The organism is Lawsonibacter hominis (assembly GCF_014287895.1).
GTDB lineage: Bacteria > Bacillota > Clostridia > Oscillospirales > Oscillospiraceae > Lawsonibacter_A > Lawsonibacter_A hominis.
Map to the genome: position 1 here is coordinate 1 of NZ_JACOPP010000010.1, position 115,343 is coordinate 115,343.

Annotated in this window: 92 protein-coding genes, 5 tRNA genes, 1 pseudogene, 1 riboswitch and 1 other annotated feature (1 of these 100 running past the window's edge); of the genes and pseudogenes, 26 read left to right on the forward strand and 72 right to left on the reverse strand. The window is 63.8% G+C overall.

Annotated features, from left to right (window positions below):
- A pseudogene (locus H8S57_RS17095) lies at nt 1–264 on the forward strand (IS481 family transposase); the annotation flags it as partial.
- A gap of 323 nt (nt 265–587) precedes the next feature.
- Here H8S57_RS17095 and H8S57_RS08680 read toward each other — a convergent pair.
- The 4 genes from H8S57_RS08680 to H8S57_RS08695 all read right to left on the reverse strand — a co-directional run bounded on the left by H8S57_RS08680 (nt 588) and on the right by H8S57_RS08695 (nt 4,278).
- On the reverse strand, nt 588–887 hold the full coding sequence (locus H8S57_RS08680; RefSeq protein WP_186907693.1) for a NifU family protein: 300 nt from the start codon (nt 885–887) through the stop codon (nt 588–590).
- Nucleotides 888–900: 13 nt separating this feature from the next.
- Nucleotides 901–2,280, reverse strand: coding sequence for a TraB/GumN family protein (locus H8S57_RS08685; RefSeq protein WP_186907694.1), 1,380 nt, complete (start codon nt 2,278–2,280; stop codon nt 901–903).
- Nucleotides 2,281–2,298: 18 nt separating this feature from the next.
- Nucleotides 2,299–2,865 carry a GNAT family N-acetyltransferase gene (locus H8S57_RS08690; RefSeq protein WP_186907695.1) on the reverse strand — a complete coding sequence of 189 codons (567 nt, stop codon included), beginning with the start codon at nt 2,863–2,865 and terminating at the stop codon, nt 2,299–2,301.
- Between the two features lie 213 nt (nt 2,866–3,078).
- Nucleotides 3,079–4,278 (reverse strand): ATP-binding protein, encoded by a 1,200-nt coding sequence (locus H8S57_RS08695; protein WP_186907696.1) that lies wholly within the window; start codon nt 4,276–4,278, stop codon nt 3,079–3,081.
- A 137-nt stretch (nt 4,279–4,415) separates the two neighbouring features.
- On the opposite strand from H8S57_RS08695, the gene H8S57_RS08700 reads away from it, so the two are divergent.
- Complete coding sequence (locus tag H8S57_RS08700) at nt 4,416–5,060, forward strand: class II aldolase/adducin family protein (protein ID WP_186907697.1); 645 nt, start codon at nt 4,416–4,418, stop codon at nt 5,058–5,060.
- Nucleotides 5,061–5,114: 54 nt separating this feature from the next.
- Here H8S57_RS08700 and H8S57_RS08705 read toward each other — a convergent pair whose 3' ends face one another.
- The 6 genes from H8S57_RS08705 to H8S57_RS08730 all read right to left on the reverse strand — a co-directional run bounded on the left by H8S57_RS08705 (nt 5,115) and on the right by H8S57_RS08730 (nt 17,157).
- Complete coding sequence (locus H8S57_RS08705) at nt 5,115–6,329, reverse strand: transglutaminase domain-containing protein (protein ID WP_207723744.1); 1,215 nt, start codon at nt 6,327–6,329, stop codon at nt 5,115–5,117.
- Between the two features lie 96 nt (nt 6,330–6,425).
- Entirely contained in the window at nt 6,426–6,761 is a 336-nt protein-coding gene (locus H8S57_RS08710; protein WP_186907699.1) for a hypothetical protein, read from the reverse strand.
- Between the two features lie 35 nt (nt 6,762–6,796).
- On the reverse strand, nt 6,797–9,610 hold the full coding sequence (locus tag H8S57_RS08715; RefSeq protein WP_186907700.1) for an S-layer homology domain-containing protein: 2,814 nt from the start codon (nt 9,608–9,610) through the stop codon (nt 6,797–6,799).
- Between the two features lie 81 nt (nt 9,611–9,691).
- Complete coding sequence (locus H8S57_RS08720; RefSeq protein ID WP_186907701.1) at nt 9,692–14,527, reverse strand: S-layer homology domain-containing protein; 4,836 nt, start codon at nt 14,525–14,527, stop codon at nt 9,692–9,694.
- 551 nt (nt 14,528–15,078) lie between these two features.
- Nucleotides 15,079–15,960 (reverse strand): carboxypeptidase regulatory-like domain-containing protein, encoded by an 882-nt coding sequence (locus H8S57_RS08725; protein WP_186907702.1) that lies wholly within the window; start codon nt 15,958–15,960, stop codon nt 15,079–15,081.
- Nucleotides 15,961–15,972: 12 nt separating this feature from the next.
- Nucleotides 15,973–17,157, reverse strand: a complete 1,185-nt coding sequence (locus H8S57_RS08730) for a copper amine oxidase N-terminal domain-containing protein (RefSeq protein ID WP_186907703.1) — start codon at nt 17,155–17,157, stop codon at nt 15,973–15,975.
- A 353-nt stretch (nt 17,158–17,510) separates the two neighbouring features.
- Between H8S57_RS08730 and H8S57_RS08735 the strand changes: the two genes are divergently transcribed.
- Entirely contained in the window at nt 17,511–18,053 is a 543-nt protein-coding gene (locus tag H8S57_RS08735; protein ID WP_186907704.1) for a stage V sporulation T C-terminal domain-containing protein, read from the forward strand.
- 63 nt (nt 18,054–18,116) lie between these two features.
- Here H8S57_RS08735 and H8S57_RS08740 read toward each other — a convergent pair whose 3' ends face one another.
- The 16 genes from H8S57_RS08740 to H8S57_RS08815 form a co-directional block, all read right to left on the reverse strand.
- The gene (locus H8S57_RS08740) at nt 18,117–19,586 is read right to left on the reverse strand and encodes a cobyric acid synthase (RefSeq protein WP_186907705.1); all 1,470 of its coding nucleotides are present in this window, start codon (nt 19,584–19,586) and stop codon (nt 18,117–18,119) included.
- A 1-nt stretch (nt 19,587) separates the two neighbouring features.
- Nucleotides 19,588–20,646, reverse strand: a complete 1,059-nt coding sequence (locus tag H8S57_RS08745) for a pyridoxal phosphate-dependent aminotransferase (protein ID WP_186907706.1) — start codon at nt 20,644–20,646, stop codon at nt 19,588–19,590.
- Nucleotides 20,647–20,718: 72 nt separating this feature from the next.
- Entirely contained in the window at nt 20,719–21,696 is a 978-nt protein-coding gene (cbiB, locus tag H8S57_RS08750) for an adenosylcobinamide-phosphate synthase CbiB (RefSeq protein WP_186907707.1), read from the reverse strand.
- On the reverse strand, nt 21,693–23,684 hold the full coding sequence (cobK, locus tag H8S57_RS08755) for a precorrin-6A reductase (protein WP_186907708.1): 1,992 nt from the start codon (nt 23,682–23,684) through the stop codon (nt 21,693–21,695). Before cobK ends, cbiB begins: the two co-directional genes overlap by 4 nt.
- Nucleotides 23,677–24,408, reverse strand: coding sequence for a precorrin-3B C(17)-methyltransferase (cobJ, locus tag H8S57_RS08760; RefSeq protein WP_186907709.1), 732 nt, complete (start codon nt 24,406–24,408; stop codon nt 23,677–23,679). The genes cobK and cobJ overlap by 8 nt, the downstream gene beginning before the upstream one ends.
- Complete coding sequence (locus H8S57_RS08765; protein WP_186907710.1) at nt 24,401–25,426, reverse strand: cobalt-precorrin 5A hydrolase; 1,026 nt, start codon at nt 25,424–25,426, stop codon at nt 24,401–24,403. The genes cobJ and H8S57_RS08765 overlap by 8 nt, the downstream gene beginning before the upstream one ends.
- Nucleotides 25,423–26,190: a precorrin-4 C(11)-methyltransferase gene (gene cobM, locus H8S57_RS08770; RefSeq protein WP_186907711.1), complete on the reverse strand. Its 768-nt coding sequence runs from the start codon at nt 26,188–26,190 to the stop codon at nt 25,423–25,425. Before cobM ends, H8S57_RS08765 begins: the two co-directional genes overlap by 4 nt.
- Before the next feature lie 2 nt (nt 26,191–26,192).
- Nucleotides 26,193–27,323 carry a cobalt-precorrin-5B (C(1))-methyltransferase CbiD gene (cbiD, locus tag H8S57_RS08775; protein WP_186907712.1) on the reverse strand — a complete coding sequence of 377 codons (1,131 nt, stop codon included), beginning with the start codon at nt 27,321–27,323 and terminating at the stop codon, nt 26,193–26,195.
- A 3-nt stretch (nt 27,324–27,326) separates the two neighbouring features.
- Nucleotides 27,327–27,953 (reverse strand): precorrin-8X methylmutase, encoded by a 627-nt coding sequence (locus tag H8S57_RS08780; RefSeq protein WP_186907713.1) that lies wholly within the window; start codon nt 27,951–27,953, stop codon nt 27,327–27,329.
- Nucleotides 27,937–29,355 carry a cobyrinic acid a,c-diamide synthase CobB gene (locus H8S57_RS08785; RefSeq protein ID WP_353845854.1) on the reverse strand — a complete coding sequence of 473 codons (1,419 nt, stop codon included), beginning with the start codon at nt 29,353–29,355 and terminating at the stop codon, nt 27,937–27,939. Before H8S57_RS08785 ends, H8S57_RS08780 begins: the two co-directional genes overlap by 17 nt.
- Nucleotides 29,352–30,128, reverse strand: a complete 777-nt coding sequence (locus H8S57_RS08790; protein ID WP_186907714.1) for a sirohydrochlorin cobaltochelatase — start codon at nt 30,126–30,128, stop codon at nt 29,352–29,354. Before H8S57_RS08790 ends, H8S57_RS08785 begins: the two co-directional genes overlap by 4 nt.
- A gap of 21 nt (nt 30,129–30,149) precedes the next feature.
- The gene (locus H8S57_RS08795; RefSeq protein ID WP_186907715.1) at nt 30,150–30,908 is read right to left on the reverse strand and encodes an ABC transporter permease; all 759 of its coding nucleotides are present in this window, start codon (nt 30,906–30,908) and stop codon (nt 30,150–30,152) included.
- Nucleotides 30,908–31,756, reverse strand: a complete 849-nt coding sequence (locus H8S57_RS08800; protein ID WP_186907716.1) for an ABC transporter ATP-binding protein — start codon at nt 31,754–31,756, stop codon at nt 30,908–30,910. The genes H8S57_RS08795 and H8S57_RS08800 overlap by 1 nt, the downstream gene beginning before the upstream one ends.
- Nucleotides 31,753–32,883 (reverse strand): ABC transporter ATP-binding protein, encoded by a 1,131-nt coding sequence (locus tag H8S57_RS08805; protein ID WP_186907717.1) that lies wholly within the window; start codon nt 32,881–32,883, stop codon nt 31,753–31,755. The genes H8S57_RS08800 and H8S57_RS08805 overlap by 4 nt, the downstream gene beginning before the upstream one ends.
- Before the next feature lie 9 nt (nt 32,884–32,892).
- A complete protein-coding gene (locus H8S57_RS08810; RefSeq protein WP_186907718.1) occupies nt 32,893–34,029 on the reverse strand; it encodes a FecCD family ABC transporter permease in 1,137 nt (378 codons plus the stop codon).
- Between the two features lie 344 nt (nt 34,030–34,373).
- Nucleotides 34,374–35,552: an ABC transporter substrate-binding protein gene (locus tag H8S57_RS08815; protein ID WP_186907719.1), complete on the reverse strand. Its 1,179-nt coding sequence runs from the start codon at nt 35,550–35,552 to the stop codon at nt 34,374–34,376.
- Between the two features lie 153 nt (nt 35,553–35,705).
- Nucleotides 35,706–35,913, reverse strand: a riboswitch (cobalamin riboswitch).
- 141 nt (nt 35,914–36,054) lie between these two features.
- Between H8S57_RS08815 and thpR the strand changes: the two genes are divergently transcribed.
- Nucleotides 36,055–36,585: an RNA 2',3'-cyclic phosphodiesterase gene (gene thpR / locus H8S57_RS08820; RefSeq protein ID WP_186907720.1), complete on the forward strand. Its 531-nt coding sequence runs from the start codon at nt 36,055–36,057 to the stop codon at nt 36,583–36,585.
- A gap of 282 nt (nt 36,586–36,867) precedes the next feature.
- On the opposite strand, the gene sleB is transcribed toward thpR, so the two are convergent.
- Nucleotides 36,868–37,533 (reverse strand): spore cortex-lytic enzyme, encoded by a 666-nt coding sequence (gene sleB, locus H8S57_RS08825; protein ID WP_186907721.1) that lies wholly within the window; start codon nt 37,531–37,533, stop codon nt 36,868–36,870.
- A 127-nt stretch (nt 37,534–37,660) separates the two neighbouring features.
- On the opposite strand from sleB, the gene H8S57_RS08830 reads away from it, so the two are divergent.
- Nucleotides 37,661–37,939 (forward strand): translation initiation factor 2, encoded by a 279-nt coding sequence (locus H8S57_RS08830; RefSeq protein WP_186907722.1) that lies wholly within the window; start codon nt 37,661–37,663, stop codon nt 37,937–37,939.
- A 114-nt stretch (nt 37,940–38,053) separates the two neighbouring features.
- Here H8S57_RS08830 and H8S57_RS08835 read toward each other — a convergent pair whose 3' ends face one another.
- The 5 genes from H8S57_RS08835 to H8S57_RS08855 form a co-directional block, all read right to left on the reverse strand.
- Nucleotides 38,054–39,925, reverse strand: a complete 1,872-nt coding sequence (locus H8S57_RS08835) for an S-layer homology domain-containing protein (protein ID WP_186907723.1) — start codon at nt 39,923–39,925, stop codon at nt 38,054–38,056.
- 174 nt (nt 39,926–40,099) lie between these two features.
- Complete coding sequence (locus H8S57_RS08840) at nt 40,100–41,320, reverse strand: ABC transporter permease (RefSeq protein WP_186907724.1); 1,221 nt, start codon at nt 41,318–41,320, stop codon at nt 40,100–40,102.
- A complete protein-coding gene (locus H8S57_RS08845; RefSeq protein ID WP_287878106.1) occupies nt 41,317–42,078 on the reverse strand; it encodes an ABC transporter ATP-binding protein in 762 nt (253 codons plus the stop codon). The genes H8S57_RS08840 and H8S57_RS08845 overlap by 4 nt, the downstream gene beginning before the upstream one ends.
- 2 nt (nt 42,079–42,080) lie before the next feature.
- Nucleotides 42,081–43,727 (reverse strand): efflux RND transporter periplasmic adaptor subunit, encoded by a 1,647-nt coding sequence (locus H8S57_RS08850; protein WP_186907725.1) that lies wholly within the window; start codon nt 43,725–43,727, stop codon nt 42,081–42,083.
- Nucleotides 43,728–43,745: 18 nt separating this feature from the next.
- On the reverse strand, nt 43,746–44,372 hold the full coding sequence (locus tag H8S57_RS08855) for a TetR/AcrR family transcriptional regulator (protein ID WP_186907726.1): 627 nt from the start codon (nt 44,370–44,372) through the stop codon (nt 43,746–43,748).
- 311 nt (nt 44,373–44,683) lie between these two features.
- Between H8S57_RS08855 and H8S57_RS08860 the strand changes: the two genes are divergently transcribed.
- On the forward strand, nt 44,684–45,406 hold the full coding sequence (locus tag H8S57_RS08860; RefSeq protein WP_186907727.1) for a M23 family metallopeptidase: 723 nt from the start codon (nt 44,684–44,686) through the stop codon (nt 45,404–45,406).
- Nucleotides 45,407–45,856: 450 nt separating this feature from the next.
- On the opposite strand, the gene H8S57_RS08865 is transcribed toward H8S57_RS08860, so the two are convergent.
- Nucleotides 45,857–48,208: a SpoIIE family protein phosphatase gene (locus tag H8S57_RS08865; protein WP_186907728.1), complete on the reverse strand. Its 2,352-nt coding sequence runs from the start codon at nt 48,206–48,208 to the stop codon at nt 45,857–45,859.
- Nucleotides 48,209–48,425: 217 nt separating this feature from the next.
- The gene (locus H8S57_RS08870; protein ID WP_287878088.1) at nt 48,426–49,112 is read right to left on the reverse strand and encodes a DUF6198 family protein; all 687 of its coding nucleotides are present in this window, start codon (nt 49,110–49,112) and stop codon (nt 48,426–48,428) included.
- Nucleotides 49,113–49,298: 186 nt separating this feature from the next.
- On the opposite strand from H8S57_RS08870, the gene H8S57_RS08875 reads away from it, so the two are divergent.
- The gene (locus H8S57_RS08875; RefSeq protein ID WP_186907729.1) at nt 49,299–50,927 is read left to right on the forward strand and encodes an S-layer homology domain-containing protein; all 1,629 of its coding nucleotides are present in this window, start codon (nt 49,299–49,301) and stop codon (nt 50,925–50,927) included.
- Nucleotides 50,928–50,988: 61 nt separating this feature from the next.
- Here the strand turns inward: H8S57_RS08875 and rd are convergent, their stop codons facing one another.
- Nucleotides 50,989–51,147, reverse strand: a complete 159-nt coding sequence (gene rd / locus H8S57_RS08880) for a rubredoxin (protein WP_186907730.1) — start codon at nt 51,145–51,147, stop codon at nt 50,989–50,991.
- A 125-nt stretch (nt 51,148–51,272) separates the two neighbouring features.
- Between rd and dusB the strand changes: the two genes are divergently transcribed.
- The 7 genes from dusB (at nt 51,273) to H8S57_RS08915 (ending at nt 59,716) form a co-directional block, all read left to right on the forward strand.
- Entirely contained in the window at nt 51,273–52,244 is a 972-nt protein-coding gene (gene dusB, locus H8S57_RS08885) for a tRNA dihydrouridine synthase DusB (protein WP_256176552.1), read from the forward strand.
- A 34-nt stretch (nt 52,245–52,278) separates the two neighbouring features.
- On the forward strand, nt 52,279–52,875 hold the full coding sequence (locus H8S57_RS08890) for an RNA polymerase sigma factor (protein ID WP_186907732.1): 597 nt from the start codon (nt 52,279–52,281) through the stop codon (nt 52,873–52,875).
- A gap of 50 nt (nt 52,876–52,925) precedes the next feature.
- Nucleotides 52,926–53,798 (forward strand): zf-HC2 domain-containing protein, encoded by an 873-nt coding sequence (locus H8S57_RS08895; protein ID WP_186907733.1) that lies wholly within the window; start codon nt 52,926–52,928, stop codon nt 53,796–53,798.
- 458 nt (nt 53,799–54,256) lie between these two features.
- Complete coding sequence (locus H8S57_RS08900; protein ID WP_186907734.1) at nt 54,257–56,335, forward strand: elongation factor G; 2,079 nt, start codon at nt 54,257–54,259, stop codon at nt 56,333–56,335.
- Between the two features lie 802 nt (nt 56,336–57,137).
- Nucleotides 57,138–58,049 carry a transporter substrate-binding domain-containing protein gene (locus H8S57_RS08905; RefSeq protein WP_186907735.1) on the forward strand — a complete coding sequence of 304 codons (912 nt, stop codon included), beginning with the start codon at nt 57,138–57,140 and terminating at the stop codon, nt 58,047–58,049.
- 109 nt (nt 58,050–58,158) lie between these two features.
- Nucleotides 58,159–58,950, forward strand: a complete 792-nt coding sequence (locus H8S57_RS08910; protein ID WP_186907736.1) for an amino acid ABC transporter permease — start codon at nt 58,159–58,161, stop codon at nt 58,948–58,950.
- A gap of 1 nt (nt 58,951) precedes the next feature.
- Nucleotides 58,952–59,716 carry an amino acid ABC transporter ATP-binding protein gene (locus H8S57_RS08915; RefSeq protein WP_305798143.1) on the forward strand — a complete coding sequence of 255 codons (765 nt, stop codon included), beginning with the start codon at nt 58,952–58,954 and terminating at the stop codon, nt 59,714–59,716.
- A 343-nt stretch (nt 59,717–60,059) separates the two neighbouring features.
- Here H8S57_RS08915 and H8S57_RS08920 read toward each other — a convergent pair whose 3' ends face one another.
- From H8S57_RS08920 to H8S57_RS08945, 6 genes are all read right to left on the reverse strand, one after another.
- A complete protein-coding gene (locus tag H8S57_RS08920; RefSeq protein WP_186907737.1) occupies nt 60,060–72,260 on the reverse strand; it encodes an S-layer homology domain-containing protein in 12,201 nt (4,066 codons plus the stop codon).
- A 124-nt stretch (nt 72,261–72,384) separates the two neighbouring features.
- A complete protein-coding gene (locus H8S57_RS08925; RefSeq protein WP_186907738.1) occupies nt 72,385–72,831 on the reverse strand; it encodes a hypothetical protein in 447 nt (148 codons plus the stop codon).
- Entirely contained in the window at nt 72,824–73,117 is a 294-nt protein-coding gene (locus H8S57_RS08930; RefSeq protein WP_186907739.1) for a hypothetical protein, read from the reverse strand. The genes H8S57_RS08925 and H8S57_RS08930 overlap by 8 nt, the downstream gene beginning before the upstream one ends.
- 120 nt (nt 73,118–73,237) lie before the next feature.
- On the reverse strand, nt 73,238–75,694 hold the full coding sequence (locus H8S57_RS08935) for a winged helix-turn-helix domain-containing protein (protein WP_186907740.1): 2,457 nt from the start codon (nt 75,692–75,694) through the stop codon (nt 73,238–73,240).
- A gap of 707 nt (nt 75,695–76,401) precedes the next feature.
- Nucleotides 76,402–77,262, reverse strand: a complete 861-nt coding sequence (locus H8S57_RS08940; RefSeq protein ID WP_207723745.1) for a hypothetical protein — start codon at nt 77,260–77,262, stop codon at nt 76,402–76,404.
- Complete coding sequence (locus H8S57_RS08945; RefSeq protein ID WP_186907742.1) at nt 77,256–77,696, reverse strand: Panacea domain-containing protein; 441 nt, start codon at nt 77,694–77,696, stop codon at nt 77,256–77,258. The genes H8S57_RS08940 and H8S57_RS08945 overlap by 7 nt, the downstream gene beginning before the upstream one ends.
- Before the next feature lie 290 nt (nt 77,697–77,986).
- On the opposite strand from H8S57_RS08945, the gene H8S57_RS08950 reads away from it, so the two are divergent.
- Nucleotides 77,987–79,120 carry an IS3 family transposase gene (locus H8S57_RS08950; RefSeq protein WP_186907743.1) on the forward strand — a complete coding sequence of 378 codons (1,134 nt, stop codon included), beginning with the start codon at nt 77,987–77,989 and terminating at the stop codon, nt 79,118–79,120.
- 207 nt (nt 79,121–79,327) lie between these two features.
- On the opposite strand, the gene H8S57_RS08955 is transcribed toward H8S57_RS08950, so the two are convergent.
- The 6 genes from H8S57_RS08955 to pyrB form a co-directional block, all read right to left on the reverse strand.
- Nucleotides 79,328–79,403 (reverse strand) — tRNA-Lys (locus H8S57_RS08955).
- 3 nt (nt 79,404–79,406) lie between these two features.
- Nucleotides 79,407–79,481, reverse strand: a tRNA-Gln gene (locus H8S57_RS08960).
- Between the two features lie 64 nt (nt 79,482–79,545).
- Nucleotides 79,546–79,621, reverse strand: a tRNA-His gene (locus H8S57_RS08965).
- Between the two features lie 86 nt (nt 79,622–79,707).
- Nucleotides 79,708–79,784, reverse strand: a tRNA-Arg gene (locus H8S57_RS08970).
- A gap of 3 nt (nt 79,785–79,787) precedes the next feature.
- A tRNA-Gly gene (locus H8S57_RS08975) sits at nt 79,788–79,861 on the reverse strand.
- A gap of 90 nt (nt 79,862–79,951) precedes the next feature.
- Complete coding sequence (gene pyrB, locus H8S57_RS08980) at nt 79,952–81,010, reverse strand: aspartate carbamoyltransferase (RefSeq protein WP_186907744.1); 1,059 nt, start codon at nt 81,008–81,010, stop codon at nt 79,952–79,954.
- A gap of 217 nt (nt 81,011–81,227) precedes the next feature.
- Here pyrB and H8S57_RS08985 point away from each other — a divergent pair, with 217 nt between their 5' ends.
- The gene (locus H8S57_RS08985) at nt 81,228–81,770 is read left to right on the forward strand and encodes a putative ABC transporter permease (RefSeq protein WP_256176086.1); all 543 of its coding nucleotides are present in this window, start codon (nt 81,228–81,230) and stop codon (nt 81,768–81,770) included.
- Nucleotides 81,771–82,032: 262 nt separating this feature from the next.
- Here the strand turns inward: H8S57_RS08985 and H8S57_RS08990 are convergent, their stop codons facing one another.
- The gene (locus H8S57_RS08990; protein ID WP_186907745.1) at nt 82,033–82,245 is read right to left on the reverse strand and encodes a hypothetical protein; all 213 of its coding nucleotides are present in this window, start codon (nt 82,243–82,245) and stop codon (nt 82,033–82,035) included.
- A 284-nt stretch (nt 82,246–82,529) separates the two neighbouring features.
- Here H8S57_RS08990 and H8S57_RS08995 point away from each other — a divergent pair, with 284 nt between their 5' ends.
- The 3 genes from H8S57_RS08995 to H8S57_RS09005 all read left to right on the forward strand — a co-directional run bounded on the left by H8S57_RS08995 (nt 82,530) and on the right by H8S57_RS09005 (nt 84,162).
- The gene (locus H8S57_RS08995) at nt 82,530–83,066 is read left to right on the forward strand and encodes a gamma carbonic anhydrase family protein (protein ID WP_186907746.1); all 537 of its coding nucleotides are present in this window, start codon (nt 82,530–82,532) and stop codon (nt 83,064–83,066) included.
- Nucleotides 83,063–83,905 (forward strand): DUF2238 domain-containing protein, encoded by an 843-nt coding sequence (locus H8S57_RS09000; protein ID WP_186907747.1) that lies wholly within the window; start codon nt 83,063–83,065, stop codon nt 83,903–83,905. The genes H8S57_RS08995 and H8S57_RS09000 overlap by 4 nt, the downstream gene beginning before the upstream one ends.
- A 65-nt stretch (nt 83,906–83,970) precedes the next feature.
- Entirely contained in the window at nt 83,971–84,162 is a 192-nt protein-coding gene (locus H8S57_RS09005) for a DUF1540 domain-containing protein (RefSeq protein ID WP_186907748.1), read from the forward strand.
- Between the two features lie 327 nt (nt 84,163–84,489).
- Here H8S57_RS09005 and rnfB read toward each other — a convergent pair whose 3' ends face one another.
- The 6 genes from rnfB to rsxC are packed head-to-tail and all read right to left on the reverse strand — an operon-like array spanning nt 84,490 to nt 89,622.
- On the reverse strand, nt 84,490–85,401 hold the full coding sequence (rnfB, locus tag H8S57_RS09010; protein ID WP_186907749.1) for an RnfABCDGE type electron transport complex subunit B: 912 nt from the start codon (nt 85,399–85,401) through the stop codon (nt 84,490–84,492).
- Between the two features lie 15 nt (nt 85,402–85,416).
- Nucleotides 85,417–86,007: an electron transport complex subunit RsxA gene (gene rsxA, locus H8S57_RS09015; RefSeq protein ID WP_186907750.1), complete on the reverse strand. Its 591-nt coding sequence runs from the start codon at nt 86,005–86,007 to the stop codon at nt 85,417–85,419.
- Nucleotides 86,007–86,654 carry an electron transport complex subunit RsxE gene (gene rsxE, locus H8S57_RS09020; protein WP_186907751.1) on the reverse strand — a complete coding sequence of 216 codons (648 nt, stop codon included), beginning with the start codon at nt 86,652–86,654 and terminating at the stop codon, nt 86,007–86,009. Before rsxE ends, rsxA begins: the two co-directional genes overlap by 1 nt.
- A 14-nt stretch (nt 86,655–86,668) precedes the next feature.
- The gene (locus tag H8S57_RS09025; RefSeq protein WP_186907752.1) at nt 86,669–87,217 is read right to left on the reverse strand and encodes an RnfABCDGE type electron transport complex subunit G; all 549 of its coding nucleotides are present in this window, start codon (nt 87,215–87,217) and stop codon (nt 86,669–86,671) included.
- 3 nt (nt 87,218–87,220) lie between these two features.
- The gene (locus H8S57_RS09030; protein WP_186907753.1) at nt 87,221–88,279 is read right to left on the reverse strand and encodes an RnfABCDGE type electron transport complex subunit D; all 1,059 of its coding nucleotides are present in this window, start codon (nt 88,277–88,279) and stop codon (nt 87,221–87,223) included.
- Nucleotides 88,276–89,622: an electron transport complex subunit RsxC gene (rsxC, locus tag H8S57_RS09035; protein WP_186907754.1), complete on the reverse strand. Its 1,347-nt coding sequence runs from the start codon at nt 89,620–89,622 to the stop codon at nt 88,276–88,278. Before rsxC ends, H8S57_RS09030 begins: the two co-directional genes overlap by 4 nt.
- A gap of 313 nt (nt 89,623–89,935) precedes the next feature.
- Nucleotides 89,936–90,177, forward strand: a binding site (T-box leader).
- Between the two features lie 55 nt (nt 90,178–90,232).
- Here rsxC and ilvB point away from each other — a divergent pair.
- From ilvB to ilvC, 3 genes are all read left to right on the forward strand, one after another.
- A complete protein-coding gene (ilvB, locus tag H8S57_RS09040; protein ID WP_186907755.1) occupies nt 90,233–91,942 on the forward strand; it encodes a biosynthetic-type acetolactate synthase large subunit in 1,710 nt (569 codons plus the stop codon).
- 12 nt (nt 91,943–91,954) lie between these two features.
- Nucleotides 91,955–92,515 carry an acetolactate synthase small subunit gene (gene ilvN, locus H8S57_RS09045; protein WP_186907756.1) on the forward strand — a complete coding sequence of 187 codons (561 nt, stop codon included), beginning with the start codon at nt 91,955–91,957 and terminating at the stop codon, nt 92,513–92,515.
- Nucleotides 92,516–92,601: 86 nt separating this feature from the next.
- On the forward strand, nt 92,602–93,621 hold the full coding sequence (ilvC, locus tag H8S57_RS09050; protein WP_186907757.1) for a ketol-acid reductoisomerase: 1,020 nt from the start codon (nt 92,602–92,604) through the stop codon (nt 93,619–93,621).
- Nucleotides 93,622–93,753: 132 nt separating this feature from the next.
- Here ilvC and H8S57_RS09055 read toward each other — a convergent pair whose 3' ends face one another.
- The 3 genes from H8S57_RS09055 to H8S57_RS09065 all read right to left on the reverse strand — a co-directional run bounded on the left by H8S57_RS09055 (nt 93,754) and on the right by H8S57_RS09065 (nt 95,303).
- Nucleotides 93,754–94,269 carry a hypothetical protein gene (locus H8S57_RS09055; protein ID WP_186907758.1) on the reverse strand — a complete coding sequence of 172 codons (516 nt, stop codon included), beginning with the start codon at nt 94,267–94,269 and terminating at the stop codon, nt 93,754–93,756.
- Nucleotides 94,254–94,517 (reverse strand): helix-turn-helix domain-containing protein, encoded by a 264-nt coding sequence (locus tag H8S57_RS09060; RefSeq protein WP_207723747.1) that lies wholly within the window; start codon nt 94,515–94,517, stop codon nt 94,254–94,256. The genes H8S57_RS09055 and H8S57_RS09060 overlap by 16 nt, the downstream gene beginning before the upstream one ends.
- Nucleotides 94,518–94,613: 96 nt before the next feature.
- Complete coding sequence (locus H8S57_RS09065) at nt 94,614–95,303, reverse strand: FadR/GntR family transcriptional regulator (protein ID WP_186907759.1); 690 nt, start codon at nt 95,301–95,303, stop codon at nt 94,614–94,616.
- A 105-nt stretch (nt 95,304–95,408) separates the two neighbouring features.
- Between H8S57_RS09065 and ilvD the strand changes: the two genes are divergently transcribed.
- Nucleotides 95,409–97,070 (forward strand): dihydroxy-acid dehydratase, encoded by a 1,662-nt coding sequence (ilvD, locus tag H8S57_RS09070; protein WP_186907760.1) that lies wholly within the window; start codon nt 95,409–95,411, stop codon nt 97,068–97,070.
- A gap of 321 nt (nt 97,071–97,391) precedes the next feature.
- On the opposite strand, the gene H8S57_RS09075 is transcribed toward ilvD, so the two are convergent.
- From H8S57_RS09075 to H8S57_RS09110, 8 genes are all read right to left on the reverse strand, one after another.
- Nucleotides 97,392–98,279 carry a putative ABC transporter permease gene (locus tag H8S57_RS09075; RefSeq protein ID WP_186907761.1) on the reverse strand — a complete coding sequence of 296 codons (888 nt, stop codon included), beginning with the start codon at nt 98,277–98,279 and terminating at the stop codon, nt 97,392–97,394.
- 158 nt (nt 98,280–98,437) lie between these two features.
- Nucleotides 98,438–99,313: a DUF975 family protein gene (locus H8S57_RS09080; protein ID WP_186907762.1), complete on the reverse strand. Its 876-nt coding sequence runs from the start codon at nt 99,311–99,313 to the stop codon at nt 98,438–98,440.
- 107 nt (nt 99,314–99,420) lie between these two features.
- Nucleotides 99,421–101,223, reverse strand: a complete 1,803-nt coding sequence (locus tag H8S57_RS09085; protein WP_186907763.1) for a sensor histidine kinase — start codon at nt 101,221–101,223, stop codon at nt 99,421–99,423.
- Entirely contained in the window at nt 101,220–101,900 is a 681-nt protein-coding gene (locus tag H8S57_RS09090; RefSeq protein ID WP_186907764.1) for a response regulator transcription factor, read from the reverse strand. The genes H8S57_RS09085 and H8S57_RS09090 overlap by 4 nt, the downstream gene beginning before the upstream one ends.
- A gap of 106 nt (nt 101,901–102,006) precedes the next feature.
- Nucleotides 102,007–103,062 carry a TPM domain-containing protein gene (locus H8S57_RS09095; protein WP_186907765.1) on the reverse strand — a complete coding sequence of 352 codons (1,056 nt, stop codon included), beginning with the start codon at nt 103,060–103,062 and terminating at the stop codon, nt 102,007–102,009.
- Nucleotides 103,063–103,071: 9 nt separating this feature from the next.
- Entirely contained in the window at nt 103,072–103,635 is a 564-nt protein-coding gene (locus H8S57_RS09100) for a hypothetical protein (RefSeq protein WP_186907766.1), read from the reverse strand.
- A gap of 93 nt (nt 103,636–103,728) precedes the next feature.
- The gene (locus H8S57_RS09105) at nt 103,729–104,931 is read right to left on the reverse strand and encodes a toxic anion resistance protein (protein WP_186907767.1); all 1,203 of its coding nucleotides are present in this window, start codon (nt 104,929–104,931) and stop codon (nt 103,729–103,731) included.
- A 44-nt stretch (nt 104,932–104,975) separates the two neighbouring features.
- On the reverse strand, nt 104,976–105,635 hold the full coding sequence (locus H8S57_RS09110) for a 5-bromo-4-chloroindolyl phosphate hydrolysis family protein (RefSeq protein WP_186907768.1): 660 nt from the start codon (nt 105,633–105,635) through the stop codon (nt 104,976–104,978).
- Between the two features lie 144 nt (nt 105,636–105,779).
- Here H8S57_RS09110 and ilvA point away from each other — a divergent pair, with 144 nt between their 5' ends.
- The 3 genes from ilvA to recR all read left to right on the forward strand — a co-directional run bounded on the left by ilvA (nt 105,780) and on the right by recR (nt 108,603).
- Nucleotides 105,780–107,000, forward strand: a complete 1,221-nt coding sequence (gene ilvA, locus H8S57_RS09115; RefSeq protein ID WP_186907769.1) for a threonine ammonia-lyase — start codon at nt 105,780–105,782, stop codon at nt 106,998–107,000.
- 350 nt (nt 107,001–107,350) lie between these two features.
- Nucleotides 107,351–107,998, forward strand: a complete 648-nt coding sequence (gene rpe / locus H8S57_RS09120; RefSeq protein ID WP_186907770.1) for a ribulose-phosphate 3-epimerase — start codon at nt 107,351–107,353, stop codon at nt 107,996–107,998.
- 2 nt (nt 107,999–108,000) lie between these two features.
- On the forward strand, nt 108,001–108,603 hold the full coding sequence (gene recR / locus H8S57_RS09125; protein WP_186907771.1) for a recombination mediator RecR: 603 nt from the start codon (nt 108,001–108,003) through the stop codon (nt 108,601–108,603).
- Nucleotides 108,604–108,867: 264 nt separating this feature from the next.
- Here the strand turns inward: recR and H8S57_RS09130 are convergent, their stop codons facing one another.
- The 7 genes from H8S57_RS09130 to H8S57_RS09160 all read right to left on the reverse strand — a co-directional run.
- Nucleotides 108,868–109,866, reverse strand: a complete 999-nt coding sequence (locus H8S57_RS09130) for an asparaginase (RefSeq protein ID WP_186907772.1) — start codon at nt 109,864–109,866, stop codon at nt 108,868–108,870.
- Between the two features lies 1 nt (nt 109,867).
- Nucleotides 109,868–110,464, reverse strand: a complete 597-nt coding sequence (locus tag H8S57_RS09135) for an NAD(P)H-dependent oxidoreductase (RefSeq protein WP_186907773.1) — start codon at nt 110,462–110,464, stop codon at nt 109,868–109,870.
- Nucleotides 110,465–110,466: 2 nt separating this feature from the next.
- Nucleotides 110,467–111,564 carry a DUF2812 domain-containing protein gene (locus H8S57_RS09140; RefSeq protein WP_186907774.1) on the reverse strand — a complete coding sequence of 366 codons (1,098 nt, stop codon included), beginning with the start codon at nt 111,562–111,564 and terminating at the stop codon, nt 110,467–110,469.
- Nucleotides 111,561–112,733, reverse strand: a complete 1,173-nt coding sequence (locus tag H8S57_RS09145; protein ID WP_186907775.1) for a DUF2812 domain-containing protein — start codon at nt 112,731–112,733, stop codon at nt 111,561–111,563. The genes H8S57_RS09140 and H8S57_RS09145 overlap by 4 nt, the downstream gene beginning before the upstream one ends.
- Nucleotides 112,730–113,050, reverse strand: coding sequence for a PadR family transcriptional regulator (locus tag H8S57_RS09150; RefSeq protein ID WP_186907776.1), 321 nt, complete (start codon nt 113,048–113,050; stop codon nt 112,730–112,732). Before H8S57_RS09150 ends, H8S57_RS09145 begins: the two co-directional genes overlap by 4 nt.
- Before the next feature lie 480 nt (nt 113,051–113,530).
- On the reverse strand, nt 113,531–114,244 hold the full coding sequence (locus tag H8S57_RS09155; protein ID WP_186907777.1) for a GNAT family N-acetyltransferase: 714 nt from the start codon (nt 114,242–114,244) through the stop codon (nt 113,531–113,533).
- Nucleotides 114,245–114,324: 80 nt separating this feature from the next.
- Nucleotides 114,325–115,343, reverse strand: the 3' portion of a protein-coding gene (locus tag H8S57_RS09160) for an ammonium transporter (RefSeq protein ID WP_186907778.1). The gene runs 667 nt beyond the window's last position; only the last 1,019 of its 1,686 coding nucleotides appear in the window; its start codon lies beyond the right edge, outside the window — the gene reads right to left on this strand; it ends in the stop codon at nt 114,325–114,327.

A 115,343-nucleotide genomic window follows, 5' to 3' on the forward strand; every position in this document is an offset into this window, starting at 1 on the left:
CGGGATCTGCCTGCTTTATTCGAACAAACAGCTGCCCTGCCGGGTACCCGCCATAAGCTCATCCGCCCTTACACGTCCAGGCACAACGGTAAAGTGGAACGCAGCCACCGGGAGGACCACAAGCGGTTTTATTCCTGCCACAAGTTCTATTCCCTGAACGGCTTTAACAAGCAGTTCACTGTCCACAACCGCCGCTCTAACAACTTCCCCATGAGGCCCCTTCACTGGCTTTCTCCCGCAGAGTTCACTGTCCAATATCTTTGACAAACCTACAGCGGGCCATCTTTATGGCCCGCCCTCCGTCTGGAATGGAGCGCAGTCGATTCACCGAAAATCAATATCGCATCTGGTCCCCTGTGAAAAAAGAACGCCATCGGTTCATGGAACGCATATATACCCGTGTTTTCCTCTTCAAAATCGCTATGCCCGTTCTCGATCCACGCATAAAGCGCATTTTTGACGATGGAGCAATCATTTGATCCTCCGCTTATCCAAACCACTCCAAGTGGGTTCCAACCCCGGGGGCCGCCGTCCTCCTTGTGAAAAAGCGCGCGCACGGGCCGCTGCGGCCCCCTGCGGCCGTTCCCTCATTTCCCGCCGTCGGGGGATGCGCGGCGCCGGAGGATGGCCCTGGCCTGCGCCAGAAGGTCCTCGTCGATCTCCTCGACCAAAACCACCTGCCGAACCTCCGGTATGGCGGCGCACACCGCCTCCTGGATGATCTGCTCGGTGGTAATGGTAGCGGAGGGACAGCCGGCACAGTGACCCAGCAGCCGCACCCGCAGCAGGCCGTCCTCCGTCAGCTCCCGCACCTCCACAGCGCCGCCATGGCCCTGGAGATAGGGGCGCACCTGTTCGTCCAGCACCTGTTCGATCCGCTCCAGCATGTCTTCTTCCTCCTTACGGCACCAGTTCCACGGTATAGCCCAGCGCCCGCAGACCGGAGACAATCCCGCCGGGGTCCGTCATATGGCCCGCGCCCACGGCCAGGAAGAAGGTGTTCTCCCCCTCGGTCTCCAGATAGGCCGCGGCGGCCTGGATCATACCGGGGTCCCGGTCCGTAAACAGGCGGGCGTTGAGTTCGTCGTCGCTGTTGACGATCGCCGCCTTGTCGTAGGTCTTGGAAAATGCCTCCACGTCCCGCGCCTTCCAGGCCGCAAACATGGCGCTGAGCATCTGCTCGTTTTCGGCGGCCGCCTGGGCGGTGCTCTCATCCGTCTGTGCGCCCTCCAGCCCCGCCTCATAAATGCTCAGGGCGGCGTCCAGATACTCTTCCTGGTATTCGGCGCTCAGCGTATCAAAGAGGTTGCCCTGAAGCGCATAGGTCTCCACGCCCTCCACCGGCAGGCCGGCCCAGGTGGCCGCGCTGTTCAGGTACAGGTCGATGGCCATGGCGTTGCCGCTGGTGGTGGCGTCCGTAGAAGCCAGCGCGGTAAAGGTGGAGGCCAGGGCCCAGGGCTTGTAGGTATCGATCTGCTCCTGCGTCATATCCAGCGCCTTCAGGGCGGCGCTCACCCGCTCATAAAGCGCGGGGCTGATGTGATCCTTCAGGGCGCTCCCGTCGGCATAGGTCTGCATGGCGACGAACTCGGCCATCCCGTCCGTATCGTTGAAATCCAGCTCAAAGGCCACCTTCTGGGCGGAATAGAGCGCCTGACGCAGGGACTTGTGCAGGGGATAGACATTGTCCCGGTCCAGATGGATGGTGCCCAGCAGGTAAAGGGTGTTGCTCCCGTTGACGGCCTTCCACAGAAGGCCCTTGGAGCCGGCGTCGTTGGCGTCGTACACAGCCAGGATCAGGCGCTGTGCCATGACCATGGCCTCCTGATAGGTACAGGCACGCTCCAGCGCCAGATCCCCGGACTGGTCGCCCTGAACCACGCCCAGGCCGGACAGGAAGGCGGCCGTGCCGCCGTCCAACCCATCCATCGCATAGGCCGCGCACTCCTGATAGAGGGCGTTCATCACGCCGCCCCGGGTGGTATCCAGCACCAGAGCCGCCGCCTCGGCGTTCGGATTCACCGGCAGGGCCAGCGCCGCAAGCTTCGCGGCCACGATGCCGGTCATGTGCTCCAACTGTTCCAGGGTCAGCGGAGACTGGATGTATGTAGTAAAATTGTCGTCCATCAGGCCCATGGCATAGCTGTCCGCAATGGCGCTGTACGCCCAGGGATCGGGCAGCTGCTGGGGCGCCTGCTCCGTCCCGGCGGCCAGCGCGGGGGTGAGCAGCAGGGCCGCCGCCAGGATCCCGGCCAGAATACCTCTGATCTTATGCTTCATGCGATCATTCTCCTTTTCTTATTTCCGTCTTGCGGTCACATTCTTGAGTGTACCATTTCCAGCGAAAAAGTCAATGGCAGTTATCTTCCGCTCCAACCCAAATTCATGCAGCACAAAGTCAGGAGCAATGGGCTCATCATAAATCCCTTCCGCCCTCTGAAAGCCGTTTTTCCGGTAGAGCGCAATGGCGGGGGCGTTACAGTCCGCTACAAACAGCCTCAGGTATTCAGCGCCCCGCCCGCCGGCCAGTGCGGCCGCCTGATCCAGCAGGGCGCTGCCAATGCCGCCCCTTGCGTAATCGGCGTGAACGCCCAATCGCTCCAGATAGCACGCCCTGGCATCGGGTTTTTCCCACTTGACCCGTCCCGCCCCTGCATGGGAGCTGCACAGGGCAAATGCGGCAACGACCGCGTCCTCTTCCAGCAGAAGGTAAAGCCGATTTTGCTCGATATCCTCCTCAAAAAACGCGCATGGGTAGATCTCATCCCAAATCGTCAGATCCCGTTGCGTCATATCCCGGATGATCCCTTGATAGACCGCTTTCAGCTGCGGCAAGTCCCCCAGTTCAGCCGGCCTCAACTGCATTATGATCCCTCCCAAACCCGGGCGCCTGCCCTCCGCTTCGTTCCCGATCCGGCCGAAACGTCCATCCCGCGGGGGCCCGTTCTTATTTTACCTGCTCGGCGGGAATAAATCCCGCCTGCGCCAAGAGTTTGCCTTCGGCAAAATGCTTGTGCGCCCCTGCGCGGCGGCTCGCTCCCGCTCGCCTGGGAACTGCGCCCGTTCTTCGCGCGCCCCCTACAGGCTCAGGCTGGCAATGAACTGCTTTGCCGTCCGCGGCGTCCGGCCGGGGTGGCGCATTTCCCAGCGCAGGGCGGCTGCATGGAGCGCCTCGCCGCCGGAGGCGATCCCCGCCTGCTCCGCCATGCGGTCCACAAGGGCCAGAAATTCGATCTTATTCAGCGCCAAATAGGGGATCCGCAGTCCGAAGCGGTCGGACAGGGAAGTCTTCTCCTGAATGGTCTCACTGGCGTCCACCTCATCCCCCGCCCGGTCCGAGAAGGTCTGGCGCACCAGGTGGCGCCGGTTGGACGTGGCATAGACCGCCACGTTGGACGGCCTGCGCTCCAGCCCGCCCTCCAGGATGGTTTTGAGCACCGAGTAGGTCCGGTCATCCTGATCAAAGGCCAGATCGTCGATAAACAGGATAAACTTCCGCCGCCGCCCCGCCAGGGTACGGATCAGTTCCGGCATCCCGCCCAGCTCTTCCTTCTGCACCTCAATGAGCCGAAGATCCTCAAAGCCGGGCAGGGAAAGCAGGCTCTTCACCGTGGCCGACTTGCCGGTTCCGCTGTCGCCATAGAGCAGCACGTTGTTGACCAGGTTTCCCTCCAGCATGGCCCTGGTGTTTGCCACCACCTGATCCCGCTGCAGCTCATAACCGATCATCTCGCCGGGACCGGGGCAGTCGGGCTGCTCCACCGGCCGCAGAGCCCCATCCTCCCATAGAAAGGCGTGGTAGCGGGCGAAAACGCCCGCCCCGTTGGCCTGATAAAACGCCGTAAGCCCCTGAAAGGTAAAGGGGCATCCTCCGCGCCACCGGGGCAGATTGGCCAGCACGCGGGAAAATTCCCGGGGCGCCTGCGTTCCGATCTCCCGCAGCACCGCGTCGCAGTCCAGCTCGGAAAGCAGCGTGAAGGTCTCCACATCCCGCCGGGCCGCCTCCTCCAGGGCCGGATCCTCTCCGCCCCGCTCCACCAGCCTGGCATAGGGCGATTCCTGGTACCGCAGCTGGTCGTGCAGCCACATGCCCAGCCCGCTGCAGTCCGCCTGCCGCAGCTCATAGAACAGCCGGGCATAGCGTTCCACCGCCCCTGTTCCATCCCCGGATGCAAGCCGGTCCAGCAGTTCCAGGGTCAGGCCCATCAGGGGCGCGTCCACAATATGCCGGTAAGCGGCCACGCCCCGCAGAGCACAGCGCAGTTCGTCGATGGTCATCGTCGTTTCCTCCCGCTCGTTGCACGTTTCGTTTTATTGTATCCGCATCATTTTCTGCTGTCAACGGTAAGGTTGACTTATTTCTCCATTTCCCGTATGCTTATTCTATCTCAGACGAACGGAAAGGAAGTTTTACAATGCTGCTGCAGGAACAACGGGAGCTGGTGGTGGAGTACGGCAGGCGCCTGGTCTCCTCCGGCCTGACAGAGGGCACCTTCGGCAACCTGAGCGTGTTTGACCGGACGCAGAACCTGATGGCCATCAGTCCCTCCGGCATGGATTATTTCCGCACAAACCCGGAAGACGTGGTGGTCCTCACCCCCGAGGGCACGCTTGTGGACGGCTGTCGCAAACCTTCCAGCGAGTACGACCTGCACCGTCTTTTTTACCTGGGCCGCCCCGATGTGGACGCTGTGGTACACACTCACTCCACCTTTGCCACCGTTCTCTCCTGCCTGCGCTGGAGCATCGAGCCCATCCACTATCTGGTGGCCTATTCCGGCCGGGATGTGCCCTGCATCCCTTATTACCCCTTCGGCTCCCTGGAACTGGCGCAGGCCGCTTACGCCGCCATGGGGACGGAGCATAACGCCTGTCTGCTGGGCAGCCACGGGCTGCTTGCCGTGGGAGGCAGTCTCGCCTTCGCGTTCGACACGGCCCAACAGATCGAATTTTTGGCCAAGGTCTACTACCATGCCCGCATGGCGGGCGGAGGCGTGAAGTTGACGGACGCGGAGCTGGACGCCGTGCTCGGCAAGTTTCAGAATTACCGCAAGGCATAAGATCCACCAAGCGGGAGCGCCCGCGGCCATAGGCCGCGGGCGCTCCCGCTGCGTTTACCGGCTTGCCGTTTCGTCCTGCACCCACGCCTCACAGGCTGGGCTCCAGCTGGCTTCATCCAGGACCACCAGCTTCCGTTGATCCCAATCCGGAAGCCCGGCCGTCTCCAGCGCAATGATCTCCAGCCCGCTCTCCTCATGCCGCAGCGCAGACCGCCGCAGGCCGACCAGCCTTCCTTCCTTATAGAAAATCTCCCACAGATCCTGTGCCGCGGCGGGCGCGGCCTCCCCCCAGGCGACGCCCACCCGGTATCCCTCCGGTATCGCCTGGAGCCCTGCGATCTCCACCGTTTCCGTGCTGACCTGATCCCATGCCGCCGGGTAATCCCGCTGGCGGAACGCGCCCAGGACCGCCGTGGGCCGGGTACGGGAGATTGCCTCCACTTCCCCGGTCTCCGCCGCATAGCGCAGGCCCACCCCATCCCTGTCCGCTGGGTAGGCCCCGTCTTCTGAGGCTGTTTCTGTAAACGGGATACGTCCGACCTCCGCCCGGCTCCCATCGTCCAGGCTGCACCGCCAGAGGATCCGCTCCGCGCCCGCCGCCGTCGTATCGTACAGAAAGCCGTTCAGCCAGAGCGCGCCAAATCTGCTGTCATAGCCGTTGGCCAGCTGCCCGACTATGCTGATTCCTATCTGCGATAAATCATCTGTCCGATACAGTGCGTATTCGTACGGATTCGATCCAAACTTGACGTAATAATACGCTCCGCTCCACCGGTACAGGGGATACCAACTCCCATTGAAGGCCCACCCGTCCTCATATTTCGTACTCGTGCGCGCCTGCAGCTCCTCATTCCAGATATGGCTCGCGCCTGTGTCCAGCCCGTTCAGGCGGGCATCCGAGATCAGGAAATACTGATGGCTGACGATCCCCGGGGTATCCGGCGCCGGATCATCCCAGGTCACGTCCACATGGTACCAGTCGCCTCCCAGCTGCACCAGGTTCCACATATGATTTGCGCTGGTCAGCATTGCGCTTGGAATTCCTGCTTCTTCCAGCAGCAGCCGGTACGCCAGCGCGTATCCCTGACAGACCGCGTCCCCCTCGACCAGCGCGCCATAGGCGCTGTACACGGTATCCGGGGCCTCCTCCGGCTTTCCTGCGGCCACCGCCCAGTTGTATCCGCAGTGTACGGCCAGATAGTCATGCAGCGCCAACGCTTTCTCCACATCGTCCATCCCCGCATCCACCTGCGCCAGCGCCTGCGTCACCGCTGCGTCGAACTGTGCCTGCGCGTCGGGGGGCAGCGTTGTGTCGTACGTCGGCGCTACCGTTTCAATGGTCCCGTCCGCGGAGCAGCGATAGCCCTAGCGTGTCTTCACATAAAAAAGCTCCGGATGGTCGTTTACGACCCTGGTATAAACCGTCTTCAGCGTCTCCGCTCCGCCGCTGTCGCAGTTCACACCGAGCTTGGAGAGATCAATGGACGTCTCCCTATTCTGCATTCCCGCATACAGCAGGGTATAGAGCGCCTCCTCCCCGGCATCCATCAGCGCCAGCCCGCCCGGCCGGGTATAGTCGCCCGTCAGGCTTCCGGCCTGGAAGAGCTCGGCCTGTGCGAACGTCTGCGCTTCCGCGGCCTGTGCCGTTCCGGTCAGCAGCAGGGCCGCCAGGCAGGCGCCCAGCAGTAATTTTACTTTCATCGGGTCCTCTCGCTTTCCTGTTTGATATCCCGCCGTCAATAGGGTCCGGTAAGCTCCGGCGGCATGGTGAACTCCAGCACCGGGCTCTGCCGGAGGACGATGCTTCCGTTCTCCTCCACTGCCTGATAATGATAGAGGGTGGCGGGCTGGCTGAAAAACTCTGCCGCTGTGTCGTCCTCCCAGATCTCCAGGCCGATGGTCCGGTCGCTGTCGTCCTGTATGCAGGTCGTACGCCGCCCCGCCACCTCCAGGCCGTATACGCCCGGCTCAAAGTCCCCCGTCAGGAACAGGACGTAACAGCCAAAGGTGGTGTTTCGCCGGAAAGAGCGGTCCTCAATGGCGGCAATCGCTTCGCCTGCCGTCACCTGCACCGGCTCGGACCAGCCGGAGGCCTGTTCTCTGTAATATTGCTCCCAGGCGCAGCCCAGCAGCGCATCTCCCGGCTCCAGGAAGAAGACCGGCGTTTCGATATAGAGGGAGCTGCGCTCCCAATAAAAGCTCTTTCGCAGCGGGAAGCGCGTCCCATCCCGCAAAAGCGCCAGGTCCCCCCGGACCGTGCGGGTACTGAAACGAGGCTCCGGCAGGACCTGCCGCAGCACCCCGTCCGTCACGCGCCAGCCCGGCGCCGCCGTCCGCTCGGCCTCCTCCGCCCAGGGCCGCAGCTCCACGGTTTCGATCCAGGTTTCCTGCGCCGTCTCGCCCAGCAGCGCTCCCGGCTTTACCAGAATGCGCAGGCCGACCGGCTCTGTGACCGCGCTCTGCGCCTGTCCGGTCACGACCAGTTCGATCCCCCGCCGGAATTGGGTTGGGTCGTCCCGGTCCAGATAGCAGGCCACTTCGTAATCCAGTCCTTCCGGCAGACCGCAGACCGTTACGTCTTCTCTGGTTACCGCCGGATTCGGATCCATTCCGGAAATGGCGATCTTCACACTGTCCAACGGGGCGGGGACGGCTGCGTCCATCGGGATCACGTTGGCGGTATCGGACACGAAGGCATAATAGTCCGGCACGGTCACCAGCGCCGTTCCGGATGTGTCCACCGTCACCAGAATGGGCTCTGCCGTGCCCAGATCCCGGCACCATACTTCTCCCTGCGTATTCTGCGCCCGCGGCACAAAATACCACTGCGTACCCGGCTGCAGGCTCAGTTGCGCCAGCGCCAGCTGCCCGTCCGGCGTCTCATACCGCGCCGCGCAGCTTCCCACCCCCGGCTGTGCCCAGCGCTCCCACCAGAGGGACAGCGTTCCGCCGTCCTCCACCGCGCAGGCGAAGGACAGCGCCGTATTGTCTCCGCTGACGGCCCGGATCTCCGGCCTCTGAGGCATTCCCTGCTGGGTATGCAGGTCCAGCCTTACGGTATGGCAAACGGCTGCGCCCTCCGTACCGGTGACTTCCCCGCTGCCGCTGTCCAGCAGCAGCGGATAGGGCACATTGCTCTCAGGCGCACACACCGTCACTGCAAAGGACGCGGCCGGGACCTCCGCCACCTGATAGCGGCCGTTGCCCAGGGCTTCGGCCTCACGGACCAAGCCCGTCCCGGCAAACGTCACGCTGACCGGCAGCCGCTCTTCCACCGCGCTTCCATCCTGGAGCAGCGTCAGCTCCAGCGTTTTGTCCGTCAGGAGGTAGACATGGAACCGGCTGCTCTCGCTGCTGCCCCATCCGTCGCCGGTGGATGCGTACCCGGTGGATACCAGGAAAAATTCCGCATCCTTTCGCTCCGGCGTCATGGTGAACGTGCAGATATACTGCGTTGCGCCCTCGACCGGCTCCGTGCGCCAGCCGTCCAGCGCTGCGTCGTAGTAGCGGCAGTACCATTGATAGGAGGCCGTGCCGCTCACCCCCTGGTGTCCCACGTGGATGCTTACCGTTTCGCCGTTTTGGGCCAGCACCCAGGCGTTTTCCCCCGCCGCCTCCCAACTGGGGAATTGTGTGGGTCCGGCTTGGAACGTGGCCGCGCGCGCCGTCAGAGCGGTCCCGATCTCTTGTGCCAGCGCCTGGATGTCCGCTCGGGTGAGCAGCTCTGTGGGCCGGAACCTCCACGCGGCCCCGTCCTGCTCCCCCGCCAGGATGCCTGCGCCCGCTGCGGCCTGGATGGCCTCCCGGCTCCAACGGGTGGGGGACACGTCGGAGAATTGGACCGCACCGGCCGGCCTGCCGGGCCGGTAGGTCTGACGCTGGCCGTCGAACAGCCGCTGATAGAGCCGCCAAAAGATCACGGCCGCCTGTTCCCGGGTAACCGCTCCCTCCGGCTCGAACGTTTCCGCCCCGGTCCCCTCCATCAGCTGGTGGGCGCTTGCCCAGGTCACCGCCTGCCGTTCCTCCTCGCCCAGACTGCCGCAGTCGGTATACGGGCATTCGCCCACTTCCGCATCGGGCATTCGGCCGGCGAGCACCTCATGTTCCAGAACGGTCTGATAGAGCGCCGCCGCCAGCGCGCCGCGGCCCCCCTCGCCCAGGTCCACCGGCTGTGCAGCGGCGATTGGCTTTCCGGCGTCATCCAGCGCCAGCAGCTGCAGCCGCTCCAGGCACATGCTTCGGGGCACCCGGAACTGCAGGGGCGCACCGTCTGCGGCGTCCGCCGCCTGCAAAAACGTCATCCGCCCGTCGGCGTATCCGGCCAGAAAGGCCCGGCCCGCGCCGCCGTCCAGAGCAGCCGTTACCTGATACTGCTGCTCCTCCGCCGCGACCCTGGGCATGCTCCACTCCGCCGCGGAGGCCCCCAGGCACAACAGCGTCAACCCGCCCAGCACGGCCAGGACCTGTTTCAATCCCGGAACGGCGCCCGGCCCCCGGAAGTGCCGGCACTTTTCCGGCAAGCTGCCGCTTTCTCCGAACCTGCTTGACATATCTGCGGCCTCCTTCGCCCGTTTTGTCGGAAGGGAGGCTTATGCCCGTGCATAAGCCTCCCTTCCGGTGTGTTGTATCTGTTACGCCTCTTCGATGATCTGGAGCAGCAGGGCCAGCATCTTGCAGGCCTGTTCGCGGGTAGCGCTCTCCTGGGGAGCAAAGCGTCCGGCGCCCACGCCGTCGAGGATCCCAGCCCGCGTCAGGGCGTCAATGGCCTCGATGGCCCAGCCGGAGAAGCCGCTGGCGTCGCTGAAGCGGACCGCGTCCCGGGTCTTGGGCAGCGTCACGCCGGCGGACGACGCATAGCGGTAGATCATCGCCGCCATCTGCTCACGGGTGATCGTGTCGTCCGGCGCAAAGGTGGCCGCGGAGGTACCGGTGGTCACGCCGTGCTCCACGGCCCACGCCACGTAAGGCGCGTACCAGCTGCCCGGCGCAACGTCGGTGAAGCGGGTGGAATCCGTCTGCGCCTCCCCCGCGCCGGCCACACCGGCCAGGATCTTCACAAACTCAGCGCGGGTGATCGAGCGCTGGGGGGCGAACAGGCCGCCGCCCACGCCGCCGACGATCTCCCGCCCGGCCAGGAAGTAGATGTACTCCGCGGCCCAGCCGTTCTCGTCCACGTCGGAGAAGGTGACGCGCGGCGTGCTCCCGCCGGTTTCTTCAAAGACGGCCTGAATGGTATGCGCTGCCTTTACGTTCTCGAAGGTATACTTGCTTACCGCACCCACGCTCTTGCCGTCCACCAGCACGTCGGCGATCGCGCAGCCGTCGTCCGGGGTGATGCGGAACGTCTGGTCGGCGCCCCGCTTGACTTTGGTCGTCTCCGGGGCGATCTCGCCGCCCACGCTCTGTTTGACCGTGATGGTGTAGGTGGTGACCGTGCTGCCGCCGCTCCAGCTGCCGCCGCCGGAATCCGAGGTCGGGGTAGCGGAGGCGGAACCGGCGTCGCCGGTCCCAAGCCCATTGACGGCCCGGACGGTGAAGGTGTAGCGCTGGCCGTTGGTCAGCCCGGAAGCGGTATAGCCGGTCGTGCTGCCGCTCAGGGTGACCATGGCGCCGTCGGGCAGGGTGAGCAGGTAATTGGTGATCGGGGCGCCCGCGTCGTCGCAGGTCCACTTCAGGGTCACAAGGCCGCTGCCCGCGGCGGCAGTCACCACGGGGGCGTCGGGCCGGTCGGCCGGTATACGGATGGGATCGCTCCATAATTCGCCGGTGTAACTGCCCTTGCCCACCAGCTTGGCCCGCAGGGCATGGCCCCGGTCGGCCTTGGTCACCACATACTTGTCCGTGGGCGTGGCGGGGGGCAGCTCCTGCCCGTCCCGGGCCCAGACCAGATCATAGTCTTCCGGATCATGATGCTGCGGCCCGTCCGTGTGCCAGGGCCGCGCCACCAGCGTGCTTCCCACGGCAGGAGCCGCCGAGGACACGGGCTCTGGCCAAACATCCAGCCGGTAGCCGGAACTCCCGATGTCTATTTTGCCCACCGTGACGGCGGCGCTGGTCAGCACGCCCGTGTAGTTGCCGCCGGCGGTGACCGCGACGGTAATCCTGGCCCCGGCGTCCGCGTCGGTCAGGGTATAGGACGCTTGATCCGCCCCCTCGATGGCCGCGCCGTCGCGATACCACTGGTAGGCCGGAGCATCGCCCACCGCGGCCTCAACAACAGCCGCAGACACCGTGTTCCCGACCGTACAGGTACCAGAGATCGACACAATGCCGCGGGCCGGGGCGGGGGTGATGGCGAACGAATAAGGCTGGGTGCTGCCGGTGTAGTTGCCCTTGCCCTCCACGGTAATGGTGCCGCCATCTTTGGTTTGCGTATTGGCGCCGTAGCGCAGCGTGTAGTCCGTATCCTTCACCAGCGTTTTCCCGCCGTCCTTCACGTGGACTCCAGGCTGGATGGCGGCGCCGGTGTAGGTGTAGCTGCTGGAATAGCCGTCTACGCTCACCCCGGCAATGCTCTTGGGCGCGATGGTAAAGGTTTTGGAAAGGCTGCCGGTGTAGTTGCCGTTTTCAGCGGCGGTGATGGTCACGGTGGGCGCGCTCGCCCCGTCGGTGCTCTCGGCGGCGTTCACGTTGTTGGTCACCGCGGCGGTGTAGTCGCTCTCCTGGAGCAGCGCGCCGTCCGCCACCGTGTAGCTGGGCGTAATGGCCGAGCCGGTGTAGACGTACGTTCCGGTAACGGTCAGCATACCCTCCGTCAGCGCCTTTTTGCCGATGGTAAACGCGGCGGGCGCGGAAATGCCCGCGTGGGTATCACTGACCAGCGTGGCAGTGACGGTATAGGTCCCCGCGTTGACGGGCTTCTCCGCGCTGGGGCCGTAGACGGTGCTTCCGGAGCCCTTATAGCGATAGGTATAGGTACCGCTTGCATCCGTACCGTGCGCGCCGGCGGTCTGGCTGGCGCTGGGATCGCCCAGGGCTGCGCCATAGGTAATATTGCCCGGCGCGGTCGCAGTCACGGTGACCTGGAACTTGTTGGTGATGGTCAGCGCCGTCTTCATCGCGCTGGTGTCGATGGTCGCCCATGCGGGGAACGTCACGGTTGGGGCCACATCCACCGTCTTGTCCGCCGTGCTGACGTCGTAGCCCTTCAGCGTCTCCAGCGCGGGCGTCCAGCCGGTGATGGGATAGGGACCGTCGGCGACGCCGTGGTCATAGTCCACGGTCACCGTTTTGCCCACGCCCAGCAGCGCGCTGACGCTCGCGGCCCCGGTCACCTCGCTCTTCGCCTTGGTCAGGGCCGGGACCGTCCAGACAACGCTGCCGGTCACGGGTGTGACGGCAACGTCAAGCGTTACCGTACCCCCGCTGTAGGAGAAATTGGCGGGATCCGCGGGGGTCAGCGTGCCCTCATAGCGATACGTGCCGCCCTTGGGGTCATACGTGCCGCTCTTCAGCGCCCAGGACACCTCCAACATGGTCTGGGATGCGCCTTTGCAATACGTAGCCGCCAGGGTGGGGTTCTTCGCCTTCACCGCCGCAAGCAGGGCGTCCGCGTCCATCTCCGCACTGGCAAGGATCTCGCCCAGCGCAAGGGGCTCCCCCGTCCGCGTCAGCACGGCCTTGGTGATGGTCAGGGCGCCTTTGTTCACCGTAACGGCGTAGTTGTCCGACGCTGCGGTACCGGTGATCTCCACAGGCGTACCGGCGGCAGAGGCAGCGGTAGCTTCACAGTGGCCGGTGACCCCCAGCATGTCCGCTGTATCGGTTCCGACCAGTTCCCCGCTGTTGATGGTAAAGGTCAGCTCAGGATTGTCCGCCCCGTATTCCCGGCTCTGATCGTCCATTTTTACGGTAATGGGGCGCTTGCCGATGGTGATTGAAAAATCCCTGGTGACCGATACGCCCACATAGTCTCCCGTGGCCTCGGCGGAAGTAAACTGGACCGTCACGGTCACCGTGCCGCTCCCATAGGCCTGGATGGCGTCCGGATTCACCACGGTAAAGTTGCCGTGGACCGTAACGCCCGCCGCGTCGGCGGTACCAGAGGCGGGAAGGGTCACGGCAGCGAAATTCTGCTCGCCGTAAGTGATCGGCTTTGTTACAATGCCGCTCCAATCAACGCTGAGATCGGTAATTGTGACGGTAACCGCAGCGCTCTTGCCGCCGATCACTGCGGAAAGTTTGGCGGCAGCCCCCTTCGCAGCGTCTGCGGGCACAGTCAGCGTTCCATCGGAAAAGGTGATCTTGTTATCCGTATTCCCGGTGAATTCCGCTGTGCTCCAAACAAGCGTGCCGCTCATTTCCACGCCGTATTGGTCGTACAGCCTGGCGGTGTATGCATACGTCTTCACTGCGCCGCCGGCGACCGGCTTGACCACCGTGTCCGTCGCGCCCAGCTCCGTGCCGCCGCGGAACAACTTGGCCTTGGTGGCCGCCGGTGTGTCCCGCTTGATGGTGATCGCAGCCTTACCCTGCGCGTCGCCGCAGACAGCGGTAATGGTGAAGCGCTTCCCGGTCGTGTCGGTCACGGCGGCCTTCGCCGCGCTCGTGACCGTGACAACGCCGCCCGCAATGGAAACGCCCTCGACCGCTTGATTGTCTTCATCGGTGATCGTCCAGTTCACCGCGCCGGTAAAGCTCTCGCCGTACTGATCCTTCACCGCGGCGGTGAACGCCGCGGTAGTGCTGGCCGCGCCGCCGTCCGCGGGGACCAGCACGTCCACCTGACCGCCGGAAATGTTCAGCTCAGCGGCCTCGGCCGCGGCGCGGGAGACCGTCAGGTCGGCGGTCCTGCTCACGCTCCCCTGCTGCGCCGTGACCGTATACGTGCCCGCCTTGGCCGCCGCCTTGACGGTGACGGTATTGCCGCTCATGGTCACATTGGCGGTATCCTCGCCGGAAACAGACCAGGTGACCTCGCTGATTTCAGCGCCAACCTGGTCATAGGCCTTGGCGGCGACCGTCTGTTCGGCGCTCGTACCGCCGGTCACCGTGACTTCATTCCGGGACAGCTGTACAGAAGTCAGCACCGCCTCCGGCCGGGTGACGGTGATTGTGACCGGATTGCTCGTGACCGCGCCGCTGGAGGCCGTAAGCTTGATTCTCGTACTCAGCGCGTCCTTGCTCACGGTGATGGTGCCGTCGTTGTTGTACGTAATCCCCTTGGGGGCCGTCGCAGGATCATAGGTCCAGCTCAGCGCAGGGGCGGTCATGGCGCCGCCCTCGGTATCCAGCGCAGTCACACTGGGCGCAGCGCTGGTCTGATCGACCGCAGAGACGGTAATGTCCGCTACAGTCCCAAGTTCCAGAGCACCAAGCTTTTGAACGTCACTTCCATCATAGGTAAGGCTTGCCGTCAGGTTGCCGCTTCCATCTGCGGCCCCGTAGTACATATAATCGCCAGCACTCTTTGTGCCCAGGAAGATGGCACGCTGCTCACCGCTGTCTGTAAAAAGCTTGTTGAGCAATGAATCCTTTGCTCCACTGGTTTCCAGCCGGAACGTACCTTTTGCGGGCGATTGTCCCGCTTTGATCGAATAATAGAACTCTGCAATCACTGCCCCCTGTGCAATTGATGTTCCATTACTATCATCTGTGCTTTTCATCGTAAGCGCAAAGGCCACCCGGTTCTCTCCCACAGCCCACTTAGCCGCTGTTCTGCTAAAGTATGGAGTGTTAGGACTAACAAATGCGCAGCTTTGTGCAAACGTGTCAACAACGGATGTATTTCCATCTGAAATACCTTCTGCTGCTATATACGTTCCCGTTGAGGATTGATAACTCATCGGCTGGACGACATTCTGATCAAAGGAAATCGCTATAGCCGCTGTTGTAACCGCCACAGACGATTGTGCTTTCACAACCAGTTTATAAACCCCTTGAGCAGCATCCGCCGTTTCCTGCTGGATGGTCACGCTCCCTTTGGTCTCCGCACTTGCATAGGCTGGGGCCGCAAGACCCGTCACCAGTGCAAAGGTCAATACCAGCGCTACCCATGCTCTTGCTTTTTTCACGCTTTTCATGCCTCCCCTGCCGCATCGGCAATAATACTGGAATGATTAAAGTTGCTGAGTAGATAAGTCAAATCATATACGTTGACTGTACCGTTTCCATTGATATCCGCCTTGGAATTCTGTATCTGTTCACCAGAACGGTTAAACTCACCCAGCAACTCCGTCAGGTCGTAAACATTTATCTCCCCGTTGCCGTTCACATCGCCCGCGCCTGACTGAATGTCCACTGGTTGCAGTACGCTCTCCTCTTGAATGGATATGTTACTAATTGTATAAGAGCAATAGCCCGGTTTTGTCACTACCAGTTTGTAACCATTCCCAAGCGGCACACACTCAAACCGATATGCGCCGGATGCATCTGTTGATACAGAAGCAACCTGTTCTCCCTGCGCGTCGTAAAGCGTTACCGCTGCTGCTACTGACGATTCCTGAAATGCTACTGTCCCGCTCACCGGCACCCCTGCGAAATAGATGCCGCCGCCGGTATAGGTACCGTCCTGTCCGACCTTCTCCGCCTCAAATTTCGATGCCGCCGGGGCGGCCAGCTCCGCTCCGCCCACGTATACGTCGGCGCTCTGGCTGCTTTTCAGCAGGAAGCCCTTCGTACTGTCCGTGAGGTTCGCGAAGGCGGCCACACCGTTTTCATCCGCCGCCGCCTGGTCGATGTACAGGATGGAATCCGCCGTCAAGCTATTGAGATCGGTCCCGGCCTTCACCACCAGCAGTACGTACTGATTCTTCGCCGTGCCCTGATAGGTAACGGTAAAGCTGTCGGCCGTCTTATGCTCCACCACCGGTGCGGCGGGCGCTGCCGCCGCCAGCGCGGGGGTACAGAGCGCGGCGGCCAGGCACAGGCCCAGCGTCAGCGCTCCGAGTCTTCGTTTCATTTCCGCTCCTCCTCATTCCAACAGTCCGGACACCAGGGGCGAGAGCATCAGCAGCGTATCCGCCAGCAGCTCCTGCTCCAGCGCGCCGTCCAGGTCCCAGGGCGTATCCGCCGGGGACAGGATGACGGCGTTGGTGGCCGCGTCCCACTTCACATCGATGCCCAGCGCCTCCGCCACAAAGCGGATGGGCACCATCGTGCGCTGATGGACCGCGCTGGGGTCCCCGGAAAATTCGGCCGGGGCGTCCATGGAAAACGGCGCTGCGTCCACCGTATATTCCAGGCTGCCCACCGTCATGCGGACCGTCTTCCCGTCCCGCCGGATGACCACCGTCCGGGTCTCGTTCTCCCAGCCCACATCGGCGCCCAGGCGCTCCGCCACAAAACGGACGGGCACAAAGGTCCGCCCATCATGGGCATAGGCCGTCACGCCGGGCTCCCCCGGGTAAATCTCCTGACGGATTCCCTCCACCGAAGCGGCGGAATTTCCGATCTGGAGGATCACGGTGCCGTTCAGGCGTTCCGCCCGCGTCATGCTGCCGCCGGCCGCCGGCGTTCCCGGCTCCGCGGGGGGCTCCGGCGCCGCCACCTCCGTGACAGAGCTCGCGCCGGTCTCCTCCGGGAAGACGATCTCCAGCGTCACCGGAGCGCTGACCCCGGCGTTCAGCACCGCGCCGCCCTCGGGCAAATACGCCTGCCATGCCTCCGTCTTGCCCCGGGCTGCAAGCCGGATCACCGCCGGGGCCGTCCCCGTCTTTTGAAAGCGGAAGGTGAACAGGTCCAGGCCGCCCTCCCCCACAACGGCCACGCCCGTCTGCGGCTGGGCGTCCACCGCCGCGCCCTGCCCCGGCGTTACATAGCCGGTGAAATCGATCAGTCCCCTTTCCGGATCGATGGCGGTGCCGATGGCGGCCATCCAGCCGTCATCCTCCGGTTGGGCAAAGGCGGAAAAGCGCTGGGTCTCCTGCCCGGAGGCGTCCACGGGGCGCACTGTGTCCCCGTCATACCAGAGCACGAACTGGAATGCGTTGAAAGCAGCGTTGTAAATGCGCATCGCTACGGTAAAGCAGCCGTCTGCGTCCGGTTTGCCCGCCTCCAGCAGGACACGGGCGCCGGAAGCCTCCGCCGCGCCGGCCGGCGCCAGCAGGCCCACCGCCAAACATACGGCCAGCAGCAATCCGAGCGTTCGTCTCTTCATTTCATTCCTCCTTCCCGCAGGTCCCGCTCTTTCTGTCCATTCCCCGGGGAATGGACGAAAGGGCCATGGCCCTTTCCGGCGCTCTGCGGCAGGGCGGCAGGGGTTTTTGCTCCCACTGCACCCGATTTTATTCCATTTTTGATTATAACCTTCCCATCCCCCCATTTCAAGCTATAATTCCAAGAACCTGCAAAAGCAAAGCCTTAATTTTCCGTTTTTCCAGCCGGCGGCCGCAAAAACCAGGCGCATGGTCTTGTGCCTTCCAAATGAAACCATCTCTCCCGCCTGCATAGGCAAAAGAAACCTGCGGATACTAAGTGCCGTAACACTGAAACCGCAGGAGGAGTTTATATATGAAAGCGACTGGTATCGTGCGCCGTATCGACGACCTCGGGCGCGTGGTCATCCCCAAGGAGATCCGCAGGACGATGCGCATCCGCGAGGGCGACCCGCTGGAGATCTACACGGATAAGGATGGCGGCGTTATTTTCCGGAAATATTCCCTGATGGGCGGTCTGGGCGACTTCGCCGGTCAGATGTGCGAAACGCTCAACAAAACCACAGGTGAGATCGCGGTCATCACCGACCGGGACACCTGCATCGCCGTGGCGGGCACCGCCCGGCGGGAGCTGGCCGACAAGCGGGTCTCCACCGAACTGGAACAGATCATGGAGGGCCGTCAGATCTATCAGTATAAAGCGGGAGACAGCCCGCTGCCCATCTGTGAGGACGGGGACAAATACCTGATCAACTGTGCCGCGCCCATCCTGTCCGAGGGCGATGTGCTGGGCTGCGTGCTCTTTGCCGGCACGGACAACGACATGAAAAACAACGAAACGCATTATAAGCTGGTACAGACCATTGCAGGGTTTCTGGGACGCCATATGGAGGCCTGATCCCTCCCATAAAAAACGGCTGCCCTTCCGGGCAGCCGTTTCGCATTCCCGCCGTCCGCGGGCTCACTCCGCGCGGCCGTCGAGCACACGGTACACAAAGTCCAGATCCAGTCCGCCGCGCACTCCGTCGGCCAGCCGGTCATATTGCTGCTCCCGGTAAGCCCGCGCGTCGAAGCTGCCCAATCGGGCCGGGTCGGCGCCCTTGCGCGCGCACAGGACGCCCAGCACCGCATCCGCGATGCCGGGGGCGTCGAAAATACCGTGGAGGTAGCTGCCGTAGACGTTTCCGCCCCCCACCAGGATGGGCGCGCGTTCCGCTGCGCTGCGGCCCATGTGGATCTCGTAGCCCTCGTAGGCCATGCCGCTCAGGGGGGCGAGCAGCCCCTCCACCGGACCGAACACGCCCCTGGCCTGCGTCTGCTTCTTCTCCCCCCGGAAGAAGGTATCCACCGGCAACAGGCCCAGTCCGGCGGCCTGCGTGACCCCGGCGGCCTCCACGCCCTCCGGGTCGGATACGGTGCGGCCCAGCATCTGATAGCCCCCGCACACGCCAAACACCAGCGTTCCGGCGGCGGCGGCCTTTTGCACCGCCGCCTCCAGCCCGCTCTGGCGCAGCCAGAGCAGATCGGCGATGGTGCTCTTGGTGCCCGGAAGCAGGATCAGGTCCGGCTGATGCAGCTCCCGCACGCTGCCCACATAGCGCAGGGATACGTTTTCATACCGTTCGAAGGGGCTGAAATCGGTGAAGTTGGAAATGCGGGGCAGGCGGATGACCGCAATATCCACCAGCTTGCGGGCGGTGGCGCGGCAGAAGCGCTCAGTCAGGCTGTCCTCGTCGTCGATATCCACGTGGAGATAGGGCACCACCCCCGCCACCGGAACGCCGCACAGCCGCTCCAGCTGCTCCAGTCCGGGCTGAAGGATGGCCCGGTCCCCCCGGAACTTATTGACGATGGTCCCTTTGACCCGCCGGCGCTCCTCCCCGTCCAGCAGGGCGATGGTGCCGTAGAGCTGCGCGAACACGCCGCCCCGGTCGATGTCCCCCACCAGCAGGACGGGGGCGTCCACCAGTTTGGCCAGGCCCATGTTGACGATGTCCTCCCGCTTGAGGTTGATCTCTGCCGGGCTGCCCGCGCCCTCGATGACGATCACGTCGTATTCCGCCGCCAGGCTGTGGTAGGCCTCCAGCACGGCGGGGATGAACTCGTTTTTCCGGCGGTAATATTCCAGGGCCGTCATGTTCCCCACCACCGCGCCGTTCACGATGACCTGACTGCCCATGTCGGTGGTGGGCTTGAGGAGGATGGGGTTCATGCGCACGTCGGGCGCGATGCCCGCCGCCTGCGCCTGGACCACCTGGGCCCGGCCCATCTCGCCGCCCGCAGCGGTGATGAAGGAATTGAGCGCCATATTCTGGCTCTTGAAAGGGGCCGCCCGCAGGCCGTCCTGCCGGAAAATGCGGCACAGCCCCGCCGCCAGCAGACTTTTGCCTGCGTTGGACATGGTCCCCTGGATCATAATGGTTCTGGCCATATCAAGCTTCCTTTCGGAGCGCGCTCAGGGCGCTCAGCAGGGTCTGATTTTCCTCATGCCGCCGCACGGCGATCCGGTACCAGCCCGCGTCCAGGCCGCGGTAATTGGAGCAGTCCCGGACCAGGATCCCCCGCTCCAGCAGGGCGTCCTTCAGGGGCAGCGGGCTGTAAAACAGCAGGTAGTTGGCCTGGGAGGGACAGACATACAGCCCCAGCTGCTCCAGCCCCGCCCGGAGGAAGGCCCGCTCGGCGCGGATGACCCGGCGGGTCCGGGCCAAAAAGGCGCTCTCCCCCAGGGCCGCCACCCCGGCGGCCTGGGCGGGGAGGGAGACATTCCAGGGCTGTACCGTGCGCCCCATGGCCCGGAGCAGCGCCCCGTCGGCGCTGAGGCAGTACCCCAGGCGCAATCCCGCCATACCATAGCTTTTGGTGAATGCCTTCAGCAGGAACAGTCCCGGCTGCTCCGCCAGCAGGGGTTTGAGGGATGCGCTCCGCCCAGGGTCGGCCAGGTCCAGAAAGCATTCGTCCACAAACATGCGGATCTCCTTTTCCCGGCAGATGCAGCAGATCTCCGCCAGCAGGCCGGGCTCCACCAGCTGCCCGGTGGGGTTATTGGGATTGCAGAGGAAGACCACATCCCACGCCGCCTGCCGCAGCACCGGAAGGACCGCCTCCGTCAGGCGGAAGTCCGTGCAGCGGGAAAGGGTGTGGCGCTCCACCCCGCAGCCCGCCGCCGTCAGGGCCGCCGCATACTCGGAAAAGGTGGGGGCCAGCTCCAGCGCCCGCCGGGGACGCAGGGCGGCGCAGTAGGAGAAAATGAGCTCCGCGGCTCCGCAGCCGCAGAGCAGATATTTTTCCGGCACCTGCTCGTAATCCGCCAAAGCCCCGACCAGCGCCCGGCAGTAGGGGTCCGGATAGCGGTCCAGGCAGGCGGCGGACTCCGCCACCGCCCGGCGCACCGCCTCCGGCGTGCCCAGGGGATTGGTGTTGGCGGAAAAATCCAGCGCCACGGGGCGGCCGTAGCGGTCGCCGCCGTGCGGGTTTCCGGTTTGGTAGAGCATGGCGTCACTTCCCTGCGTTTCAAAATCAACGGCCGGATCGCTTTCTTCTCCCGGCACGGCTCCCACCCGGCGTTACAGGCGCCCCGCCAGCAGCGCCAACAGCGCCCGCAGCGCCGCGCTGCACAGCAGGGCCAGCAGCGCCGTCCCGTACATCAGCCGGCAGGCCCGGGGGATATCCGCGTGCTCGATCGCCCGCCGTTCGTCGCCGATGAAGGGCTTTTCGTGCCGCACGCCGTGGTACCATGCGTCCCCCGCCAGGCGCAGACCCAGCAGCCCCGCGCAGACCGACTCGGTCTGCGCGGAATTGGGACTGGCGTGGTTGTGCCGGTCCCGGCGGAAGATACGCCAGCCGCCGCCCACATCCAGTCCCAGCAGCCCCCCCGCCGCCAGCATCAGCAGCGCGGCCAGCCGCGCGGGGAGAAAATTCAGGACATCGTCCATTTTCGCGGGCACCAGCCCGATGTTGCGGTAAGGCGGCTCCACATAGCCCAGCATGGAATCCATCGTGTTGACCGCTTTATAGAAAAAGCCCAGCGGCGCGCCCCCCAGCGCCAGGAAAAAGAGGGGCGCCACCACGCCGTCGGAGGTGTTCTCCGCCACCGTCTCCACCGCGGCACGGGCGACGCCGGCCTCATCCAGCCGCTCGGTGTCCCGGCCCACGATCCAGGAGACGGCCCGGCGGGAGGCCTCCAAGTCCCCCGACTCCAGGGCGGTATAGACCTTCATGCTCTCCTCCCGCAGAGAGCGGACGGCCAGGATCTGCCAGCTCATCACGCTCTCCGCCGCCAGGGCCAGCCAAGGACTCACCCGGCGGCAGGCCCACAGCAGCAGCGCGGGGATCAGCAGGGACAGCCCCGCCGTCAGCACCCACAGCACGCCGCCCGCCCAGCGCTCTCCCGCCGCTGTTTGGGGGAAGCTCCGGCGCAGCATGCGCTCCAGCGCGGAGATCAGTTTCCCGATGAGCGCCACCGGATGGGGGACGCCCCGGGGATCCCCCAGCAGGAGATCCAGCCCAAAGCCGATCAGCAGGGCAGCGAGAGACCATCTCATGAACAGGGCTCCTTTTGTTGAAAGGTGAAGAGGTAGATGGGGTTCTGAGCGCTCATCAGGTGGTAGCGCCCCGCCTTCCGATCCCGGGCCACCGTGAGGCAGACCGCCTCGGTCTCCGTAAAGGGGAACGCGTCCCGGCAGGCGTTGAGCTCGGCCACCGACTCCAGGGTGACGGCGGCGGCCACGACGCGGGCGGCGGGGTTTTTCTCCCACACCAGCGCCAAGATCTCCCGGAGGTTGCCGGAGCTGCCGCCCAGGAACACATGGGTGGGGTCCTCCAGCGCCCGGCAGGCCTCCGGGGCCGTGCCGGGGACGATCTCCAGGTTTCCCGCCTGAAAGCGGGCGCGGTTCTCCTCCAGCAGCGCGCAGGCGTCCGCCCGGCGCTCGATGGCGTACACCCGGCCCCGCCGGGCCAGCCGGGCCATCTCGACGGACACCGAGCCGGTGCCTGCCCCCACGTCCCAGCACACCGCGTCCTCGGTGAGCCGGAGCTTGGACAGGCACACGGCGCGCACCTCGCTCTTGGTCATGGGCACCACGCCCTCTGCGCCGCCGCCCCGCTGAAAGGCCTCGTCGGGCAGGCCCGGGGTGACCACGCCCCGCCCGGCGGCGGCGTTTTCGATGAGCGCCACGCTGAGGGGGTGGTAGCGGCCCGCGGCCAGCTCGGCGGCGGAGCCGGTGGTGATGCGCTCGTCGGGGTAGCTCAGCCGCTCCCCCACGCTCACCCGCACCGCGCCCAGCCCGGCCTCCGCCAGCCGGCGGCAAAGGCGCGCCATGCCGTCCTCCCCGCCTACCAGGGCAAACACCCGGCGGTTGGCCGCCACGTCGGGCACGATGTCATGGTCGCGGCCGTGGACGCTGACCGGGACCACATCCTCATAGCCGGTGCCCAGCCGCGCGCAGAGGCAGACCAGGGAGCTCAGCCCCGGCAGCACCGTCACGTCCCACCCGCTCAGAAGGGGCAGCAGGCGCCGGGCGCCGCTGAAAAAGCCCACGTCCCCGGACAGGGCCACCGCGAAGCGCAGCAGCTCCGGGTGGGCGCGGATCTGCGCGCAGATGGCCTGGGGCTCCACCGCCGCCAGCGCCGTCTGCCCCGGCGCGGCCACCGCTTCCAGCATGCGCGGCGCGCCGATGACGCCGTCCGCCTCCCGCAGGGCGCGGCGCGCCTGCTCCGTCATGGCCGACGCTGCGCCCGGACCGATGCCCACCAGCGTCACCCGGGGGCGGTGGACCAGGCCAAAGCGGGCCCACAGCCTGCGCACCACCGCGTCAAAGGGCTCGCCCTCCCGCTGGGGCGGACGGCCCACGACCACCAGGGTGGCGCCCGTCTCCTCCGCCGCCGCGGCTTTTTCGGCAAATCCCCCGGCGGCGCCCGCCTCTTTCGTCACCAGAAAGCGTGCGCAGACCGCCCGGAGCATGGCGGCGTTCCATTCCCGGGAAAAGGGGCCCTGCACGGCCAGGATGTGTCCCGGCTCCAGCCCCGCCGCCCGGCAGGCCTCCAGCGAGGCCGCCATGGGCAGCACCCGGGCATAGACCCGGCGGGCAAAGTCCGTCATGCCGCTGTAACGGGCCAGTTCCTTGCTGCCGGTGGTCAGCAGCACGTTGCCCGGCTTTCCCTCCAGATAAGCCGCCGCCGCCGCGCTGTCCGGCACAAAGACCGCCCCGGCCTGCGCCCCGCTCTCCGGACGCAGCAGGCGCAGGTATTCCGTGCCCGCCGCCCGGCAGGCCGCGGCAATGTTTTCCGTCGCCACAGGGGCGTAGGGGTGGGTGGCGTCCACCACGCAGTCGAAGCCCTCCCGCCGGAAGAGCTCCTGCATCTCCTCCCGGGTCAGGGGCTGGGCGGAGACCGTCAGGTTCTCCCCCTCCGGCAGCAGGCTCCGGCCGTATTCCGTGGCTACGCAGACGGTGACGGACACGCTCTGCCCGGCCAGCAGCTGGGCCAGCTTCCGCCCCTCGGTGGTACCGGCGAACAGGCACAGCTTACCCATGGCGGTACCCCCTGGGGGTGACCAGCCGCCCGCCGATCACCCGGGTGGTGCTGTTGCCGATGAAGACGGTGCAGAACATGTCGGCGGGGTAGTCCGCCAGCTCCTCCAGGGTCAGCACCATGCCGCTTTCCCCGTCCCGGCCGATGCTGCGGGCCACGCCGCAGGGCCGCTCCGGCGGCAGGCGGCGCAGCAGGATCCCGCAGGCGCGGCGCAGATGCTCGGGCCGCCCATGGCTGGCCGGGTTGTAGAGGACGATGGACAGGTCCCCTGCTGCGGCGGCCTCCAGCCGCGCCTCAATGGCCGGCCAGGGGGTCAGCCGGTCGCTGAGGCTGATCACGGCAAAATCGTGGGTCAGCGGCGCACCCAGCACCGCCGCGCCGCTGCACGCCGCCGTCAGTCCGGGCACCACCGCGATCTCCGGTGCGGAACGCTCCCCCCGCAGCTCGTAGACCAGGGCCGCCAGGCCGTACACGCCGCTGTCCCCGGAGCAGACGAGGGCGGTCTCCTTCCCGCGCTCCGCCAGCTCCAGCGCCATGCGGCAGCGTTCGCTCTCCCGTGTCATGGGGGTGGTGTAAAATTCCTTGTCCGGGTAGCGCGGGCGGACCAAGTCCACATAGACGTGATAGCCCACGATCGCCCGGCTGGCCTGCAGGGCCCTGTGGGCCCGCAGGGTCATATTGTCCGCGTCTCCCGGGCCGATGCCCACTACCGTCAGTTTAGCCAAAGCGCACCTCCCAATGCTCCGCCGCCACGGCCACGGTTACGCCGTCCCGGGCGGTCTTTTTCACCAGCAGCCGCTCCGCGCCCAGCAAGGCGGCGCGCTCGCACACATTGTCCACCCCCGTGACCGTCCGGACGAAGGCCGACGGGGTAAAGGCCCCCTCCACCGCCGCCAGCTCCCCGGCGGAGTGGAACCGGACCGGCCACCCCTTTTCCCGGCAGAAGGCCAGAAGGCCCGGCTCCTCCGCCTTCAGGTCGATGGAGGCGGCGCACTTCACCGCACGGGGGTGGATGGCATGCTCCTCCAGTACCTGCTCCACCAGCGCCCGGATGGCCTCCGCCGGGGTCCCCCGGCGGCAGCCCAGCCCCACGTGGAGCACCGGCGGCACCAGCAGCAGGGTCTCCCCGAACGGGCGGCGGCGCCGCCAGGAGACACAGATGCCCACCGCTCCGCGCTCGCCCGCCTCCGTCCCGGCCGGCAGGGGGCCGGTCACGGGGAAATCGCTGCTCAGGGGGACCGGGCCCTCCAGAATGGCGGCGGACACCGCCTTGGCGGTGCGCATACTGTCGATGGCAAGCCCCTGTTGGGCCGCCCAGGCGTCCACCGAGAACCGGCCGTTCACGTCGGTGGCGGTGGTGATCACGCCGGTGGCGCCCAGCCCGGCGGCCACCCGGCGCGTCAGCTCATTGGCCCCGCCGATGTGGCCGGAGAGCAGGGAGATGACGAACTGCCCCCGCTCGTCCGCCACCAGCACGGCGGGATCGGTGCGCTTGTCCGCCACGTAGGGGGCGATGGCCCGCACCGCGATGCCGCAGGCCCCCACAAAAACGACGGCGTCCGCCCACGCCATCACCGGGCCGGTAAACCGGCTCAGCGGCGGCACGACGGCCTCAAAATCCTCCTGGGCATACCGCGCCATGGTATAGGCCCGGCATTCGTCCCCCGCGCCGCAGGCCGCCCCGCGCACCCGCCGGGCGGTGTCGCAGCCCCGGCGGCTGAAGGCAAACAGGGCCAGCTTCATGTCTCGTCCCCGTCGCTTCCCTGCCGGAACGCGGTGGTAAAGGCGGGGTCATAGAGGCGGGAGCGCCGGTATTCCTGCCCCATACAGCCGCCCACGATGATCAGCGCGGTCTTGGTGATGCCGCTCCCGGTCACCGCGGCGTGCAGGGTGCCCACGGTGCAGCGGACGATCCGCTCGTCGGGCCAGGTGGCCTTGTAGACCACCGCGGCCGGGGTGTCCGCCGGATAGCCCCCCGCCAGCAGCTCCGCCTGAAGCGTTTCGGTCAGCCCGGCGCTGAGAAACAGCACCATGGTGGAGCGGTGGGCGGCCAGGGCGCGGATGGACTCCCGCTCCGGCACGGCGGTGCGCCCGGCGGTGCGGGTGATGATGACGCTCTGGCTCACGCCGGGCAGGGTATACTCCGCCCGCAGGGAGGCGGCCGCGCCGCAGAATGCGCTGACGCCGGGGCAGACGTCATAGTCCACCCCCATCGCCTCCAGCCGGTCGAACTGCTCCCGTACCGCGCCGTAAATGCTGGAGTCCCCGGTGTGCAGGCGCACGGTGGTCTTGCCCGCCGCCTCCGCCGCGGCGATGGTCTCCAGCACCTGCTCCAGGGTCATCTCCGCACTGTTGTGGATCTCACAGCCGGGCTTGGTGCCCGCCAGCAGCTCGGGGTTGACCAGAGACCCGGCGTAGATGACCACGTCGGCCTCCCTCAGCAGCCGGGCGCCCCGCACCGTGATCAGATCCGCCGCGCCGCTTCCGGCGCCCACAAAATGTACCATTGCTATCCCTCCCTGATGTGTTGCAGCAGCGCCGGCGCCTGTCCCGTCTCTCCCAGCAGGCCGAAGGCCTTGGAAAAGAGTATCGCGCCGGTCCGCAGCTGCTCGCCCGCCCGGTTGGCCAGATGGAGCTCCACCCGCCCCGTCAGGCGGCGCAGCGTCTCCTCGCAGATCCCGTGTTCCCGCAAGACCCGCAGGGCCTCGTCGCAGCTGACGCAGGCGAGCACCGCCCCGCTCCCCGCCGCATCCAGCCCCGCCGCCCCGGCGTGGGCGGCCAGCAGCTCCATGCGGCAGTCTCCGTACTTGGAGTGGGTGTTGAGCATTCCCCCCGCCAGCTTGACCAGCTTGCCGATATGCCCCACCAGCAGCGCGCCCCGGAACCCCAGCTCCCGGCACAGGTCCAGGCTCTCCCCGATGAAATTGGAGGTCTGCACCGCCCGCTCCGGGTCGAGGCCCAGCGACGTGCGGATAAACTCCGCGCCGTAATTGCCCGGCGTCAGCAGCACGTACTCCGCCCCGCCCGCCCGGCGCTGGCTCAGCTCCAGGCGGATGGTATCCACCAGGGCCTGCTCGCTCATGGGCTCCACGATGCCGGTGGTGCCCAGGATGGAGATGCCGCCCGCGATGCCCAGCCGGGGATTGAAGGTCTTTTTCGCCAGGGCCTCCCCCTCCGGGGCGGAGATCACCACCGACAGCCCGCCCCGGTAGTCCAGCGCCCGGCAGACCTCCCCGACGTTCTCCCGGATCATCTTCCGGGGCACCGAGTTGATGGCGGCGGCCCCCACCGGCTGATCCAGGCCGGGCCTGGTCACCCGGCCCACGCCGGCGCCGCCGTCGATCCAGACGCCGGGGCCGTCCCGTTTGGACACGGCGGCGAAGATCAGCGTCCCCCGGGTCACGTCCGGGTCGTCGCCGGGGTCCTTTTCAATCGCGCACGAGACCTGCCCGGCCCCCAGTTCGATGGCCCGGACCGCCAGCTCCAGCCGGACTCCGCCGGGGGTGGTCAGACCGATCTGCTCCCGCCGCCGGCCGGTCAGCAGCATCCAGGCCGCCGCCTTGGCCGCCGCCGCCGCGCAGGACCCGGTGGTATACCCCAGCCGCAGGCGCTTCCCCGCCCGGACGATATACTCCTCCATGGCTCAGCGGGCGATCTGATAGAGCATGGCATTGCAGATGGCGGCGGCCACATTGCTGCCGCCCTTCCGGCCCCGGGCCACGATATAGGGCGCGCCGGCGTCCATGATCTGCTGCTTGCTCTCCACCACGTTCACAAAGCCCACCGGCACGCCGATGACCAGCGCCGGGGACAGCGCCCCGCCGCGGATCAGCTCCCCCAGCTCCAGCAGGGCGGTGGGGGCGTTGCCGACGGCAAAGATACAGGGCTTTTTCACATGCTCCGCCGCCCACCGCATGGACGCCGCGGCGCGGGTGCTCCCCCGCCGCCCGGCCAGCGCGGCCACCTCCGCCTCGGACATGAAGCAGTGCACCTGCCCCCCCAGGCCCTCCAGCACCCGCTTATTGATGCCCGAACGGGCCATCTGGGTATCGGTGACGATATCGCATCCGGCGCGCAGGGCGGCGATGCCCTGCGCGACCGCATGGTCGGAAAAGGCCAGGTTTTCGGCATAATCGAAATCGGCGGTGGTATGGATCACCCGTTTGACCACCAGCTCGTTTTCCGCCGGGATGACCTGCTCCCCCAGCAGCTGAGTAATGATCTCAAAGCTGCGCCGTTCAATGTCCATGGGCTTATCGTACTCGATCATGACGTTCTTTCTCCTTTAAACAGGCCTCATAAAACCGCGTGGCAAAGGCCGGATTGGCGTAAAAATGGAAGTGGGGATAGCCCGCGTAGAGGGTCGGGGTGGCGACGGCGCACGTCCAGCTGCGGCCGGTGGGTTTGACGGCGGTGAAGTCCTCTCCCCGCTCCGTGGCGTCCCAGCGGTGGAACTCGTGGCCCCGGATCTCCTCTCCCGCCCGGCACAGCAGATTGTCCCGCCTGGCCCGCAGGGTCACATAGCCGAAGCGCACCAGCCTCCCCGCGTCGGCGCAGTTCCCGGGCAGGACGCCCGCCATGGGAGCGCCGGCAATGGCCTGGGTCAGGTACATAAAGCCGCCGCACTCGGCGATGCAGGGCAGGCCGCCCTCCACCGCCGCGCGGATCGCGGCGCGCAGGGACGCGTTTTCACTCAGGGCAGGGGCGTACAGCTCCGGATAGCCGCCCCCCAGATAGAGCCCGTGGATCTCCTCCGGCAGCGCCGGGTCGGCCAGCGGGCTGAAGGGGACCAGCTCCGCCCCCAGCTCCGTCAGGGCGGCCAGGCTGTCCTCATAGTAAAAGCAGAAGGCCCTGTCCCGGGCCACGGCGATGCGCACCGGCCGGTCAAAGCGGGGCAGGCGCACCGGCTCGTACTCCAGCGGCGGCGCGCTGCGGGCCAGCTCCAGCAGCCCGTCCAGGTCGATGCTTCGCTCCGCCTGACGGGCCAGCCGCGCCAGCTTCTCCCGCAGATCGGAGACCTCTGCGGCGGTGACCAGCCCCAGATGGCGGCTAGAGAGGGCACACTCCGGCAGCACGGGCAAAAACCCCAGGGGGCGCACCCGCCCTCCGAACCGCTCCCGGATGGCCGCCGCCAGCGCCGGATAGGCCCCTTCGGAGCACTGGTTGAGAAGGACGCCCTGGACCGGATGGTCGGGGCAGAAGTCCAAAAAGCCCTGGAGCACCGCCAGCGCCGAAAGCGCCGTCCCCTTGGCGCCTACCACCAGCACCACGGGCGTTTGGGTCCACCGGGCCACCTCGTAGGTGCTGGCCCGGGTGGTGGTAAGCCCCAGGCCGTCGTAGTACCCCATGACCCCCTCGATGACGCTGACCGCCCTGCCGGCGGCATGCCGGGCCAGCAGGAAGCGCAGGGTATTTTCCGTAAAGAAGAAGGGGTCCAGATTGGCGCTGGGCGCGCCGATGACGCGGCTGTGAAACATGGGGTCGATGTAGTCCGGCCCGCATTTGAAGCTGCCCGTATCGATCCCCCGGTCCACCAGCGCCTGAAGCACCGCGCAGGCCAGGGTGGTCTTTCCGCAGCCGCTGTTGGTGCCCGCCAGCAGCAGGCGCGGCAGGTTCTGCTGCATCCGCCCGTCCCCCTCCGTTTCGTTTGAATGGATCTGTTTCGCGCTCAATCCAGGCCTCCGGCGGCCTGGAGGGCCCGGCGCACATACAGCGCCCGGATGCCGTCCAGACGGCCCAGCCCGCCCAGAACGCAGGCGGTCCGGAGGCCGGCCGCCTCCAGCCGCGCCCGGAGGCTTCCGGGCGCCGGGCCCGCCATGTCGTTTTTGGCGTGATCCCCGGCCGCCAGCAGCAGCGGGACCAGCAGGGCACGGGGCCGCCCCAGCGCGGCCAGCTCCGCCGCCGCGTCTTCAAAGGTGGGGACGCCCTCCACCGTGCACAGGCGCACCGCCGCCCCCGGCAGCGCCCGCAGGCGCCGGGCCATGGCCTCATAGAGGGCGTTGGCCGCATGGGCGGTGCCGTGCCCCATCAGCAGCAAGGCCGTATCCTCCCCCACCGGATAGGCCTGCCGCAGGGCGGCGATCACGCCGTCCAGGTCGTCCTCTCCGTACAAAAGCGGGCGGCCCGCCCGCACCTCCAGTCCGTCGGCCGCCGTCAGGGCCGCGCACAGGCCGTCGTACTCTTCGCCGGGGAGGAGCAGGGTGGGCTGGACGACCACCCGCCCCATGCCGTCGGAGCGGATCCGCGCGAGGGCCTCCTCCACGCTGTCCACGTGCATGTTCTGCCGCTCCCGCAGGCGGCGGCGCACGACGCCGCTGGTAAAGGCCCGGTAGACCGGGCAGCCGGGGAAGGCGTCGGCCAGCGCCTCCTCCACCGGGACGATATCCGCCCGAAGGGCGTCCAAATGGGTGGTGCCGAAGCTGACGGCCAAAACGGCTGTTCGCATGGCGTTTCTCCTTTCGTCGGACTACAGGTTCTTGCGCCGTAGGACCACCAGATTGGCCACGGCCAGGAAGGCGGCGGCGTACAGGGCCAGCACCCCCAGGCTCAGCAGGCTGGGCGCGGCGCCGTAAGCCATGGAACGCAGCGACCCGCTGGCATGGGTCAGGGGCAGGAGCCGGATGAGCGTCTGCACCGCCCCGGGCACCCGGTCCAGCGGGAAGAAGGTATTGCACAGGAAGGTCATCGGCAGGATGACAAAGGTGGAAAACCGGGTGATGTCCGCGTGGGTGCTGGCCAGGACGGCCGCCATGACCCCCAGGGCCCCGAAGGTCATTCCGTTGAGCAGCATCACCAGGAAAAAGGCCGGGCTCAGGCACATAGAGGCCCCGAAGGGGAACGAAAGCAGCAGGATGAGCACGCCGCTGTACATCCCCCGCAGGGATCCCCCCAGCATCTGGCCGAAAATATAGGCCGGCATAGGAGTGGGGGATATGATGATATGATCGAAGGAGTGCTCAAACAGGCGCTGGACGTTCAGCGGCTGGGCCACAGCGGAAAAGCTGGTGTTCATGGTGGTCAGGGCGAGGATGCCCGGCACCAGGAAATCAATGTAGGGCCGTTCGGTGACGGCGCTGGCCGAGCCCAGGCCCCATCCCAGCGCGATCAGATACAGCAGGGGACTCACCAGGGCGGAAGCGGTGATCTTCTTCCACTCGAAGCGAAACTCCACCCACTTCTCCCACAGCACGGTGACGACTGCGTTCACGATCGGATTTTGCCGCATCACACCGCCTCCAATCCGCGCCCCACCTGGGTCAGGAACACGTCTTCCAGCGTGGTCCTGCGCAGAAGGATCGGCTCGCTCCGCCCGCCGGCGTAGGCAAGGGCCGCCTCCTTGTCTGGAAAGAACGCGCTTTGGGTGTGATCTCCCGCAAACACGTCCACCGCCACCGGCCCCAGCAGGCGGATCAGGTTTTCCGGCGTATCCAGCCGCGCCACCCGCCCCTGGTCGATGAGCGCCACACGCTGGCACAGGCTTTCGGCCTCTTCAATATAATGGGTGGTCAGCAGAATGGTCAATCCCTGACGGTTCAGGGTGCGCAGCAGGTCCCACATCTGCCGCCGGGAGGCCGGGTCCAGCCCAATGGTGGGCTCGTCGAGGATCAGGATCTCCGGGTCGGTGAGCAGAGCGCGGCAGAGCATGAGCTTGCGCTTCATGCCTCCGGACAGCCTGCGCACCGTCTTGTTCCGGTGTCCGGTCAGGGCGCAGAAGGCCAGCAGCTCTTCCCGGCGCCGCAGGATGCGCTCCTGCGGGATGCCGTAGAGCCGCCCCTGCAATTCCATGATCTGATCCAGCGTCATATCGCTGCGCAGGGAGTTGTGCTGGGTGATCAGCGCCAGCTTGCGTTTGATGTCCCCCCGGCGGCGGCCCAGCGTCTCTCCGTCGATCCGGATCTCCCCCGCCGAGGGCAGCAGCAGGGTGGACAGGATGCTGATAAGGGTGGTCTTCCCCGCCCCGTTGGGGCCCAGCAGGCCGAAAAACGCCCCTGATTCGATGGTCAGGGACACATCGTCCAGGGCGTTGGTCCCGCTTTGGGGATAGCGCTTGCTCACATGACAAATCTCGATCATACGCCGCTCTCCTTTCCCTGCCATCCCTTCCAGCCCCGGTACACGCGCAGGCCTTTCTCCCGGGCCAGTTCCAGCAGGCGGCCGTTCATCCGGTTGAACACGGCGACGGGGGTCCCTGCGTCGATGACCGCCCCGGCCCGCAGCAGGGCCTGCTCCGCCGCGCGGCACAGCGCCTCGCCGGCGGGCTCGAACGCGGGAGCGGCGTACACGTGGTCGCTCAGCTCCCGGGCCACCTGAAAATCCACGTCGTTTTCAAACAGGACGCCGGTGGCAAAGGGCACCTGCTGCTTTTGCAGGGCACGGTAGCAGGGCACGCCGAAGCCGCCGCCCCCCACCACGAAGACCTGAGGCGCCCCTTCGGGGCGGGTCAGCTCCACGCTGCCGAAGAGCAGGTTGTAGGAGCCGTGCTCGATCTCATAAAGCCGGTCGATCTCGCCTCCCGCGAACAGCTCCTCCGGCGGACCGAACCGGGCGACGGTATCCCCCTTGACGCACAGAAGGTAGTCGGAGATCTTCATGGCCAGGTCGATCTCATGCAGGGACATGACCACCGTAACACGCTGCTCCCGGGCCATTTCCCGGAGAATATCCAGCAGCTCGATCTTATGGCGGATATCCAGATAGGCGGTAGGCTCGTCCAGGACGATGACCTGGGGCTGCTGGCAGATGGCCCGGGCCAGCATGATCCGCTGGCGCTGGCCGTCGCTGAGGGTGGCGAAGTCCCGCTCCTCCAGCTCCAGGGCGTGGACCCGCTCCAGGGCCTGACGGACGATGCGCTTGTCGGTCTCGGTCAGTTTGCCCAGGGCGTTGGTGTAGGGATAGCGGCCCATCGCCACCACTTCGCCGCAGGTCATCAGTTCCGGACGGATCCGGTCGGTAAGCACCACCGCCACCTGCCGGGCCATCTCCCGGGCCGACCAGGCGTATACCTCCCGCCCGCCGATGTACACCATGCCGCCCAGCTTGGTCAGATGGCGGGTGATGGACTTGAGGATGGTGGACTTCCCCGCCCCGTTGGGGCCGATCAGCGTGAGGATCGTCCCCTTTTCGATCTGGATGCTGATGTCGTGTATGAGCACCTGCCCGTCATAGCCCACGGCCAGATCTTCCGTTTTGAAATATCCCATCGCAGCCTCCTACTCCTGGCCCCTGCGGCGGCGCAGCATCATCCAGATGACCACCGGCGCGCCAAAGGCGGAGGTGACGGTGCCGATGGCCAGCTCGGTGGGCGAAAACGCCGTACGGGCGATCAGGTCGCAGAAAATGCAAAACACCGCGCCGCACAGATACGTGACCGGGATGACCAGCACGGGCCGGGAGGTCTTGAGCAGGGAGCGGGTGATATGGGGCACCGCGATCCCCACAAAGGAAATAGGACCGGCAAAGGCGGTGACACAGGCGGAGAGCAGGCTGGAGAGCAGGATGAGCAGCGCTCGGAAGAGCTTGATGTTGATGCCCAGGCTCCGGGCGTACCCCTCTCCCAGCGCATAGGCCCCGATGGGCTTGCTCAAAAGCCAGGCCGCCCCCAGTCCCAGCAGGCAGATCCACGCCGCGGTGGTCACGCTGCTCCAGTTCGCCCCGGAAAAGCTGCCCATGGACCAGCTGGTCAGGTTGACGATGTCCTCCTCCTTGGCAAAGGTGATGCAGAAGTCGGTGATGGCGCCGCAGACATAGCCCACCATGATGCCGATGACCAGCAGCATCGACATGCCATGTACCCGCTGGGAGAAGATCAGCACGATGCCCGCGATGAGCAGGGAGCCTGCAAAGGCGGAGAGGATCATGACCGTAGAGCTGATCCGGCTGAGATACCGGCTGAGGAAGATCATGGTGATCCCCACCACCATCTTGGCCCCCGAGGAGATCCCCAATACGAAGGGTCCGGCAATGGGGTTGCGGAAGAAGGTCTGGAGCAGAAACCCGGAGACGGAGAGCGCGCCCCCCAGAATGGCGGCCAGCAGCATCCGGGGCATCCGGATGCTGAAAATGATCTTGCTCTCGGTGGAGCCGTCCAGCACCGCCTGGAGCGCCTCGGCGTAAGCGCCGCCGGTAAACACTTCCATGACCTTCAGCCGCAGAGCATCCCACACCATACGGAATACCGCTCCGGCCGGGATTTGTACGGAGCCTGTATTGACATTCAGCACCAAACCCCAGGCCAGCAGTCCGGCCAGGACCGCCACCACGGCCGCAAAGCGCCCGACAGCGGTCAGGCGCTTTGCGCGCCGCCCCGTTTCCGCCAGGTGCGGGGCGGTTTGCAGCTTCGTTTCCATAGCTTGCCGCCTTTCCAACGATACTGGATAGAAGGAAATCGGCAGGGCGGAAGGCCCCGCCCTGCCGCGGCGCGGCGAACAAGCCCGCCGCGCCGCTCAAACATGCCGGCACTTTTCAAGGACCTGCAGCCCCCCCGCTGACGCCTGGGTCCGCCTGGGTCCCCCAGGGCCGCCCGCGTCCTTCTCCGTAAAGGGGACGCGGCGTCCGCAAGGCCGCAAAGCCGCCGACGGCTGCCCCGTGCGGGCGCAGACGCATGTTTCACGGCCGCGGGGGCGAGGCTATACGCGGCCTTCCCCCCCGCCAACGGCAGGGCGGGTTCTCCCACCTGCCGCTGGCGTGGCCCTCAGGACAGCTTGATCAGATGGTCGGTGGTCACATCGCCGTCGGCGCTGGCGAGAATGGCGTTCATATCCGACAGGATGGAGGCGATGGCGGCGGTAGACTGGGTAAAGTCCGGCGAGGTGATCCAGACATTGCCGTCCTGCACCGCTTTGAAGTCGGCAAACAGGGGGTTATAGTCGATCATTTCCTGGATGGAGGCGAAGGAGCGGGCAAAGTTCACATAGAACAGGTAATCCGCGTCCTTGTTGCCGGCGTACCACTCTTCAAAGGTCATATTGGTATTGCCGCTCTTCTCCGGCTCCATATCGGCCAGGATGTACGTGCCGCCGGCCATGCCGATCAGCTGGGCCATATAGTCGCCGCCGTTGCGGGCATAGCACTTGTCGGTGGAGGTGATGTAGCCCATGGCCACGGTCTTGCCGTACGCCTGCGCGGCGGTGGCGTCCTCCACAAGGGCCTTCTGCGCCTCAAAATAGGCTTCGGCCTGCTCCTCCATGCCGAAGAGTACGCCAAACAGCTTTACCCACTCCACACGGCCCAGAGGATGGGCCTCCTTGGAGGAATTCTCCACGATGGAGGGGATGCCCAGCTCGTCAAATTTCTCCAGCACCTCGGGATTGTTGTCGATCATGGTGGTATCCACGTGCAGCTGAATGTCGTTGGCGGTCATCTGCTCATAATCCGGTTCCTTATAGTGGCCGGAGAAGGCGATGCTGCCCTCGTTCATCTTCGCCACCACATCTTCGATGTACCAGTCCTCCACGTCGTTGGCCACCAGCTTCACGTGGTCCAGCCCGCCCATGGCGGCCACCAGCGAAGTCATGCCGGTGCTGGCCAGATAGACCCGGTCGATGGGTTGCTGCAGAACCACCACGCCCGCCTCCAGTTCCTCGGGGACGCTCATGCCCTCGGGCACCACCAGATAGGTGTTCCCGGTGGTGCCGGCAGTGAACATGCGGTAGCCGCCCTTATAGCGGTCGACGGCAAAATTCCGGGCATACTCCAGTTCCATGGGGCCGTCCAACACCAGCTTGCCGTCGTAATCCTCCTGGGGCGCGGCGGTCTCCGGCACAGCCGTCTCCGGGGCGGCGGTCCCGGACGCGGCGGGGTTCGTGTTCCCGCAAGCCGCCAGGCAAAGCAGCAGGGCCAAGGACAGGATGCTCATTCCGATTCGTTTCATAGTTTCCTCCTCATGTTATGGATCGCTCCAGTCTATAAAATCCCCCCTTGTTCCAGCGGACGCACCCCTCCCGTGGACGCAGAAAGCCGCGGCAGCGCTGAACGCTGCCGCGGCCGGTTTTCCGCAACAAAAAGTCCCCTATGCCATAACGCGTGGCAGGGACGTCCTCAAGCAGGTCTTCTGACTTACGCTTAGGGAGAGCTGCCTCTCCTGCGTCCGTGCTCTGCCTTCCCGGTTTCCCAGTGGCTGATCTTCATCAACGAGCAGCGGCCTCAGCGCTTACAGCGGCGGTACCGTCCGGGATTCTCACCCGGTTGTCTATCATTCCTCTAGGAGGGACACTTGAGGGAAATTTTATTAAGGCCATTCTACTGATTCCGCTCCGGTTTGTCAACAGGATTTTAGCACGCGGCCCGGCCCTTGCGGGCCAAGCCCGCCTCTGCTATACTCAGGCTGTTCCCTGCGGGAAGCGGGACCTTACGGAAAAGAGGAGGCGTCTTATATGCGTCTGTTTGTGGCGGCGGCGCTGCCGGAGTCCTGGAAGGACGCTCTGGACAGGGCGGCCCGGGCCCTGGCGGACCAGGGCGTACGCGGGAATTTTACCCGGCGGGAAAATTATCATCTCACCCTGGTCTTTCTGGGAGAGACCGACCGTCTGGACGACGTGATTGCCGCCATGGATACGGTGGACGCGCCGCCCTTCCCGCTGCGCACCTGCGGCGTGGGAAGGTTCCGCCGTTCCAGCGGGGATATCCTATGGGTGGGCGTACAGGCCGCGCCCGGCCTCACTGAGGCCCAGTGGCAGCTCTCCCATGCGCTGGCGGGGGCTGGCTTCCCGCTGGAGGAGCGCGCCTACCGGCCCCATCTGACCCTTGCCCGGCGCGCGATCCTTCCCCGCTCCATGGACGAGGGCCGCTTGTCCGGCCTGCTGACGCCCCTGGAGCTGACCCTGGACCGGCTGACCCTGATGTGCTCGGAGCGCCGCTCCGGCCTGCTGCGGTATACGCCTATTTACGAAAAGCGGCTGTTTTAAGGCGTCACCGCACAATTCCCCACGCACGTCTTGGCGGCCAATTTGCCCCACAAATGCGTTGCAAAACCTTGTAATACGCAAAGTATTCCTGCGGTTTTGCGCCTTTTTGCGGCACAAATTTTCGCGCCGATCCGCACGCGCTGAATCATGCGGTAATGCCTTGACCCGAAAACGGCTTGCCCCGCAGCCGGACTCCCGCACGGCCGGGCCGGTCCGCGCCCGTTCAGCCAGACACGAACGCGCGGGGACGCACGGCGCACAGCGCGACGGAGCTCCCCGCCCTCAGGAGCAAAAGCGGTGGTTCCCGATGACTTTGATGAGGGGACGGCTCCAGATCCAGGCGCTGGTGGCCGTGCTGGGGTTAAAGTAGTAGATCGCTCCGCCGCTGGGGTCGGCGCCGTTGAGTGCCTCCCGGGCGGCGCGGACGGCGGAATCGGCCACCGGCTGGTCGATTTGCCCGTCCACCATGCAGGTAAAGGCTCCCGGCTGGTAGACCACCCCCGCGACGGTGTTGGGAAAGGAGGGGTGCTCCACCCGATTCAGAATCACCGCGCCCACCGCCACCTGCCCGCTGTAGGGCTCTCCCCGGGCCTCGGCGGAGATGACCCGGGCCAGCAGGTCCAGGCTTGCGGACTGGCTGCCGGAGGTTCCGGCGCTGGGCATGCCCAGCGCCTTCCGGGTGGCCGCACCTACGATGCCGTCCGCACTCAAGCCGTTGGAGCGCTGAAAGTATTTTACCGCCTCGGCGGTCTGGCTGCCGTAGATGCCGTCCACCGAGCCGTCGTAGTAGCCCCAATTTTTCAGTTTGGTCTGGATGGTGCGCACCTCGCTTCCGGTGGAGCCCACCCGGTATGTGGCCGCCTGGGCGCTCTGGGCCTGGGAGATGATGATACTGTTCACCGCGAACAAAAGGGCCAGCGCAAGAGCCAGCCGTTTCTTTTCCGCCATAGGTCCGCCTCCTTCCAATACGGTTTTAGTCTACGGAAAATTTCCGTCCCTTATGAGCGGAAATCCTTTCCACGCACGGAATAGCGGCGGCAAAAAAGGGCGATACTGGAAGGTATCAGGAAAGGATGTGGCGGCTGTGGTCAAAGGCGTGTCCCGACAGGTGATCGTGGTAAAATCCCCCGACCCGCGCCTGTTTGAACAGGCGATCTTTATCGTGAAGGAAGACGCCTTCGGGCAAGGCGTCTCGGCTGAGCAGGTGCTCCAGGAGGCCCGGCGGGTGGCCGACGGATATCTGCGCCGCAACGTGCGTCTGGGCCGCCCCCGGCCCCGCGTGCCCGCCCCCGCCTGGGTGGCCGCCGGCGCGTTGCTCGCCACCATCGGCTGGAGCGTGGGCCTGCTGCTGTAAAAAACACCGGCGCACGAAAAACACGTGCGCCGGTGTCGCTTTGCCGAAAAAGCCCCGCAGCGTTCGCGCCCGCAGGGGCGAGGGGTACCCGGGGGATGCGCGCTGGCGCATTCCTCAGTCGGCGATGATCACGCGGATGCGTCCGCCCTCGTTTTCCGGCTTGTCGTACCAGGCGGTCAGGTCGTAATCACCCGCCTGGACGCGGGCGAGGCTGGAGAGCTGATACTCGGCGCTCCCGGTCCTGACGTAATAGACCGCTGTCTCGGAGAGCGTATATTGCTTGCCGTCCGTGCCCAGCACGGCGCCGCCGTCCACAGTCTCCACGTCCACCGGCGTCAGGTTATACAGCCGCTCCACACTCTGGGGCCCCTTCATCTTGGCCTGGCAGGGCCCCACCTTCAGGTTGAACACGGTGGTCTCGGAGGAGAACGCCTGGGGCATGCCGCCCACGTCATAGACGTAGTTGGACGCCGTATTCAGGCCCATGGACACCTCTGTGACCGAGGTGATGACCCCATACTGGTGCAGGTCCCCGGTGGCGTCCTTCAGGATCAAATGACTGATCTCTCCCTGGGCGTTGAGGACATAGAAGCGCACGGTGCTGCCGGTGAGGCTGCTTCCCGCCAGACGGTCGGGATAGACCCGGATGGGCGTGCAGTTCTCATAGGTATCAAGGATCTCCACGTCGTCGGCAAATTCATAGGAACCCAGGCGCTTGCCGTCGTTGGACACCTTCCCGGTCAGCTTGACGGCCGTAAGGCGTTTGAGCGCAAAGCCGTCCTGGACGGCGTTTACCCGCACCAGATCCCCCACCTTCAGATCGTTTCGGTCAAAGGGATAGCGGTAGGCGGTCCCGTCGGTGGCGCAGACGGTGGCGGTCCGGGCGGTATAGGCGCCGCCCGCCCCGTCGTCATAGGCGGCGTCGGCGATGGCGGTGACCACGCCGTAGAGCAGCGTGCCCTCCGGCGCCCCGCCGGACACGGCGGCGACCCCGCCGTCACGGCCCAGCAGCAGGGTGATGGTATCCCCCACCCGGTACTCCCCCAGGTCAGACAGGGCAAAGGCGGCGGAAGCGGTCTCGATGGCGTAGCTCTTCCCCGCCACCGTCACCGCCGTGGGGGCCGACGCGGAGGGCGAGGCCGCCTGATAGGTGCCGGTGACCTGATTGGTATAGGCCCAGACGGTGCGCATGGATTTGGACCAGTACACCACGTCCTGATCCCGGATGGCGGACAGGGCGGACAGGCTCCCGGAGCGGTAGACCCTGGCGCCGCTCACGTCGAAGGGCACCTGGCTCTGCCAGCCGCTCCCGGCCACCACGGGGCCCTCCATGGCGGAGTTGACAAGGGCCACCCGGTCCAGCGTACCGGTCTGGCTCACCAGGTTCCGGGCGGGCTCCAGCACGTTCAGGTGGTACACGCCGCTGGTGTTCTTGGTGATCAAAAGGTTATAGAACAGGTACAGGGCATCCCGGCGCGTCATGGCGTCGTTTGCGGCGCAGCTTACCCCCTCGTTCAGCTTCAGGGCCTTGTACTGGGCCATCTGGCCGGAAGGCCATACGCCGGTGAAGGCGCTGTCCGGATAGCCCAGCAGGCGCAGCACGATGGTCACGCCCTCGGCCAGGGTAATGGTCTGGGTGGGGTTGAAGTAGCCCCTCAGGTCTCCCTGCACCAGTCCCAGGTCCACCGCCGCCTTGATCCAGGGGGCGGCCCAGTAGGTTTGGGGCACGTCCGGATACGGTTTGACCGGGACCGTATCGCCCACTGCGTCGCGGCTGGTGGAGGCGGCCACCGCCATTTTGGTAAATTCCGCCCGTGTGACGGCGCGCCCCAGCTCCAGGTTCCCGTCGGAATCGCCCACCATGATATCCAGGGCGGCCAGGACCTGAGCGGCTTCATCCTCCGCCGGCGCCGCCGCCAGGGCGGCGGGGGCCAGCCCCAGGACCAACACTGCGGCCAAAAGGCCGGATAGCAGTCGTTTCTTCATCTTCGTTTTCTCCTTCTCGTGGAAAGTCGGAACGCAGGCCGGCGCGGGTGCCGGCCCCCATCCTGTTTATCATATACCCCCCGGCCCCCGGTGGCAAGAGGCACGCGCCTGCCGGGACGGCGCATCCCGCGCGGCAGGGCGCTCCTGCACCCGCAGGGGGCCGGATCTACCGGCTCAGTCATACCGCAGCGCGTCGATGGGGTTGAGTTTTGCGGCCTTGTTGGCGGGCAGGTAACCGAAGAGGATGCCCACGCCCACCGATACGCAGAAGGCCACCAGGATGCCGCCGAGCGTCGGTATGGCCACAAATCCGTCGGTCCCGGTGCCCAGCACCGCGCCCACCACCGCCGTCATCACATTCGCCAGAAGGATGCCCAGCGCGATACCGATGACGCCGCCGATCGCGGAGGTGGTGCCCGCCTCGATGATAAACTGGCTGCGGATATCCCTGCGTTTGCCGCCCAGGGATTTGCGGATGCCGATCTCACGGGTGCGCTCGGTGACGGACACCAGCATGATGTTCATGATGCCGATGCCGCCCACCAGCAGGGAGATGGCGGCGATGATGATGAGGATGACCATGAGGGTGTCCAGCATGGAGTTCATGGCGTCCATCATCTCCGCCGAGCTCATGACAAAGTAGTAGTCGCTGCTCTGGTAGGTCTGGTAAAGCCGCTTTTCGATCACGCCCTTGGCGGCCGGGGCGGCGTCCTTATCCGCGGAGGTGAACAGGTACAGGTTCGCGTCGGACAGTCCGCTGAGGTGCAGGGCGTTTCCGTAGGGGATAAAGATCACATCGTCGCCGCTGCCCTCGGTGGAGTCGGCCTTCTCCTCCAGCACGCCCACCACCGTGTAGGGCACGCCGCCGATGGTCATACTCTTTCCTAGGGACGTGCCGTTGAACATCTCCTGATCCAGATAGGAGCCCACGACGCATACGTTCTGGTAGCGGCTGACGTCGATGTACCGCAAAAAACGGCCCCGCTCCAGCTTTTCGCCCCCCATGCTCTTGCCGGAGGCATAGTCGTAATACGCCTCGCTGACGCCGTAGATGGTGGTGCGCGCATAGTTGTCGCGGCCCTGGCGCACGGCGGCGCGGGTGCTCACGTAGGGGCTTACATCGCTGAGATACTGCGGGTAGCGGTCCACCAGGGCATACATATCGTCGGGCTCCACCGAGCGTGAGCCGCCCCGTCCGTAGACCTGCACCTGGATCAGATTGACCCCCATCTTCTCAAACTGGTCGTTCATGTACTGCTCCATCCCGTTGCCCAGGGAGACGATGACGATGACGGCGGCCACGCCGATGATGATACCCAGCATGGTCAGCAGGGCCCGCATCTTGCTGGTCAGCAGGGATTTGACCGCCAGACGGAAGGATTGCGCAAAGCTCATACGCCCAGCACCTCCCGCGCTCCGGCGTCTGCCGGGGCATCGTCCTCGCCGGGCTGGACCACGGCCTGCGGATCGTGGGCATCCCCATCGTAGATGATCCTGCCGTCCTGAAGGCGGACGATGCGCTTTGCTCTCACGGCAATGGAATTGTCGTGGGTGATGAGGACCACTGTGTCCCCCTCCGCGTTGAGCTTCTGGAGGAAATTGAGCACGTCCCGCCCGGTGCGGGAGTCCAGCGCGCCGGTGGGCTCGTCGGCCAGGATCACCGACGGATTGCCCGCCAGGGCCCGGGCGATGGAGACCCGCTGCTGCTGGCCGCCGGAGAGCTGGGCGGGCAGGTTTTTGCATTTATCCCCCAGGCCCACCCGCTCCAGGGCGGACCTGGCCCGCTCCTTCCGTTCCGAGGCGGGCAATCCCGCGTAGAGCAGGGGCAGCTCCACATTTTCCAGCACGTTGAGCTTGGGGATCAGGTTATACTGCTGGAAGATAAAGCCCAGCATCCGGTTGCGGATCTCGGCCTGCTGGTCGTCATCCATGGTGGACACGTCCACGCCCCCCAGGTGATAGGTGCCGCTGGTGGGTACGTCCAGACAGCCGATGATGTTCATGGCGGTGGATTTTCCGGAGCCCGACTGGCCCACGATGGCCACGAACTCCCCCCGGTCCACCGTCAGGGTCACGCCGTCCAGCGCGTGGACGGCGGTGTCGCCCATCTGGTAGATCTTATAGACATCCCTGAGTTCGATCAGATGCTGCATGGTCACATCCCCATCCCCATCATGGCGGCCATGGCGTTGGAAGCCTGGTTCTCGCTGAGCACCACGTCCCCCTCCTCCAGACCGGAGAGGACCTCGATATACTCCTCGTCGTTGCGGCCCAGGGTCACCTGGCGCTCCTCGATGGCGGTCGGATCGACTACGCTGCCGTTCTCGTCCAGACAGCCCGGACCGGCCACCAGCACCGTGTCGCCCCGGCCCACCATATCCACCGGGATGCACAAAACCTGCCCGGCCTGCTCCACCACGATCTTGGCGGAGACGTTCATGCCCGGATAGAGTTCGGCCGGCGAGCCGTCCACCTTGACGGTGACGGGATAGGTGGTGTAGCCGCCTACCGTGGTGCCGTTGATATTGACCTTATCCACCACCCCGGTGAAGCTCTTCCCGTCCAGTGCGTCCGCCGTGATCTCCACCCGCTGGCCCGTCCGGATCTTGTTGATGTCCAGCTCGTCTACGCTCACGTCGAAGGTCAGCTCGGACAGGTCGTAGATGACCGCCATATAGGTGTAGCCCGCGGTGGCGGCGGTGCTGCCGCCCACGTTGTCGCCCGCGTCCACGTTCTTTTCGATGACCGTGCCGGTGATGGTGGAGGTGATCGAGTAGTCCTCCAGCTTATCCCGGGCATTCTGGAGGGAGAGCCGGGCATTCTCCACCTGGATCCGGGCGCTTTCGATCTGGGTATCCATATCGGTCTGGGAGAGTACCGCCACGACCTGCCCGTCGGTCACCCGGTCCCCCTCACGGATGGAGAGGGCGTCCACGTCGCCGCTGGCCTTGGCCACGATCTGCTTGGAAGCTGCGTATGTAAAGGCGCCCCCCGATGCACAGGCCGCGCCGCTGATGGCGGCGGTGCCGCGGCTGGCGTCGCTGAGCGCGCCCGGATTCTGAACCAGCAGCGTCACCTGCCGCACCAGGGCGCCGCCGGGGCCCACCTCGTCGGTGGCGGCGATGGAATCCACGGTGCCCGTCAGCGTCTGGGCGGTGCCGTCCACCGTGACAACGGCGCTTTGCCCCTCATAAAACCCCGCCGCGTCGGCGGACTGGAAGGGGACGGTCAGCTTCATCCGCTCCCGGTCCAGCAGGTCTGCGATGGGAGCCCCCGCCATGACGGCGTCTCCCTGTTCCACATACAGCTTGGTGATCACGCCGTCGGCTTCGGCGCTTACCGCGCAATCCTCCCGGTTGTCCGCCTGCCGCTTGAGCAGATCGTCCAGGTTGAGTTGGGCCGAGCGCAGGTTGAGCTCCAGCTGCTGGATATTGTTCTCCACATCCTTTGCGTCGATGCGGAAGAGGAGATCGCCCTTGTTGACCGTCTGCCCCTCCTCAAAGGGGGCCTCCAGCACCTCGCCGCTGATCAGCGTGGTCACCTTGTAGGACTGATTGGGCTGGATGGTGCCGGTTCCGGAGACGGCCACCGTCATCTCGCGTACCTGGGCGGTGTCGGACAGATAGGCCCCCGCCACCGCCTGGGTGCCCGCGCTCATCAGCCGCAGCAGCAAAACGGCGAGGATCGCCGCGACGACCAGTACCGCCACCAGGCGCCTGACCCATCTGCGTTTCTTTTTCGGCGGCTTGAACTGGGCCGGTGCGTTCTGCTGCGTCTGCGTTTTGACTTGGGTTGCTTCCATATTCGCTTACTCCTTACTTCAAATAGCTTCTGCCGCGCTTCCGGCAGGCGGGGCGGCCTGCTTTTCCGCGCCCCTGCGGAGTATGTCCATCCGGCGGACCAGTCCGGCCCGGGCCGCCTCCGGCCCGCCGGGTCCGGCCGAGCGCATCAGGGCGCCTCCGGTGAGGAAAAAGAGCTGGTGGAGGATGGCTTCCAGGTCGCCCGCCTCCCGCAGGTCCAGCCGCGCGAGGTCCATCCGCTCCCGCAGGCCCTCCGGCAGGCCCCCCCGGCATTCGCCCGGGAACAGGCCGGGGCGCATATCGCCGTTGCGCCGGAGGATGTTCAGCAGATCCCGGTATTCCGCCCGGCGGTCCTGTACGTAATCGAACAGGTCCAGAAACGCGGCGAATACCGCTCCGTTCCGTTCTTCCAGCAGGCGTTCCATCTGGCGGATGAGCTGCGTGCCGAAGTCTTCCATCAGATAGCGGAACAGTTCCTCTTTGTCTGCGAAATACATGTAAAAGCTGCCCCGGGGAATCCCCGCCCCATGGATGATCCGGTTGACCGAGGCCTGGGCAAAGGGGGCCCGGACAAATTCGTCCCGCGCCGCCGCCAGGAGTTTTTCCCGCTTGGCCGGCGGCAGATTGAAAAATGTGGCGCTGGGCACCGTGCGTCCCTCCCCGCTGTACCGTGATATGACAATCTGTCATGTATCTTAGCCCGCCCTTCCCGCTCTGTCAATGCCGCGGCTGCAAAATTCGCAATTCGTTCACAATCGGTGCGCCGGAGCGTCCGGTTTGTCTCAGGATAACAGAAAACCTTCTGCGCTTCCTGAAGAATCCATTAAAGTTTCTTAAAAACGTACCGGATTTTACTCCCTCCCCCCACTGGAAGGTCAAGTGTTTTTTCAAAATTTTTGGTTTTCATGTATAACCGCCCGCAGGCATGTCCAAAATAGGCTTGGAGGTGCTGAAACGCATGAAAAAACCATTTATGGAACGCTTCGGCGACTTTATGGCGGGGAAGGGCTTCTACATAGTCCTGTTCCTGTGCGTCGCCGCAATTGGAATCTCGGGCTATTATCTCTTTTCTTCCCTCTCCCCCGACAAGGATCCCGGCACAGCCGTGGCCGGACCGGCTCAGGTCACTGTGACCCCCACTCCGGCATCCGCGTCCCCGGCGGTGCGCGTCACGCCCACGCCGTCGCCCCAGGCTCAGACGGCCGTCCGGACGACGCCCGCCCCCAGCCCCACGCCCGCGGCCACGCCCGCAGCGACCCCCCAGCCCGCCGCCCCCACGGTCTTTGCCTGGCCGGTGAAGGGCACGCTGATCTCCGAGTACAGTGTGGAGGCGTTGGCTTATGACGCCACCATGGGCGACTGGCGCACCCACAGCGGCATCGACATTTCCGCAGAGCTGGGCGCTCAGGTGGTATCCGCCGCCGCAGGCACCGTCATCGACGTGGTGCAGGACGACTTTATGGGCACCACCGTCTATCTGGATCACGGCAGCGGGCTGACCAGCTGCTACGCCAATCTGGCCGCCGTGCCCACCGTTGAGATCGGCGACACCGTGCGGGCCGGAGACGTGCTGGGCTCCGTGGGGAAAACCGCCATCGCCGAAAGCGCCCTGCCCGCTCATCTGCACTTTGAGATGGCGCAGGACGGCTCTCCCATCGACCCGGCAGACTACCTGCCCTGAGAACAGGCACATTCCACAGCAAACGGCGAGGCCCGCTCCCTAAGGGAGCGGGCCTCAGTTTGTCGGAAAAATGCCTTGGCCTTTTCCCGACAGAGGGATGCAGGACGGACCGGGTTTCATTTTTTGCGAAAAAGCCGCCCCGTCCGTCCTGAGAAGGATCCTTTCCGGCGCGCATTCCGCCGGAAAGGATCCTGATTTTAGGCATCACCGCACAATTCCCCACGCACGTCTTGGCGGCCAATTTGCCCCACAAATGCGTTGCAAAACCTTGCAATACACAAAGTATTTCTGCGGTTTTGCGCCTTTTTGCGGCACAAATTTTCGCGCCGATCCGCACGCGTTGAAGCATGCGGTAATGCCTTTACTTCATCGCCTGCGGACGACGGAACTCTGTGAGGCCCTCCCACGGGAGGGGTTTCGCGCCCCGGATCAGCGTCTTGGAACTCCTCCTCACCGCTTTTCCAGACGCAGCACCAGCGCGGTGCGGTCGTCGGTAGCGCCGCCATGGCCTGCGCTCTCGTCGATGAGCGCTTGTGTCAGGTCCTTGGGGCTTTCCCCCTCAAAGGCGGCAAAGCGCTGACGCACCCACAGGTCGGAGTCGCTGCCCGCTACCCCGTCGGTGACCAGCAGCACCCAGTCCCCCGCCTCCAAACGCACCTTCGCCACGTCGGGGGCGGCCCCGTCGCCCCCGGCCAGGCCAGCGGGCAGGGCGCTGCCGGTGATGCGGCTGACGGTTTTCCCCTTGCGCACATAGGTAGGGGCCGCGCCGTACTTATACACCGCCGCCTCCCCGGTAAACAGGTCCAGGCGCAGCAGGTCCACCGTGGTGAAGCCCCCGGTCTCCTCGCCCCGCAGGGCCAGGGCGGAGTTGAGGGTCTTGAGGGCGGCCTCGGGGCGCACGCCCGCCCGGAGGAACTGCTCCAGCAGGCGCACGGCAAGTCCGCTCTCCTGCCCCGCTTCCGGCCCGCTGCCCATACCGTCGCACAAAAGCACGTAGAGGGAGCCGTCGTCATGCTTGAACCAGGCCCCCGTATCGCCGGAGACCGTCTGGCCGTCCTTTTTCCGGGCGGCCACGCCGGCCACCGCCATCAGGGGCTCCTGCTCCACCAGCACCAGCCGGTCCCGCCGCCCATCCTCTTCCGCCGGACGCAGGGGGACGTTCAGCACCGCCGAGAGCTTGTCCACGCTCTCCGGTTTCCGCAGGGGGGCCAGCCCCTGGCCCTCCAGCTCCAGGCGCAGGTGGCCCGCCTCGTCATAATAGGCCGCCGTCAGGCATTCGGTCCCCTGGGCGGCCAGGTACTGCCGCAGCCGGCGTTCCCGCACCGGGTCGGGCACCAGTTCCGCGCCCAGCTCCGCCGCCGCCGTCCCCAGAACGTCGGCCAGATCGCCGTACTGGCGGCAGACCGCCGAGCGGTTTTCCCGCAGACGGCTGCGGTACTGCCTGCGGTAGAGCAGGGCGGAGACCTCCTCGTTGGCCGCCGCGAGGAATTCCGGGAACTTCAGGCAGCGGTTGGCGAAATAGGCGGGGAAGTCCTCCCCTTCCCCGCGTCCCCGTTCCAGCATGGCGGGCAGGGCGTCGTTGAGGGCATTGAACGTGCTCACATAATCCCGCTGCCAGCAGGAGGACTGAAGGGGACAGCGCTTGCACACCCGGCTGGCCGCCCGGTCAAAGACGGTAGCCGCATCGTTGTCGTTGGGCGGGGTCTGCCCGAAGGCGGTGCGCAGCGCTTCGTGGAGGCTGCGGAAGGCCCCGGCGGTAGCTTCCAGCCGGGCCTTTACGTAGTTGTGGGCCCGCTCCCGGGTGTCCTGCCGCGCGTTTTGTCCGGCCACCAGGGCACCCACCTGCCGCAGCAGCGCATCGGGCAGGATCAGGAAGAGCACCGAGGCGATGAACACCTCATAAAGCACGGGAATATTGGGCCCCTCGTTCCAGGTCCACAGCACCGCCAGGGCGTTGGAGAGCACATAGGCCAGCGCGGCGGCCAGCCTGCCCTGCCGGTGGAACACCCCCGCCATCACGCCGGAGAGGGCGTATGCCATGGAATAAAACGGCATTCCCCCGGCGGACAGGTCCATACCGATGCCCGCGGCCACGCCCACGGTGGCGCCCGGTCCGATCCCTCCCTTGTAGGCGGTGACCATCACCGCCAGAGCCGCGGCGGAGCGGCCCACCGAGATGTCGCCGAAGAGGGTGATCTTGGACAGGGTGATGAGCAGGGTACCCCCCAGGATGAGCAGGCTCACACTCTGGCGCAGGGTGAGTCCCTCCTCCTCCCGCTTGCCGGTCCAGGGGGAGAAGGCGATGCGGTAAAAATAGGCCGAAGCGCCGCATAAGAGCACTTCCGTGCCGAAAAAGATCAGGTTGCCCGCCGTCCACCCCCGGTCGGACAGGTAGACGAAGCCGGTGACCGCGTCCATCAGGGCGGCCGCCGCGGGCATGAACCAGGCCCGCCGGTAAGGGCGGATATCGTAGAAGGCGAAGGATACGGAAAAAATCAGGATGGCCGCGGCCGCATACCGCAGTCCCTCCACAAAGCCCTGGAAGGATAAGTACCCCAGGCAGGCGCCCAGCAGGGCGCAGAAGCCGTCCAGCCCGGAGCCGGAGCAGGCCACCATTCCCAGCCCAAAGGGCGCGTAGCCCCCGAAGATCTCCGCCCCGGCGAGCACCGCCCCCAGCAACAGGCGCATGACGCATTCGGCAAAGCGCACCAGCGCGGGCGCGCGCAGCACCAGCCGCCCCGTCTGCCGCATTTCCTCCCGGGCCCTGGCCGCCCGCGTCTTCAGCTTCCCTTTCGCCGCCATGTCTCCACGTCTCCTTTGTCCAGGGCTTGTCCGCCCACGGTATCGGAGACAGTATAATCCTATTTTTGGGAAAAAATGGTCGCAACCTGACAGGCCTCCCCCCTCCTTTTCCCTCTCTTTTTCCTCATCGGGGCAGTTCCGGCACCCTTTGTCAGACAAAATAAGGGCAGCCTCAAAAGCGAGGCTGCCCGATCCATTTTAACCTTGCAACGTTCCGTCAGGCAAAAAAGTCTCTCAGGTCCAGCGCATCCTTAAAGCAAAACTTAGACTCCATTATCTTGCTGCACATCCCTATCCAGGATCCATTGAGCGCAGCGCAGATAACGGTTCCAAACTTCACACCTTCAAAATGTCCGAACCCGAAAAAGAAAAAGGATAAAAGTACCGCCAGGAAACAGCTGCAGCAATCATAAACCGTCTTTGTTTTGTGAATGTCCGTTGCGTATTTCACGGAAATTTCTTTTACAAATAGTTCGTAAGCCTCCGGCGGAAGGTATGTATGAAAGAACAGCGAAACGCCGACAGCGCATAAAAACATTCCAAACACATAAAACACGATTCGTCCAACAAACGCACCGGATGGGATCATTCCAATGATCCGAATGGCTAAATCAAGGGTAAATCCATAAAAAACCGCCGTTCCAAAGGAGAGGACATACTTTATTTTCCGTCTGCGCGTGATCATGGCTATCCCAATCAGCAAGACTGCCTGCAGACAATATTCCGCCATCCCGAAGGTAAACGCCGGAAAGGCTTGCGAAATTCGCAGATGCACCAAATAGGCGGGCGCCACAACCATCGACATGCCAAAATCCGCCCGTTCCATCATGGCCGTACCGAGCGCCAAAACAACCATTCCAAAGACATAAGCCAGTTCTGAATAAAACACCTTTTTACCGTTCACAGTTACCTCCTAATTTTGATACCGTTTGATACAGAAACGGAAAAAGATGTAATCCACAACGTTCAATTGATCGCTCTGCCGGAAGGCCGCCCGCAGCGGACAAAAGGCCCTTTTTCCCGCCGCTTGCAATCGCATTCTGCACATGCTATGCTGTAGCTGCAGTTTTTGGGAAAGGAATGGCATATTATGAAAAAACGCAGACAGTTCCGGCGTTGGCTTTCGCTTTTCTGCCTGCTGGCGCTGCTGGCCGCCCCGGCGGTTCCGGCCGCGGCGGCGGAGCAGCCCGACCGCTGGGCCCAGGCAGAGGTCGCCCAGGCCGTGGAGCTGGGCCTGGTGCCCGCCGATCTGCAAAACGGCTACGGCAAGGATATCACCCGGGCGGAATTCTGCCGTCTGGCGGTGCTCTGCCTGGAGGAGGCCGCAAGGGTCAACGGCTTGGACCTCACGCCCAGCCGGGACGTCCGTTTTGACGATACCAGCGACCCCTCGGTGCTTACCGCCGCCGGGCTTGGCATCGTCAGCGGCAACGGCAAGGGCTCTTTTCTGCCGGACAACGGCATTACCCGGCAGGAGGCCGCCGTGATGCTCCACAACACCCTGAAGGCCATGGGCGCGCCCATCGGGCCCGCCGGGGCCTCCTTCTCCGATCAGGGCTCCATTGCCGCCTGGGCCTCCGGCCCGGTGTCGGCCATGGTGGGCTGGGGCGTGATGAACGGCACCGGCGGCGGTGCCTTCTCCCCGCTGGGCTCCTACACCCGGCAGCAGGCCTACGTGACCATGTACCGGCTGCTGAGCAGCGTCTATATGCGGATGGAGTCCTACGCCTACCGGCTCCAGCCCGGGGAGCGTCTGGAGACCGGGTGCTGCTATGCCACCGGCTCCCCCTCCGCCGCCTGGAGTTCCAGCGATCCCGCCGTGGTGGCCATCGAAAAGGACACGGGCAGCGGCGCCGTCACCCTCCGGGCGGTGGCCCCCGGCGCCGCCTCCGTTACCTGCCGCAGCGGCGACTTCCAGATGACCGCCGCCGTCACTGTGGCTCAGGCCACCGCCGCCGCCGGCTCTGATTTCACCGGCGCAAGCCGCCTGCACTACTCCAACGACGTTGCCTGGGACCTGTGCCGCGCGCTGGAACAGCAGATCGGCATCCAGATCTTCTATCTGCCCGAGTTCGACGATACCGTCCCCGGCGCGGTCGTGACCCACGCCACCTTCGGCAGCGTCACGTTGGGCGGGGCTTATTTCCAGCAGGTCTATCAGGAGCTTTTGAAGATGAAGGAGGCCTTCGACCTCTATCCTGACGGTTTTTTGAAAGAGGTCGTGGCCAAAAAAGGCAGCCGCAGAACCCAGATCGTCCTCTTCCCCTCCGACATGGTCCTCTTCGACGGTCAGGTCAGCGGGATGGGTGGCGGCTTCCACGGAGAGCACGTATACGACGGCTCCGGCGCGCGGTGCGACCGCATCTACTATACCGGAACCGGCGACCCCTACGTCTATAGCCACGAGATGGGGCATATGGTGGTCTCTTCCGCCATGATCGCCAACGGCTGGACCGCATCCTGCAACCAATGGGTGTCCTTCACCGCAAACTCCGGTTCGGAGGGCTTCGTCTCCGGCTACGCCATGGTCAGCCGCCCGGAGGATTTTGCGGAGACCTGGGCCTACCTGTGGCATAATCGGGACCAGGTGGAGGCGATGCTCTCCACTGGGCGCTCCGAGGCCCTGCGCGCCAAGATCGCTTATCTCACCGAGGTGCTGATCAAGCAATACAAGACCGCCACCCGCGAAACCCTTCCCTGGAGCGGCATGGCCGGATAGGCCAGCGCCAAAAGGGCGCGCCTGCGGAGCTTCCGCAGGCGCGCCCTTTTGGCGCTGGGGCTTACTCCTTGGAAAATTGGTCCTTGCCCACGCCGCACAGGGGGCACACCCAGTCCTCGGGCACCTTTTCCCAGGGGGTGCCGGGGGCGACGCCGTTGTCCGGATCGCCCTCCGCGGGATCATAAATATAGCCGCACATGTCGCAAACGTACTTATCCATGGTAAAAACGCTCCTTTTCCTGATTTTTCTGATTTAGTATCTCCTGCCCACAGCGGAAAGATACCTTGCCGAACTTTGGCCGTTGTGGTATGATACATACACTTTATAACACATCGAGGTATGTTGTGCAAATCGGCAATATTACTATAAATTCCCGTCTGGCCTTGGCGCCTATGGCCGGAGTGACGGACCTGGCGTTCCGCACCGTCTGCCGGGAGCTGGGCGCGGGCTACACCGTCACCGAAATGGTCAGCGCCAAAGCCCTTTGCTATCAGGACAAAAAATCCATTCCCCTGCTGGAGCTGGGCGCAGGGGAGCACCCGGCGGCGGTACAGCTTTTCGGCAGCGACCCCTGTTGTATGGAGCAGGCGGCGGGCATTGCGGCGGAGCGTTCCGGCGCGGAGATCATCGACGTCAACATGGGCTGCCCCGTGCCCAAGGTCGCCCAGAACGGCGACGGCTCGGGGCTGATGCGCACGCCCGACCTGGCGGTCCGGGTGGCCGAGGCGGTCATCCGCGGGGCGGGCGGGCGGCCCGTGACCGTCAAATTCCGTCTGGGCTGGGATAAGGGCTGCATCAACTGCGTGGAGTTTGCAGAGGCCATGGAGCAGGCGGGCGTATCCGCCGTGGCCGTCCATGGCCGCACCCGGACCCAGATGTACGCGGGGCGGGCCAACTGGGATTACATCCGGGCCGTAAAGGAGGCCGTCTCCATTCCGGTCCTGGCAAACGGGGATGTGTTTTCTGCGGAGGATGCGGTCCACATCCTCAAATATACCGGCGCCGACATGGCCATGATCGGCCGGGGCTGTTTTGGAAATCCCTGGCTGTTCCAGCAGGCCCGCGCCGCCCTGGAGGGGCAGGAGATCCCTCCCCTTCCGCCCCTGGCCCGGCGGTGCGACACGGCGGTGCGGCAATTCCGGCTGGCTGCGGAGCACAAGGGCGAACACATCGCCTGCCTGGAGGCCCGGAAACACTACGCCTGGTATCTCAGGGGCGTCCCCCACGCGGGCTATTATAAGGAACAGATCAGCCAGGTCAGCACCCTGGCGGACATTGAGCGCATCACGGCGGGCATACAGCGGGATCTCTGCTGACCGCCCCCCCCCCGGAAAGGCAGGTGAGAACGGCATGGAAACGGAGCTGGTGCTGGTCCAGCGGGCCCGGCAGGGCAGCGAGGAGGCGTTCGCGGCGCTGGTGGAGCGCAATCAGGGGCGCATCTACAGCCTGGCCCTGCGCATGACCGGCAATCCGGACGATGCGGCGGAGCTGTGCCAGGAGGCCTTTCTCAACGCCTGGAAGGGGCTGGGCCGGTTTCAGGGCGAGAGCGCCTTCTCCACCTGGCTGTACCGGCTGGCCTCCAACGTATGCATCGACTTTCTGCGGCGGGAAAAGCGCCGCGCCGCCCTGTCCATGACCGTCTCCCTGGACGATGAGGCGGCCGCCCGTCAGGCCGAGCTGCCCGACGAGCGTTACAGCCCCCACCGGCAGCTGGAGCAGATTGAGCGGAGCCAGGCGATCCGGGACGGGCTGGACGCCCTCTCCCCCGAACACCGGCAGGTGCTGGTGCTGCGGGAGCTGGAGGGACTCTCCTATGGAGAGATCGCCCGCACGCTCGGGCTGGAGGAGGGCACCGTCAAATCCCGGATCGCCCGGGCCCGGCTGGCGCTGCGCAACTATCTGCTCTCCACCGGGAACTTTTCGCCCGGCCTTTCGTCCAAAGGGTAACGGTACAAACAAGGCGCACATTTCATTTCATCGGAAAGGAGGCGACCTGCATGCTCACCTGCGATCAGGCGCTGGAACGGATCAGCGCCCAACTGGACAACGAGCTTACCGACCGGGAGGAAGCGCTGCTGGAAGAGCATCTGCAAGGCTGCGCGGCGTGCAGGGCGCTCCAGACCGATTTTCAGGCGCTCCACACGGCCTTGCAGGAATCGGCCGCCGCCTGGACGGCGGAGCCGCCTGCCGCCCTGGCGCAGGATGTGATGGCGGCCGTCCGCGCCGCCAAGGTCACGCCCTTCCAGTCCAAGCGTCAGGCCTGGCGGCGGCGGTCCTGGGCCTGCGCCGCGGCCATGCTGGCGCTGGTGCTCCTCGGCGGCGGGGTGCGGTTGTGGCTGAACGGCCCCCTGGCCGGCGGCGGGATGTCTGCGGGCAGCGCGGCGGCGCCGTCCGCTCTGGACGCGGCGTCCGGGGCGGTCGCGCCCCAGGCGGCCGCCCCAGAAACGGAGGCGGAATCCCGCGCCGTATCGGAGGACACGGTTACGCTGATGACCTCCGGCTCCAGCGCCGGCCCCGCGCTGCCTCCGCAGGCGGACAACGAAAGCGCTTCCCAGGAGAGCGCCGCCAAGGAAGGGGCCGGCGCCTACTCCGTATCCGGCGGGGGCGGCTCTTCCCTTCTCGAACTGGAGAGCGCGCCTCCCGAAACGCAGTCCTATTGCGGCGTGCTGACTCTGCCCGCCGGTAGCGCGGTGGATCTGTCCGCCTATCCCTGCTACCTTCTGGGCGGCAGCGCCTGCTATTCGGTACCCGCGGATGTCTTTACCGCCCTGACCGAGGCATGGGCAGACGCCGACGTGCGCACGGAAGGAGACGACATTGCCCCCGGCGCCGCTACCGGCCTTGTGATCCTGCCCACCTGTGCACCCTAAGTCGTTCCGCCCCACGGCCCGCCCGTGGGGCGGCTTTCTGTTTTAGCCAATTTTTTGCCGTAACCCCATTCCAAGTGGTGTATAACGGCTAAACTATAGTTCAGACTGTCGCCCCGCATAAAGCCACGCTCCAATTCAGGCAAGGCGCCCGGAAGAGGCGGTTACAAAAGGCGCGCAACCGCAGATGGTTCCCATGGGTTGCGGCTGCAAGCGCTCTCATCCGGAATATTCCCGCGTATGGCCGGCCTGCAGCCGCCTTTTCTCCTGCATGTTGCAGTACGCCCAGTTGTTTTTTATCCGCGCGCGCTTTCCTGCGCGCGCCCCCGTTAACAAATACACCTTTTTTATAAAATTTCAGTTGTAAGTACCTTGGAATTAATGTATAATGACCAATAGCAGTTGCGCCGGACGACCGGGCGGCCGCTGACCGATTCCAAAAGTAAGGAGAGGAAACAAGTATGAGCTATTCCACACAAAATATCCGCAACGTCTGTCTGCTGGGGCATGGTGGCAACGGAAAGACCTCCCTGGCCGAGAGCATGCTATATCTTACCGGCGGCACGGAGCGTCTGGGAAAGCCTGCGGACGGCAATACCACCTGCGACTATGATCCGGAGGAGACCCGCCGTCAGATTTCCATCTCCACCGCCGTGGCGCCCATCGAATACAACGGCTGTAAGATCAACGTGCTGGACACCCCGGGCTACTTCGACTTTGTGGGCGAAGTCATCGAGGCCGTGCAGGTGGCCGACGCGGCCATCATCGTCTGCTCCGCCAAGGCGGGCATGAGCGTGGGCGCGGAGAAGGCCTGGAAGCTATGCCAGCAGCGCAAGCTGCCCCGGCTGCTCTATATCTCCAAAACCGACGAGGATAACGCCGATTACAACGCCGCCTTTGATACCCTGCGGGAGCGCTTCGGCAAGAACATCGCCCCTGTGGTGGCCCCCATCTGGGACGCCGACAAAAAGGTCATCGGCATCATTGACGTGCTGCACAAGCGCGCCTTTGAGGCCGGCCCCAAGGGCGAGCGCATCGAGATCGACGTGCCCGAGGACAAGCAGGGCGTGCTGGACGAGCTGTACGACGCGCTCAAGGAATCCGTGGCCGAGACCAGCGAGGAGCGGATGGAGAAATATTTCTCCGGCGAGGATTTCACCTATGCCGAGATGATCCAGGGCCTGCGTCAGGGCGTAAAGGACCTGTCCCTGTTCCCGGTGGTATGCGGCTCCGCCCTTTCGGGCCTCGGCACCCGCATGCTGCTGGACATCATCGTGGAACTGCTGCCCAATCCTCTGGAGGGCCGCCCGCTCATCGGCGAAAACGAGAAGGGCGAGTTGGATGAGTTTATCCCCTTCCCCGGGGCCCTGCCCGCCGCGCTGGTGTTCAAGACCGTCTCCGATCAGTACGGCAAGTATTCCTATGTAAAGGTCATCTCCGGCAACCTGAAGCCCGATATGCAGCTGGTGGACTCCCGCACCGGCGCCACTGAGAAGGTGGGACGCCTGTATGTGATGAAGGGCAAAAAAGCCGACGAGGTCAAGGAGCTCTCCTGCGGCGACATCGGCGCCATCGGTAAGATGGACAAGGTCAAGACCGGCGATACTCTCTCCGACCCCCGCAAGGTGGTCAGGCTGGAGCCCATCCCCTTCCCCGAGCCCTGCTATTCCGTGGCCATCGCCCCCAAGTCCAAGGGCCAGGAGGACAAGATCGCCGGCGGCATGACCCGCCTGAACGAAGAGGATCTGACCTTCAGCTGGGTCAACAACGCGGAGACCCACCAGATGGTGGTCTCCGGCACCGGCGATATGCAGATGGACGTTCTGGTCTCCCGCTTGAAGAGCCGCTTCGGTGTGGACGCGGAGCTCTCCGAGCCCCGCGTGGCCTACCGTGAGAAGATCCGCAAGAAGGTGGAGGTCCAGGGCCGCCACAAGAAGCAGACCGGCGGCCACGGCCAGTTCGGCGACGTGTGGATGCGCTTTGAGCCCGGCGATACCGAAGAGCTCCAGTTCTGCGAGGAGGTCGTCGGCGGCGCAGTACCCAAAAACTACTTCCCCGCCGTGGAAAAGGGCATGCGCGAGGCCGTCCTTCACGGCGTACTGGCGGGCTATCCTGTGGTCAACCTGAAGGCCACCCTGTTCGACGGTTCCTATCACCCCGTGGACTCCTCCGAAATGGCCTTCAAGACTGCGGTGCAGATCGCCTACAAAACGGGTATGCCCCAGGCCTCTCCCACCCTGCTGGAGCCCATCGGAGCGCTGAAGGTGACCATCCCCGACAACTATATGGGCGACGTGATCGGCGACCTGAACAAGCGCCGTGGCCGCGTTATGGGCATGAACCCGGACGGCGAAGGCAACCAGATCGTAGAGGCGGAGGTCCCGATGGCTGAGATGAGCCGCTATGCCATCGACCTGCGGTCCATGACGCAGGGCCGCGGTTCCTTTACCTTCCGCTTCGTCCGTTATGAGGAGGCGCCTCCGGCCGCTCAGGAAAAGGCCATCGAGGCCGCCAAGGCGATTCAGGACGAGACCGACTAAACAACACGGCGGCGGGTGTGCTGCAAAATAGCATTTCGAGATGTTCTCTGAGGGAAAACAGGATCTGGAATTGCCGTACCGGCAATTCCAGATCCTGTTTTCAAGGGATCGTTTTTCTGTTTTATAACCGGCCCAGGCGGCTTGCTTTGATGTCAAATACGCTCAGTGGAGGTTTTCTCACACCCGGCCCAGAACCGCGGCGTCGGCCAACGTGATGGTGTATCCATTGAAAGCCGATGGTTCCGTTTCGGGGCAGGCCGGTGATGGTACAATCCCCGGTGAGGATCCGGGTACACCTCGCTTCAATGGTGACCGCGGCGTTATCCGCCGTGGTGGTAATGGTGGCAGCGGAGCGGTTGACCACCGTTCCGCTGCCGCACCGTGCCGGTCAAATGGAGGGAGGCGGTCTCTTCGCCCGCAGTGAAGGCGCTCCCTATCGGCTGCGCTTATTGCAGCATTCAAAGCAGAAGTTCGGCTGAACGAGTTGCAGCGGAGCTGTGCCTCTGCGCCGCGCCTCTCCTTTGACAAGTCGCCAAAGGTGCGCTTCCATTTTCCTTCCGCCCTGTGTAGTTCTCTGAAATTGCTGTTGTTGGCTTGACAAAAACGAATTGCCGGAGTAAGATGCTTGCAAATCGAGACGTTCCGATCGTTCCAAGCTCCCTCAAAAACAGAAAACGTGCTATCGCAGATGATAGGGGCGGTTCTTCCGCCTGCACAGTCGCCATGGATCCTTCCTTTGGAAGGTTTTCATGGCGTCTTTTGTTTTTCCGGGAAACACAAAATGGAAGGAAGTTTGATCCCAATGAAAGGCAAGACTTTGCTCACACTTGCGCTGGCCCTGACCATGACCCTGTCTCTGGCCGCCTGCTCCAGCGGCGGCTCCGCGTCTGTCCCCGCCCCGGATGCCTCTGCACCGATGGCCGCCGCGCCGGAAAGCGCCCTCACGCCCAAGCTGGTGGAGGACGGCGTGCTGAAGGTGGCCATGGAGTGTGCCTACGCGCCCTTCAACTGGACGCAGGCCGACGATTCCAACGGCGCGGTCCCCATCTCCGGCACCTCCGACTACGCCTACGGTTACGACGTCATGTTCGCCAAGAAGATCGCCGAGCATCTGGGCTGTGAACTGGAGATCGTCAAGATGGAGTGGGACGCTCTGATCCCTGCCCTTCAGTCGGGCAGTGTGGACGCGGTCATCGCCGGTCAGTGCATTACCGCCGACCGGGCCGCCCAGGTGGACTTCTCCGATCCCTATTACTACGCCTCTATCGTGTGTCTGGTGAAATCGGACGGCGCCTATGCCGGCGCCGCCGGCATCAGCGGCTTCAGCGGAGCCAAGGCCACCAGCCAGCTGGGCACCGTGTGGTACGACGCCTGCCTGCCCCAGATCCCGGACGTTACGGTTCTGCCCGCCCAGGAATCCGTGCCCGCCATGCTGGTGGCCCTGGACTCCGGCGCCGTGGACCTGGTGGTCACCGATCAGCCCACCGCGCTGTCCGCCTGCAAAGCCTACCCCGCCATGAAAATGCTGGAATTCACCGGCAGCGGCGACGATTTCGACGTCTCCGAAGAAGAGACCAACTTCGGCATCTCGGTCCAGAAGGGCAACGCCGGCCTGACCGCCGCCATCAACGAGGTCCTGGCCGCATACACGGCCGATGATTACACCGCCATGATGGACCAGGCCATCGAGGTGCAACCTCTGAATCAGGAGTAACGCCCCCTTCCCTCTCTTCCGCAGCGCTTCCCCCGGGCCGAACGCGCCCCTCCCGCGCAGGGCCGGGCGTTTCGGTCTGTGTTCAATGACGAAAAAGGAGCAAGAGTTCATGGACAGCATCCTTCAATTCCTTTCCGACTGCGGTACCGTCCTCAGCCGGTACGGCATCTCCTTCCTCCGCGGCGCCGGCCTGACCGTGGTGCTGGCGGTAGCATGCACCGCCATCGGCTGCGTCATCGGCTTTGGCGTGGGGCTGATCCGTTCCATCCCCACCCAGCCCGGCCAGCCGCCGCTCCAGCGGGGGCTGCTGCAGATGGCGCGGGCCGTTTTGGCCGTCTATGTGGAGTTTTTCCGGGGCACGCCCCTGATGCTCCAGGCCATGTTCATCTTCTACGGCTCGGCCTATGCGTTTCACCTCCATATGGACACCTTTCCCGCCGGCATCTTCATCCTCTCCATCAATACCGGCGCCTATATGGCGGAATCGGTCCGGGGCGGCATCCAGGCCGTGGATCCCGGCCAGATGGAGGGCGCCAAAGCCATCGGCATGACGCATATGCAGGCCATGTTTCACGTCATCCTGCCCCAGACCCTGCGCAATCTGGTTCCCCAGATCGGCAACCACTTTATCATCAATTTGAAAGACTCTTCCATGCTCTCGGTCATCAGCGTCACAGAACTTTTCTTCTCCTTCAAATCGGCGGCCGCCGCCGTGTACCTCTATTTCCCGGCCGCCTTTCTGGCCATGCTTCTGTACCTGATCATGACCCTGGTCTCCGCCCGGCTGCTGCGGGTGTGGGAGCGCAGCCTTTCCGGCGCGGAAAACTACGAACTGACCGGCGATCCCTTTTCCCTGGATGCCGGCGGCGCGGGGCCAAACGACAAGGAGGCGACGGTTTAACATGGATCTGCTGCCAAAACGGGATCTGCGCCATCCCCTGCTGCGCATCGAACATCTCTCCAAATCCTTCGGCGCCCATGAGGTCCTGCGGGACATCGACTTCACCGTCTACCGCGGCGACGTGATCTCGGTCATCGGCTCCTCCGGCTCAGGGAAATCCACGCTGCTGCGGTGCGTCAACCTGCTGGAGACGCCCTCCAGCGGCGAGATCCGTTTCCACAGCTCCAATATCCTGTCCCCCGGCATCAACGTACCCGGCTACCGGGCCAAGGTGGGCATGGTCTTTCAGAGCTTCAACCTGTTTGACAATATGAGCGTGCTGAAGAACTGCGAGATCGGCCAGCGCAAGGTGCTGAGCCGGGGCGCAGAGGAGGCCCGGGAAAAAGCCATGCACTATCTGCGCAAGGTGGGCATGGCGCCCTACGTGAACGCGCTGCCCCGCCAGCTCTCCGGCGGCCAGAAACAGCGGGTGGCCATCGCCCGGGCGCTGGCCATGGAGCCGGAGGTGCTGCTTTTCGATGAGCCCACCTCCGCCCTGGACCCCGAAATGGTGGGCGAGGTGCTGGAAGTCATGCGCAATTTGGTGCGGGAGGGGATGACGATGATCGTGGTCACCCACGAGATGGCCTTTGCCCGGGATGTGAGCAATCACGTGGTCTTTATGGCCGACGGTGTGATCTGCGAGGAGAGCGACCCCATCCGTCTGTTCTCCGCCCCCAAAAACAAGCGCACGCAGGAGTTTCTCTCCCGGTTTCTCCAGCAATAAGCGCGCCTGGCCGCAGCGGCGAAACACTGCGCGGCCCTCCTGCGGGAGATATTCTGAAACGCTGTGGGGCGCCAGGCTGTCGAAAAACCCTCCTGGAGAAGAGCCTCGCAGAGTTGAGTCGTCCGCAGACGACGGAAGGAAAGGATGTTCCGTCATTTCCGGCGACATGCGCGTCGGAAATGACGCCTCTCATGACGGACAGGGCGACTTTTCTGCAAGGATCGAGCCCTGTCCGTCATGCATCCCTCTGTCGAAAAAGGCCTTTGGCCTTTTTCGACAAGCTGACGCTGTGGGGCGCGGTTTCCGATGAAAACCGCGCCCCACAGCGCTTCCTTGTATGGAGTCAGCTTTTCAGCAATGCCCGGATCAGCCGGGTGAAGAGCGCGGCTGCCTCGGCGCGGCCCGCGCTGCCCTTGGGATCGAACGTTCCGCCGACCTTGCCTTGTATCAGGCCGCCGGTCTGACAGGCGGCGACGGCTTCCTCCGCCCAGGGGCTGATGTGCGCGGCGTCGGTAAAGGCCGCCGCGTCGGCCGCCTTGGGCAGTTTCTGTCCCGCGGCATCCAGATAACGGGCCAGGATGGTACACATCTGCTCCCGGGTCACCTGGTCGCCCGGTCCGAAGCGACCGCTTCCGTAGCCGCTTACAATGCCGCTTTCGCTGGCCCACTGCACGTAAGGTCCATACCAGGCGTCAGGGTCCGCGTCGGGGAAGACCCGGTCGGTATAGTCCGCCGGGTCGATCCCGGCCAGACGGCCCAGCACCGTGACGAACATGGCCCTGCTCATGGCTGCGTTGGGGGCAAAGCGTCCGCCGCCCACGCCCCGGAACAACTCGTGCGCCACAGCAAAGGCAATGACCTCACGGCCCCAGCAATCCGGGGGCACGTCATAGAAGATCTCGCTGGCGTCCACCACCCGGTAGGAGCCGGGGAGCGAGGCGATGTAGGCAAACTCACTGTCGGTCAGGCTGCTCCAGATAAGGACCTGCTCCGTACCGTCGGCGCCGGTGACCACGATCACGCAGCCGGTCAGGTCCCGGAAGGAACCGTCATTGCGGACGATCCTCCTGGCAATGTCGTCTCCCTCCTGCAGTGTGCCCGCCGGGATGCGCACGTACAGCCCCTCATCCCGGAGGAGGATGTCATAGTTCTTGTTATCCTCCACCAGCTGCTTTTTCACCGAATCGGACAGCTTGGTTACACCCTCCGGGAAGGTCACGGTAACGGTCTTCTCCGTCTCGTCATAGGTCAGGTCGTCCCGCTTCACCTGTCCGGCGGAGGAGGCGCCGCTTCCGCCGTCGGGGATGTAAGCCTCCACGCTGACAAAGCCGGTGGCCGCGTTCTCCCACAGGGTCGGGTCGGCCTCATACGCCGCGTCGGCCAGCGCGTTCAACCGGTCCCGCTCGCTCTCGTAGGCCGCTGTGGCGGCGGCCAGCGCGTCCTCCGCAGCATTCTTCGCAGCCGCGGCGGATGCGGTGTGTACGCCGGTGAAATAGTCGCTCACCGCCCTGTCATAGGCCGCCTTTTTCGCATTCCTTTCGGCCTCTGCCGCGTTCAGCCATGCCTCCAATGCAGCCAGCACGGCCGTGTCGTTTCCGATCCGTTCTTTGTACGCCGCCTCGGTCTCCGGATTTCCCGCCTCAGTCTGCCAGACCTGCAGGGCGCTGGCAGCTTCGGCTACCGATTCGGCCGCCTTGCTCCGGATCGCTGCTGCGGACTGTCCGGCCTGCGCCGTATCCACCCGGGCCTTGGCGTCCGTCATCGCGTCGTACAGCGTGCCCAGGTCCTGCAGTTCGTTCACCGTCACGCCCGCCATCAGGCGCACACCCAGCTGATAGTCACCCGCAGCCAGTGCGTCCAGGGTAGTCCGGTTCAGCGCGGCAAGGGGCATGCGGATGCTCTGCCAGCCGGTGAGGGCCGCTACATCCGTCAGGTCCTTCTGACTGCCGGTCTTGGGGATCAGTGCAAACTGGTACAGGCCAGCGCCGTCCCGTCCGCCGGAGGCGGTGACGTAGATCGCGCCGTTGTTCTGGCCGTAGGCGGCCCGTTTGACGGCTGCGGTATAGCGGATATAGGCGTTTCCGATGGTCACATCACTGTGCAGGATGTTGGAAGGGTCGTTCTTGTCCCGCAGATAGAGCACATACGCCCCGGGCTTGAGCCCTGTGAGCCGCTCCGTATCCGCCCTCCACTGGGCCTCCTCCGGCGGCACGCCGTCCTTGGGGGCCTCTGCGCCGGTCAGAAGGACGAACTCATACGCGCCCTGATAACGGCCGGTCTCGGTCTTGGACCGGTCGGCATCATAGCGCCCGCCGGTGATCCTGGCGGCGTCCAGGGCATATTCGCCGTTGTCTGCCGCCTGGTTCCAGGGCTCCCGAATGATCTGCGCGCCCTCGCTGAGGGTAATGGGTACGGTCTTAGTAACGGTCAGGGACTTGGTGGCCACGTTCCCGGCGCCGTCCTCCGCCTCCAGCACATACTCGCCGGCAAAGGCCGCCTGGAAGGAACCCTTCAGCATGGTCTGATCCCTCCGGATGGTCTGGCTCTGTCCGTTGATGCGGATGTCCGTCAGCGGGGACGCGCTGTTCGCTCCCTTGGAGGACGACCAGCTCAGCTTGAGCGGGTCTGCCTCTTCCGCCTCCAGGGTCACGGTGGGGATATCGGAGTCCATCTGCTCCATCAGCACGAAGCGGGTGGCCCAAGTGCCGTCCCGGGCGGTGACGGTGGCCTGATAGATTCCATTGCGCTCTGTCTGGAAGAGGCTCTCTTGATCCGCAAGGGCCGTCAGCTCCTGCAGCTCCCAGCCGGAAGCGCCTTCCTCTGTCTTCACCTCATGGAACTTCACCCCGGCGGAGGCGATGGGCGTCTCCGCATCGTGGGGCGTGCCGGTCACTTCCAGCGCGGCCTTCTGGAGGTTTTTCACATACTGCCCGGCCGGCAGGCCGCTGTAGGTCTCGCCGCCGTCGGTGCTGATCTTCCACGCGGTGGTGAGCAAGGGCGCGTACGCGTTGGTGTTGCTGGAAACAGGATGTGCAAACCAGTCCACCGCGACGCTGCGGGCGGTGGTATTGCCCGCCTGATCCCGCGCCTGCACCACCAGGGTCTGGTTCTGCGTCACGGCTGCGTCAAACTGCCAGAAGCCCGCGCTGTTCTGTTTCAGCGCCGCCGGAACCGTGCCGTTCAGCGTCAGGGAGCTCAGCCCGGTGTCATCCAGCACATAGCAGGTAAGCGCCACGCTCCCGCTGCCGCTCTGGATGGACGCGGTGTCCGGGAAGCTGCGGCTCCAGTAGATCTGGGGCGCGTTGCCGTCGTCCGCCGGAGTGGGGACTGCGTTGCCGTAATAATACTCCACCAGCTTGTCGAACTGCACCGCCTCCGCGGTACGCTCCGGTACGGTGATGGTGACGGTATGGGTGTAGCCGGTCACATTGTCTCCGAAGGAGATGGATGCATAACCGGCTGTTCCGCCCTCAGCGGCGACGGTCTGTGCCGCAAAGCCGGGGAATGTGCTCTCCACCTGTACGGTGCCCTTAACGTACAGGTCGATGGCGGAGGCCACGGTGCGGAAGGTAAGCCTGGAGCCGCCCTCGGCATAGGACAGGTCGCCCCGGGAGGGCGCGGTGTTGTCGGCGCCCCACGCGGGAACGTCATGTTTGCTGAAGGACCAGGTCTGTCCGTCCGGACCGGCGTTCTCGTCATAGATGCCGCCGTTCTTGTTGATAAAGGTAAAGAAGTTGTTGTCCTTATAGATGTTGATGCCCGTCTCCTGGCCGCTCACGGTGTACGCGATGGCCTGGGTGGTATTGGTCTGGGCATCGTACAGATTGATGACGCCGGCGCCCCGGGAGGAGGGCACGATGACCACGGTCCTGTCCGCGGCGTTATAGTAGAGGATCCCGAGGTGGTTCTGCTCTCCGGTCACGCTGGGCGGCGCCTCGGTGGCGGTGATGACCGGCGCGGCGCCCGTGGTGGACAAGGCCGCAACGGGCAGGCGCAGGGTATTGCCCATGGCCAGCGAGAGCTGGTCGGGCGCGGACAGATAGGTGGTATGCTCAAAGCTCTTGGTCTGCACGTTGTTCAGGGTATCGTACTCGTCATGCTCCGCCACGCGCACGCCCTGTGTCCAGGTCTCCAGACGGTCCGCGTCACGGAAGACCTCCACCTTCAGGTTCAGGCTGCCGGTCTGAGCCCCCTGGTAGCAGGAGGGCGGCACCAGCAGCGTTCCGGTGACGGTACGGCCGTAGCCGGAACGGATATCGCCCCCATCCGAAGCGTTGTACAGGTAGAGGATACCGTTCTTTTTCTCCGTGTCGGTGCTGGCGTCGAGAAGCGTGAGCCGCTCTTCCTGAGAGACGCGCAGCTCTGCCGCGGTGATGTCCAGCACGCCGTAGGCGGCCGCGCCGGTAGCGGCGTCGACGCCGTTCTCATACTGGAACTGGACATACACATCCTCCGCCGTCACGCTGCCCCGGTTGCCCACCTGGAAGTCCACCTCCAGGATGGTGTTTCCGTTTTCATCCACGCCCTTACGGGTCAGGTTGAAGCGCTCAAAGCCCAGCTCCGGCTTCTCCTCCACCACCAGGGTCCCGGTGGGGTTCCCATCCGCGTCGGTATCCAGCGTGGTGGCCTGAAAGGCGCTTTCGGCATACGTCGCATCCTCGCTGACGGTGAGATAGAATACGCTTCCGGCCTGGAGGTCCCGGTCCAGCTCCACCGTTCCGCTCAGCGTCACGGTCTCGCCGGGCCGGATGTTCTCCGCTACCGTCCAGCTCCCCAGTTCCACCGCCCCGGTGCCGCCCGCGGGCTGGACCATGAGCTTCACCGTGATTTTGTTCGCCTGGCTGCCGCGGATCGCCGCGTCGCCGGTGTTGGTAAAGGAAAGGGTGGGGTATAGCTTGCTGCCCGCGGTGAACTGGTAGAAGGGGAAGCTCAGATGGTCCCCGCCGATCCCCTGCCCGCCGATGCCGTAGCTCAGCGCATAGATGCCCACGCTGGCGTCCGCCCCGCTTTTGGGCATGAGGATGGTCTCGCCGCCGGACTGCCGCTCCTCCAGAGGCAGCATGCTGCCCTGGGCCAGCACCAGCAGGGTATCCTTGCACTCGCCTTCGCTCGTCACCTGTACGCCCACAGCAGCCTGGAGGTTGGCGAAGGTGAACTGGGCGGGATCGTCCTTGGGCGCATACGCGTTCTCATACCCCTCCAGCTTGCCCAGGTAGGCCGCCTGGGCCTCCTCCGCCGTCCAGTTGTTGGCGATGCTGTCCTCATAGATCTGCATGCCCCGCATGGCCAGCATGGTGCCCGCGCTCCATGTGCCGGTCTCGGGGTCAAAGCGGCTGAGGTAGACCGCGTTGTTTACCGTGCCCGACACGGGGGATACGTAAACGGCGGCGATGCCGCCCGCGCTGTCCGCCCCGATGGTGACGGCGGTGCGCCCGCTGGAGGCCTGGCTCCTGGTCGTCCCGTCAGCCTGCACGAAGTCCTCCGCCTTGAAGAAGGGGTAGAGGGTGCCGGTTCCGCTGGTCAGGATGCTGTCCAGACTATCCGCCTTGATGATATAAGCGGCCCCGTTCATCTCGAAGAGCAGGAAATCTTCCGGGTCAATTCCGTCCGAAAGCAGGCTCAGCGTCTCGGGGTCCTGCAGCTTGCCGCCGATCTTGCCGTTGAGGAACTGGAGGTTTGCAAAGTAGGGGTTCTCATACGCGCCGGCCAGCGCGCCGTTCCGGTAGAAGCCGTCCCTGCTGTCGGTCTGGTCGTAGTCCACAATGGTGCGCAGCAGCCGGGCTTCGCCCCAATCCCACGTATCCCCCGTCTTGGTCAGCGCCCGCAGATACAGGCGGCGGATATGGGCCAGGTCGCTGTCCTGCGCGCTGTCCAGGCCGGTGGTATAGGCCGCGTAGTAGGTATTCGCATCCTTTTTCAGCACGTCGATGTTTTCAATGACTTCGCCGCCGGCGCCGTCCGCGTCCTTGGCCAGCGCGGCGCCCACATCCACTCCGTTGATACTGGCATGCAGTTCACTGTACTTGCCGTTGATCTGCCATTGGGCCAGCGCGGTCTGAAGACCGTACGCCACCATGGCCTGCCGCGCCTCCGGATCCGTTACGCCGCTGTACATCCGGTACAGATGCGCCTGATAGCCGGCGGTCTTCTGCGCGATCTCATCCTCCGTGTAGTGATGGGCCCTGGCGTAGAACACCGCGTCCCCAGCGCCGTCCGGCAGGGAAACGCCGGCCCGGTGTTCCGTACCGGTACCGGAAAGGGTCTTATGTCCGGTAAAGCCCTGCTCCGTCTGCGTGGTGTCGAAGGCGGCCGTCCGGATCACGGTATTGGTCTGTGCCGCGGTGAACGCAAGGGCCCGGGCGTCCGTCTGTGCCTGTTGGCTTCCGGCAAAATAGTCATACCAGGCCTTGTATTGGTCGTATTCCGCCTGCTCGCTTTGCCACGCCTCATAAGCAGCCTGTTTGGCCGGGTATTCTGCGCTGGCCTTCGCGTAGTCCTCCCACGCTTTCCGGTTGGCCTCATACACCGTCAGCGCCGCCTGGTAGGCGCGCTCCGCGGCAGGCAGATCCTCATAGCCCGGCGCAAGATAATGGGCGGGCGTTTCCTCGTCCGGGCAGGCCGTATAGCCCGCGTGCGTTTCAGGATCGTAGGCCGCTGCCGTTACATAATAGCTGGATGGCTGCGGCTGGGCCAGCGTCTGCGCGGGCGGCTGGGGCTGCTCCGGCGCCGGCACGTCGGCGGGGTCGTTTTCAGCGGCGACCTTGCCGGCAAAGGAGGCGTAATTATACTTGTTCATATCCGCCGGGCAGGCGCTGGCAGGTACCGTTACGCTGCCGCCCGCCGCCCAGTCCGCCGCCTGATAGCTGACCCAGGCGGCGTGGATGGCGCTCCCCTCCGTCCATGCAGAGAAGCCCAGATCGCCCGCTTTGTCATTGTCCAGCTCGATGTAGGGGGTGGCCGACGTCTCATCCAGCGGATTGACCAGGGCATATTTTTCGTTCAAATTCGTTGTAGTTGCCTTGATCTTGGAGAGCACCAGCATCATGTTGTCCATCTCGCCGGCCGTTTCACGGCTGACGGTATAGACCAGATAGTTGGCGCCGTCCACACTGACCACTTTGTAATCATAGCCGGTGATGAGTCCGTCCACCAGCTTGAAGGCGTCGCCGGAGGAGCCGTAGCCGGACAGCTCGAAGGGGGCGTCCTGGTCGCTGGGCTGGTAGGCAAAAAGGGACACGTCCCCCGTATCCGGGGTATAGATCCGCTGGGTATCCGCCGTACTGCCCAGCAGGCCGATGGAGATGGGCGAGGAATAGACGTCTCCATTGCTGTCTTCCACACTGAGGGTACCCATCCGATCGCCAAAGGCGCCCCAGCCGGTAGACCAGCCCTCGCCGTCCTCATAGGACACCGCGTAGCGGATCAGATCCATTTCATAGCTGAGCACGGTGAACACCGCCCGCACCGCCAGGCCGATGCCCAGCTCGAAGGATTTCACCTTGGCGGCGTTGTAGTGATAGCCGGTATAGACGCCGTCTTTATAGTCCCGCTCGTATTCGCCGAACAGGAAGGTGGCGCCCACGTTGAACTTGAGGAAGATCTCCAGCTTGAAGCACACGATGCCCAGGCCTGCGCCCGCCTCCATCATAAAGGAAGGGGAAAGCTCCAGCCCGTTCCAGTAGGTGTTGTTTTCGGAATAATCCACCTTGGCCACGCGGGTGATGCTGGTCTCCTCGTCCACGGCCCGCAGCGTGACGGTCTTGCTCTCGCTCAGCTTCGCCCCGTCCTGCTTGGCCATGATGATCAGCACGGGAGCGCTGCCGTCGGATTCGATGATGCCTTTGCGCTCTTCATCCCCATAATCCAGGTAGAGCCGTCCGGAGAAGGTGATGTGGGAGGCCTTGATATCGGTCGTAAAGGCTACGGTCTGATCCTTTTCCAGCGTCTCCGCGTAGGTGTACGCGCTCCGATCCTCCGGATCGGCCAGCGTCACCTTGTCGCTCATCTCGTGGACCTCCCGGTCCACGGTCAGGCCGGTGGTCAGCTCGATGCCGCCGCCGAAGGTGAGGAAGATGTACACGATGGGGAAGAAGGACAGGCGGTATTGGAGGGTAAATTCCAGTTCCGCCGACACCGCCACCGTGAACTGGTTGAACTGATACGCGTTGCTCACCGGGTCGTATTTGAACAGAAACGCCAGCGCTACGGAGAAGCCCACGGAAAAGCCCTTGGAGGTAAACTCGGGGTCGGCCTTCTTGCCGTTCTGGTCTGCTACGGGATGAGAGGCCAGCCAGGAGTCGTCCAGTTCGCCCGCCCCGCTGTTGCCTCTGATAAAGTTCCACAGTTTGGCCATGTCCTCCCCGTTGGCCGCGTTGGCCTTGCCCGGCCCGAACCAGTTGCTCTCCTTCTCGGGCGGGTTGCCGGGGGTGGGCGTCGGCGTGGGCGGGTTGACGGGGCTGGGGCTGGGCGTCGGATTGTTGCCGCCGTCGCCGGTCCCGCCGGTGCCCGCGTCGCCGTTGGAGTTATAGCCGCCCAGCGGGATCCCGATGGAGAAGCCGACCTCATAACCGTCCACGGTGACCGTCACATAGTCGGTTGCGCCGACCTCAAAGGCGGGCAGCTGAGTGCCCACGTCCATCTCGAACATGCCGCCGTCGCCGCCGTCCATCAGGGACATCGTGCCGGCGGTGCTTTTGCTGGCCGTGTCTACGCCCGCATCCGGGGCAACGGTCCCGTTCATGACCTTGAGGTAGTCGGAATTCTCGTACAGGCCGCCGCCATAGCGGTTGGTGCTCTCGGGCTCGGGCGCCGGGGCGCAGGCGGTGTCGGCGTCCAGCACCTGGATGTTCCCGCTGCCGTCCGCCTGATAGACCCGGCCGTTTGCCGCGGCGATCTCATCGGTGGTCTTATTCTGTACCTGTACGCTGAGGGCATACGTGTCGTTATAGACATAGGAGCCCAGGTAGCCGTTGATCTGGGCCAGTGCCGCCGCCTCGTCCGCATAGCTCCAGCCCCGCGCACTGCCGTCCGCCACGGTCCCGGCCAGGGGGATATTGCTGCCCGCCAGGCTGTGGGGGATGGTGATGGGGGAGGGATATGCAAAGGGATAGAGCAGGCTGCCCTTGAACTGGGGCTCCCAGGTAACGGTATCCCCCACGATGCGCAGGGGGTGGAAATCGCCGCCCAGGGGGAGGTCGATGACGCCGGTCCTGCCGGCCTCCCCGCCGTACATGGCGTGGTTATCCGCGGAGCGGGTATAGTCGCCTTCGCTGGGCGCGAAGCTCGCCACGTCCTCCACGGAATAGGCGCGGGTCAGGCCGCTGACGATGTAGCGGTAGCTTTTCTGCTCTTCCGTCATGCGCCCCAGCGCGGCGGAGCCGGTCACGTCGGTGACGAAGCTGGGCAGCACTTGGGCCCGTTCGTCCTCGCCGCCCTCCGGCACCTGGAGGTTCCGGGGCGTCATGGTGTAGAAGGCTTTCAGGAAGTGCTGGGCATACCCCGCGATCGCCCCGTCGCTGTCAAAGCAGGGCTGGGGCGCAAAGATGCTCTCGTCGTAGTCCACCCCATCCTCCAGGAACATTACCAGCTGATCGCTGACGCCGTCCACCGGCGTCAGCACGAAGGTGCCGGTGGCCTCGTTGTACCAGCCGTCGATCCGGCCGTTGCGGTTGGCGTCCAGATACAGCGCCGTGCGGTCGATGGCGGTGGTCATGACGCTGTCCACCTTGGCGTAATCGCCCTGATAGTAGCGGAACGTCAGGTTGGCGGAGGCCAGGTCCGCCTGCCTGAGCCAGATCTTGGCATTGCCGTCATAGACCACGCCGCCGAAGAGGATCTTATCCGTGGCGGGCAGATTGAAGCAGATCCACTGGAGGTTTTCCAGCGTATTGGACTTGAGGAGGGTGGAGTTCTCCGCCGCCTCCCGGGTCAAAAGCGCGTCCCCCGCCTTCACCTCCGTGATCGTGTCAAACCGGTCCGACTGGCGCTCGGATATGGGCGTACAGCCATAGGAAATATGGCTGTCCCGGTAGAAATTTTCAATGGTCTCGCCGATCTTGCTGTTGTCGATGTTTGCCTGGACGTTGCCCTGCTCGTCCAGACTGCGGGGCACGGAGGGAGCCACGTCCACCTGGATGGACTGCTTGCGGGTCATGACCAGGCAGAGGGTATAATCGGCCGCAAAATCCGCGGCGGTCATGCCGTCCCACACCAGAGTCATGGTATAGGCCGTCACCCGGTCGCCCGAGGTGACCGGGGCCGCCTTGACCTGCCGGAGGACCGCGCCCTTCGCATCCATCAGGAACAGCGCGTAGGAGAGGCTGCTGTCCTGCGCCGCAGGGAAATAGGCGGCGGAGTTGGGTACGTTCACCTGGATGGTGGTCCCCACATAGGGCCTGCCGCTGCTGGCGCCGCCGTCTGTGATGGTGATGGTGGGCTTGATGCCCTCATAGGCCCCAGCGGCCTCGCTGAGCACCGTGGCTCCGTTCGCGGAATCGGAATCGTTGGCGGTGTAGATGCGCAGCGAGAAGCGGCCCGTCAGCAGGCGGCGGGTCAGGGTGAGCCCATCGGTAGACGCCCTGCCGTAATCGCCGGCCAGATTCTGGCCGTTGACGCCGTACTGCCCGAACTGGAGGTATTTGGCGTCTCCGCCGTCTGCGTCTGTCGCAAACGCGTAGGACGCGTATTTCCAGGGCGTCCAGTACAGCGTCCCGCCGCCCCAAAGGCTGTTTCCGCCCTCCAGATGGGCGTCGGAACCGGTCTCGTAGCGCTTTCCGGCGGAACCGGCGATCCGGAAATAGGGATTGGAGCAGGTGGGGTTGCCATAGTCCTCATGCATTCCGGCGGTAAAATTCACCCGGCCGCTGAGATTGGTAAACATTTCGTTGAGATAGGCGTTGGTATACATGTTGTGGGGGCCGTGATCCCGGCCGTACATTTTCTTTTCCAGATAGCCCGTGTCGTACGAGCCGCTCCAGCTTCCGCCACGGAACGAGAGCCGGTCGGCATAATCGTAGGTAAACAGGGAAACGTCCCCCGAGGCGGCGCTGCCGGAGACAATCTCCACGGCGCCCACGCTCTTCTCCTGCTGTTCGCCGGTCAGGTCCGGCCCGGCGGCGGGCGCGGCGATGGTGCCGCTCTCCGATACGCCGCCGCTGACGTCCACCACGCCCGCGTCGTAGAGCACGGTGGCCAGATTCTCCCCGGTGCCGGCGGCCGTATTGTACAGCGACACAACGGCGGTATCCGCCCCCAGGGTATACAGGTCCGCCCGGTCTCCCCCGCCCTTCAGATTGGACAGCTTCAGCTGAAAGTCCGCGGTATCCTCCCGGGATACGATCTTATCGTCGATCAGTTCCACCCGGATGGTCAGCTCGTCCACCCCGGCATAGAACGCCAGCGTACCGCTCCCTTCGACGTAGTCCGTCCCCGCCTTGGCGGTGCCGTCGGCAGTGGCCCAGTCCACGCTCAGCACGTTCTGGGTGCCGCCGGTGCGGCGGACGGTGACCTCGGCAACGCCCGCGGACTTGTCCGCCCGCACCTGGGTGAGCGCAAAGCCGACTTCCGCGGCCTCGGGCGTCTCGTCGTCCACCGCATGGAGGATCAGGGTGCTGGCCGCGTCCAGAATGGCCCCGCCCTCACAGCCGGCCAGGCGGAAGGTGGCAAACTCGTCGGCCTCCGCCTCGTCGTCCTGCTCGATGGTCACGCGGAGCTCCTTGACCCACTCGTCCTCCGCGAAGGTGACCGCGAAGGCATAGCCGCTGTAGGGATCCGCCTCGTCCATGGCCAGAGGCAGGTAGGAAGGTTCGCTCCACAGGGGCACATCCTCCGGCCTTTCTTCCAGGGTCTCCTGCGCCGGACGGACGTATTCCCGCCCCAGCAGAGAGTCGGAGCAGTAAGTCACGCCGCCCAGCGTATAGACGCAGCGGAAATCATACCCGTCCAGATCCGCCTCGGCTACCGTCAGTGAGGCCTCCGTGGCCTTGCCGATGGTCTTCCAGTCTCCGCCGCTGAGGATATACCACTGCCAGCGTTCGGCGCGCCCCTCCGAGAGCGTCAGTACCACGTCCCCGTTTTCGTCCGCCCGGCTCTGACGCACGGACACGGTCCCTTCCGGCTCCAGCGGGTCCGGAGCTTTGCCCACCGGCTGGTACCAGGCCGCGCTCTGGGTCTCCTCCACCCGGATGGTCACGTCTCCGCTGCTCAGCGCGTTGGCGTAGTTGGGCGATTGGTCCTCGTTGGCATAGACCACCGGCTCATATCTTACCAGCACCGTGGCCCGGCCGGTCGTACCGCCCAGGCGGTAGAGGGTGATGGTGCCCTCGCCGCCCTCGGACAGGGTCAATTCGGCCGCGTCCAGGGCAAAGGCGCCGTAGGGATAGACCTCATCCCAGTCGTCCTCCGGCTCCAGCGCGCCGTTGGCCGTCTGGATGACCGGCTTGCTCCCGGCCGGCGTGTAGTAGGCCATCGCCTGGGCGGGCAGCAGGCCCAACAGCAGGCAAGCTGCCAGCACCAGGCTGATGATGCGCTTCCAGTTCACTTTCATGGGTGCAGATACCTCCTCAGTTTAAGCGTCCTCTTCATGTCCAGTTGAAATTTTGGAGCTGAGCCAGCGTCCGGGCGTTTGCAAACGCCGTCCATTCGTTCTTTCCCAGGGGTCGAAACTGCGTCTAATCCACAGACGCCACGTTATAGTAAAGATAAGCGTCCCGATAGGTGTAGCCGTTTTCCCAATAGCGGAATTCCCGCGGCTGCTCCCGGCGCACCTCCAGGCCGCCCGCCGCCACCAGCCGCGTTTTCCCGTCGCTCATCCGGTGCAGGTAGAGCCGGGCGCCGGTTTGGATCAGGCCCTCCCAGACCGTCTGCCCGCTCTCCCGGCGGCAGCGTTCCAAACAGCCGGACAAGACCGGGCCGGAGAGCGCCTCCGGCGGCGCTTCCCATACGGACAGGATCTTCAACCCCGCGTGCCGGGGGTAGAGCTGGGTATACTGTACGTCCCAGAAGGTGACGGTGGGATATACGCCGGCGCGGCTTTTCAGGCGCATGCACAGGATCTCCTCCACGCAAAGGTCTTCCACCAGCGCCTGGATCCGGCCGCTGTAGCGGTATTCACCCATCCGCCTCACTTCCCCCGGTATAGCGGGGCGGCGGGATCATCGCCAGGTCCATGACCTCTGACGCCGTGATCTCCAGCGCCTTGCCGAACCGCAGCTTCTGCCCGTCGGTGGTCACGGACCGGAAGACCTCCGGCTCCGCCAGGGGGCAAAAGCGGATCGTACCCAAGCGCCCCGCCATGTCCAGCTCCAGGATACTGCCGCTGCCCAGCTCCAAGCGCAGCCGGTATCCCTCCAGCGGCATTACCCGCAGGATGGTAGGGATCCTCACTTCCCTGTATTCGGCCATAGGCCGTCCTCCTTTCTCCGTTTCTGCATACAAAAAGGCACTCTACAAGTACCATTGTAGAGTGCCTTTGGGCGGATGTATGTAGTCCGTTTGGCTATTATCGCCGGAAATCAGTCACATTTAAAGTTCCAGCAGCACAAGCTGCGTTTTGGATGAAACCCCCGTTTTCTCATAGATCCGGCTGAGCAGGTTTTTGACCGTGGGGACCGAAATGTACAGCGCGGCGGCGATGGCCTTATGGCTGGTGGTGCCGCTTTTGATCAACTCGTAGATCTCCCGCTCCCGGGGCGTAAGGGCCGGCTTTTCCGCCCGGAGCCGGGCGAGCGAACCGTCCAGCCGTTCCGCCAGCGCTGCGATACGCTCCAGCTCCGCCCGGCGCTCCGGCAGGACCAGGGCGGAAAGCAGATCCCGGATGCCGGCATAGTTCTCCGCAAAGGGCAGGTACACCTGATCCGGCAAGGCCATGTCCAGCGCCTCGTGCAGGGCGGATACGGCCTCGCTCCGCTGGCCCAGGGCGCAAAGCGCCTGGGCCATATAGAGCTTGGCGTAGAGCTGACCGAAGAGGTTGGGGAAGATGGAGGAAAGGGCCTGCATGTGCTGGCAGGCCCCCAGCAACCTGCGCCAATCCCGCCGCAGCAGCAGGCATCGCCCATAGATGATATAGGCGAAGGGCTGTGTCATCACCACCAGGCGCTGCTCCGTGATGTCCCCCTCCCCCAGCCAGGGCGCCACGGCCTTGTCATTGCCCAGCAGCGCGTTCAGCCACCCCAGGCACAAATCCTGGGTATAGCGGCACAGGTCCTCGGTATTGAATCGGGACCGCTCCTGAATGGCTCCCACCGCTTCCTGGAACATGGCCTGGTCCCCCCGCAGCAGAGCGATCTGGGCCAGCAGGAACCGCGCGCACAGATAAATGCTGTTTTGATGGCGGGTCTCCGCGGTAAAAAGCGCCCGGTGGCACAGGATCTCCGCCTCCCCGTCCTCCCCCCGGAGGAACCAGGCCTCGGCGTGCATCACATGCTCCGCGCCAACGCCGTGGCCCCGGGTCAATTCGTAGTAGATGGGCATACATTCATCCATCTGCGCCAGCTCCTCGGCCAGCTTGCCGCTCTCCCGCCAGTACATATAAAAAATGGAGGGAGAGCCGAAGGTCCAGGTGCTTTTCCGGTTGATCAGCGCGGCGGGCCCACCCAGCAGCTCCAGCGCCCGGCGATGCCGCCGGCTCATGTCGCCGATGCGGTTGTACTCCAAAAAAGAGAGCAGCAGCTCCATTTCCCCCTGGAGCTCATTTTTTCGCTGCTGGGGCAGGTCGCTCTCCCGGATGATCTGGGCGATCTCCCCCTGCATGGCAATCAGCTGCGCGTTCTCATGCAGGAAAAACAGGGTGAAGGCCAGCGGCACCATGGACGCCGGATATTTTGCCTTGAGCGCGTAGGGCGTATGCTCCATCACGTCCAGGATCATGGGCCGGGTGGACTCGTCGATCACGTCCGCCAGCTCGTAGCTGGTCAAAGGCATGGCCAGCAGCCGTTCCCAGTCTCCGGAGTAATAGTAGAAGCGCAGGGTATTGGGCCGGTCTCCCGAGCGGCTGGCCAGATCGCCTCCGGCCAGATAGATGGCCTTCTGCCGCTCCTCCGGCAAAAGCTGGAACTGTTCCCGGAGAAATGCGGCAAAGACGGTGTGCAGATAGAAAGAGTGGGTCTCCTCGTCAAAGTGGACGAAGGCCGACTGACGCTCCAGCAGCGCCTCGGTCAGCGCCCCATCCATCCCGGAGAGCTCCGCGGCCTGCGCAAGGGTAAAGCGCGGAAGAATGGACACGGAGAGAAAGAGCTGCCGCTCCGCTTCCAAAAGCCCGTCCCATACCACCTGATGGATCAGCTGGGTCGCCCCTGCTGTGGAAAAGCTGCCGTTTTTCACGTAGGCCATGACCTGCATGTGCAGGGCCAGCACCCAGCCTCCCGCCGCCTGATGCGCGGCCAGAGTCTGTCCCGGCATCACGTCCAGCCCCGCCTGATGGAAATAGGCCGCCGTATCCTCCGCGCGGAACATAAAATCCTCCGCGTTCATACGGTAGATGCGGTGATTGGAGAGCATGGGGCTCACCGCCAGCTCCCGCGTTACGGCCACGATGTGCAGCTTCTCGCCCCCGTGCTTGGACAACAGCCACAAAAACCGCTCCGGCTCCGGCAGTCCGGAGAGTTCGAAGCTGTCCAGCACCAGATAGGTCTCCCGCTGACACTCCAGGTTTTCCAACACCTCCGCCGTATCGGCGGCGGTATCGCTGTTCGGGATGCCGATGGCGGAAAGCTCTTCCGCGCAGCCCTGGTCCACCCGGGCGATCAGCCTGCAGATGCTGTTCCACGAGGCCGCCGCCTGCCGCACCAGAAAGGTATGCCGCAGCACCGGCGTAGTCTGAGACAAGTTCTGCTCCAAAAAATGATTCAGCGCAGTGGTCTTCCCAAACCCTGCCGGCGCGTGGGCAATGGTCAGCGGGTAGTCCTTCAGATAGCTCAGCTTCTCCTGGATCACAGCCGGGAAATAAAGGGCGGCCGGGTTGATCTTTCTTCCTCTTGGCATACGGATCCCTTCCTTCGCAGCAGGCATGTCCAGCCCGCCGCATATAGTATTATTACAGCAGTTTTTTCCGGCCCGGTCAAGCCCCAGTTTGAACCGGCGTCCAAGCAGGGCGACCCGCGGAAGCGGCAGCAACGTCAAGGCCACCCCTCTCAGGGGTGGCCTTGACGTTGCTGGTCACTTCAGGTATCAGAAGCGCCGCGCCCATTCGGAGTAAAGCGGGGAATGGCTGCGGCGAAGTGTACTTCCACCGTCAATAAAGATACCATCGGGGCGCAGGCGGCGCGCTCCCCGAAGCCCAACGCTTTAAGTGCCGGGGCATTGAGGAGCTAACAAGCCGCCCCACAGCGGCGGCGCCTTGGCCGCAGGGCAAAAGCCTTGGCGCAGGGCGAATTCACTTTGCCCGAACCGTTTCACCTGTCAATACCAGGGGCGGAGCCGCCTTCTGGCGGCCGCGCCGGGTGGCGCGGCGCAAGCGTTTTGCCGCAGGCAAAACCTTGGCGCAGGCGGAATCCACTTCCGCCGAGCCTATCAAATACCGAAGGGTGGAGCCGCCTCTGGGCGGCGGGACCCGAAACAAAAGGACATCCGTAAGGATGTCCTTTTGTTTTGGAACATCGCAACACTATAGATGCCGCCATTTTCAAGTCCGGAGTAACACTTGGAAATCTGAATATTTTGGACTGAGGATTATGTAGACAACGCCAATTTTAGAATGGCATACGCCAATAGTTCAGATTAAGACACCATAAAACCACATCTACAACAACCATAATTAGTAGAATAGCATTCATCCAAAATACATATGGCAAGCGTTTCCTTATGCGAGTTATACCACAACACGCGGGAGCACCATCTTCTCCACAAGTACAATTTTCGCTTTTGCATCGGGCATATATGTTTCGACCTATAATCTTCCCAACAATATACATCATTAAGAAGATTGAGTTAAAGATAATTAGTCCACACAACAATACGAAGAAGGCCGTTTTAAAAAGGCAAACCTCTTTTATGCCGCTTAATGTATTGCCCAGAAAACTTATATTCCCCGAAAAAGCAAGAACAATTGCCGCAAAGATGCTTAGAACAGCTATCAGCTCCGTCTGCATTGAAGATACAGTCTTTTGAGCTTTCTCAAGTTCATCAGTTGCCGTACGCAAATCTCTTTGGAGTGTCTGATTTCGTTTTTCCAAATCTTTTACTTGTTGTTCATTAATTGAATAATAACTATAGCGGCCAATCTCCAAGTTTATGTGATCACTTAATTTAGACAATGGTCTATACAAACCTCTAAACTCTTTTTCTCCGCCTATATAGTCCTTCTCAACCATTGCCCGAGCTGCTTCAATATTTTCGGACAGGTAATCCAGACTGTAATTATTGTCGTCTTTTGCAATTTCGACAATCAGCGGGAAAAAATCGGAGTAATTGTGCCGGAATCCATCTGTGTATAAAGCCTTAAGTTTTATTGATATGGAGCGAATCCCCGTTTCATCCATGCAAGTTGAGGCCATTTCATAAAGACAATTTCGCAATTCCCCCTGTCTTCTAATAGATTCCTCAATTAGCATGTGCCTACACACTCCATATCTTTGATAAGTGAGAATGGAATAATACCACGGTTTCCAAGTCCGTCTTGATATACGGTATCCCACGGACCACCTTTTCTGTGACTCCTATTCACAAGGGTACTCGCCGGTATTGGAATATAGTCTTCTATTATTTTGTTAATGATGGCTGTGTCTCCGCTTGAAAGCTCAACATCATATGTCCTAATGATGGGGGTGCCTGCGTAAGAGCAAAACTCATAATACGCATCAGGTACAACCGGTCCAAGTTGCCACGCACAAATTTCATTGAAAAAAAGTGCAGTTCCTGTTTTCTTGTAGTAGTCGATCCATGTATAGTAAAGCATCTTCTGAAGCTTGAGATTGCTCACAGGGCGGTGCTTTCCAGAACAGTAAGACACTATATATTTTGCTATATCAACTGCGGTGTAAGTCATCATAATACCTCCTCTCATAATAATTCCATGTTACTACTATTAGTATAGCAGCAATGCAAAATTAAATCTACATTTCTAAGTAATTTTCTCAATATATATTAATGGAGTTCCAGCGTTCAATACTCTCTTTATTATAGTTTGCACTTGCTGTAAAGTTGCATATTTCAATACAACCTTACAGCGACTAAACACACCATACTTAATGTAACAAAGACTTGATGTATTTATAGTTCTTTATTAACTTCATAGATGGTCCATAGAATTAAAATCGAATTTACGGAGGAACAGCTATGAGGTATAACAACTCCAAAAAGCAAGAATTGGTATCCCAGTATTACAATGGAAAGTCGGTTACTGAGATCTGCCAGGAGCACCAAATTTCCAGAAGCACCTTTTACTCTTGGATTCAGGCTTATCGGCCTGTTGAATCAAAAAACAGCGCCCGTACAGTTACCCCCAAAGATTTCGACAGCCTTCTCCGCCGCTGCGAAAAGCAGGAGCAAATTATTGCGGTTCTGAAATCCATTCCCGCGATTGCTAACGCGACAACGCAGGAGAAGCTTGCAGTATTGGAATCACTCTATGGCCAGTTTAGTGTCCATGTTCTTTGCGAAGCCTTAGATGTTCCGAGGGGAACCTTTTACAACCACATCAAGCGAAACAAGCGGGATAACAGCTCCTATGCCAAACATCGGGAAGAATTGCGAACGGCAATTCAGGAAATCTTTGAGGAAAGCCGACAGAGATTCGGGAGCGAGAAAATTTGTGCCGTGCTTCATGAGCGCGGTTATCGAGCTGGCACAACATTGGTACGGGAACTTATGAGTGAGATGGGGTTGAGCAGCGTATCAACCACCTCAAAGCGCCAATGGAAAAAATTCAGCAGCTACGAGCGGAAAGCCAACATTTTGAAACGGCAGTTTTATGCAGAGGCTCCGAACTGCGTGTGGGCCAGCGATGTTACCTGCATAAAACTGAAGGATCGATATTATTACCTCTGCGCCATTATTGACTTATATTCCAGAAAAGTAATAGCCCATAAAGTATCCACACGCAATAGTACACAGCTGATTACAGCAACGCTCAGGATGGCCTACGAGACCCGAACACCGGGAGAAAATTTGATATTCCACAGCGACCAGGGCAGTCAATATACTTCCCATGCGCTCCGTCAGCTGCTGAAGAAATTAAAAATCACACAGTCATTTTCCAATGCGGGAACGCCGCACGACAACGCCGTGATGGAATCCTTCTTCGCCGTGTTCAAGAAGGAGGAGTTTTACCGCAGTACTTACCGCTCTGAAGCTGAGATGCGAAAGAAGATCGACAAATACATTGCTTTCTATAATCAAAAACGCCCGCATACCACTCTGAACCTTCAAACTCCAGAGCAATATGAGGACGTATTTTTTAGGAAACAATAAAAGTTCTGTTTCTGGAAAGTGGGGTTCGGATTTCAGATTTTCTGCTGCTTCTGCCGTCATTTTCAACTGTTTGGATTTTAGTGTCCAGATTCTCACGGACAACTTGTCACAGCAAAACTCTTGAATAGCAAGGCTTTGAGGATAAAACAAGGGCCGGCTTTTAGGACAGTCCATAAAAACTGTTCCAAAAGTCGACCCTCGTTCACTTGGTGACCCGTCGGGGATTCGAACCCCGGACCCACTGCTTAAAAGGCAGTTGCTCTGCCGACTGAGCTAACGAGTCATATGGCTGGGATGGCAGGGCTCGAACCTGCGAATGCGGGAGTCAAAGTCCCGTGCCTTACCACTTGGCTACACCCCAACATAGCAGGTTCCAAAGCAAAGGGCCGGAGCGGACGCTCCGGCCCTTCCGCCTTGAGTTTGTATGGGGTGGATGACGGGACTCGAACCCGCGACACTCGGAACCACAATCCGATGCTCTACCAACTGAACTACATCCACCATGGATTTGCCACGCCAGGAGTTTGGGCGATCAGGAAACATACCAGCGGCATGTTTCCTGGTCAAAACACCGATTTCCTCATTTTTGGCACGCCTGAAGGGACTCGAACCCCTGACCCACTGCTTAGAAGGCAGTTGCTCTATCCACCTGAGCTACAGGCGCATATGGAGCGGGTGATGGGAATCGAACCCACGCGACCAGCTTGGAAGGCTGGGATTCTACCATTGAACTACACCCGCACGGGCGCCGATACTCAGAGAATGTCAGCCAAAGAATAATAGCACATCCGAGCCGGTTTGTCAACGCCCTTTTCCCTGATTTTGAAGGATTTACCGCAGCTGTGCGTCGCAGAAGGCGCAGCAGTCCACACCGCCGTTCTGTTTGACCAGGGGCGGAAGGTAGTGCTCGGTCTGGGTGATGCAGTTGGGGTTGGAACAGACCGGCCCCTTCCCGATCTCCACCGCGCCTGGGTCCATACGCTCCTGATTGGCCAGGTCTGTGAGCAGCGCCATCCGCGCGAACATGCCGTAGCGGGCCTGCTCGAAATAGACCGCCCTGGGATCGTCGTCCACGTCGATGGCGATCTCGTCCACCCGGGGCAGCGGATGCATGACCAGCAGGTTCTGCCGGGCCCGCTCCAGCTTGCGGCGGGTGAGCACATAAATCCCCTTGTTGCGCTCGTATTCCAGCGGGTCCACAAAGCGCTCCCGCTGAATGCGGGTCATATAGAGCACATCCAGCTGGGGAATGACGGTCTCCAATCCGGTGACTTCCACAAACCAGAGGCCACGCTCCTTCATGAACGCGCGGATATACTCGGGCACCGCCAGCTCGCGGGGGGCGATGAGGTAAAACTTCACGCCCTCAAACTTGGCCAGGGCCTTGATGAGGGAGTGCACCGTGCGCCCGTTCTTGAGATCGCCGCACAGCCCCACCGACAGGCCGTCCACGCTCCCCCGAAGGCGGGTGATGGTGGTCAGGTCGGCGGTGGTCTGGGTGGGGTGCATATGCCCGCCGTCCCCGGCGTTGATGACCGGTACGTTGGAATACAGGGAGGCCGCTTTGGCGGCGCCCTCTTTCGGATTGCGCATGACCACCACGTCGGCATAGCCGGAGACCATCTTGATGGTGTCTTTCAGGGTCTCCCCCTTTGCGGTGGAGGTGGAGCGCGGGTCGGCAAAGCCGAACACCGTGCCGCCCACCCGGAGCATGGCGGCCTGGAAGGAGAAGTTGGTGCGGGTGGAGGGCTCATAAAACAGGCTGGCCATGACCCGCCCCCGGCAGGCGTCCATAAAATCGGCGGGGTGGTCCATAATCGCACTGCACCGCTGGTACAGCGCTTCCCACTCCGCCCGCGTCAGGTCTCCAAAATCGATCAGATGCCGCATTTCGATCCAAGTCCCCTTTTGAATTTTTTCTATCTTATCACATGCCACCCCGGACAGGCAATAGGGGATTTGACGATTTTCCGCCTCTTTCGGCGTCCCGCCTTGGCACCCCTCCCCAGGACTGCCTTTTTTGCTAAAAAATGCACCGTATGATTTTTTTCGCCCCGTCCATGCTATCTCCAGTGGACCCAACTATCGTATGGACGGAGGCTCCGCCGTGATCCTGTGGTTCTGGTATTTTGTGATCTATAGTTTTCTGGGCTTTCTGACGGAGGTGGCCTTTGCCCGCCTCACCCGCAACCCCAAACGGGACCGGAAATGCCGCTATTTTCTCCCCCTGTGTCCGGTATACGGTCTGGGGGCCATCGCCATCCTGCTGCTGCCGGAGCCGGTACGGCAAAACCCGCTTCTGCTCTTTCCCTGTTCCGCACTGGTCTGCACGGCGGTGGAATATGGGACCGGCCTTTTCTATGAAACGTTTGCCCGGGTGTCTTTCTGGGACTACTCCCATCTGCCGCTGAACCTGGGCGGGCGGGTCTGCCTGCTCTTTGCCCTGTTTTGGGGGTTTTTGGCTCTGGCGCTGCTGCGGGTGGTCCATCCCGTGGTGGAGCGGCTGACCGCTCTGCTGCCCCCTTGGCTCTTCGTTCCGGCGCTGCTGTTCACCCTTCTGGACGGCGTCCTTACTTTTTATGTGCTGCGGCGGGCGCGGGACACAGGGGCGCTGCGCTGGTATCTCCGGGCCAAACGCCATGCGGCATAACCCTTTCCCGCACCGGTAAAGACGGGTCCGTTCGGCATGTCCCGCTTGCGGCGGCTCTGCGCCGCACAACAGTCCCGGAGGGAGTCCTCCGGGGCTGTTGCGCGGCGATCACCCGGCAAAACGCGTTCCTCCCAAAAGCCGCGCAAAGGCCTTGGGGAGGCTTCTTGCAAACCGGCTGCGAAAGAAAGCGTCATTTCCCAGACCGCAGCGTTAAGAAGGCCCCCGGCCGCCGGTGTTGGGTATAGGCCGGATCGGCCTTTCCTTATGCACGGCGCAGTTCGTTCAGGGTCTCCTGGATGGTCCTTTGCGGTACGTAGGCCTGGGCGAAGGAGATCACCTGCTCCAGCGTCACCGTACGGGCGGCGCCCAGCAGCGGATGCTTCATCACCATGGGAAAGCGCCGCTGGAACACCGCCCGGGCCGCCGGGCTGTCCAGAAGTTCTCCTACCGTGATCTTGTTGTTTTTCAGATCCATATCACTCACCTCCAGGCTATCCTATGCGCACGCCCCTCGGATTTGACTTGCCATGGAGCCGTTCATCCGATATAATAAGAATTAGGGTATCACCGGACAATTCCCCACGCACGTCTTGGCGGCCAATTTGCCCCACAAATGCGTTGCAAAACCTTGCAATACAAAAAGTATTCCTGCGGTTTTGCGCCTTTTTGCGGCACAAATTTTCGCGCCAATCCGCACGCGTTGAATGATGCGGTAATGCCCTAGACTTGTCGTATCCAACCGGAAAGGAACCGTCCGCTATGATCCAGAATTTCCAGGGACACACCCCCGTCCTGCATCCCACCGCCCGGGCGGCGGACAGCGCCGCCCTTGTGGGCAGCGTGACGTTGGAGGACCGGGCCAGCGTCTGGTACAACGCCGTGCTGCGGGGCGACGAATGTACGATCCGCGTCGGCAGGGGCTCCAACATCCAGGACGCCGCGATCCTGCACGGCGACCCCGCTTTCCCGGTTACGGTCGGCCGGGACGTGACCGTAGGCCATGCCGCGATCCTGCACGGCTGCACGGTGGAAGACGGCTGTCTCATCGGCATGGGCGCCATCCTGCTCAACGGCTGCGTCATCGGAGCGGGCAGCCTGGTGGCCGCCGGCGCGCTGGTCACACAGAACACGGTGATTCCATCCGGGAGCCTGGTCATGGGTGCTCCGGCCAAGGCGATCCGGCCGCTGCGCCCCGACGAGGCCGCCAAATTGACCGAATCCGCCCAAACATACCATGCGCTGTCCGCCGGTCAGCTCCCTCTGTGCGGCGGACCCACTGCGGGAGGCGTGCCATGAAAAAGGCCGATCGCAAGTCCGGTCGTTACCGCAAGACCCTGCGGGAACAGGTCAAGGAAAACCCGCGCCTGGCCGCGACCTATGTTATCCTGCGGGTGCTGGTCGTGCTGGTGCTGATCGCCCAGATCTTCAACCGCAACTTTGAGAATGCTTTTCTTTGCATCCTGACGCTGATCTTGTTCACCATCCCCAGCTTTATCGAGCGCACCATCCATATCGACGTGCCCGATACCCTGGAGATCATTATCCTCCTGTTCATCTTCGCCGCTGAAATTCTGGGGGAGATCCAGGCGTATTATGTCCACTTCCCTTATTGGGACACCATGCTCCACACCCTCAACGGCTTCCTGTGCGCCGCCATCGGCTTTTCGCTGCTGGACATCCTCAACCGCAGAGGAAGCCTTGCCTTCCAGCTCTCTCCCCTCTACCTGGCTCTGGTGGCCTTCTGCTTCTCCATGACCATCGGCGTGCTTTGGGAATTTTTCGAGTGCACCATGGACCAGCTCTTCCTGCTGGACATGCAGAAGGACACGGTCGTACACTCCATTGGTTCGGTCATGCTGGATCCCTCCGGGGGCAACACGCCGACGGCTATCCAGAATATCACGGACGTAATCGTGGTCACCGCCGACGGCACGCAGCATTCCCTGGGCCTGGGCGGCTATCTGGACATCGGCCTGCTGGACACGATGAAGGACCTGTTCGTCAACTTTATCGGCGCGGTCGTCTTCTCCATCATCGGCTACTTTTACGTCAAGAACCGCGGCCAGGGTAAATTTGCCCGGCGCTTTATTCCTCAAGTGCTGCCGCCGGAGGAACCATCCACCAAGGAAAAATAAGCAAGGCATATTCCTCCCCTCCAGGTACATACTAAGTCCGTACCCTTAAAAGGAGGAATGAAATCATGAACAAGAATGCCAATCCCAGTATCAAGTGCTCGGTGTCCAGCTGCGCCTATCACTGCAACGACAAGAATTACTGCTCCCTGAATGAGATCAAGGTGGGCTGCTGTGACCCCAGCGTGACCAACTGTGCCTCTACCGAATGCGCGTCCTTCGAGCTTGGGAATAACGGCAGCTGCTGCCAGCATCACTGACCGCTGACGCACGCATCCCCAATGGAAAACGCCCCGGCAATCCTATGGACCGCCGGGGCGTTTTCCTCAGCTTGTCGAAAAAGGCCAAAGGCCTTTTTCGACAGAGGGATGCATGACGGACAGGGCTCGATTCTTGCAGAAAAGTCGCCCTGTCCGTCATGAGAGGTGTCATTTCCGACGCGCATGTCGCCGGAAATGACGGAACTTCCTTTCCTTCCGTCGTCTGCGGACGACTCAACTCTGCCAGGCTCTTCTCCAGGAGGGTTTTTCGACAGCCTGTGAAAAACGCCCCGGCGGTCCTATGGACCGCCGGGGCGTTTTCCTGTTTTAGTTCTCCTCGGAAGCGGCGGCGGGCGCCGTCTCCGCCTTAGGGGCCTGCTCGGTTTTCGCCTCTGCCTTAGGGGCGGCCGGCTTGGGAGCCGCGGGCTTGGGCTCGGGCACCTTGCCGTCCACGGTGATCAGCTTGCGGGGGCACTTCTGGGCGCAGATGCCGCAGCCGATGCACTTGTCATAGTCAATGACCGCCAAATTGTCGATCATGCTGATGGCTTCCTTGGGGCAGGACTTGGCGCACAGCGTGCAGCCGATACAGCCGTTGTCGCAGTTTTTGCGCACATCGGGCCCCTTGTCGTGGGAGGAGCAGCGGATCGCCACGTGGCGGCGGGTCTTGTAAGGCACCAGGGCGATGATGTGCTTGGGGCAAACGTCCACACACTTGCCGCAGGACTTGCACTTGTCCTCGTCCACCTGGGCGACGCCCTCCACCACATGGATGGCGTCAAAGGGACAGGCCTTCTCGCAGGACCCCAGGCCCAGACAGCCGTAAGCGCAGCCCAGTTCGCCGCCGCCGGGCAGCAAAGAGGCGGCCACGCAGTCGTGCAGGCCCACATATTCGTACTTCTTGTAGTTCTGTCCGCAGCCGGTGCAGTGGACCTGGGCCAGCTTCTTCACCGAGTCGCCCGCGGCCACGCCCATGATCTCGCCGATCTTGGCGGCCACCGCCGCGCCGCCCGCTGCGCAGGCATTGACGGGGGCCTTGCCGGCCGCCACGGCGGCGGCGTAGCCGCCGCAGCCGGGGAAGCCGCACCCGCCGCAGTTGGCGCCGGGCAGCACTTCCGCGATGGCCTCCTCACGGGGGTCCTTCTCCACGGCGAAGGCCTTGGCTGCAAAGGCCAGGACCAGGCCAAAGATCGCGCCCAGAGCGGCCAGGACAACGATGGCGATAATAACAGTCTGCATATTCTCCCGCCCCCCTTAACCGAAGACCTTCAGGCCGGAGAAGCCCATGAAGGACAGGGCGATCAGGCCTGCGGCCACCAGGGCGATGGGGAAGCCCTCGAAGGCCTTGGGCCACTCGGAGAACTCCATGCGCTCCCGGATGCTGGCGAAGAGCACGATGACCACCAGGAAGCCGATGCCGCCGGTGACGCCGTACACCACGCTGGTGATGAAATCATAGCTGTTCTGGGTATTCTGCAGCACCACGCCCAACACGGCGCAGTTGGTGGTGATCAGGGGCAGATACACGCCCAGAGCCTCATAGAGGGAGGGCATGGACTTTTGCAGGAACATCTCGATGAACTGCACCAGGGCGGCGATGACCAGGATGAAGGTCACGGTCTGCATAAAGCCCAGGTGGAACTTTTCCAGGATGAACTCGTTGATGGGCCAGCAGATGGCGCTGGCCAAGCCCATGACGAAAATAACGGCCATACCCATGCCGGTGGCGGTCTCCACCTTCTTGGACACGCCCATGAAGGGGCAGATGCCCAGGAACTGCGCTACGATGAAGTTATTGACCAGGATGGCGCCCAGGGCGACTGAGAACAGTTTGGTCAGATCCATTACTTGGCCACCTCCTCATTCTTTTTGTCGCCCTTCTTGGGGCGGCTGAGGAAATACTGCATGGCGGCAATGACACAGGCCAGGGTGAGGAAGCCGCCCACCGGCAGGATCATGCCCAGCGCGGGCATGCCCTCGGGCAGGATGCGGATGCCCTCGCCGCCGTTGAGGATCCCGCCGCCGAAGGTGCCGTTGCCCAAAAATTCGCGGACCACGCACATGATGATCAGGATCACGGTGTAGCCCAGCCCCTGGAAAATGCCGTCCAGCGCGGAGGCGCCCACGCCGTTTTTCGAGGCGAAGGCCTCGGCGCGGCCCAGGATGATGCAGTTGACCACGATCAGGGGGATAAACAGGCCCAGACTGGAGGACAGGGCGGGCAGGAATGCCTTCAGGGCCAGATCCACGATGGTCACGAAGCCCGCGATGACCACGATGTAGCAGGCGATGCGGATCTTGCTGGGGATGACCTTGCGCAGCAGCGAGATGACCACGTTGGCGCAGGTCAGGATGACCAGTACGGAAAGGCCCATACCGATGCCGTTGAACAGGCTGGTGGTGATGGCCAGAACCGAGCACATGCCCAGCAGCTGGACGGTGACGGGGTTCTGATGGATGAGGCCATCCATCAATTGCTTTTTCACATTCATGTTCACTTACCTCCTCAGCCCATGCTCGCGGCGGCGGCCAGGGCGCTGTTGACGCTCTCGGTCACGCCGCGGGAGGTGATGGTGGCGCCGGTGATGGCGTCGATCTCGCCGCCGTCCTTGGAGACGGCCAGCGTGCCGGACTTGCCGATGAATTGATCCTTAAAGGCCGGCTTGCTGGCGTTGGAGCCCAGGCCGGAGGTCTCGCCGGTGGCCACGATGGACACCCCGGTGCACTTGCCTTCCATGTCCACGCCCACCATCACGGAGAGGGTGCCGCTGAACGAGGTGGCCGGGGTGACCTGTACCACCCAGCCCGCGTCGCCGGCACGGTACACCGCGTCCACGGTGCCGTCGCCGCCGGTATATTTCACCTCTTCATATCCATCGGCGGGGAGCACCTCGGCCATGGCGGCCTGCTTGGTCTTCTCGGCGTTTGCGTCGATGTAGGGCTTGGTGATCATATTGGTCACACCCAGCAGCAGGGCCACGATCGCACTGATGGCGAAGAGCACCAGGACCAGAGTGGCCATGCCGGGTTCTTTCTTCACAGCAGTTTCACTCATGGCTTAGCCCTCCTTCCCGGCCTTTTTCGCGGCCTTCTGCGCCTCGCGCATTTCCTTGGTGACGCCGTAGCGGTTGGGCTTGCCCACCTTATCCAGCAGCCACACGCAGCAGTTCATAATGAGGATGGCATAGGACACGCCCTCGGGATAGCCGCCGAAATAGCGGATGAACACCGTCAAAAGACCGCAGCCGACGCCGAAGATGATCTCGCCCTTCTTGGTGACGGGGCTGGTCACGTAGTCGGTGGCCATAAAGAACGCGCCCAGCATCAGTCCGCCGGAGCACAGCTGGTAAAGCATCCAGGTCAGCCGGTCGTTTCCGCCCTGGGGGAAGAGGAAGGTGAGCACCGCCACGGTGGCGATAAAGGCCACCGGGATGCGCGCCCGAATGACGCCGCGGACGATCAGGTAGACGCCGCCGATGAGGAGCAGCAGAGCGGAGACTTCGCCGATGCAGCCGCCCACATTGCCCACAAAGGCGTCCAGCAGGCTGGCGTCCGGCAGCCGGTGCGCGGCGTTATGCATAAAGTCGGCGCCCAGCGGGGTGGCGCCGGTAAAGGCGTCGATGTAATCCTGGCCCACGCTCATCCCCAGCGGGGCCCAGTTGGCGGTCCCCGCCTTGGCCCAGGTGGTCATGGCCACGGGGTAGCACAGCATCAAAAAGGCGCGCCCGCCCAGCGCGGGGTTCATGAAGTTCTTGCCCAGGCCGCCGAAGAGCTGCTTGACCACCACGATGGCGAAGAAATCGCCGATGATAAGTACCCAGTAGGGCAGGGTCACGGGGCAGACAAAGGCCAGCAGCACGCCGGTGACGGCGGCGGACAGGTCCTGGTTGGCCAGGGATTTTTTCATCAGCTTCCGGTAGCCCCACTCGAACAGCTCGCAGGCCGCCACGGAAACGGCTGTGGCGATCAGGGCCCGGGGGCCAAAGAAGAACACCGCCGCGCACAGCGCGGGCACCAGGGCGATCAGTACGTCCCGCATGAGGGACATGGTATTGATGGGGGAGGCCACGTGGGGCGAAGACGCCACCTTGAGCCTCAGCTTTTTCTCCTCGTTCATGCTTTGGCCGCCTCCTTTGCCGCTTTTTCCTTAGCCGCCAGCTGGCGCAGTTCCATCTTGGTCATCCGGAAGGACTGGACCAGGTGGAGCCGGCCGGGGCAGATGTAGTTGCAGGAGCCGCACTCGATGCAGTCCATGACGTTGAGGGCCTCGGCCTCCTTCCACATCCCCTTTCCGGCGTACAGATGCATGTACACGGGGGTCAGGTGCATGGGGCAGACGTTGACGCAGCGGGCGCAGCGCAGGCAGACCTCCTCGGTCTCAATGGGGGCGGCTTCCTTCCGGGTCAGGCAGAGCACCGCGTTGGTGCCCTTGATGATGCCGACCTCCAGCGTATGCTGGGCAATGCCCATCATGGGGCCGCCGGTGAGCACCCGGTCGGGCTCCTCGGCAAAGCCCTTGGCCTCGTCAATCAGATGCTGGAAGGAGGTGCCCAGGGGCACCAGCAGGTTGCAGGGCTCCTTGACGGCGTCGCCGGTGACGGTGACGATGCGGTGGGTGACGGGCTTGCCTTCCACCACGGCGTCGTACACCGCGGCGGCGGTGCCGACGTTGAACACCGCGCAGCCCACATGGGCGGGCAGGCCGCCGGGGGGCACCTCGCGGCCGGTGAGGCGCTGGATGAGCTGCTTCTCAGCGCCCTGGGGATACCGGGTGCGCAGGGACTCCACATGCACGTCGGCGCGGGCCCCCACCAGGGCCTGGAGATGCTCAATGGCGTCGGGCTTATTGGCCTCCACGCCGATGGTGGCGCTCTGCAGCCCGAAGGCCTGCATCAGAATGCGCGCGCCGCCGATGACCCGCTCCCCCTGCTCCAGCATCAGCCGGTGGTCTGCGGTGATGTAGGGTTCGCACTCGGCGCCGTTAAGGATGAGGGTGTCCACCTTGCCGATGCCGGAACTGATCTTCACATGGGTGGGGAACCCGGCGCCGCCCATACCGGTAACGCCCGCTTCCTTGATGATCTCCACGATCTCATCCGCCGTCAGCTTGGAGTAGTCGGGATGGGGCGTCAAGTCGGAGCCGAAGGTATCCTGGAAATCGTTCTCGATGACCACGGACATGACCTTGTTCCCGCCGGGATAAGGCCGGGGCTCTACCGCCGTCACCGTCCCGGACACAGACGCATGGATGGGGGCGCCCAGACCGGCGATCTCGCCGATCTTCTGTCCTACCGTCACGTGGTCGCCCTTGGCCACCACGCTCTTGCAGGGCGCGCCGATGTGCATCGACATGGCGATGACGACCTGCTGGGGCGCGGCACCCAGGGGCGTCACTGCCTTGTGGCGTGTCGCCTCTTTCCGGTCATTGGGGTGCACGCCTCCATAAAAGCTTTGCTTCATAGGTCCACCTCGCAAATCAGGGCCCACACACGGGCCGTATTTTAGAGCCGTTTGACCGGTATTTCAAACAGAGTTATCATAACGCAGCGCACGCAAAATGTCCAGCAAAACCGTTCAGTTTAAGGTATTTTTCCACTATATTATCTACATTTCTCCCGATTTCGTTGTTAGCTCACACTAACTTCCGGCGCTCACAGCAAATTTCTTGCCATTGAGCGCCAGCCTCCTTGTTCAAAACGCAGAACCTTTGAAAGTCGGCAGGTTTGGATTGACAAATTTCCGCCGGGGCGATATCATAACAAATAATATTTGGCAAAGAGCCATGATCGGGTCAGTACGGGCGGCGCGCAAGCGCAGAGAGGGAGCGGCTGGTGTAAGCTTCCGTGAGGCCGTCCGGAAGGTCGCCCGGGAGCGGGCCGGCTGAACCTGGCGCCTGTTTGGAACACGGGCCCGGCAGTAAACCGGCACGGGTCCCCTCCGTTATCGGGGCAACGAGTGCGCGGGGATTTCCTGCGAATTTAGGTGGTACCACGGAGTAGCGGCTTCGTCCTATGGGACGAAGCCGCTTTGTGTTTTTCCGAATTCCGGCCAAAGGAGGTCCTGAGCACCTATGAGAATGAAAACCGCCCAGATCCTGATGGAGTGCCTGCTGGAGCAGGGGGTCGATACGGTATTCGGCTACCCCGGCGGTACCATCCTGAATGTGTACGACGAGTTTGAGCTGCACGGTTATAAAAACAAGGTCCGCCATATTCTGACCGCCCATGAGCAGGGGGCCTCCCATGCCGCCGACGGCTACGCCCGTTCCACTGGCAAGGTGGGGGTATGCTTCTCCACCTCCGGGCCCGGGGCCACCAATCTGACCACCGGCATCGCCACCGCCTATTACGACTCTTCCCCCGTGGTGTTCATCACCTGCAACGTCAGCGAGAATCTGATCGGCAAGGACTCCTTTCAGGAGGTGGACATCACCGGCATTTCCATGCCCATCACCAAGTGCAACTACCTGGTGCGGGACCCGGAGGCCCTGGCGGACGTGATGCGGGAGGCCTTTGCCATCGCCCGCTCCGGCCGCCCCGGTCCGGTGCTCATCGACATTGCCAAAAATGTCACCGCCGCCGAGGCGGATTACACCCCCCTGCCTCTGGAGCAGCACGCTTCCCAGGGCCGGCTGGGGGCTATGCTCCGCCGGGCCAGCCACGACCTGAAGACGCCGGAACCGGACGCGGGCGATATCCAGACCCTGCTGGACCTGATCGAGACCGCCCGGATGCCTCTGGTGCTGGTGGGCGGCGGCGTCATCCGCTCCAAGGGCGCGGTGCCGGAGTTCCGCAGATTTGTGGAACGGCTGGGCGCCCCGGTGGCCTCCACCATCATGGGCGGCGGCGCGCTGCCGGGCAGCCATCCGCTGTTTACCGGCATGATCGGCATGCACGGCTCCCACGCCTCCAATTACGCCGTGGACCAGTGCGATCTGCTCATCGCCATCGGCTGCCGGTTCTCCGACCGCGTGGCCACCGATCCGGCCACATTTGCCAGGGGGGCCAAGATCGTCCACATCGACATCGACCGGGCGGAGATCGACAAGAATGTACGCACCGATCACCATATTATCGGGGACGCCCGGCGGGTGCTGGAGCTGCTCAATGAGCGCCTGCCCCAGCACGCATACCCCACCTGGAAGGAATGGGTCTTCTCCCATTCGGAAGTCCCCCTCAAGCGGGACGACATTCTTCACCCCCACGAGATCCTGGAGACCGTTCAGGACGTGACGGACGGGGACGCCATCATCGTCACCGACGTGGGCCAGCATCAGATGTGGTGCGCCCAGTACTACCACTTCTCCCGTCCCGGGCAGTTCATCACCTCCGGCGGGTTCGGCACCATGGGCTTCGGCCTGGGCGCCGCTATGGGCGCCGCCGTGGGCAACCCCGGCAAGGTAGTGGTCCACTGCACCGGCGACGGCTGCTTCCGCATGAACTGCCACGAGCTGTGCACCGAAGAGCACTACGGCATCCCGGTGATCACCGTTATCTTCAATAACCGCACCTTGGGCATGGTCCGCCAGTGGCAGAACCTCATTTACAAAAAGCGTTTCTCCCAGACCGATCTGGATCGGGGCCCCGATTTCATCAAGCTGGCCGAGGCCTACGGTATTCCCGGGGAACGCGCCGCCGACCAGGCCCAGTTTGAGGCTGCCTTCCGCCGGGCGGTCGCCTGCGGAACCTCTTATGTGATCGAGTGCGCCATCGACAAGGACGCCATGGTCCACCCCATGGTCTCCGCCGGCACGCCGGTCACCGACTTTATTCTGGATTAAGGGGGCGACGATATGAACGACGCCAACGCAGTCAAGCGCCACACCCTCTCCGTACTGGTGGAGAACGCCGCAGGCGTGCTCTCTCAGGTCTCCCGGCTCTTCTCCCGGAAGGGCTACAACATCGAATCCCTGGCCGTGGGCACCACCGACGATCCGGCGATCTCCCGCATCACCATTGAAGTGCTGGCCGACAACGCCATGATCGAGCAGATCATGAATCAGCTGCGCAAGCAGTTTCCCGTCTACTCCGTGCAGGAGCTGCTGCCGGAGCGGTCCATCCGCCGGGAACTGGTCATGTTCAAGGTCCGGGCCGAGACCCCGGACATTCGCAATGAGATCATTCAGATCGCCAACATCTTCCGCGCCTCCATCATCGATGTATCCCTCAAGTCCCTCACGCTGGCCCTCATCGGCGACGAGACCAAGGCCGAGGCCATGCAGCGCCTGCTGGAGGCCTTCGGTATCCTCGAACTGGTGCGCACCGGCATGGTGGCGCTGGAGCGGGGCGCCTATACGATCAGCGACGAGAACAAGGAGCAGGCGGAATTTAATTTGGGAAAGAATTTCCTGTAAGATTGTATCACAGTTATCATTCTTTTTCCCTTCTCCGTGTTATTATGAACCACAAGTATCCTATTTCTATTAAGGAGTGTATCATCATGGCAAAGATGTACTATGAAAAGGACTGTGAGCTCAGCTATCTCAACGGCAAAAAGATCGCCATCATCGGCTATGGCTCCCAGGGTCACGCCCATGCCCTCAACCTGAAGGATTCCGGCTGCGACGTGTGCGTGGGTCTGCGGGAGGGCTCCAAGCGCTGGAGCGAAGCGGAGAAGGCCGGCCTGGCGGTCAAGACCGTTCCCGAGGCCGCCAAATGGGGCGACATCGTTATGATCCTCATCAACGACGAGGTCCAGGCGGACGTCTACAGGAAGGACATCGCTCCCTACATGACCGAAGGCAAGGCGTTGGCGTTTGCGCACGGTTTTAATATCCGCTATCAGCAGATCGTCCCGCCCGCCGGTGTGGACGTGTTCATGGCGGCCCCCAAGGGCCCCGGCCACACCGTTCGTTCCCAGTATGTGGCGGGCAAGGGCGTGCCCTGCCTGGTGGCGGTGGAGCAGAACGCCACCGGCAACGCCTATAAGATCGCCCTGGCTTACATTGCCGGCATCGGCGGCGCCCGCGCCGGCGTGATGGAGACCACCTTCCACGACGAGACGGAGACCGACCTGTTCGGCGAGCAGGCCGTGCTGTGCGGCGGCGTGGTGGACCTGATGAAGTGCGGCTTCGAGACCCTGGTGGAGGCCGGTTACGAGCCGGAGAACGCCTACTTTGAGTGCATCCACGAGATGAAGCTCATCATCGACCTGATCAACAAGGGCGGCGTGGCGGCCATGAACTACTCCATTTCCGACACCGCCGAGTACGGCGAGTACGTCTCCGGTCCCCGGGTTCTGCCCTATGAGGAGACCAAGAAGAACATGAAGGCGGTCCTCGCGGACATTCAGGACGGCACGTTCGCCGGCAAGTGGATCGCCGAGAACAAGAATGGCCGCACCTTCTTCAATTCCAAGCGCGCCAACCTGGCCAAGCATCCGATGGAGATCGTGGGCGCCGAGCTGCGCAAGAACATGATCTGGGGCGGCGACAAGGATCTGGACAGCGCCTCCAACTAAACCACGCTGCATAAAGCGGCCGCCCCATCCGGGACGGCCGCTTTCCTGCGTAATGGCCTGTGTCGATCCCCCACGGATTTCCTTTGCTCTGCAGCATTTCCCGCCACCCCTGTGCCAAACGCCGCCTGCCGCCTATTCGTATTTCTTTCCGGCAAAATAGGTGGGCAGGCAAAAGCCCAGGCAGGCAAAGAGGGTGAGCGGCAGCTCCGCGCTGAGCGCGTGCCCCGGCCAAAGCGTATGGACCGCCCACCACAGGGGCGGGAAAGCCACCTCCGTTCCCAGCAGCCACACCCGCATGGCGTTGAGCACATGGGGCCAGTTGCTGTTGTTGAAATGGACCCCCGGTAGGTTCATACGAAAGACCCCGTCCCCATAAAAGCTGATCTTGTTCTCATCATAATACCGGGGCAGGCTCTCCCGCGCCAAAAAGCACAGCCATGCTCCGAAGAGCACGCACAGCATGACTACCAGCAGCACCGTGCTCCCCATCTCTTCCCAGGAGAAGCCCATGGCCAGCAGCAGCGCCACCTCCCCCGCCGCCGCCAGGGCGCACAGCACCCAGGCCAGCCGCCACCCCTTCCGCCGCCGGGCACGAACGCGCTGTTCTCCGGCGGAGAGCCGCACGGCGGAGCTTACCAGCCGCTCCACCTCCCCGGCCTCCAGCGTCTCCCGCTCCTGGGTGCGCTGTCCCCGCAGAAGTTGGTCACCGTCACGCCCAAAAGCTCGCTCAGCGGGGCGAGCAGCGCCACATCCGGCATGCTCAGGCCCCGCTCCCATTTGCTTACCGCCTTATCGGAAACAAACAGGCGCTGCGCCAGCTCTTTCTGCGTCATTCCGCCCTCCCGCCGCAGCCCGGCCACAAAGGCGCCGAATCGTGCCTTGTCAATCTCGTACATTCCGTACCCTCCTTTGGGCCCATTTTAGGCGGCGGCGCCCGCTCCTGTCAACCGACCAGCGGTAGAATCCAGCGCCCCCAGGGGCCTGCGGCGGTTTTACGGCTGCGTTTCCTCCCCCAGCCCCATCACGTCGATGGAGTGATGCATGTGGATGGCCATGGCGTGCTCCGCCCCCGCCGCGTCCCGTTTCTGCAAAAACTCCAGCAGCAGCGCATGATCCCGCAGGGTGTCCTCCGCCAGCTGCGCCCCGTGTCCGCCGGAGACGATGGCGGCGGACACGGCCTGGTCGATCATGGGCAGCAGGCGCACCATGAACTCGTTGTGGGCGGCCCGGACGATGGCCGCGTGAAAGGCCCGGTCGGCCTGGGTACGGTCCTCGCCCAAGCGGATGCAGCGCTCCACATCCGCGCCCCGCCGCAGGATCTCCGCCAGTTCCCCCTCCGTGGCCCGGCGGCAGGCCAGCCGGGCGGCCCTGGGCTCAAAAATAGAGCGCAGCTCAAACAGGTCCCGCAGCTGCCCCCTGGCATAGTCCACTCCGGAAAAACCGAAATCGTCGATCTCACCCACCCGCTGCGACACATAGGTCCCTTTGCCCCGGCGCACCTCCAGCACCCCCCGGGTACACAGGGTACGGATGGCCTCCCGCAGCGTGGCGCGGCTCACGCCCAGCCCGGCGGCGAGCTCCACTTCGTTGGGCAGCTTCTCCCCGGGCTTTCTGCGCCCCTCCACCACGATATGATTATACAGACTCTCAGCGGTCTGCTGCGTCCGGTTCTTCTTTTCCATGCACTTACCTCCAGGTCAGTTCTTGACAGTGCTGCTTCTATCCTATAGTATAAAGTCAGACAATGCAAGTGTCATCATACATCTTTTTACATAAGGAGGTCTCCCATGCGCAGCGACAATGTAAAGAAGGGCGTCCCCGCCGCCCCCAACCGCTCCCTGTTCTATGCCCTGGGCTACACCAAGGAGGAGCTGGAGCGTCCCCTCATCGGCGTGGTCTGTTCCTACAATGAGATCGTCCCCGGCCATATGAACCTGGACAAGATCGCCGAGGCCGTAAAGGCCGGCGTCCGCGCCGCGGGCGGCACCCCCGTCGAGTTCCCCGCCATCGCCGTGTGCGACGGCATTGCCATGGGACATGTGGGCATGAAATACTCCCTGGTCACCCGGGACCTCATTGCCGACTCCACCGAGGCCATGGCCATGGCCCATCAGTTCGACGGTCTGGTCATGATCCCCAACTGCGACAAGAACGTGCCCGGCCTGCTGATGGCCGCCGCCCGGGTCAACATCCCCACCATCTTCTGTTCCGGCGGCCCCATGCTGGCCGGTCACCTGACCGACGGCCGGCGCACCTGCCTGAGCCATATGTTCGAGGCGGTGGGCTCCTACTACGCCGGCAAGCTGGATGAGGCCGGTGTGGAGGAGTATGAGCGCAATGCCTGCCCCACCTGCGGCTCCTGCTCCGGCATGTATACCGCCAATTCCATGAACTGTCTGACCGAGGCCATCGGCATGGCCCTCAAGGGCAACGGCACCATCCCTGCCGTCTACTCCGCCCGCCTGCGTCTGGCCAAGCATACCGGCATGCAGATCATGGAACTGGTCAAGCGGGACATCAAGCCCCGCGACATCATGACCGAGGCCGCTTTCCACAACGCCGACACGGTGGACATGGCCTTGGGCTGCTCCACCAACACCATGCTCCACCTGCCCGCCATCGCCCATGAATGCGGCATCGAACTCTCGCTGGACATGTCCAACGAGATCTCCTCCCGCACGCCCAACCTGTGCCATCTGGCCCCCGCCGGCGAGACCTACATGGAGGACCTGGACCGGGCGGGCGGCGTCCACGCCGTCATGGCGGAGCTGAAGCAAAAGGGCCTTCTGGACACCGGCGTGCTGACCGTTACGGGCAAAACGCTGGAGGAAAACCTGGAGGGCGTGGTCAACCGGGACCCGGAGCTGATCCGGCCCATCGACCGCCCCTACTCCGCCGACGGCGGCATCGCCGTGCTCAAGGGCAACCTGGCTCCCGAGGGCTGCGTGGTCAAGCGCTCCGCCGTCGCCCCGGAGATGATGTCCCACACCGGCCCGGCCCGCGTGTTCGACAGCGAGGACGACGCCATCCAGGCCATCTACGACGGCAAGATCGTCCCGGGCGACGTGGTCATCATCCGCTATGAGGGCCCCAAGGGCGGCCCCGGCATGCGCGAGATGCTCAACCCCACCTCCGCCATCGTGGGTATGGGCCTTGGCTCCTCTGTCGCCCTCATCACCGACGGCCGCTTCTCCGGCGCCACCCGCGGCGCGGCCATCGGCCATGTCTCCCCCGAAGCCGCCCTGGGCGGCCCCATCGCCTTTGTGGAGGAGGGGGATCTGGTCTGCATCGACATTCCCTCCTGTAAGATCGAGGTCCGGGTGGACGAGGCCGTTCTGGCCGCGCGCAAGGCCGCCTGGACCTGCCCCGAGCCCCGGATCAAGACCGGCTATCTGGCCCGCTACGCCAAACAGGTCTCCTCCGCCGCCCGCGGCGCGGTGCTGGAATAAGCGGCCCGCGCGTGCATGTTCGCGGGCTGAGCCGTGTTTTTTCTGAGACGCATGTCCTCAAAAAATACGGATCTCCATTCCCTTCGCCGCTGCGGCGGCGAACCTCCTGCGCAGGGCGTTCTCCTTTGCAGGAACCCTTTGTTTTCCTGCATCGGCTCAAGGCTTTCCGACAGGCCGGGGGCGTCTTGCAAAACCGGATTCCCAAACATCAATTCCAAACAAAAGTTGCATAGGATCGCCATTGCGATCCTATGCAACTTTTTTAAGGGGCATATTGCCGGCTCGGGCCTGAAAGCTGCATGGTTGCAGCCATCCCCATTTTTACGATTGCTCTTTGCGCTCCATGCGGCGGCGCAGGCGCTGGAGCGCCTGATGGTGCTGGATGGAGCGCATCTTTGGGAACGCCCGCATCAGGCGGCGCTGGCCGAAGGCATGCCCATCCAGCGCATGCTCCAGCTTCTCCCCCAGCTCCGCCAGCTCCTGCTGCCGCTGCCGCCTGCGCCGTAAGCGCTCCTGGCTTCGTTCTTCCTTCCGTTCCGCCGCATCGACCCGCAGCTGCTTGGTCTGCTCGTCCAGCTCCTCTTTCCAGGCCGTCCCCTTCTCCGCCGCCTCCAGCACCTTGTCCGCCAGATTTTCGCCCAGCTCGTCGGACAGCTCCCGGATCCGCCCGGCCAATGCGTCGATCTGCTTCAGCTGGCGGTTGAGCCTGGCGATGGAGCTGCCTGTGGCCGCCAGATCCACCGCTATGACCGCTCCGAAGCAGGCCAGCAGGACCACGCCCAGCGTATGGGGCAGCAGGCGCACCAGCAGCATCACCGTCGGATGGAGCAGATCCACCACAAACAGCCCGATCAGCCCCCAGGCGATGGAAAAACGCAGGCAGATATAGCCGCCCAGATTGAAGGGCTCGTCGGAGTAATCCCACCAGCGCTGATGGAAGAGCTTCTCCAGCACAAATCCGGCCGCCAGCTCCAACAGGGAGGTCAGCAGCACCGACCCCAGAAAGAGCAGCAGCAGGTTCTGCTTGAGCGGCTCCAGGCAGAGGAAAATAATGGCCGCGCCGAAGCCGTAAATGGGACACACCGGCCCGTTGAGGAATCCCCGGTTGACGAATTTCCCCGTCACCAGAGCCGCATAGCTCACCTCGGTACACCAGCCCAGCAGCGCATAAACAAAGAAAATCCATAAAAGCTCATATCCGCTGTACATGCGTTCTCCTCCCTCCCCGGGAAACCCGGCGTCTTCCCGTCAAGCCACAAAAAAGGCCCACCACAGCAGGGTGGGCCTTTTTCGATCCCGATCCGCGCTCCCCCGCGCTTTCAAGCCTTCTTCCGCGCGGAGCCGCGGTAAGCGCCAGCTGCCGGAGCTTAAAAGGGCTGCCCCGGGTCATTCGTGGGGCCGCCGTAGTTGGGTCCGTACCCGCCGGATTGCGGCCCGCCCTCCGCCGTCTGGGGGCCAAACGCGCCGTGGACCACGTAATCGTAGAAATTGGCTTCAGCGGCCCCCATATAGGGGTTGAGCCACAACCCCAAAATGCCTAATGTAAAGGGCGTCAGCAGAATCCACCCAAGGAAGGACAGATCCAGCACGAACAAAGAGCCCTTCCAGCCGCGCATGGCCTGCTTGCTGCGGGAAATCGCCTCCAGGCTCCCCATATCCGGGTCGTCCAGCAGCAAATAATAGGCCAGGCGGTAACGGTAACTCACCGCGATGCCGAAGCCAACGCCCGCGATGCAAAGCACCACCGCCAAGGCGATGAGCACGCCGCTGTCCAGCACCGCGGCCAGGATCATGACGGCCAGATAGGGGATCATGGCCAGCAGGGTCCATAATCCGGTAAACACGCTGATCAGGATGGCGCAGATCAGCACACGGCCGATCCGTGCGAAACCGTCCATCAGGTTGCGGTAGCCCGGCTGCTCACCGCGGGCCAGGCGCAGGCTGTAAGAGGTGTACCCGAAGCCCATGACGCAGGTATACAGAGAGATCAGGAGCTCCAGCACTGCGTAAAGGGCAACCCGGCCCGGGAGGAACACATAGTGAAAAATCGTCTCCGGGTCATAGATGCCGTCCAGCAGATACACGTAGGCGATCTGAAAGGGGTTGTTCACAAAGTACATGATGGCGCTGGCCAGCACACTGGTCAGCAGCACATAGACCAGCGTCACCAGCATGGGGTGAGGATAGGCGCCCCGCATGGCGTTTCTGGCTTGAAATTTGGCTTCCGGTCGGTTGAATCCCATTCCAAGATCCCTCGCAATCTCTGTTTGAACGCTCCTGCCAGGACCGCGCAGCGGCCTGCGGCGCCGGTCAATCGGCACAAGAGCCGCTATGCGGGTATTGTACCATACTACCGCTCCGATTGCAAGGCGGGCAGCCGCACCTGGAACCGGACGCCGCCGGGGATATTCTCCGCCGTACAGCTTCCCCCATGGGCCAACACGGCGGCGCGGACGATGGCCAGCCCCAGCCCGGCCCCGCCGCGGGCCCGGCTGCGGGAACGGTCTCCCTTGAAAAAGGGCTCCCACAGGCGGGGCAGGTCCTGTTCCGGGACCGGCTCCCCGTCGTTCTCCACCGTAAGCACCGCCTGCCCCCGGACCCGTTCGGTCTGCACCCGCACCGCGCCCCCGGCGGGGCAATGGCGCAGGGCGTTGGAGGTCAGGTTGGAGAGGACCCGTTCCAGCCGGGCCCGGTCGCCGGACACCAATGCCGGATGCAGGTCGGGCTCCAGGCGCACACCTTTGGCTCGTGCGCCTGGAGCCAGCCGGGACAGGGTCTCTTCCGCCAGCTCCGCCAGTTCCACCGGCAGGACCTCCGAACCCCCCGCACCCGCCTCCAGCCGGGACAGGTCCAGCATCTCCCCCACCAGCGCGCCCATTCGGTCGCTCTCATCCAGGATAATATCCAAATACTGCGCCCGCTTTTCCGGGGCGATGTCCTCCCGCAGGGCCTCCGCATGGGAGCGGAGCACAGCCAACGGGGTCTTCAGCTCATGGGCGGCCGCCCGGGCGAAGTCCCGCTCGCGGGTCAGCTGCGCCTCCCGTCTGGCCTGGTCGGAATGGAACGCCGCCGCCAGGGCGTTCAGCTCCCGGATGGGGCCGTTTTCCGGACAGGACGCTCCTTCGGCCACCCGGGCGCACAGCTGCTCCACCGGCTCGGTCACCTGCCTGGACAGGCGCGCGGACAAAACCAGCAGGACGATCAGGGTCAACAGACCCGTGCTGAGGTACAGCCCCGCCTCCTGCTTCAGCGCGGCGGGCAGCACGTCGCACTGAACGGCCAGATACTGCAGCACCGTGTTGCCCATTGTGCTCCCCAGGGCAAACCCCCCGTCCTTCCAAACGGAGCGCTCCGCCCCGGCGATCTCCCGGTCCAGGATGGCCTGGGCCTCCCGGAAGGAGGCCAGCCGCCGTTCCATATTGACGGGGCCGTCCTTCCCATTGCTGCTCCAGGACGGCAGCAGCACGCTGCGCACCTGCAGGTAGGCGAAGTCCCAGGTTTCGCCCGCCCCCTCCAGGGCGGTCTCCACCATGGTGTCCGCCGTGCCGTCGGGATGGATGATCTCAATCTTCTGCACGGCGATGGCGTGGCCCGGTCGTTCCAGCCCGGTGATCCGGGCAAAGGAGCCGTCCCCGCTCCAGGCGCCCTCCCGGTCGTCCGGCGGGTAGATGCCGTACTCCCACCCCGACCGGTGGGCCAGGATCCAGCGGGCCAGCTCCAGCTGGCCCCGGTCGTCCAGCCCCTCGTCCAGGGAGATGTACCACCGCTGGCCGATGTCCACGCCCTCCCGGTGGCCCCAGCCCCAGGCCAGCTGGCTGCGGACATATCCCGCCTCCGTCCGGGCCGTCAGGGCCATCCCTCCGTCCATTTCGCTGACCTGCCCCAGCGAGAGGGAGCTGAGGTTGTTCCGCAGGATGTTCGCCGCCTCGTCCCCCAGTCCGTTGGCGAGGTTGTTCTCATAGAATTCGCAGTGCTCCTCCAGACTCGTCTGGGCGGAACGGGCCGCGGCTTTGGCGCTGCTCTCCAGCTCCCGGCAGGTATTGTGCGTCAGCAGGGCCATGGTGCCCAGCCAAAGCAGGGCAAACGTCCCGCCCAGGGGCCGCAGCAGCTTCCAGCGCAGCCTCCGGGGCCCCGCGCTCCAAAAACGCCTCATCCCTCGCACGCCTCCTCCAGCTGATACCCCGCCTTGAACACGGTTTTGATCTGCTTTCCGGCGCTCCCCAGGGCCGCGCGCAGGCTCTTGATGCGCACGTCCACCGCCCGCTCGTCTCCGTCAAAGTCGAGGCCCCAAACCTTATCCAGCAGCTGGGCACGGCTGAGGACTCTTCCCGAATTGTGCAGCAGGCACAGGAGCAATTCATATTCCCGCGGGGATAATTTGATCGTTTGATCACTAACTGTACAGACGCGGCGGCCCGGATCCACGGAAATGGCTCCGCAGCGCAGCCGTCCGTCCGCGCTTTGACCGCGGCTCCGGCGGATCAGCGCCTCCGTTTTGGCCAGCAGCACCGCCAGAGAAAAGGGCTTGGTCACATAGTCGTCCGCGCCCAGGGCATAGCCCCGGAGCACGTCCTCCTCCCCGCCCAGCGCGGTGAGGAACAGGATGGGTACTCCGCTGCCACACCGCACCGCCCGGCAGACGGCAAAGCCGTCCAGCTCCGGCATCAGCACATCCAGCAGCAGCGCGTCGTAATCATGGTCCCGCAGCAGGTCCAGGCACTCGGCGCCGTTTCGGGCCAGGTCGCACGCCCAGCCATGGGCGGCGAGATAGTCCCGCACGATATCCCGCATCCGTGCCTCGTCCTCCGCCAGAAGTACTTGATAACCCATGCGCTCCGCTCCTTTCCCGGATATCTTACCTCAATCTTATGTCCGTTCTGTGTCGTACCGTCGCACGAAAAATTCCCCGGAGCCGGGCTCCGGGGAATTTTTGTCGTTATCTGCGGCCTGCGCCGCCGCCGCGGGAGCCGCCGCCCCCGAAGCCGCCCCGGGAGCCGCCCCCGAAGCCGCCGCCGAACCCGCCGCGCCCGCCGAAGGACCCGCCGGAGAATCCGCCGCCAAAGGAGGAGCCGCCCGGCCTGCGGCCTGCGCCGCCGCCGCGGGAGCCGCCGCCCCCGAAGCCGCCCGAAAACGTGCCGCCCCGGGGCGGGCGGGGTCCTCCGCCGAAGCCGCCCGGCCGGCCGGGACCGCCAAACCCGCCGGGGCCGCGGGGCGGCCGGGGCGGGCGCGGGCGGTGCGGGCGCCCAAAGAGAAAGGGCCGGTAGATGTAGGGCGGGGGCGGCATGCCCGGCATCAGATAACGTCTGCGGTAACGCCGGTAGCGCATGCCGTCACACACACAGACCACAACGATCAGCAGCACCACCGCAACGACGGCCAGCAACGCCCCGATGGAGCCCACGACGGTGGTCACTGCGCCTGGGCCGGCCGGTTCCGGATAATAATCAAATTCGTTCCCCGCACCGCCGCTCCCCTGGCCCCGACCGGCGCTCAGGCCGCCGTAATAACTGTCGTACCAGTCGTAGAACGCGTCAAAGACCTTCCGTACCCCGGCATCATAGTCCCCCGCGGCAAAGTCGCTCTCCAAGTAGTTCCAGAGATAATCGTCCAGTTTGGACGCGGTGAGGGCATTCTGGATGCCGCTGCCCTGCAGGGCATAGTAGTTTTCCTCCCCGATGGCCAGCAGAAGGAGCAGTCCGTTATCGGCGTCCGCGTCTCCGATGCCCCAGTCGTTGAAGATCTCATAGGCGTAATCGTCGATCTCCATGCCGTCCAGGAAGTCCACCGTGACCACCACGATCGCTCCGCCGGTGGCCGCGGTCAGCGTCTCGTTCTGGGTCATGATGTAATCCTCCGTGGCGTCGCTCAGCACGCCGGCATAATCCCCCACGCAGGTGTTTTCGGGCGCCTGCACCACTGCCAGCGCCGGGGCCGTCAGCAGCGCCATGCACAGCAGGGCGCAGAGCAGCGCGGATAAGTTCGTTTTTCTCATCGCTCTCTCCTAATCATTCACATCAGCCACCAAAGCCAGTTCCTTGACCGCTCCCAGATTTCGCAGCAGCACCGCGGGAAAGCGCCCCAGCACCTTGCGGTTGAAGCGGTCGGCCGCTTTACTGTATTCATCCCGGCTCATGCGGTCGGCGGCCCCGGACAGCTCCGCCTCAAACCCGTACAGGTACTGGGCGTCCTTTTCCGACACGCCCGCCGCCCGCAGCTGCGCGATGACCTGGGCGCATACCGCACCCATGTTCACGTCGGCTTCCGGAAAGGCGCCCTTGTCCGGGTCGGCGTTGCCCTGCGCCCAGGCGATGGCCCCTTCCAGGTCGGAAATTCCGTCGGTCTCCGGGTACCGCCGGGCCACCGTCAGCAGATTTTGCGCCGTGCCGATACGGTCCTGCAGGTCGGAGGCCACCGAACCGCCGTCCCCCTGCCCGCCCTGGGCGAAGAGCTCCAGCACCTGGGCGCGCTGGGCGTTCACGGAACGCAGGCATCCCAGGGGGGCGGACAATACGATGACCGCCGCCAGCACCACCATGGCCCCGGTATAGGATTTCAGAAACTTCATAGGCTCACCTTGCTTTGCAGAATTCCGCCCGCGTCTCCGCGCCAAAGGCCCGGGCGCTGCCCAAACGGCGCCGTGACCGCTTTTTTGACCCGTCTACCCCCGAAGCTCCAGCAGCTTCTGCTTCAGCTCGCCCTCGATACGGCCCAATTCGACCTCGGCCTCCCGGCGCTTTTGGGCGCCGTCCTGCTGGATCTTCATGACCTCGTCCAGCGTGGAGATGAGCTGCTGGTTGGTGTGCTGAAGGGTCTGGATATCCACCACGCTGCGCTCGGCCTCCTTGGCGGTCTCGATGGTGCCCATCTTGAGCATGTCGGCGTTCTTCTGCAGCAGCTCGTTGGTCATGTTGGTCACCGCGCTCTGGGCGGCGGTGGCCTGGCGGGAGTGCTCCAGGCCCAGGGAGAGCACCATTTGGCTCTTCCATAGGGGGATGGTATTCACCAGGGAGGACTGGATCTTTTCCAGCATGAGACTGTCGTTGTTCTGGATCAGGCGGGTCTGAGGCCCCATCTGGATGGAGATCATGCGGGTCAGCTCCAGATCATGGATCTTCTTCTCAAAGCGGGAGCACATGTTCGCCAGGTCGTTGTAGGCCTGGGCATCCTCCTGGGCGCCGGTCTCGGCGGCCTTTCTGCGCAGCTGCTCCAACTCGTTCTCCCGCACCTGGGCAAGGCGCTTCTTACCCGCCAGGATATACATGGTCAATTCCTTATAATACTTGGTGTTCAGGTCATACATCTGGTCCAGCATGGCAATGTCCTTCATCAGGGTCACCTGATGGTTCTCCAGCACCTGGACGATCTTGTCCACATTGGCCTCCGCCTTGGTGTAGGCCACTTTCATGGCCTCCAGCTCGTTGCGTTTCTTTTTGAAGAAGCCGAAGACGCCCTTCTCCTCCTCCTTGCCGAAGCCCTTGAGCTCCACCACCAGGGAAGACAGCGCCTGGCCCACCTCGCCCAGATCCTTGGTGCGCACGGAATTGAGCGTATTTTCCGAAAAGCCCGCGATATTCTTCTGGGCCGCCGCGCCGTACTGGAGCACCACGCTGGAATCGGTGATGTCGATCTTCTGCGCAAAGTCGTTGACCATTTTGCGCTCGGCCTCAGTAAGCTGGCTCTCGTCCAGCTGCACCGCCTTGGCGTCCCGCGCCTTCTGGGCGGCCGCCTCGTCCACCGCCACAGTGGGGTCCAGGGTCAGGCTGGGGGTCTCCGGCGCCTTGGGGGCCTCGGCGGCGGCAGCGGCGGTATTCAAATCGGGGGAAAGGGTCAGTTCAGGGGTAAAATCGGCATGATCCGTCATGGTCTTCATCCTCCATTGTTATCATCAAGTCGTTGTTTCACCGTTCAGCGGCCCAGCTGCGTCCCGCCCAGGCCCTCCTGGGAGAGCATCTGCTCCATCACGGTAATATCGGTGGAGATATCCAGCGCCTCGTCGGCGAACAGGGCGTCCAGCTGCTTGTCGTAGGCCAGCACCACCGTGTCCAGCATCGCTTCGATCTTACCCATGGTGCCGTCGATGTTGGCCCCCGCCACCCCCGCGTCGTCCATGCGGTCATACGCGTTGAGCAGCTTGAGGGTGGTGGGCAGGTAATAATTGAGGAAGCGCCGGATCTGGGGCAGCTTTTTGGGGTTTGCCGCCACATGGGCGAAGATCTTCTGGGTCACCCGTTCCATATGGTCGATCTGCCGGGAGATCTTTGCATCCTCAATGCTGTCGTTGAGGCGGCGCATCTCGGAGACGGCCCTGTCCCGCTCGGCCATGAGGGCGTCCACCTCCGGGTTTCCGGTCGTCACCGGCTCGCTGGGCGCCTCCGGCTCCGGGTCGGGCAGCACCAGCACCCGGTCGCGGAACAGGCGCCGCGCCGCCCAAAACACCGCGATGGAGAGCCCCGCCAAAAGGAGGAAATGCCACAGGGCATACATCGGGCCCAGAAGCGCCCACACGATCCACAACGCCGCCGTCAGGTACAGCGGGACGGGGGATTTTTTCACGATCTTCGCCATCGGCACAGCCTCCATCCACGGGGCAGCGCCCCAGTTGGTTTTATTGTACCCCCTGCCCGGCGGGAGTGTCAAGAACACGTTGACTTTGCCGGGAAAACTCATTAGAATATTACTACTTATAGATTGGAAGGAAGTCTGCCCGCTATGCTCACTCTGAAAGAGTTCAAGGAAGCCCGCGCCGTGCTGTCCGGGGTCATTCTGAACACCTCCCTGGTCTACAGCAAGGCCTTCTCCAGGGCCACCGGGAACCAGGTATACATCAAGCCGGAAAACATGCAGGTCACCGGGGCCTATAAGATTCGGGGCGCCTACTACAAGATCAGCACCTTGTCCGAGGAAGAGAAGGCCCGCGGGCTGGTGACCGCCTCGGCGGGCAACCACGCCCAGGGCGTGGCCTACGCCGCCCAGGCCGCCGGAGTGGAGGCCACCATCGTCATGCCCACCACCACGCCGCTGGTCAAGGTCAACAACACCAAGGATTACGGGGCCAAGGTCATCCTGCAGGGGGAAACCTTCGACGACGCCGCGGCCCTGGCCGCCCAGCTTTCCCAGGAACAGGGCCTGACCTACGTACACCCCTTCAACGACCCCGCCGTCGCCACCGGCCAGGGCACGATCTCTTACGAGATCTTCCAGGACCTGCCCGACGTGGACGTGATCCTGGTGCCCATCGGCGGGGGCGGACTGGCCACCGGCGTGTCCACTCTGGCCAAGCTGCTCAACCCCAACGTGACCGTCATCGGCGTGGAGCCCACCGGCGCGGCCTCCATGAAAGCCAGTCTGGAGGCCGGACATGTGCTCACCCTGCCCCGGATCGAAACCATCGCCGACGGCGTGGCGGTCAAAACCCCCGGCGACCAGATTTTCCCCTATATCCAAAAAAATATCGACGATGTGATCACCATCGACGACGACGAGCTGGTGGACGCTTTTCTGGATATGATGGAAAAGCACAAGATGATCGTGGAAAACGCCGGATTGCTGCCCATCGCCGCCCTGAACCACCTGGACTGCAAGGGCAAGAACGTGGTGCCGGTCCTCTCCGGCGGCAACATGGACGTGATCACCGTGGCCAGCTTGGTGCAGCACGGGCTCATCAACCGCGGGCGGGTGTTCACCTTCTCGGTGCAGCTGCCCGACCGCCCCGGCGAGCTGCTGCGGGTGGCCTCCATCGTGGCCCGGGAAAACGGCAATATCATCAAGCTGGAGCACAACCAGTTCGTCAATATCAACCGCCAGAGCGGCGTGGAGCTGCGGGTGACGCTGGAGGCCTTCGGCCACACCCACAAGCGGGCGATCCTGGACGCCCTGTGCAAAGAGGGTTACCAGGCCCGGGAATGCCACACCAACGATTTCTACCATTAGTCCAGGGGGGACGGCCCGTCCCAACCGGCTGCAGACCGCCCGCGCGCAGCGGGGCGCAGCCTTCTCAGGAAAGCGGCTTCCGCCTGGGGCATCGTCTCAGTCCAGGGGGGACACGGTCCCCCCTGGACATCTATATGATGCGGCGCGCTGTTCCGGGGCCCATGCCGCCGGGCCGGGTCTTGTGGGAGCCGGCGCGCAGGCGCCTGGGGAGGACCGGCAGCCGTCCCGGGGCGTCATCCGCTTGCCGTATCCTATGTCGCACCCCGCATCCCGGTGCCCCGCCCTTCTTCCGGCGGTATGGCCCATTTTAGCAGAACTTTCTGAAAAACCGACCAAGGAGTGGTGAAAAAATGATTAAAATCTCTCCCTCCATCCTCTCCGCTGATTTTGTGAATCTGGAGCGGGATATCGCCCGGGTGTCCAGCGCCGACATGCTCCACGTGGACGTGATGGACGGCTGCTTCGTACCCAACCTCACCATCGGCGTGCCGGTGGTGCAGTCCATCCGCAAATGCACCGACCTGTTTCTGGACGTGCACCTGATGATCGACAAGCCGGTGCGCTATGTGGAGGCTTTCGCCCAGGCCGGGGCCGACCTGCTCTCGGTCCATCTGGAGGCCGACCACCCCACCCGCATTCGGGAGGCCCTGCGCCAGATGGACCGGTGCGGGGTGAAGAAAGCGGTGGCCCTGCGGCCCATCACGAAGGCCGAAGCGGTCCTCCCCTATCTGGAGGAATTGGACCTGGTGCTGGTGATGACGGTGGAACCCGGCTTCGGCGGACAGGCCTTTTTGGAGGAACAGCTGGAAACCGTCTCCCAGGTACGCGCGCTCATCGACCGCTATCACCCCGCCTGCCGCCTGGAGGTGGACGGCGGGGTCAACGCCAAAACCGCCCCCCGTGTGGTGGCCGCCGGGGCGGATACTCTGGTGGCCGGCTCCGCGGTCTACGGCGCGGCGGACCCGGCCGCCGCCATCGCCGCCTTGCGGGGGGAATAAGCATGGAATACTTTCCTCCTGCTCTGGAGCGTCTGGTGGAGCAGTTTGCCCGCCTGCCCGGCATTGGCCGGAAGAGCGCCCAGCGGCTGGCCCTTTTCGTGCTCTCCCTGCCCGATGAGGACGCCGCCGGCTTTGCCGACGCCATCCGGCAGGCCAAGTCCGCCATCCACTGCTGTCCGGTGTGTCAGAACTTTGCCGAAGGCGACGGGCCCTGTCCCATCTGCGCCAGCGCCAAGCGGGATCAAAGCACCATCTGTGTGGTGGCCGATCCCAAGGACGTGATCGCCATGGAACGCTCCCGGGAGTATTCCGGCGCCTATCACGTGCTCCACGGGGTCATCTCCCCCATGAACCATGTGGGCCCGGACGACCTGCGCGTCAAGGAGCTGCTCGCGCGGGTCGGCGCCGGGGACGTGCGGGAGGTCATTATGGCCACCAACCCGGATACGGAGGGGGAGGCTACCGCCATGTACCTCTCCCGGCTGCTCAAGCCCTTCCAGGTGAAGGTGACCCGTCTGGCCTACGGTATCCCCGTGGGCAGTCACCTGGAGTATGCCGACGACGCTACCCTTATGCGCGCCCTGGAGGGCCGCCGCGAAATGTAAAGAAAGCCCCCGGCCGCAGGGCCGGGGGCTCCAGCGGGTCGAAAAAGTGGCTTTGCCACTTTTTCGAAGGAGCTGCGGCCTGCTGCGCGCACTCGTTGTCCGCCTGCGGCGGACAACTCGCACACTTGCAGGCCGAGAAGTGTTTTCTCCGACGTACATGTCGCCGGAGAAAACGGATTGGACTGAATTCGCGCCTGCGGGCGCGAACTCTGCGAGGCTTTTTCGACAGCCTGAAGCCCCCGGCCGCATGGCCGGGGGCTTTTGCTACAGCGTGACCTCGCCCGCCAGGCTGCGGTCAAAGCAATCCCGGATCTCCGCCGCCTCCGCCGTCTGCCCCAGGGCCCACATGAGCTTGGTCACCGCCGCCTCGGTGGTCATGTCCCGGCCGGGGATGACCCCCTGGGCCAGGGCCCGCTGACCCACCTCGTAGAGGGAAAAATCACTGGGCTCATAAAGGCACTGGCTGCACACCACCACCGTGATGCCTGCCAGCGCCGCCGCGTGGAGCTTGGCGATCAGATCCCGGCGCACAAAATGCAGCCCGCCCGCGCCGAACGCCTCGATCACGATGCCGCGGTAATGCATCTGCAGCAGCATATCGAAGATCTCCGGGTCCAGGCCTGGGGTTAGCTTGATCAGGAAGACCTTGTCGCAGAGCCTGTCCCGCAGCGCACACGACCCTGCGGGGACGGGAAGGGCCTGGCGATGGATCCGCAAACCCTTCCCATCCACCGTCGCCGCCAGCGGGGCGTTGACGCTCTCAAAGGCGTCGAAGTCGGTCGTTCGGGTCTTCACCGCCCGGCAGCCCAGGATCACCTTCCGGTCAAAGGCCAGGAATACCCCCGCCGTGCCCGAGGCCGCCATGGCCAGCGCCGTGCGCAGGTTGTCCAGCCCATCGGTAAGGGGGTGGGTCATGGGCAGCTGGGCGCCGGTGAGCACCACGGGCACCCCGATCCCCTGCAGCATAAAGGAGAGCACAGAAGCCGTGTAGGCCATTGTGTCCGTACCATGCGTAATCACAATGCCATCATATTGCGTTCTGTTTTCATAGACATGCCGTGCAATGGTCTGCCACTCCTCCGGCTGGATGTTGGAGGAATCCAGATGCAGGATGTCCCGAACGGTGATTGCGTAGTGCTCCAGCACCCCCTGGGGGAGCAGCCCCGCCAGGGCCGTGCCGTTCAGGCCGGGAGAGAGCCCCCGGTCCGTGGGCAGGGAGGCGATGGTGCCGCCGGTAGTCAGCAGCAGGATACGCTTCTTCATCTCAAAACACCTCCGCCAGGGCGTCCGCCCTGCGCTCCGCCGCGGCCAGGAGGGCCGCCCGGTCCTGACGCACGTCGTCCAGTCCCTCGGCGTCCAGGCACTGGAACTCCGGGATGCCGTACATGACGCACAGGGCCTTCATGGTGGGGGTGGCCATCTCCAGGGGCGTGCCGGCATAACGACCGCCCCGGGTGGTGATCAGCAGCAGCTTGGAGGCCCGGCACAGGCCCTTCATCGCCCCCCGCTCGTCATAGCCGAAGGTGATATCGGCGACCGAGATCCGTTCCAGGTAAATCTTCAGGATGGCCGGAAAGGACAGGTCCCAGAACGGGGCGGCGACCACGATCCGATCCGCCGCGGCAAACTGCCGGGCGGGTTCGAACATGGGCTGGTCCAACCGTCCGGCGTTCCACAGCGCATCCCGTTCGTCCAGAATCTCCGGATACTGGGGCTGTAATCTTTCATCACATAAATTACGTTCCGTAATCGTGTTGTCCGGGTGTTTGGCCTGATACGCCTCCAAAAAGCGCCGGGCCAGCTTTCGGGTGCGGGACCGCTCCCCCCGCACACAGGCATTGATAAACAGCAGATTTTCCATTGTTAAGCTCCCTCCAAAGCAAAGGCTTCCCGTAATTGCGCCAGAACATTCTCATCGGTGAAATCCGCCCCCGCGGCCTCGGCCCGCACCACCCGGCGGCCCGAACGGAAAATGAGCCCGGCGCGGCCGCCTGCGTCGTAGCGCCACGCCGCGTCAAAGCCCAGGTCGGCGCTCTGCGGCGTCACAGGGGCATGGAAGTGGAGATCCAGCTTGCTCTCATCCGCTTCGTCTGTCACCAGGTCGGCGCAGATGGCCTCCGCCAGCCAAGCATACCGGCAGTCGTAGTCGTCCAGGTAGAGCCAGTCCTCTTCTCCAAAGCGCCGGTACTCCGTGTGACGCACGAAGCCGGACCCCGTCTCATAGCGCATCAGCCCGCCTAATTCGCCGCTGCGCGTCTCTTCGCCGGCGCCCAGCAGCGCCGTCAACAGCAGAAGCGCCAGCAGCAGGGCCTGCACCACGCCCCAGCAGCCCCGCAGCCGGGCCCGCCGGCGCGAAGGCACCGGGAAGGGCCCCCCCGCCTCCGCCGCCCGCCGGCACTGCCTGCGGTAGCGCAGCACGTGTCCGCCCCGGAGCACCCCCATCAGCACCCAAAGGCACCAGATCCCCATCAGCATCATGGCGCTGCGGCTCAGCAGCATCTCCCACGGGTGAAAGCCCTTCCATACAAAGTTTACCAGGAAATAGGCGCCCCAGAAAAGGGCCAGATAGAGCAGGTTGAAGCCCCGCTCCCACAGGGCCTTTTTCCATACGCTCTCCCACTCCAGGCCCCCGTCGGTCTGAATGGGAGCGGGGACGCGTTCCCCCGCCGCCCGGAAGTACCACAGGCCGCCCGCCTCCTCCAGCAGCTCCCAGCCGGCCTCGCCGCACAGCTGCATGAAGTCCGCCCGGCGCTCTTCCTCCTTCCGCCGGATGCTGTTCCAGCGCACCGGCTCCACCCAGCAGCGGCGGGGAGCGGCGGCGCGGCGGAACCGGGCGAAAAAGAGCCCCAGCTCCTCCAGTTCCCAGCCCTCCGATGCCCGTTCCTCCAGCTCCTCCTGGGCGGCCTTCGCGTCCTCCTGCGCATAGTGGAACCAGCGCAGACAGACATCTTTTTCCTTCATGCGGCCTTCCCCTCCAATTGCAGTCTTGTCCACAGCTTCTCCAGCGTGTCGGCCCCGGTCAGTTCAGCAGGCGCTTCCAGGACCGCCACCGTGGTCCCCTGCCGCAGCAGAAGGCAGGAGCCGTCCGGGCCGTCTCCCGTCCACGCCTGGTCAAACCCCAGCGCCGCCTCCGTCAGCTCCAGGGCCCCGTGCCGTTCCAGCAGACGGCGGGGGCGGCCCTCCCGTTCCTCCCGGTACAGCGCCCCCGCCAGCAGGCGTGCGATGCGTACGCTGCGGCAGCGGTACACCTCGCACCTCACCTGACCGGTCAGGGCTCCGTCCTTCCGCAGCACTTCGCAGGTCCGCCGCCAGGACACCAGCAAAGAGGCGCCCTCCTGAACCGAAAGGCTGCTGGTCCGGCCGTCCCGGATCTTCAGGTCCTCGGCCAGTACCACCGGCTCCCGGCGAAGCTCCTCCCGGTCCGCACGCTCCACCGGAAGGGAATTTCCGCCGATCCAGGCCAGAGCGCTCCCGAAGCAGGTGAGCCATACCAGGAGCATGAGCGCGTAATCCAGCAGGACGCGGGCGCGGACCGGCCGCTGAGGGCGGACGGGCAGGCCGTCTCCCTTCGCCACAGACCGGCGGCAGCGGATGTAAACGTGGATATGGGACAGCGCGGCGGCGGCCAGCAGGCCCACGTCCACCGCCGCAAAAGCCAGGCCGCACAGCATCCGGTCGGAGGTCAGCAGGACGCTCCAGCGCATGCCGCCCGTCCCCCAGAGCACGCAGCCCAGCAGGGCGAACAGACTCAGGATGAGCAGGGCGGACGCCGTCCACCTTCGCCTTACCCGGCGGAACAGGCCGTCCGGTTCCAGGGCCGTATCACTCGGAAACGGCAGGGGAAACACCCCCGGCGGGGATACAAAGAGGTCCATGCCCCGCACCCCGGCCACCCAATCCCAGCCCGTGCCGGCACAGAGCCGGCAGGAATCCGCTTCTTCGCCCTGAACGTATCCCTGCGGCGCCACACAGCAGAGGATCACACTCGTTTCGTCCCGCTCAAACCGGGCCAGCAGGCCGAAATACAGCTTCTTCAGCCGCCAGCCCTGCGCGGCCTTCCGGTCCAGCCATTGCTGGGCCGCCGTATAGTCCAGGGCATCGTAGGCAAACAGGCCCCATGCTCCGCTCACGGCGCTTCCTCCTTCATCACCCGTTCCATATCCGATGCCTGGCGGCAGATGCGCTCGTACTCCGCAAAAAGAGCCCGCTCGCCCTCCGGCGTCAGGCGGTAATACTTCCGCTTTTCTTCCGTGCGCGTCCGGCGGATCAGTCCGTCTCCTTCAAAACGCTCCAGCAGGGCGTACAGGGTCCCCGCGCCCACGCTGACCCGCCCTCCGGTCAGCCCCGAAATGTCCTGCATCACCCCGTAACCATGGCGCTCCGCGCGCAGAGAGAGCAGGACATAATACATCTGCTCGGTCAGCGTCTCCAGCTTCTTGCGCGCCATCTCCCGCCCTCCTTATATCGAATATCGACATAGCGATTGTAAAACGAAACACGCCTGCTGTCAACGCTCTTCACGGAACTTTTTTTGAACATACGCCGCGCGGCACGAATGATCAATTGCCATCCGCTTCCCGAAATTCCAGGGCGGAGGCGGCGCGCGGGCCGCGCATGGCCGCAAGGCTGCAGGAAAAAGCCGGCGTCCTGTTGCAGAAACAAGCGGCGCTGCTTCCGCCGCGCCGCTTGAGGCTGTCGCAAAAGGCCCTGGGCCTTCGGAGACAAACGGATGCGGGACGGACCGGGTTCCATTTTTTGCGAAAAAGGCGCTCTGCCCGTCCTGAGAAGGGGCCTTTCCGGCGCGCCCCCCAGGGGCCCCGTTTTTACCCCTGCGGGTAAAACCCCTGCCCGGCGCCCCTGCGGATGGTGTGGGCGACAAGCGGACGGCGGCGCGCCCCAAAGGCCGCGCCGCTTTGTCCGTGCACGCTTATTCGATGCGCAGATCGCTCTCCGACACCACCTGGAACCATCGGGAGAGGACGCTCTCCCGCCCGAATCCCAGAGAGCGATACAGGGCGTAGGCGTTCCGGTTGGAGGTCGCCACGCGGAGCCAGCATTCCGTATGGCCCTGCCGCGCCAGCATCCCCATCAGCTCCAGCAGGAGCTCACGTCCCAGTCCCCGGCCCCGGAAGTCCCTGCGCAGGGCCACCCCCTCGATCTCCGGCTGCTCTTCCGCAAAGCCAAGCTCATAGACCCCGACCGGCACCTCATCCAGCAGGACGAACCCGGCGCTGCACGCTTCGCCGAGCACACGTTCCAGGTCGTTCCCATCATAGGTGGCGGAATTCGGCACATTGAAAAAGCCCTCGTTATAGAGCGCCAGCCAGGTCCCGCCCTTTTCCCGTACCAGCGGCTCCAGGCGCAACCGCCCCGGCCGCGGCGGTTCCTCCGTCAGCGTCCGGCTCATACGGAGCATATCGTGCTCATAAATCAGCTGGTAACCCCGCTTCTCCCCCGCCTCCAGAGGCGCTTCCGGATCCGTGGACGCGGCATAGAGCAGGCTGGCCCCCTGACTCAGCGCCTGAGCGGCTCCCCGTCGCAGCGCGGCGTCCAGGCCCTCCGGCGGGCAGCGGCGAACGATGATATAGGCCTTCCCCTTTGCGGGAATTTCTTTGGTGATGATCTCCAGCTCCGGCTGCATGGCGTCGCCCTCCTGCTCCTGTTTTTCCCACTATAGCACAGTACCCCGGGCGTTTGCAAGCCCGGGGTACTGTGCTTCGTTTATTCCTCACCCTGCAGGGCGTCGTATCCCTCTTCACCGGTGCGGACCTTGATTACATTCTCCACATCGTAAACAAAGATCTTTCCGTCGCCGATCCTTCCGGTATACAGCGCCTGCCTGGCGGCGTTCACCACCTGCTCCACCGGCACCTTGGAGACGACGATCTCCACCTGTACCTTGGGCAGCAGGTTGATCGCCAGCGGGACCCCGCGGTAATATTCGGTCTTCCCCTTCTGTATCCCGCAGCCCAGGACCTGGCTGACCGTCATGCCGGTGACGCCGATCCCGTTCAGGGCGGTCTTGAGCTCCTCAAACTTGGCCTGGTTGCAGAGGATGGTCACGTTGGAAAGCTTGCGGCCGCCGGCCGCGCCCCTGGTAATGGTATGCACCGGCACCGCCTCCGCCATAGCGGCCTCTTGCGCCGCCGCAGCCGGGGCGGGCGCAGGCTCGGGGAAGGCGTTGGCGGCGGGGAGCGCGGTGATACTGGTGTTGGGAGAGAAGTCTGCATAAGCGGAGGGCAGGCCGTGCTCGGTAGCATCCAGCCCGGCGACCTCTTCCTCAGGCGTGACCCTCAGTCCGTTGGTATGCTTGATGACCTGAAACACGATCGTCATGACCACGCCGGTATAGGCCGCGACCGCCACGACCCCCAGGCACTGTACGCCGAGCTGGCGCAGGCCGCCCCCGTAGAGCAGGCCGCCTTCGGTGGCCAGCAGGCCGGTCAGGAGCGTACCGGCCATACCGCAGCTGCCATGGACCGCCACAGCGCCCACGGGGTCATCGATGTGGAGCTTCATATCCAGCAATTCCACCACGACTACCACCAGCACGCCGGTGACCACGCCCACCACGAGGGAGCCCACGGCATCCAGATCAGCGCAGCCGGCGGTGATGCCCACCAGCCCCGCCAAAGGCGCGTTCAGGCACATACCCACGTCCGGCTTCCCGTTTTTGATCCAGGTAAAGAGCATGCACACCACGGTAGCCACCGCCGGGGCGATGGTGGTGTTGCCCAGGA

Coding starts and splice junctions, on each gene's coding strand:
- H8S57_RS08680 (WP_186907693.1), bottom strand. CDS start 887: ATGCTGGAGCGGATCGAACAGGTGCTGGACGAACAGGTGCGCCCCTAT.
- H8S57_RS08685 (WP_186907694.1), bottom strand. CDS start 2,280: ATGAAGCATAAGATCAGAGGTATTCTGGCCGGGATCCTGGCGGCGGCC.
- H8S57_RS08690 (WP_186907695.1), bottom strand. CDS start 2,865: ATGCAGTTGAGGCCGGCTGAACTGGGGGACTTGCCGCAGCTGAAAGCG.
- H8S57_RS08695 (WP_186907696.1), bottom strand. CDS start 4,278: ATGACCATCGACGAACTGCGCTGTGCTCTGCGGGGCGTGGCCGCTTAC.
- H8S57_RS08700 (WP_186907697.1), top strand. CDS start 4,416: ATGCTGCTGCAGGAACAACGGGAGCTGGTGGTGGAGTACGGCAGGCGC.
- H8S57_RS08710 (WP_186907699.1), bottom strand. CDS start 6,761: ATGAAAGTAAAATTACTGCTGGGCGCCTGCCTGGCGGCCCTGCTGCTG.
- H8S57_RS08715 (WP_186907700.1), bottom strand. CDS start 9,610: ATGTCAAGCAGGTTCGGAGAAAGCGGCAGCTTGCCGGAAAAGTGCCGG.
- H8S57_RS08725 (WP_186907702.1), bottom strand. CDS start 15,960: ATGAAACGAAGACTCGGAGCGCTGACGCTGGGCCTGTGCCTGGCCGCC.
- H8S57_RS08730 (WP_186907703.1), bottom strand. CDS start 17,157: ATGAAGAGACGAACGCTCGGATTGCTGCTGGCCGTATGTTTGGCGGTG.
- H8S57_RS08735 (WP_186907704.1), top strand. CDS start 17,511: ATGAAAGCGACTGGTATCGTGCGCCGTATCGACGACCTCGGGCGCGTG.
- H8S57_RS08740 (WP_186907705.1), bottom strand. CDS start 19,586: ATGGCCAGAACCATTATGATCCAGGGGACCATGTCCAACGCAGGCAAA.
- H8S57_RS08745 (WP_186907706.1), bottom strand. CDS start 20,646: ATGCTCTACCAAACCGGAAACCCGCACGGCGGCGACCGCTACGGCCGC.
- cbiB (WP_186907707.1), bottom strand. CDS start 21,696: ATGAGATGGTCTCTCGCTGCCCTGCTGATCGGCTTTGGGCTGGATCTC.
- cobK (WP_186907708.1), bottom strand. CDS start 23,684: ATGGGTAAGCTGTGCCTGTTCGCCGGTACCACCGAGGGGCGGAAGCTG.
- H8S57_RS08765 (WP_186907710.1), bottom strand. CDS start 25,426: ATGAAGCTGGCCCTGTTTGCCTTCAGCCGCCGGGGCTGCGACACCGCC.
- cobM (WP_186907711.1), bottom strand. CDS start 26,190: ATGGTACATTTTGTGGGCGCCGGAAGCGGCGCGGCGGATCTGATCACG.
- cbiD (WP_186907712.1), bottom strand. CDS start 27,323: ATGGAGGAGTATATCGTCCGGGCGGGGAAGCGCCTGCGGCTGGGGTAT.
- H8S57_RS08780 (WP_186907713.1), bottom strand. CDS start 27,953: ATGATCGAGTACGATAAGCCCATGGACATTGAACGGCGCAGCTTTGAG.
- H8S57_RS08790 (WP_186907714.1), bottom strand. CDS start 30,128: ATGCGAACAGCCGTTTTGGCCGTCAGCTTCGGCACCACCCATTTGGAC.
- H8S57_RS08795 (WP_186907715.1), bottom strand. CDS start 30,908: ATGCGGCAAAATCCGATCGTGAACGCAGTCGTCACCGTGCTGTGGGAG.
- H8S57_RS08800 (WP_186907716.1), bottom strand. CDS start 31,756: ATGATCGAGATTTGTCATGTGAGCAAGCGCTATCCCCAAAGCGGGACC.
- H8S57_RS08805 (WP_186907717.1), bottom strand. CDS start 32,883: ATGGGATATTTCAAAACGGAAGATCTGGCCGTGGGCTATGACGGGCAG.
- H8S57_RS08810 (WP_186907718.1), bottom strand. CDS start 34,029: ATGGAAACGAAGCTGCAAACCGCCCCGCACCTGGCGGAAACGGGGCGG.
- H8S57_RS08815 (WP_186907719.1), bottom strand. CDS start 35,552: ATGAAACGAATCGGAATGAGCATCCTGTCCTTGGCCCTGCTGCTTTGC.
- thpR (WP_186907720.1), top strand. CDS start 36,055: ATGCGTCTGTTTGTGGCGGCGGCGCTGCCGGAGTCCTGGAAGGACGCT.
- sleB (WP_186907721.1), bottom strand. CDS start 37,533: ATGGCGGAAAAGAAACGGCTGGCTCTTGCGCTGGCCCTTTTGTTCGCG.
- H8S57_RS08835 (WP_186907723.1), bottom strand. CDS start 39,925: ATGAAGAAACGACTGCTATCCGGCCTTTTGGCCGCAGTGTTGGTCCTG.
- H8S57_RS08840 (WP_186907724.1), bottom strand. CDS start 41,320: ATGAGCTTTGCGCAATCCTTCCGTCTGGCGGTCAAATCCCTGCTGACC.
- H8S57_RS08845 (WP_287878106.1), bottom strand. CDS start 42,078: ATGCAGCATCTGATCGAACTCAGGGATGTCTATAAGATCTACCAGATG.
- H8S57_RS08850 (WP_186907725.1), bottom strand. CDS start 43,727: ATGGAAGCAACCCAAGTCAAAACGCAGACGCAGCAGAACGCACCGGCC.
- H8S57_RS08860 (WP_186907727.1), top strand. CDS start 44,684: ATGAAAAAACCATTTATGGAACGCTTCGGCGACTTTATGGCGGGGAAG.
- H8S57_RS08865 (WP_186907728.1), bottom strand. CDS start 48,208: ATGGCGGCGAAAGGGAAGCTGAAGACGCGGGCGGCCAGGGCCCGGGAG.
- H8S57_RS08875 (WP_186907729.1), top strand. CDS start 49,299: ATGAAAAAACGCAGACAGTTCCGGCGTTGGCTTTCGCTTTTCTGCCTG.
- rd (WP_186907730.1), bottom strand. CDS start 51,147: ATGGATAAGTACGTTTGCGACATGTGCGGCTATATTTATGATCCCGCG.
- H8S57_RS08890 (WP_186907732.1), top strand. CDS start 52,279: ATGGAAACGGAGCTGGTGCTGGTCCAGCGGGCCCGGCAGGGCAGCGAG.
- H8S57_RS08895 (WP_186907733.1), top strand. CDS start 52,926: ATGCTCACCTGCGATCAGGCGCTGGAACGGATCAGCGCCCAACTGGAC.
- H8S57_RS08900 (WP_186907734.1), top strand. CDS start 54,257: ATGAGCTATTCCACACAAAATATCCGCAACGTCTGTCTGCTGGGGCAT.
- H8S57_RS08905 (WP_186907735.1), top strand. CDS start 57,138: ATGAAAGGCAAGACTTTGCTCACACTTGCGCTGGCCCTGACCATGACC.
- H8S57_RS08910 (WP_186907736.1), top strand. CDS start 58,159: ATGGACAGCATCCTTCAATTCCTTTCCGACTGCGGTACCGTCCTCAGC.
- H8S57_RS08915 (WP_305798143.1), top strand. CDS start 58,952: ATGGATCTGCTGCCAAAACGGGATCTGCGCCATCCCCTGCTGCGCATC.
- H8S57_RS08920 (WP_186907737.1), bottom strand. CDS start 72,260: ATGAAAGTGAACTGGAAGCGCATCATCAGCCTGGTGCTGGCAGCTTGC.
- H8S57_RS08925 (WP_186907738.1), bottom strand. CDS start 72,831: ATGGGTGAATACCGCTACAGCGGCCGGATCCAGGCGCTGGTGGAAGAC.
- H8S57_RS08930 (WP_186907739.1), bottom strand. CDS start 73,117: ATGGCCGAATACAGGGAAGTGAGGATCCCTACCATCCTGCGGGTAATG.
- H8S57_RS08935 (WP_186907740.1), bottom strand. CDS start 75,694: ATGCCAAGAGGAAGAAAGATCAACCCGGCCGCCCTTTATTTCCCGGCT.
- H8S57_RS08940 (WP_207723745.1), bottom strand. CDS start 77,262: ATGCTAATTGAGGAATCTATTAGAAGACAGGGGGAATTGCGAAATTGT.
- H8S57_RS08945 (WP_186907742.1), bottom strand. CDS start 77,696: ATGACTTACACCGCAGTTGATATAGCAAAATATATAGTGTCTTACTGT.
- H8S57_RS08950 (WP_186907743.1), top strand. CDS start 77,987: ATGAGGTATAACAACTCCAAAAAGCAAGAATTGGTATCCCAGTATTAC.
- pyrB (WP_186907744.1), bottom strand. CDS start 81,010: ATGCGGCATCTGATCGATTTTGGAGACCTGACGCGGGCGGAGTGGGAA.
- H8S57_RS08990 (WP_186907745.1), bottom strand. CDS start 82,245: ATGGATCTGAAAAACAACAAGATCACGGTAGGAGAACTTCTGGACAGC.
- H8S57_RS08995 (WP_186907746.1), top strand. CDS start 82,530: ATGATCCAGAATTTCCAGGGACACACCCCCGTCCTGCATCCCACCGCC.
- H8S57_RS09000 (WP_186907747.1), top strand. CDS start 83,063: ATGAAAAAGGCCGATCGCAAGTCCGGTCGTTACCGCAAGACCCTGCGG.
- H8S57_RS09005 (WP_186907748.1), top strand. CDS start 83,971: ATGAACAAGAATGCCAATCCCAGTATCAAGTGCTCGGTGTCCAGCTGC.
- rnfB (WP_186907749.1), bottom strand. CDS start 85,401: ATGCAGACTGTTATTATCGCCATCGTTGTCCTGGCCGCTCTGGGCGCG.
- rsxA (WP_186907750.1), bottom strand. CDS start 86,007: ATGGATCTGACCAAACTGTTCTCAGTCGCCCTGGGCGCCATCCTGGTC.
- rsxE (WP_186907751.1), bottom strand. CDS start 86,654: ATGAATGTGAAAAAGCAATTGATGGATGGCCTCATCCATCAGAACCCC.
- H8S57_RS09025 (WP_186907752.1), bottom strand. CDS start 87,217: ATGAGTGAAACTGCTGTGAAGAAAGAACCCGGCATGGCCACTCTGGTC.
- H8S57_RS09030 (WP_186907753.1), bottom strand. CDS start 88,279: ATGAACGAGGAGAAAAAGCTGAGGCTCAAGGTGGCGTCTTCGCCCCAC.
- rsxC (WP_186907754.1), bottom strand. CDS start 89,622: ATGAAGCAAAGCTTTTATGGAGGCGTGCACCCCAATGACCGGAAAGAG.
- ilvB (WP_186907755.1), top strand. CDS start 90,233: ATGAGAATGAAAACCGCCCAGATCCTGATGGAGTGCCTGCTGGAGCAG.
- ilvN (WP_186907756.1), top strand. CDS start 91,955: ATGAACGACGCCAACGCAGTCAAGCGCCACACCCTCTCCGTACTGGTG.
- ilvC (WP_186907757.1), top strand. CDS start 92,602: ATGGCAAAGATGTACTATGAAAAGGACTGTGAGCTCAGCTATCTCAAC.
- H8S57_RS09060 (WP_207723747.1), bottom strand. CDS start 94,517: ATGTACGAGATTGACAAGGCACGATTCGGCGCCTTTGTGGCCGGGCTG.
- H8S57_RS09065 (WP_186907759.1), bottom strand. CDS start 95,303: ATGGAAAAGAAGAACCGGACGCAGCAGACCGCTGAGAGTCTGTATAAT.
- ilvD (WP_186907760.1), top strand. CDS start 95,409: ATGCGCAGCGACAATGTAAAGAAGGGCGTCCCCGCCGCCCCCAACCGC.
- H8S57_RS09075 (WP_186907761.1), bottom strand. CDS start 98,279: ATGTACAGCGGATATGAGCTTTTATGGATTTTCTTTGTTTATGCGCTG.
- H8S57_RS09080 (WP_186907762.1), bottom strand. CDS start 99,313: ATGGGATTCAACCGACCGGAAGCCAAATTTCAAGCCAGAAACGCCATG.
- H8S57_RS09085 (WP_186907763.1), bottom strand. CDS start 101,223: ATGAGGCGTTTTTGGAGCGCGGGGCCCCGGAGGCTGCGCTGGAAGCTG.
- H8S57_RS09090 (WP_186907764.1), bottom strand. CDS start 101,900: ATGGGTTATCAAGTACTTCTGGCGGAGGACGAGGCACGGATGCGGGAT.
- H8S57_RS09095 (WP_186907765.1), bottom strand. CDS start 103,062: ATGAGAAAAACGAACTTATCCGCGCTGCTCTGCGCCCTGCTGTGCATG.
- H8S57_RS09100 (WP_186907766.1), bottom strand. CDS start 103,635: ATGAAGTTTCTGAAATCCTATACCGGGGCCATGGTGGTGCTGGCGGCG.
- H8S57_RS09105 (WP_186907767.1), bottom strand. CDS start 104,931: ATGACGGATCATGCCGATTTTACCCCTGAACTGACCCTTTCCCCCGAT.
- H8S57_RS09110 (WP_186907768.1), bottom strand. CDS start 105,635: ATGGCGAAGATCGTGAAAAAATCCCCCGTCCCGCTGTACCTGACGGCG.
- ilvA (WP_186907769.1), top strand. CDS start 105,780: ATGCTCACTCTGAAAGAGTTCAAGGAAGCCCGCGCCGTGCTGTCCGGG.
- rpe (WP_186907770.1), top strand. CDS start 107,351: ATGATTAAAATCTCTCCCTCCATCCTCTCCGCTGATTTTGTGAATCTG.
- recR (WP_186907771.1), top strand. CDS start 108,001: ATGGAATACTTTCCTCCTGCTCTGGAGCGTCTGGTGGAGCAGTTTGCC.
- H8S57_RS09130 (WP_186907772.1), bottom strand. CDS start 109,866: ATGAAGAAGCGTATCCTGCTGCTGACTACCGGCGGCACCATCGCCTCC.
- H8S57_RS09135 (WP_186907773.1), bottom strand. CDS start 110,464: ATGGAAAATCTGCTGTTTATCAATGCCTGTGTGCGGGGGGAGCGGTCC.
- H8S57_RS09140 (WP_186907774.1), bottom strand. CDS start 111,564: ATGAAGGAAAAAGATGTCTGTCTGCGCTGGTTCCACTATGCGCAGGAG.
- H8S57_RS09150 (WP_186907776.1), bottom strand. CDS start 113,050: ATGGCGCGCAAGAAGCTGGAGACGCTGACCGAGCAGATGTATTATGTC.
- H8S57_RS09155 (WP_186907777.1), bottom strand. CDS start 114,244: ATGCAGCCGGAGCTGGAGATCATCACCAAAGAAATTCCCGCAAAGGGG.